The 100,815-nt window shown below is 59.7% G+C and carries 75 protein-coding genes, 5 pseudogenes and 1 riboswitch (1 of these 81 running past the window's edge); of the genes and pseudogenes, 49 read left to right on the plus strand and 31 right to left on the minus strand.

Going from position 1 to position 100,815, the window contains the following annotated elements; genetic code table 11:
* From mscK to GVL50_RS29380, 4 genes and pseudogenes are all read right to left on the minus strand, one after another.
* Window positions 1–2,722: the 5' portion of a mechanosensitive channel MscK gene (mscK, locus tag GVL50_RS02770; protein ID WP_159811661.1), read on the minus strand. The gene continues 632 nt to the left of window position 1, outside the view; 2,722 of the gene's 3,354 nt are visible here — the first part of the coding sequence; the start codon lies at window positions 2,720–2,722; its stop codon lies off the left edge, out of view.
* A 34-nt stretch (window positions 2,723–2,756) separates the two neighbouring features.
* Window positions 2,757–4,499: a potassium/proton antiporter gene (locus GVL50_RS02775; protein WP_053116696.1), complete on the minus strand. Its 1,743-nt coding sequence runs from the start codon at window positions 4,497–4,499 to the stop codon at window positions 2,757–2,759.
* Between the two features lie 275 nt (window positions 4,500–4,774).
* Complete coding sequence (locus GVL50_RS29375) at window positions 4,775–5,647, minus strand: methyl-accepting chemotaxis protein (RefSeq protein WP_371925898.1); 873 nt, start codon at window positions 5,645–5,647, stop codon at window positions 4,775–4,777.
* 30 nt (window positions 5,648–5,677) lie between these two features.
* A pseudogene (locus GVL50_RS29380) lies at window positions 5,678–6,424 on the minus strand (MCP four helix bundle domain-containing protein); the annotation flags it as partial.
* A gap of 251 nt (window positions 6,425–6,675) precedes the next feature.
* Between GVL50_RS29380 and GVL50_RS02785 the strand changes: the two are divergent.
* From GVL50_RS02785 to GVL50_RS02795, 3 genes are all read left to right on the plus strand, one after another.
* A complete protein-coding gene (locus tag GVL50_RS02785) occupies window positions 6,676–6,906 on the plus strand; it encodes a hypothetical protein (RefSeq protein WP_159811663.1) in 231 nt (76 codons plus the stop codon).
* The gene (locus GVL50_RS02790; protein ID WP_053116699.1) at window positions 6,903–7,205 is read left to right on the plus strand and encodes a cell division protein ZapA; all 303 of its coding nucleotides are present in this window, start codon (window positions 6,903–6,905) and stop codon (window positions 7,203–7,205) included. Before GVL50_RS02785 ends, GVL50_RS02790 begins: the two co-directional genes overlap by 4 nt.
* A 99-nt stretch (window positions 7,206–7,304) precedes the next feature.
* Window positions 7,305–9,242, plus strand: a complete 1,938-nt coding sequence (locus GVL50_RS02795) for a methyl-accepting chemotaxis protein (RefSeq protein WP_159811664.1) — start codon at window positions 7,305–7,307, stop codon at window positions 9,240–9,242.
* Window positions 9,243–9,385: 143 nt separating this feature from the next.
* Here the strand turns inward: GVL50_RS02795 and GVL50_RS02800 are convergent, their stop codons facing one another.
* Window positions 9,386–11,188, minus strand: coding sequence for an acyl-CoA dehydrogenase (locus GVL50_RS02800; RefSeq protein ID WP_159811665.1), 1,803 nt, complete (start codon window positions 11,186–11,188; stop codon window positions 9,386–9,388).
* Window positions 11,189–11,447: 259 nt separating this feature from the next.
* The gene (gene putA, locus GVL50_RS02805) at window positions 11,448–15,401 is read right to left on the minus strand and encodes a trifunctional transcriptional regulator/proline dehydrogenase/L-glutamate gamma-semialdehyde dehydrogenase (RefSeq protein ID WP_159811666.1); all 3,954 of its coding nucleotides are present in this window, start codon (window positions 15,399–15,401) and stop codon (window positions 11,448–11,450) included.
* 460 nt (window positions 15,402–15,861) lie between these two features.
* On the opposite strand from putA, the gene putP reads away from it, so the two are divergent.
* From putP to GVL50_RS02835, 6 genes and pseudogenes are all read left to right on the plus strand, one after another.
* On the plus strand, window positions 15,862–17,346 hold the full coding sequence (gene putP, locus GVL50_RS02810; RefSeq protein ID WP_159811667.1) for a sodium/proline symporter PutP: 1,485 nt from the start codon (window positions 15,862–15,864) through the stop codon (window positions 17,344–17,346).
* A 354-nt stretch (window positions 17,347–17,700) separates the two neighbouring features.
* Window positions 17,701–19,707 (plus strand): annotated as a pseudogene (locus GVL50_RS02815) (type VI secretion system tip protein VgrG); the annotation flags it as partial.
* A gap of 1,037 nt (window positions 19,708–20,744) precedes the next feature.
* Window positions 20,745–21,116 (plus strand): hypothetical protein, encoded by a 372-nt coding sequence (locus GVL50_RS02820; RefSeq protein ID WP_159811668.1) that lies wholly within the window; start codon window positions 20,745–20,747, stop codon window positions 21,114–21,116.
* Window positions 21,117–21,125: 9 nt separating this feature from the next.
* Window positions 21,126–21,509 (plus strand): hypothetical protein, encoded by a 384-nt coding sequence (locus GVL50_RS02825; protein WP_159811669.1) that lies wholly within the window; start codon window positions 21,126–21,128, stop codon window positions 21,507–21,509.
* A gap of 129 nt (window positions 21,510–21,638) precedes the next feature.
* The gene (locus GVL50_RS02830) at window positions 21,639–22,361 is read left to right on the plus strand and encodes a DUF4123 domain-containing protein (protein WP_159811670.1); all 723 of its coding nucleotides are present in this window, start codon (window positions 21,639–21,641) and stop codon (window positions 22,359–22,361) included.
* Between the two features lie 295 nt (window positions 22,362–22,656).
* Window positions 22,657–22,973: pseudogene (locus tag GVL50_RS02835) on the plus strand (hypothetical protein).
* Window positions 22,974–23,040: 67 nt separating this feature from the next.
* On the opposite strand, the gene GVL50_RS02840 reads toward GVL50_RS02835, so the two are convergent.
* The 3 genes from GVL50_RS02840 to GVL50_RS02850 are packed head-to-tail and all read right to left on the minus strand — an operon-like array spanning window position 23,041 to window position 24,610.
* Window positions 23,041–23,457: a hypothetical protein gene (locus GVL50_RS02840; protein WP_159811671.1), complete on the minus strand. Its 417-nt coding sequence runs from the start codon at window positions 23,455–23,457 to the stop codon at window positions 23,041–23,043.
* The gene (locus tag GVL50_RS02845) at window positions 23,454–24,026 is read right to left on the minus strand and encodes a type VI secretion system amidase effector protein Tae4 (RefSeq protein WP_159811672.1); all 573 of its coding nucleotides are present in this window, start codon (window positions 24,024–24,026) and stop codon (window positions 23,454–23,456) included. The genes GVL50_RS02840 and GVL50_RS02845 overlap by 4 nt, the downstream gene beginning before the upstream one ends.
* Entirely contained in the window at window positions 24,026–24,610 is a 585-nt protein-coding gene (locus GVL50_RS02850) for a PAAR domain-containing protein (protein ID WP_159811673.1), read from the minus strand. The genes GVL50_RS02845 and GVL50_RS02850 overlap by 1 nt, the downstream gene beginning before the upstream one ends.
* 105 nt (window positions 24,611–24,715) lie before the next feature.
* Here GVL50_RS02850 and GVL50_RS02855 point away from each other — a divergent pair.
* Together GVL50_RS02855 and GVL50_RS02860 are read left to right on the plus strand one after the other, a co-directional pair.
* Window positions 24,716–24,907 (plus strand): annotated as a pseudogene (locus GVL50_RS02855) (hypothetical protein); the annotation flags it as partial.
* A 281-nt stretch (window positions 24,908–25,188) separates the two neighbouring features.
* Window positions 25,189–26,028, plus strand: coding sequence for a 23S rRNA (adenine(2030)-N(6))-methyltransferase RlmJ (locus GVL50_RS02860; RefSeq protein WP_159811674.1), 840 nt, complete (start codon window positions 25,189–25,191; stop codon window positions 26,026–26,028).
* A gap of 109 nt (window positions 26,029–26,137) precedes the next feature.
* Here GVL50_RS02860 and msrA read toward each other — a convergent pair whose 3' ends face one another.
* The 5 genes from msrA to aceE form a co-directional block, all read right to left on the minus strand.
* The gene (gene msrA, locus GVL50_RS02865) at window positions 26,138–26,803 is read right to left on the minus strand and encodes a peptide-methionine (S)-S-oxide reductase MsrA (RefSeq protein WP_053116709.1); all 666 of its coding nucleotides are present in this window, start codon (window positions 26,801–26,803) and stop codon (window positions 26,138–26,140) included.
* Window positions 26,804–26,987: 184 nt separating this feature from the next.
* Window positions 26,988–29,684, minus strand: coding sequence for a bifunctional diguanylate cyclase/phosphodiesterase (locus GVL50_RS02870; RefSeq protein WP_053116710.1), 2,697 nt, complete (start codon window positions 29,682–29,684; stop codon window positions 26,988–26,990).
* Window positions 29,685–29,937: 253 nt separating this feature from the next.
* Complete coding sequence (locus GVL50_RS02875) at window positions 29,938–31,335, minus strand: alkaline phosphatase D family protein (RefSeq protein WP_159811675.1); 1,398 nt, start codon at window positions 31,333–31,335, stop codon at window positions 29,938–29,940.
* A gap of 266 nt (window positions 31,336–31,601) precedes the next feature.
* On the minus strand, window positions 31,602–33,566 hold the full coding sequence (gene aceF, locus GVL50_RS02880; RefSeq protein WP_159811676.1) for a dihydrolipoyllysine-residue acetyltransferase: 1,965 nt from the start codon (window positions 33,564–33,566) through the stop codon (window positions 31,602–31,604).
* 11 nt (window positions 33,567–33,577) lie between these two features.
* The gene (aceE, locus tag GVL50_RS02885) at window positions 33,578–36,223 is read right to left on the minus strand and encodes a pyruvate dehydrogenase (acetyl-transferring), homodimeric type (RefSeq protein WP_008081364.1); all 2,646 of its coding nucleotides are present in this window, start codon (window positions 36,221–36,223) and stop codon (window positions 33,578–33,580) included.
* 262 nt (window positions 36,224–36,485) lie between these two features.
* Between aceE and GVL50_RS28880 the strand changes: the two genes are divergently transcribed.
* From GVL50_RS28880 to GVL50_RS02960, 16 genes and pseudogenes are all read left to right on the plus strand, one after another.
* On the plus strand, window positions 36,486–36,611 hold the full coding sequence (locus GVL50_RS28880) for a hypothetical protein (RefSeq protein WP_256671812.1): 126 nt from the start codon (window positions 36,486–36,488) through the stop codon (window positions 36,609–36,611).
* The gene (gene glnE, locus GVL50_RS02890) at window positions 36,608–39,547 is read left to right on the plus strand and encodes a bifunctional [glutamate--ammonia ligase]-adenylyl-L-tyrosine phosphorylase/[glutamate--ammonia-ligase] adenylyltransferase (protein ID WP_159811677.1); all 2,940 of its coding nucleotides are present in this window, start codon (window positions 36,608–36,610) and stop codon (window positions 39,545–39,547) included. The genes GVL50_RS28880 and glnE overlap by 4 nt, the downstream gene beginning before the upstream one ends.
* 1,266 nt (window positions 39,548–40,813) lie before the next feature.
* A complete protein-coding gene (gene waaF, locus GVL50_RS02895) occupies window positions 40,814–41,848 on the plus strand; it encodes a lipopolysaccharide heptosyltransferase II (RefSeq protein WP_159811678.1) in 1,035 nt (344 codons plus the stop codon).
* Between the two features lies 1 nt (window position 41,849).
* Window positions 41,850–42,911 carry a lipopolysaccharide heptosyltransferase I gene (gene waaC / locus GVL50_RS02900; RefSeq protein WP_159811679.1) on the plus strand — a complete coding sequence of 354 codons (1,062 nt, stop codon included), beginning with the start codon at window positions 41,850–41,852 and terminating at the stop codon, window positions 42,909–42,911.
* On the plus strand, window positions 42,911–44,032 hold the full coding sequence (locus tag GVL50_RS02905) for a glycosyltransferase family 4 protein (protein WP_159811680.1): 1,122 nt from the start codon (window positions 42,911–42,913) through the stop codon (window positions 44,030–44,032). The genes waaC and GVL50_RS02905 overlap by 1 nt, the downstream gene beginning before the upstream one ends.
* Window positions 44,032–44,838, plus strand: a complete 807-nt coding sequence (gene rfaP / locus GVL50_RS02910) for a lipopolysaccharide core heptose(I) kinase RfaP (protein WP_159811681.1) — start codon at window positions 44,032–44,034, stop codon at window positions 44,836–44,838. Before GVL50_RS02905 ends, rfaP begins: the two co-directional genes overlap by 1 nt.
* Window positions 44,838–45,572, plus strand: a complete 735-nt coding sequence (locus GVL50_RS02915) for a lipopolysaccharide kinase InaA family protein (RefSeq protein ID WP_053116718.1) — start codon at window positions 44,838–44,840, stop codon at window positions 45,570–45,572. The genes rfaP and GVL50_RS02915 overlap by 1 nt, the downstream gene beginning before the upstream one ends.
* Window positions 45,569–46,321, plus strand: coding sequence for a lipopolysaccharide kinase InaA family protein (locus GVL50_RS02920; protein WP_159811682.1), 753 nt, complete (start codon window positions 45,569–45,571; stop codon window positions 46,319–46,321). The genes GVL50_RS02915 and GVL50_RS02920 overlap by 4 nt, the downstream gene beginning before the upstream one ends.
* A complete protein-coding gene (locus tag GVL50_RS02925; RefSeq protein WP_159811683.1) occupies window positions 46,321–47,769 on the plus strand; it encodes a lipopolysaccharide kinase InaA family protein in 1,449 nt (482 codons plus the stop codon). The genes GVL50_RS02920 and GVL50_RS02925 overlap by 1 nt, the downstream gene beginning before the upstream one ends.
* A gap of 318 nt (window positions 47,770–48,087) precedes the next feature.
* Window positions 48,088–48,228 (plus strand): annotated as a pseudogene (locus GVL50_RS28885) (DUF3800 domain-containing protein); the annotation flags it as partial.
* A 225-nt stretch (window positions 48,229–48,453) separates the two neighbouring features.
* A complete protein-coding gene (locus tag GVL50_RS02935; RefSeq protein WP_008079282.1) occupies window positions 48,454–50,211 on the plus strand; it encodes a carbamoyltransferase in 1,758 nt (585 codons plus the stop codon).
* Window positions 50,195–51,325: a glycosyltransferase gene (locus GVL50_RS02940; protein ID WP_159811684.1), complete on the plus strand. Its 1,131-nt coding sequence runs from the start codon at window positions 50,195–50,197 to the stop codon at window positions 51,323–51,325. The genes GVL50_RS02935 and GVL50_RS02940 overlap by 17 nt, the downstream gene beginning before the upstream one ends.
* The gene (locus GVL50_RS02945; protein ID WP_159811685.1) at window positions 51,325–52,221 is read left to right on the plus strand and encodes an antimicrobial resistance protein Mig-14; all 897 of its coding nucleotides are present in this window, start codon (window positions 51,325–51,327) and stop codon (window positions 52,219–52,221) included. Before GVL50_RS02940 ends, GVL50_RS02945 begins: the two co-directional genes overlap by 1 nt.
* An 8-nt stretch (window positions 52,222–52,229) precedes the next feature.
* Complete coding sequence (locus tag GVL50_RS02950) at window positions 52,230–53,666, plus strand: PIG-L family deacetylase (protein ID WP_159811686.1); 1,437 nt, start codon at window positions 52,230–52,232, stop codon at window positions 53,664–53,666.
* On the plus strand, window positions 53,663–54,817 hold the full coding sequence (locus tag GVL50_RS02955) for a glycosyltransferase family 4 protein (protein ID WP_159811687.1): 1,155 nt from the start codon (window positions 53,663–53,665) through the stop codon (window positions 54,815–54,817). The genes GVL50_RS02950 and GVL50_RS02955 overlap by 4 nt, the downstream gene beginning before the upstream one ends.
* Window positions 54,818–54,867: 50 nt before the next feature.
* Complete coding sequence (locus GVL50_RS02960) at window positions 54,868–55,752, plus strand: glycosyltransferase (RefSeq protein ID WP_159811711.1); 885 nt, start codon at window positions 54,868–54,870, stop codon at window positions 55,750–55,752.
* Window positions 55,753–55,770: 18 nt separating this feature from the next.
* Here the strand turns inward: GVL50_RS02960 and GVL50_RS02965 are convergent, their stop codons facing one another.
* On the minus strand, window positions 55,771–56,988 hold the full coding sequence (locus GVL50_RS02965) for an acyltransferase (RefSeq protein WP_159811688.1): 1,218 nt from the start codon (window positions 56,986–56,988) through the stop codon (window positions 55,771–55,773).
* Window positions 56,988–58,850: an O-antigen ligase family protein gene (locus GVL50_RS02970; protein ID WP_159811689.1), complete on the minus strand. Its 1,863-nt coding sequence runs from the start codon at window positions 58,848–58,850 to the stop codon at window positions 56,988–56,990. The genes GVL50_RS02965 and GVL50_RS02970 overlap by 1 nt, the downstream gene beginning before the upstream one ends.
* A 159-nt stretch (window positions 58,851–59,009) precedes the next feature.
* Between GVL50_RS02970 and msbA the strand changes: the two genes are divergently transcribed.
* From msbA to hldE, 4 genes are all read left to right on the plus strand, one after another.
* Entirely contained in the window at window positions 59,010–60,812 is a 1,803-nt protein-coding gene (msbA, locus tag GVL50_RS02975) for a lipid A export permease/ATP-binding protein MsbA (RefSeq protein ID WP_159811690.1), read from the plus strand.
* A gap of 255 nt (window positions 60,813–61,067) precedes the next feature.
* On the plus strand, window positions 61,068–61,772 hold the full coding sequence (locus tag GVL50_RS02980) for a sulfotransferase family 2 domain-containing protein (protein WP_159811691.1): 705 nt from the start codon (window positions 61,068–61,070) through the stop codon (window positions 61,770–61,772).
* On the plus strand, window positions 61,765–62,376 hold the full coding sequence (cysC, locus tag GVL50_RS02985) for an adenylyl-sulfate kinase (RefSeq protein ID WP_159811692.1): 612 nt from the start codon (window positions 61,765–61,767) through the stop codon (window positions 62,374–62,376). The genes GVL50_RS02980 and cysC overlap by 8 nt, the downstream gene beginning before the upstream one ends.
* A 102-nt stretch (window positions 62,377–62,478) precedes the next feature.
* The gene (gene hldE / locus GVL50_RS02990; protein WP_159811693.1) at window positions 62,479–63,900 is read left to right on the plus strand and encodes a bifunctional D-glycero-beta-D-manno-heptose-7-phosphate kinase/D-glycero-beta-D-manno-heptose 1-phosphate adenylyltransferase HldE; all 1,422 of its coding nucleotides are present in this window, start codon (window positions 62,479–62,481) and stop codon (window positions 63,898–63,900) included.
* Between the two features lie 84 nt (window positions 63,901–63,984).
* Here hldE and GVL50_RS02995 read toward each other — a convergent pair whose 3' ends face one another.
* The 4 genes from GVL50_RS02995 to GVL50_RS03010 all read right to left on the minus strand — a co-directional run bounded on the left by GVL50_RS02995 (window position 63,985) and on the right by GVL50_RS03010 (window position 67,509).
* Complete coding sequence (locus tag GVL50_RS02995; protein WP_159811694.1) at window positions 63,985–64,953, minus strand: metal ABC transporter ATPase; 969 nt, start codon at window positions 64,951–64,953, stop codon at window positions 63,985–63,987.
* Between the two features lie 31 nt (window positions 64,954–64,984).
* Window positions 64,985–65,797: an aldo/keto reductase gene (locus tag GVL50_RS03000; RefSeq protein ID WP_159811695.1), complete on the minus strand. Its 813-nt coding sequence runs from the start codon at window positions 65,795–65,797 to the stop codon at window positions 64,985–64,987.
* Window positions 65,794–66,969, minus strand: a complete 1,176-nt coding sequence (locus GVL50_RS03005) for an FAD-binding oxidoreductase (RefSeq protein WP_159811696.1) — start codon at window positions 66,967–66,969, stop codon at window positions 65,794–65,796. The genes GVL50_RS03000 and GVL50_RS03005 overlap by 4 nt, the downstream gene beginning before the upstream one ends.
* Window positions 66,970–67,176: 207 nt before the next feature.
* Window positions 67,177–67,509: a multidrug efflux SMR transporter gene (locus tag GVL50_RS03010; protein ID WP_159811697.1), complete on the minus strand. Its 333-nt coding sequence runs from the start codon at window positions 67,507–67,509 to the stop codon at window positions 67,177–67,179.
* 111 nt (window positions 67,510–67,620) lie between these two features.
* Here GVL50_RS03010 and GVL50_RS03015 point away from each other — a divergent pair, with 111 nt between their 5' ends.
* Together GVL50_RS03015 and waaA are read left to right on the plus strand one after the other, a co-directional pair.
* Window positions 67,621–68,517: a LysR family transcriptional regulator gene (locus tag GVL50_RS03015; protein ID WP_159811698.1), complete on the plus strand. Its 897-nt coding sequence runs from the start codon at window positions 67,621–67,623 to the stop codon at window positions 68,515–68,517.
* An 11-nt stretch (window positions 68,518–68,528) separates the two neighbouring features.
* Entirely contained in the window at window positions 68,529–69,803 is a 1,275-nt protein-coding gene (waaA, locus tag GVL50_RS03020; RefSeq protein ID WP_159811699.1) for a lipid IV(A) 3-deoxy-D-manno-octulosonic acid transferase, read from the plus strand.
* Here the strand turns inward: waaA and GVL50_RS03025 are convergent.
* Window positions 69,752–71,221: a TolC family outer membrane protein gene (locus tag GVL50_RS03025; RefSeq protein WP_256671813.1), complete on the minus strand. Its 1,470-nt coding sequence runs from the start codon at window positions 71,219–71,221 to the stop codon at window positions 69,752–69,754. The genes waaA and GVL50_RS03025 overlap by 52 nt on opposite strands.
* Window positions 71,222–71,427: 206 nt before the next feature.
* A riboswitch (TPP riboswitch) is annotated at window positions 71,428–71,533 on the plus strand.
* A 146-nt stretch (window positions 71,534–71,679) separates the two neighbouring features.
* Between GVL50_RS03025 and thiC the strand changes: the two genes are divergently transcribed.
* Complete coding sequence (gene thiC, locus GVL50_RS03030) at window positions 71,680–73,569, plus strand: phosphomethylpyrimidine synthase ThiC (protein ID WP_053116740.1); 1,890 nt, start codon at window positions 71,680–71,682, stop codon at window positions 73,567–73,569.
* 140 nt (window positions 73,570–73,709) lie between these two features.
* Window positions 73,710–75,002, plus strand: coding sequence for a putative hydroxymethylpyrimidine transporter CytX (gene cytX, locus GVL50_RS03035; RefSeq protein WP_064117169.1), 1,293 nt, complete (start codon window positions 73,710–73,712; stop codon window positions 75,000–75,002).
* On the opposite strand, the gene GVL50_RS03040 is transcribed toward cytX, so the two are convergent.
* Window positions 74,971–75,717 carry an RsiV family protein gene (locus GVL50_RS03040; protein ID WP_159811700.1) on the minus strand — a complete coding sequence of 249 codons (747 nt, stop codon included), beginning with the start codon at window positions 75,715–75,717 and terminating at the stop codon, window positions 74,971–74,973. The genes cytX and GVL50_RS03040 overlap by 32 nt on opposite strands.
* 227 nt (window positions 75,718–75,944) lie before the next feature.
* Between GVL50_RS03040 and GVL50_RS03045 the strand changes: the two genes are divergently transcribed.
* The 9 genes from GVL50_RS03045 to GVL50_RS03085 all read left to right on the plus strand — a co-directional run bounded on the left by GVL50_RS03045 (window position 75,945) and on the right by GVL50_RS03085 (window position 85,439).
* Window positions 75,945–76,562, plus strand: coding sequence for an NUDIX domain-containing protein (locus GVL50_RS03045; RefSeq protein WP_053116743.1), 618 nt, complete (start codon window positions 75,945–75,947; stop codon window positions 76,560–76,562).
* Window positions 76,553–77,005 carry a DUF1249 domain-containing protein gene (locus tag GVL50_RS03050; RefSeq protein WP_064117171.1) on the plus strand — a complete coding sequence of 151 codons (453 nt, stop codon included), beginning with the start codon at window positions 76,553–76,555 and terminating at the stop codon, window positions 77,003–77,005. Before GVL50_RS03045 ends, GVL50_RS03050 begins: the two co-directional genes overlap by 10 nt.
* 99 nt (window positions 77,006–77,104) lie before the next feature.
* The gene (gene cpdA, locus GVL50_RS03055; RefSeq protein WP_159811701.1) at window positions 77,105–77,920 is read left to right on the plus strand and encodes a 3',5'-cyclic-AMP phosphodiesterase; all 816 of its coding nucleotides are present in this window, start codon (window positions 77,105–77,107) and stop codon (window positions 77,918–77,920) included.
* Between the two features lie 289 nt (window positions 77,921–78,209).
* Window positions 78,210–78,818 (plus strand): YqiA/YcfP family alpha/beta fold hydrolase, encoded by a 609-nt coding sequence (locus GVL50_RS03060; RefSeq protein WP_053116746.1) that lies wholly within the window; start codon window positions 78,210–78,212, stop codon window positions 78,816–78,818.
* Between the two features lie 41 nt (window positions 78,819–78,859).
* Complete coding sequence (gene parE / locus GVL50_RS03065; protein ID WP_053116747.1) at window positions 78,860–80,767, plus strand: DNA topoisomerase IV subunit B; 1,908 nt, start codon at window positions 78,860–78,862, stop codon at window positions 80,765–80,767.
* Window positions 80,767–81,756, plus strand: a complete 990-nt coding sequence (locus tag GVL50_RS03070; protein WP_159811702.1) for an esterase-like activity of phytase family protein — start codon at window positions 80,767–80,769, stop codon at window positions 81,754–81,756. The genes parE and GVL50_RS03070 overlap by 1 nt, the downstream gene beginning before the upstream one ends.
* A complete protein-coding gene (locus GVL50_RS03075; RefSeq protein ID WP_053116749.1) occupies window positions 81,753–82,277 on the plus strand; it encodes a TIGR02281 family clan AA aspartic protease in 525 nt (174 codons plus the stop codon). Before GVL50_RS03070 ends, GVL50_RS03075 begins: the two co-directional genes overlap by 4 nt.
* Window positions 82,278–82,284: 7 nt before the next feature.
* A complete protein-coding gene (parC, locus tag GVL50_RS03080; protein WP_053116750.1) occupies window positions 82,285–84,549 on the plus strand; it encodes a DNA topoisomerase IV subunit A in 2,265 nt (754 codons plus the stop codon).
* A gap of 176 nt (window positions 84,550–84,725) precedes the next feature.
* Window positions 84,726–85,439, plus strand: coding sequence for a membrane integrity-associated transporter subunit PqiC (locus GVL50_RS03085; RefSeq protein ID WP_053116751.1), 714 nt, complete (start codon window positions 84,726–84,728; stop codon window positions 85,437–85,439).
* Window positions 85,440–85,765: 326 nt separating this feature from the next.
* Here GVL50_RS03085 and GVL50_RS03090 read toward each other — a convergent pair whose 3' ends face one another.
* Window positions 85,766–87,283, minus strand: coding sequence for an AhpA/YtjB family protein (locus tag GVL50_RS03090; protein ID WP_159811703.1), 1,518 nt, complete (start codon window positions 87,281–87,283; stop codon window positions 85,766–85,768).
* 134 nt (window positions 87,284–87,417) lie between these two features.
* Here GVL50_RS03090 and serB point away from each other — a divergent pair, with 134 nt between their 5' ends.
* Window positions 87,418–88,632: a phosphoserine phosphatase SerB gene (gene serB / locus GVL50_RS03095; protein WP_159811704.1), complete on the plus strand. Its 1,215-nt coding sequence runs from the start codon at window positions 87,418–87,420 to the stop codon at window positions 88,630–88,632.
* An 84-nt stretch (window positions 88,633–88,716) separates the two neighbouring features.
* On the opposite strand, the gene GVL50_RS03100 is transcribed toward serB, so the two are convergent.
* The 4 genes from GVL50_RS03100 to GVL50_RS03115 form a co-directional block, all read right to left on the minus strand.
* On the minus strand, window positions 88,717–90,468 hold the full coding sequence (locus tag GVL50_RS03100) for a molecular chaperone (RefSeq protein WP_159811705.1): 1,752 nt from the start codon (window positions 90,466–90,468) through the stop codon (window positions 88,717–88,719).
* 276 nt (window positions 90,469–90,744) lie between these two features.
* A complete protein-coding gene (gene asd, locus GVL50_RS03105) occupies window positions 90,745–91,605 on the minus strand; it encodes an archaetidylserine decarboxylase (RefSeq protein ID WP_053116755.1) in 861 nt (286 codons plus the stop codon).
* A gap of 18 nt (window positions 91,606–91,623) precedes the next feature.
* Window positions 91,624–92,439 (minus strand): thiosulfate sulfurtransferase, encoded by an 816-nt coding sequence (rhdA, locus tag GVL50_RS03110; RefSeq protein ID WP_159811706.1) that lies wholly within the window; start codon window positions 92,437–92,439, stop codon window positions 91,624–91,626.
* 42 nt (window positions 92,440–92,481) lie between these two features.
* Entirely contained in the window at window positions 92,482–94,020 is a 1,539-nt protein-coding gene (locus GVL50_RS03115; RefSeq protein WP_159811707.1) for an HDOD domain-containing protein, read from the minus strand.
* Between the two features lie 166 nt (window positions 94,021–94,186).
* Here GVL50_RS03115 and motA point away from each other — a divergent pair, with 166 nt between their 5' ends.
* Entirely contained in the window at window positions 94,187–95,038 is an 852-nt protein-coding gene (gene motA / locus GVL50_RS03120; protein WP_053116758.1) for a flagellar motor stator protein MotA, read from the plus strand.
* A 3-nt stretch (window positions 95,039–95,041) separates the two neighbouring features.
* Window positions 95,042–96,100 carry a flagellar motor protein MotB gene (motB, locus tag GVL50_RS03125; protein ID WP_159811708.1) on the plus strand — a complete coding sequence of 353 codons (1,059 nt, stop codon included), beginning with the start codon at window positions 95,042–95,044 and terminating at the stop codon, window positions 96,098–96,100.
* 108 nt (window positions 96,101–96,208) lie between these two features.
* Here the strand turns inward: motB and GVL50_RS03130 are convergent, their stop codons facing one another.
* The 4 genes from GVL50_RS03130 to rsgA all read right to left on the minus strand — a co-directional run bounded on the left by GVL50_RS03130 (window position 96,209) and on the right by rsgA (window position 99,306).
* Window positions 96,209–96,694 carry a toll/interleukin-1 receptor domain-containing protein gene (locus GVL50_RS03130; protein WP_053116761.1) on the minus strand — a complete coding sequence of 162 codons (486 nt, stop codon included), beginning with the start codon at window positions 96,692–96,694 and terminating at the stop codon, window positions 96,209–96,211.
* Window positions 96,694–97,653, minus strand: a complete 960-nt coding sequence (locus GVL50_RS03135; RefSeq protein WP_053116762.1) for a caspase family protein — start codon at window positions 97,651–97,653, stop codon at window positions 96,694–96,696. Before GVL50_RS03135 ends, GVL50_RS03130 begins: the two co-directional genes overlap by 1 nt.
* 2 nt (window positions 97,654–97,655) lie before the next feature.
* A complete protein-coding gene (locus GVL50_RS03140) occupies window positions 97,656–98,063 on the minus strand; it encodes a TIR domain-containing protein (RefSeq protein ID WP_053116763.1) in 408 nt (135 codons plus the stop codon).
* Window positions 98,064–98,274: 211 nt separating this feature from the next.
* On the minus strand, window positions 98,275–99,306 hold the full coding sequence (gene rsgA, locus GVL50_RS03145; protein ID WP_007915800.1) for a small ribosomal subunit biogenesis GTPase RsgA: 1,032 nt from the start codon (window positions 99,304–99,306) through the stop codon (window positions 98,275–98,277).
* 107 nt (window positions 99,307–99,413) lie between these two features.
* Here rsgA and orn point away from each other — a divergent pair, with 107 nt between their 5' ends.
* Complete coding sequence (gene orn, locus GVL50_RS03150; RefSeq protein WP_053116764.1) at window positions 99,414–99,956, plus strand: oligoribonuclease; 543 nt, start codon at window positions 99,414–99,416, stop codon at window positions 99,954–99,956.
* Between the two features lie 183 nt (window positions 99,957–100,139).
* The gene (locus tag GVL50_RS03155) at window positions 100,140–100,751 is read left to right on the plus strand and encodes a trimeric intracellular cation channel family protein (protein ID WP_053116765.1); all 612 of its coding nucleotides are present in this window, start codon (window positions 100,140–100,142) and stop codon (window positions 100,749–100,751) included.
* Window positions 100,752–100,815: the final 64 nt, after the last annotated feature.

Genomic DNA, 100,815 nt, shown 5'->3' on the forward strand with positions numbered 1-100,815 from the left:
AACCGAGACCGACCGACAGCGCCGCCACCAGCCATTGCAACTTGTCCCAACTGACGCCGAGGGTCGACAGCGTCGAGACGAAACCGACACCGGCGATCACGTACGACAGCAGCGTCGTGGTCGCGTACGCGCTGCCCTGCGCCAGATTGAGCTTGGACAGCACGAACACTTCGAGCAAGCCCGGCAAGTTGCGCGCGAGGGCGAAGGTAATGCCGATGATGATCAACGCGCCGAGCATGTCGCCGATGCTGATCGGCACCATGCTCATGTTGGCACCGGTGCCGCTGGTGTATTCGTAGAGGGTGATGTTGTCGAGGTACGAGAACACCGAAATCAGATCCGACCAGACCCAGTACAGCGCCGCAATAAAGCCGCCGAGCAGGGCCAGACGGATCAGGCGCAGCGACTGTTCGTTGACCTTTTCGATGTCCAGCGTCGGCTCTTCGATCACCGCTTCGCCGTCGCCAGCCTCTTTCGCCGCCTGCCGTTTGGCCAGTGCGCGCTGGTAGGCCAGACGCCGTGCAGCAACGCTCAGGCCGCGAACGAAAGTGGCTTCGATCACCAGCCAGAACATCAGCAAATACAGGGTGTTGATCAAGCGGTCGCTGAGTTTCAGCGCGGTGTAGTAGTAGCCGAAGCACACCGCGACGAACAGGGCGATCGGCAGCACCGTGAACATCACGCCGACGGCTTTGCGGAACAGCGAAGTGTTTTCGTGGGCCGGGCTGCTGATCAGCAGACGGCTGAGCAACCACGCCATCAAGGCGTAGCAGGTCAATACCACCGGCATGCCGAGCACGTCGTCGGCGAGTGCCGCCGGTTGCAGTTCGGCAACAGCGACAATCGTTACCAATGCCATGACCACCAGACCGAGCCGGCGGATCCAGCCGCGCAGGAATTCAACCTGCGGTTTCTCCCAGCGGAAGTGCAGCTCGGCCACGCCGGCCGGCGCGAGAATCCGGTACGCGGTGTAAAACACCAGCCACGCCTGCGCCATTTGCAGTAGCGCCGCGCCCATGTTGGCGTTCTGTCCGCGTGCGTCGATCTGCAAGGCCAGACCACACAGGGCCAGCGCCAGTGCCACCGGCATCGCCAACAGAATGTTGATCAGGATCGCTTGCGGCGTGTGCCACTGGCTGTCGCGCTTGAAGTGACCGATGTCCTGGTGAACCTTGTTCAGGCGCCCGTAGAGACTTTTGCGGCGCCACAACAAGGCGCCGATCAGCAGCGCCAACGGCAGGAACAGCAGTGGTCGCTGGGTCAGACCATCAGTCAATTCGCTGAGGCTTGAAGCCCACGGCAGCGTGTCGACCTGACGCTTGAGGCGCTCCGGCACGCTGCGCATCCACTCCAGATCCAGCGGCTTGTTGCTCGGAATCCAGAACATCTGCTCATCGAGGGTCGCGCGCAGGCTTTGCGCGGTGCTCAGCAGTTGTTTCTGATTGAGCTGCAGGGTGATCGATTCGTTGAGCACCGCGCTCAGTTCGCGGTTCAGCCGCTCCAGCAGGTCGGCGCGGGTGTTGGCCAGATCCAGCAGGCTTTTGCGCAGTTGCGGGGTGACTTGTTCCGGCGGCTGGGTGGCGAGCAGATTGTCGACGTAGGTGGTCGGACTGCTGAGCAGTTCGCGCTGCTGGCTGACTTCAAACTGATACAGACGAATGTCAGCGATCTGATCGGCCAGGTCGCGGTCGACCTTCAGGCGCGGCAGGGCTTGCTTCTGTTTATAGAGAATCTTCGACAGCAGCAGGCTGCCCTTGAGCACGTTGATCTGCTCGTCGAGGGCGGAATCGCTTTGGGTCAGGCTGTCGAGTTGTTGTTTGGTCTGCAGATTCTGCTGGGTGACTTCGTTGAGGCGGTCGGTGCTTTTCAGCAGGTAGTCGGAGAGCTTGAGGTTGGCCGTGCTTTCGCTGGCGAGCAGGCTGCTGCCGCCGGCCTTCTGCGCTTCGATCGATTGCTGGGTCACGGTTTCCTGCGACTGCGCCAGACGCTTCTGGTTGATCAGGGTTTGCAGCTCCTGAATCTCGCGGTCGAGGCGGTCGGATTTTTCCGAGAGCAAGTCATGTTGAGCGTTGCCGAGATCCTGCAACTGGCTGTTGCCGGCCAGCTCCTGACGGCGCAACGGGATCAGCGCGTTCAGCGCCGCCAGTTCAGCGTTGAGTTGATCACGCTGCTCGGCGCTGACGGATTTGCCCGCGTCCTTGCCGGACTTGAGGATGTTGTTGATCTGCTGAATGCGCGTCTGGCTGGCGGAGATTTCCGCCTGAGCGCGCTCCGGGCGCGTCTGCGCGGTGATGATCAGGCTGTTGGCGTCGGCCAGGGCTTTTTGCAGGTCACTTTGCTGAGTGGAGCGGTCGGTGAGGATCTGCTCCAGTTGCGTGATCGATTCGCGGGGGAAGCGCTGCGCCACCGGCACCACGGTCGTGGCTTTGAGGCGCGTCAGTTCGCGAGCGTTTTCGATGGTCTGCTTGGGTGCGGTCGCCAGTTGCTGCTTGAGGTCGATCAGTTTCTGCTCGTAATCACGCTGATTGTTCAGCTGATTGAGCGTGTTCTGCAGGACGGTTTGCAGGGTCTTTTTGTCGGCATCCGGCAGTTTGCTGTCGGCAAGTTTGTCCAGGCTGGCCTGGACGGCATCGCTGGACGGTGGTTCGGCGGCATACAGCGGGCCGACAGTAAGACTCAGGCCCAGCAGGGCCGCGGCGAAAAAGGAGCGCAGGGTAGGCATAGAGACCGGTCAAGCAAGTGATAGTGGACGCAGTTTAGAGGAAGAGTCCGGGGCCCGGGCGACTTCCTTCGGGGAATCTGACGCCCACTTTGCCGATCTTGTTCCCGTCCATGACCGCAACCGTCCAGTGGGTGTTGTTCCACTCGACCTGGTCGCCAACGATCGGTGCGCCGCCGACTTTCTGCGCGATGAAGGCGCCCAGGGTCATGTCCGGATCGATGCCCTCGGCCGGCAGGCCATACAGCGCTGCAACCGCTTTAAGCTGGGCGTCTCCTTCGAGCACGAAGTCACCGAAGAAACGCAGATCGAGGCCACGTTGTGGCGCCTGGCTGAACAGTTTTCCGAGGGCCGGCAAGTTGTGTTCATGGCCGATAACACACAGCAAATCATCGACTTCCAGCACCGTACTACCCGACGGATGGAGCAGTTGCTGGCCACGAAACAGGGCAGCGATGCGGGTGCCTTCGGGCATTTTCAGCTCACGCAGGGGTGAACCGATGCACCATTTCTCCGCGCCGAGCTTATAAACGAACAGCTCCCACTCGCTGGTGACATGGACTTCCAGCGCCGCCCGGGAAATTGGCGCAGGCTCTGGCGGTACCGTCACCTTCAGCAATTTGGCGACCCACGGCAGGCTTGTGCCCTGCACCAACAGCGACACCAGCACGATAAAGAAGGCGAGGTTGAAGTACAGCTGCGCATTCGGCAGCCCGGCCATCAGCGGGAACACCGCGAGAATGATCGGTACCGCGCCGCGCAGGCCGACCCAGGAAATAAAGGCTTTTTCGCGGCCATGGAAGGCTTTGAACGGCAGCAGACCGACCATCACCGACAGCGGTCGCGCGAACAGAATCATCCACAGCGCCAGACCCAGAGCGGGCAGTGCGATCGGCAGCAAATCGTGCGGCGTCACCAGCAGCCCCAGCACAAGGAACATGCCGATCTGCGCCAGCCACGCCATGCCGTCGAGCATGTGCAAAATTCCGTGACGGCTGCGCACCGGGCGGTTGCCGATCACCAGACCGCACAGATACACCGCAAGGAAACCGCTGCCGTGCAAGGCGTTGGTCAGGGCGAACACCACCAGACCACCGGCGATCACCAGAATCGGATAGAGACCGGCAGCCAGGTTGATGCGGTTGACCAGTTGCAGCATCAGCCAGCCACCACCAAGACCGATCACGCCACCGATGCCGAACTCGCGGATCAGGTGGGTCAGCAGGCTCCAGTGCAGGCCGGTCTGGCCGCTGGCGAGCATGTCGATCAGGGTCACGGTGAGAAACACCGCCATCGGGTCGTTGCTGCCGGATTCGATTTCCAGGCTGGCCGTAACCCGTTCGTTCAGGCCTTTGCCGCCGAGCAAGGAGAACACCGCTGCGGCGTCCGTCGAGCCGACGATGGCGCCGATGAGCAGGCCTTGGATCAGGTTCAGGTCGAACAGCCATGCGGCGGCCATGCCGGTCAGCCCGGTGGTGATCAACACCCCGACCGTCGCCAGCGATAACGCCGGCCACAACGCCACGCGGAAACTCGAGACCCGCGTGCGCAAGCCACCGTCGAGGAGGATCACCGCGAGTGCGAGGTTGCCGACCAGATAGGCCGTCGGGTAGTTGTCGAAAATGATCCCGCCGCCATCAACCCCGGCGGCCATGCCGACTGCGAGGATAATGACCAGAATCGGAATGCCGAGACGGGAGGAGAGTGAGCTGACGAGAATGCTTGCACCTACCAGCAACGCGCCGATCAAGAACAGGCTGTTGATGGTCGTCGCATTCAAAGGCAGTACTCCAGAAGCGTAAAGACGGGCACAAACTGACCATGCAGTCTGCGTGCCAGCGATTCTAACCTGTTGAAATGTGATGCTGTCAAAAAAACCCTCACCCTAGCCCTCTCCCAGAGGGAGAGGGGACTGACCGAGGTGTCTGTTCGAGGTACGCCGACTTGCAATATCGAGTCGAACTCAAAATCTGAAAGGCCCCCAATCTGCTCCCTTTCCCCCTCTCCCTCTGGGAGAGGGCTGGGGTGAGGGTGCTTTTGCTTTTGATCAGTGAGTCAGAGGCTAAACCGCCCAACCATGTTGTTCAGATCCAGCGCCAGCCGCGACAGCTCATTACTCGCCGCGCTCGTCTGATTCGCCCCGGTCGCTGATTGCACCGACAAATCCCGAATATTCACCAGGTTACGATCCACTTCCCGCGCCACCTGCGCCTGCTCTTCCGCCGCGCTGGCGATCACCAGATTGCGCTCGTTAATTTCAACAATGGCAGTGTTGATCGTATCCAGTGACATCCCAGCGCCGCGAGCAATGTTCAACGTCGACTCCGCGCGTTCGGTGCTGTTGCGCATCGAATCCACCGCGTGTTCGGTGCCGCTCTGAATGCTGCAGATCATCCGCTCGATTTCGCTCGTCGACTGCTGCGTGCGATGCGCCAAGGCGCGCACTTCATCCGCCACCACCGCAAAACCACGACCGGCTTCACCGGCGCGCGCCGCTTCAATCGCCGCGTTCAGCGCCAGCAGGTTGGTCTGATCCGCCAGACCACGAATCACATCCAGCACCTTGCCGATGTCTCGGGATTCATTGGCCAGATCACCGATCAACGATGCTGTGCTCTGCACATCGGCGCTCATGCGTTCGATGGCGCTGACGGTTTCCTGCACCAGATCACGACCATCGCCGGCCGAGGTCGTGGCGTTCTTCGAGGCTTCCGAGGTGCTCACCGCGTTGCGCGCAACTTCTTCCACGGCGCTGGTCATTTCGTTGACCGCGGTGGCCGCTTGTTCGATTTCGTTGTTCTGCTGCACCAGGCCGCGCGCGCTTTCGTCGGTGACGCTGTTGAGTTCTTCCGCTGCCGACGCCAGTTGCGTGGCCGACCCGGAAATCCGCTGCAAAGTGTCACGCAGCTTCGATTGCATCTTCGCCATCGCTGCCAGCAAACGCCCGGCTTCGTCGCTGCCATCGACCTGAATCGGCTGCGTCAGGTTGCCTTCAGCGATGGTTTCCGCCGCTTCCAGTGCCTTGGCGATTGGCTTGGTAATGCTGGCGGTCAGCAGCCAGGCGAACAACAACGTCAGCCCCGTCGCAATCACCAGCAGGGTGACAACCAGGTCGAACGCCGAAGAATATTGATCCGCCGCTTGCTGATTGGTATCGACGGTTTGCCGGGTATTGATCTCCAGCAAACGGTTGAGCACGGTGTTGACCGCTTCGGAGTTGGTCAGCAAGTCGGTGTTGAGCAGGTTGCGCAGTTCATCCACCTGATTGTTGCGCGACAGGGTTCTCATCCGGTCTTCGATCTGGCGGTACTGGCTCAGCAACTGCACGTATTGATCGTACGCCGCACGTTCGTCGGGGCTGCTGATAAACGGCTCGTAATCGCTCTGGGCCTTGCGGATCTGCTGGTTGCGCATGTCCAGCAAGTCCATGGTTTTCTGCTGCACGTCCGGTTCGCGGTTGACCAGCAAACGGTACGACAGCACCCGCAGGCGCAGGGTCAGTTGGGTGAATTCGTCGAGGCTCTTGATGCTCGGCACGCTGCTGTTGGTGATGTCTTCGGTGGCGCCGCGAATTTTGCTCATCTGATTGAGCGCGAATACGCCGAGGATCAACATCAATGCGCCAATCAGGGCGAAACCGGTGAACGCCCGTGGGGCGATGTTCATATTGCGAAGGGACATGGAGGGTACCGAGAAGGGCCGCATCCATGCGGGCTAAAACTGCTGAATGGATGACTTATCGGTCATGCGACTAAAGTCTTGAGGGGCTGCGCTTATTTGTCGCAGAGGGCGCTCGGCGACGAAGTGCAGGAACAAGATCGGCAAATCACAGTCTTTAAAGCTCGCGGGAACGCTCGCCCGCCAGGAAAATCAAGGCGTTGCGCCGGTTTAACCCTGGCATCCGTGGTGACTTTTCTTTATCGTACGCGCCCTTTGAAAATGCCTGGAAGATCAAAATGTTGGAAGCATCCCTCAGCCAATTGGAACAGCTCGTCAGCGACCTGGTGCAGCAGAACCAGACCCTCGCGCAAACCAATCAGAACCTGTCCACCGAACTGGCTCAGGCCAAGGATGAAAACGAAAGCCTGCAACTGAGCCTGATGGAACAGGAAGAAAAGCACGGCACCACCGCCGCCCGCATTCAGGCGCTGGTTGATCGCGTCAACGCCGGTCCCGTCAGCGCATGAACCACGGCACAGCAGGGGTAAAAGTCATCTCCATTCTCGGGGAGGACTATTCGATCAAGGCACCGGCCGGGGAAGAACAGACCCTGCTGGACGCAGCATTGATGCTTAAAGCCGCTTTGGCCGACACCAAACGCAAATACCCGACGCTGATCGGTGATCGCTTGCTGGTGCTGGCCGCGATGAATCTGTGCTCGCAGCAGATCGACATGAAGAAGCAGCATCAGGAAGAACTCGACCGTTACCAAGAGCAAGTCAGCGCCACGGTCGACACCATCGCCAAGACCATCAATCAGGGTTGACGGCGTTGCGCACAACCAAAGAATAGATTGTCGATCGGGTTGTATACAATCGGCACGGCTGTTGCATTGCTTCCGCCACTTATTCTTTGGGGGTGCTCCATGCAGTTGTGGCGACGCAGTATCCAATGGCAACTGATCCTCAGCATGGGCACCGCTCTGCTGGTCAGTATCCTGATCGTGGTTGGCATTTATACCCTGGTGGTCAACCGTCTCGCCCAGAGCTATCTGGTCGAACAAGCCTTGCCGTCGAGCATCGAAGCGACGCGCAACGACATCGAACGCATCCTCGTCCAGCCCCTCACCGCCGCCAAAGACATTGCCAGCAACACCATGGTGCGTGACTGGTTGGCGTCTGGCGAAGACAACAGCAAAACGGCGGGCTTCGCGCAGTATCTGGAAGGCATCCGCGCCGAACATAAGGCTTTTACGGCTTTGATCATTGGCACCGAATCCAATCATTACATCACCGAAAAAGGCCTGGATCGCACCCTCAGTCGAAGCAAGCCGGCCGATGCCTGGTTCTATTCCTTCCTCGACAGCAACCAGTCGCGCACCCTCAATATCGACAACGATGGCGCCACCGGAGAATTGGCGCTGTTCATCGATTTGAAGGTGGAACAGGCCGGCAAAGTGGTCGGTGTGGCCGGTCTCGGGCTGAGCATGAAAGAGCTGTCGGAGCTGATTCACAACTTCAGCTTCGGCGAGCGCGGCAAGGTCTATCTCGTGCGTTCCGACGGTTTGATTCAGGTGCATCCTGAAGCGCAGTTCAGTGGCAAACGCACGCTTACGGAGCAGATTGGTGCTGCGGCAGCGCAAGCGGTCATGGGTCAAAAAATTGCCACGAACAGTAGCTTCCAGCGCGATGGCGAAGACTATCTGGCCTTCAGCCTGCCGTTGCGTGATTTGGGCTGGACGCTGGTGGCCGAAGTGCCGCAATCGCAAATCTACGCCGAAGCGCGCAAAGCGATGTGGATGAGTGGCGGCATCGGTCTGGCTGTAGCGCTGGTGTGCCTGGCCTTGGTGGTGTGGCTGGCGCGCGGGCTGGTGCGACCGATTCGTCAGGTAACAGCGGCGCTGGTAGCAATCGGTAGCGGCGGGGGAGATTTGACCCATCGGTTAGATTCCAGCCGTGCTGATGAGCTGGGTGATCTGGCGCGCGGCTTCAACCGTTTCCTCGACAGTCAGCGCGGCATGATCGCGGAAGTGCTGACCACCAGCGAGCGTCTGCGCACGGCGGTGGGGCAGGTGGCGAAAGTGGTTGAGAACACTGCTGAGCGCTCCGGTCGTCAGCAGGAAATGACTGACATGGTTGCCACCGCGGTTCACGAAATGGGCCTGACGGTTCAGGAGATTGCGCAAAACGCCGGCAACGCGGCGCTCGCATCGCAGACTGCGCGGGATGAAGCGATGCAGGCGCGGGAAGATGTTGGCGGGTCGATCCGGCATATCGAAAGCATGTCGGACGAAATTGGCCTGGCGGCGGGCGCAGTGGGTGAACTGGCGCATCAAGTGGCATCGATTGACTCGGTGTTGGCGGTGATTCGCGGGGTGTCTGAGCAGACGAATTTGCTGGCGCTCAATGCGGCGATTGAAGCGGCGCGTGCCGGGGATATGGGGCGTGGGTTTGCCGTTGTTGCTGATGAAGTGCGCACGTTGGCGCGGCGGACTCAGGCCTCCACTGACGAGATTCAGCAAATGATCGGCAGCCTCAAGCAGGGCGCGGAGAACGCGGTGTCGTCAATGCGTACCGGGCAAGCGGCGACGGGGACCGGGGTTGAGTCGAGTCAGCGTACGGGCGCGTCTTTGACCGCGATTACCGGGCAGGTCGAGCGCATCAGCGACATGAACCATCAGGTGGCGACGGCGACCGAGGAGCAGTCGGCGGTGACGGAGGAGATCAACCGCAACGTGCAGGGGATTTCTGATCTGGCGCGGGCGACGGCGGGGGAGGTTCGCGCTTGTCGCGAGGATTGTCAGATGCTGCAGAAACTGGCGGATGATTTGGCGCGGCAGATGGGTGGGTTCAGGTTGAGTTGATTCATCGTCAGGTCGGGCCGCTTCGCGAGCAAGCCCGCTCCCACAGGTATTGCGGCAGGTTCACATGATGTGTGAACACCACCGAACCCTGTGGGAGCGGGCTTGCTCGCGAATGCGGTGTCAGTAACGATGCAAAAACCAGATTAGAACCACGCATCCTGCATCGCCAGGCACGTATTATCCCGCGCCTCCAGCAACGCCAATTCATGGTGGCAACCCGGCACTTCCCACGTCAGAAAATACCGCGCCGCCTGCAACTTGCCTTTATAGAAGTCAGCATCGGCCGCATTGCCCTTGGCCAAGCCTTCCTCCGCACGAATCGCCTGTTCCAGCCAGCGCCAGCCAATTACCGCGTGCCCAAATACCTTCAGGTACAGCGCCGAGTTCGCCAGGCTGCTGTTGACCTTGCCCTGCGCCAGATCCGTCAGCAAACCAATGGTCACGGTTTGCAGGCGTGCCACCAGTTTTTCCAGTGGCTCACGCAGTGCGGTCAGCGAATCGTGCGCAGTCGAGCGTTCGGCAGTATTGGCAATCAGGCGAATCAGCTGCTTCAGCCCCGCGCCGCCGTTCTGCGCCAATTTACGCCCGAGCAAGTCCAGCGACTGAATGCCGTGGGTGCCTTCATGGATCGGGTTCAGACGGTTGTCGCGGTAGTACTGCTCGACCGGATACTCACGGGTATAACCGTGACCGCCAAGAATCTGGATCGCCAGTTCGTTGGCTTTCAGGCAGAACTCCGATGGCCAGGATTTGACGATTGGCGTTAGCAAATCCAGCAATTCCTGCGCTTGTTTACGCTCGGTTTCGCTTTCAAGCGTCGTGGTGTCATCGAACAGGCGAGCGGCGTACAAGCCGAGGTCAAATGCCCCTTCGACGTAGGATTTTTGCGTCAGCAGCATGCGTCTTACGTCGGCGTGCTGAATGATCGCCACCGGCGCGGTAGTCGGATCCTTGCTGTCCGGCACTCGACCTTGCGGACGTTCGCGGGCGTACTCCAGCGAGTACAGATAACCGGCGTAGCCGAGCATCACCGCGCCCATGCCGACGCCGATCCGCGCCTCGTTCATCATCTGGAACATGTAGCTCAAACCGCGATGTGGTTCGCCGACCAGATAGCCGACACACTCGCCGTTATCACCGAAGTTCAGTGCGGTGGAGGTGGTGCCGCGCCAGCCCATCTTGTGGAACAACCCGGCCAGCAGCACGTCGTTGCGTGGGCCGAGGCTGCCGTCATCGTTGACCAGAAACTTTGGCACGATGAACAGCGAAATGCCTTTCACCCCCGGCGGCGCGTCCGGCAGTTTGGCCAGCACCATGTGCACGATGTTTTCCGAGAGCGGGTGATCGCCGCCGGAAATGAAAATCTTGTTGCCCTTGAGTCGATAGGTGCCGTCAGACGCCGGTTCGGCGCGTGTACGAATATCCGACAGCGAAGAGCCGGCATGCGGTTCGGTCAAAGCCATGGTGCCGAAGAAGCGGCCGTCGATCATCGGTTGCAGGAAGCGCTGCTTTTGCTCTTCAGTGCCGAAGCTTTCGATCAGGTTCGCCGCGCCCATGGTCAGGAACGGGTACGAGGTCGAAGCAGCGTTGGCCGACTGGAAATGCGCGAAGCAGGCTTGCGACAGCAATGTAGGAAGTTGCATGCCGCCGGCGTCGAAACTTCTCGCGGCGTTGAGGAATCCGGCTTCAAGGAAGGCATCCACCGCCGGTTTCACCTCGGGAATCAAAATCGCCTTGCCGTCCTCGTAGCGCGGCTCGTTTTCGTCGCCCTTGCGGTTGTGCGGCGCGAAGTACTTCTCGGCGATATTGCGCGCGGTGCCGATGGCGGCATCGAAGGTCTCGCGGTTGTGCTCGGCAAAGCGCTCACGCCGGGTCAGGCCCTCGGCATCGAGGACTTCATACAGCTCGAAAGCCAGATTGCGGGAACTGAGCAGCGTCTCGGACATGGCGGCCTACCTGAAATTGGGGTTGGGCCGAGTCTAAGGCGGGGGAATAGAGGCTGGATAGGAAGATTGATCGCGGTGATGTTAGAGCCGAGCACCGGCTTAACAAACACCCCAAAACACTGTGGGAGCGAGCTTGCTCGCGAAGAGGGCGGCACATTCAACAGATGAGTTGACTGGCAAACCGCTTTCGCGAGCAAGCTCGCTCCCACAGGGATTGTTGCTATGCCGGGCACCAATGCAGGTGCCCGGTTTTTCGGTGTTAGCCGATCGTCATCAAGCTGGCATTACCACCCGCCGCCGCAGTGTTGACGCTCAACGCGCGCTCAATCACCAGACGCTCCAGGGCAATGTTGGTCTCGCCCTGGGACAAGCCCTGAACCCCAACGATCGCGCCGGCACGCTTGGCAATCTGCTGGCAAACGCCGCGCAACTGGTCGGAATGGCCGTGATGCAGAACCGCATCAAACACCACTTCGTCTTTATTCCAGTCAGCTACCAGCTTGATCCGCGCCTGAATCTCCTTCGGCAGGCGTGCGAACAATGCCTTGCTGATGTCGGACTCCGGCCACACTGCCGAACCGCCTACCGCCAGCACCGCCGCCAGTTGCGTCAGCAGATCACCTTCAACCTCGGCCAGGCACAACACGTGCTCGCGCGGCAGAATGGCGTAGCTGTTTTTCTCACCGGTCGGGCCGGCCAGTACGCGGGTGATGCCGCTCTGCGATTGCGCCGCGTACTGCACGCACAGGGTGCTCAGGTCGGCGTACTTGTTGCTTTCAGCCCAGGCTTTCAGGGCGTTCAGCGGTTTGCTCATGGCGTCGCGCAAACGAACGTCCGGGGCGATAACCGCATCACCGCGAGCGAAGGATTGTTCGATAGCGTCCGTAGGACGTGTCGCCAGCAAACGGTACAGGTACAGCGGGCCGCCGGCTTTCGGGCCAGTACCCGACAGGCCTTCGCCGCCGAATGGCTGCACGCCGACCACGGCACCGACGATGTTGCGGTTAACGTAGACGTTACCGGCGTTGACGTTGTCGATCACCTTGGCGATGGTCTCGTCGATCCGCGTGTGCACGCCCAGCGTCAGGCCATAACCGGAAGCGTTGATCTGGCCGATCAGTTGATCGATCTCTTTACGCTTGTAGCGCACCACGTGCAGCACCGGGCCGAAGATCTCGCGTTGCAGCTCGTCGAAGCTTTCCAGTTCGATCAGGGTCGGCATGACGAAGGTGCCGCGTTTGACCTCTTCGGTGTCGGCGATCGCCACCTGGTAAACATTGCGACCTTTGTCGCGCATGCCCTGGATGTGCTTGTCGATGCCAGCCTTGGCTTCGGCGTCGATCACCGGGCCGATGTCCACGGACAGGCGCTCCGGGTTGCCGAGACGGCTTTCCGCCATGGCACCTTTGAGCATTTCGATGACACGATCCGCGGAATCTTCCTGCAAGCACAGTACCCGCAGCGCCGAGCAACGCTGGCCAGCGCTGTCGAACGCCGACGACACCACGTCGATCACGACTTGTTCGGTCAGTGCCGAGGAGTCGACGATCATCGCGTTCTGCCCGCCGGTTTCGGCGATCAGCGGAATCGGACGGCCCTGGCTATCGAGACGGCCAGCGATGTTGCGTTGCAGCAAACGTGCGACTTCGGTGGAACCGGTGAACATCACGCCTTTAACGCGCTCATCGCCAACCAGACCGGCGCCGACGGTTTCACCGCGCCCCGGCAGCAATTGCAGCACGCCTTCCGGAATCCCGGCTTCGAGCAGCAAGCGCACGGCTTGCGCGGCCACCAGCGGAGTTTGCTCGGCAGGCTTGGCCAATACCGGGTTACCGGCAGCCAATGCCGCAGCGACTTGGCCGTTGAAGATCGCCAGCGGGAAGTTCCACGGGCTGATGCACACGACTGGGCCCAATGGACGGTGGGCGTCGTTGCTGAAATCGTTGCGCGCTTGCACCGCGTAATAACGCAGGAAGTCGACGGCTTCGCGGACTTCGGCGATGGCGTTGGCGAAAGTCTTGCCGGCTTCGCGAGCCAACAGGCCCATCAGAGGCTGGATTTCACCTTCCATCAAATCAGCGGCACGTTCCAGAATCGCCGCACGTTCGGCGGGCGGGGTGGCCTGCCAGATCGGTGCGGCGTTCAGCGCGCATTGAATCGCGTTGTCGACGTCTTCGACGGTGGCTTCCTGAACGTGACCGACCACATCGCGGTGATCCGCCGGGTTCAGCACTGGCGCCGGGGTTTCAGTGCTGGAAGCGCAACCGAGCATCGGCGCAGCTTTCCAGTCGGTGTGGGCAGTGGCGAGCAGGGCGCAGGACAGCGAAGCCAGACGATGTTCGTTGGCCATGTCGATGCCGCTGGAGTTGGCGCGCTCGGCACCGTACAGATCGCGCGGCAGTGGAATGCGCGGGTGCGGCAGGCCGAAACCCCCTTCCACGGTCGCCATCTGCTCGATCTGCGCCACTGGATCGGCCACCAATTCCTGAATCGAAATCGACTGATCGGCGATGCGGTTGACGAACGAGGTGTTCGCGCCGTTTTCCAGCAAGCGACGTACGAGGTACGCCAGCAATGTTTCGTGAGTACCGACCGGTGCGTACACGCGGCACGGACGGTTCAGCTTGCCGTCGGAAACTTTACCTACAACCTGCTCGTAGAGCGGTTCGCCCATGCCGTGCAGGCACTGGAATTCGTACTGGCCGGGGTAATAGTTCTGACCGGCAATGTGGTAAATCGCCGACAGGGTATGGGCGTTGTGCGTGGCGAACTGCGGGTAGATGACTTCCGGCACCGACAGCAGTTTGCGTGCGCAAGCGATGTAGGAAACGTCGGTGTACACCTTGCGGGTGTAGACCGGATAGCCTTCCAGGCCTTCGACCTGGGCACGTTTGATTTCGCTGTCCCAGTACGCGCCTTTCACCAGGCGGATCATCAGGCGATGACGGCTGCGGCGGGCCAGATCGATCACGTAGTCGATTACATACGGGCAACGCTTCTGATAAGCCTGGATGACGAAACCAATGCCGTTCCAGCCAGTCAGTTGCGGCTCGAAGCACAGGCGCTCAAGCAGATCCAGCGACAGTTCGAGGCGGTCGGCTTCTTCGGCGTCGATGTTCAGGCCGATGTCGTATTGCTTGGCCAGCAGGGTCAGCGACAGCAGACGCGGGTACAGCTCGTCCATCACACGCTCGTATTGCGCGCGGCTGTAACGCGGGTGCAATGCCGACAGCTTGATGGAGATGCCCGGGCCTTCATAAATCCCACGACCGTGGGACGCTTTGCCGATCGAGTGAATGGCTTGTTCGTACGACGCCAGGTACTTCTGCGCATCGTGTTCGGTCAGCGCCGCTTCACCGAGCATGTCGTAGGAATAACGGAAGCCCTTGGCTTCGAACTTGCTCGCATTGGCCAGCGCTTCGGCGATGGTTTCACCGGTGACGAACTGCTCGCCCATCAGGCGCATGGCCATGTCGACGCCCTTGCGGATCATCGGTTCGCCGCTTTTGCCGATGATGCGGCTCAGCGACGAGGTCAGGCCGGCTTCGTTGTGCGTCGAGACCAGTTTGCCGGTCAGCAGCAGACCCCAGGTGGCGGCGTTGACGAACAGCGACGGGCTGTTGCCCAAATGCGGGTGCCAGTTGCCGGTGCTGATCTTGTCGCGGATCAGCGCATCACGAGTGCCTTTGTCCGGGATACGCAGCAGCGCTTCGGCCAGGCACATCAGTGCCACGCCTTCCTGGGACGACAAGGAAAATTCCTGCAGCAGACCCTGAACAATGCCCGCACGACCGCCGGCACTTTTCTGGTTACGCAGTTTTTCCGCGATGGAGGCGGCGAGTTTGTTGGTGGCTTCAGCCATGGCGACCGGCAGGCGAGCCTGCTCGATCAGCATCGGCACGACTTCCGGCTCAGGGCGACGGTAAGCGGCAGTGATCGAAGCGCGCAGAACGGACTGGGGCAGGATGCTTTCAGCGAATTCAAGGAAGCACTGGTGAGCGTGATCGTTGTGGACTTCGCCCGCCTCATCGGCGTCCTTGGCGGTCAGACCGTTCAGCTCGGTCAGGGTTGCACCACCCTCAAGTTTCTCCAGGTAATTGAAAATTGCCTGCTTGATCAGCCAGTGCGGTGTGCGATCAATCGAGGTCGCGGCAGCCTTCAGGCGCTCGCGGGTCGGGTCATCGAGTTTGACCCCAAGGGTGGTGGTAGCCATATTTTTATCCTCATGGTTGCCACAGTTGCGTGGCATCAGCTGGCCGCAAGATTAGCCGTGCGCCGAAAGAGGTGCAACCGGGTGCAACCCTTTTTTTGCCGGAATAATAAGCAGCTCGTCAGGAATTATTTTCTGGTACGAAAGTACTGCTCCTGCTTGGTGCTTTTGCTTCTAGCAAATGGCCATGACTGCCACAAAAGGGAGCAAAAACGCGGTGATTGTCGATAAAACCGACTAGGTGCAACTTATTCTCACGAAACTGGTTGCACCTCTTTTGCTTTGTTGCATAGGATTCGCGCCCAAGGTGCAACCGGGAAAATAGTCCGGTGTATCGGCTGATGGCTTTCCTGGGGAAACATCAGTCCTAAATGCGCGGGATCCCGAATCGTCTGCCAAACGTCGTCGTTTGCGCGCGGTTCATCACCGCCGCTACATAAAAACAAAGCCAGGGCGTAACTTAATGAGCGTTAGCAATCCAACCTTGATCACGTTCGTGATCTACATCGCAGCAATGGTGCTGATCGGCTTGATGGCCTATCGCTCCACCAACAACCTTTCTGACTATATTCTGGGCGGCCGCAGCCTGGGCAGCGTCGTCACCGCGCTATCCGCCGGTGCGTCCGACATGAGTGGCTGGTTGTTGATGGGCCTGCCAGGCGCCATCTACATGTCCGGTTTGTCCGAAAGCTGGATCGCCATCGGCCTGATCGTCGGTGCTTACCTGAACTGGCTGTTCGTTGCCGGCCGTCTGCGTGTGCAGACCGAGCACAACGGCGACGCCCTGACCCTGCCAGACTACTTCGCCAGCCGTTTCGAAGACAAAAGCGGTCTGCTGCGCATTATCTCGGCGATCGTGATTCTGGTGTTCTTCACCATCTATTGCGCTTCCGGCATCGTTGCCGGCGCCCGTCTGTTCGAAAGCACCTTCGGCATGTCCTACGAGACGGCGCTGTGGGCCGGTGCTGCGGCGACAATTGCCTACACCTTTATCGGCGGTTTCCTCGCGGTAAGCTGGACTGACACCGTTCAAGCGACCCTGATGATTTTCGCGCTGATCCTCACGCCGATCATCGTGCTGCTGGCTACCGGCGGCGTCGACATCACGTTCCTGGCCATCGAAGCGCAAGATCCAAGCAACTTCGACATGCTCAAAGGCACCACTTTCATCGGCATCATCTCGCTGATGGGCTGGGGTCTGGGTTACTTCGGTCAGCCGCACATCCTCGCGCGTTTCATGGCGGCGGACTCGGTGAAATCGATCGCCAAGGCGCGTCGCATTTCCATGACCTGGATGATCCTGTGCCTGGGCGGCACCGTGGCCGTCGGCTTCTTCGGTATCGCTTACTTCTCGGCGCACCCGGAACTGGCCGGTCCCGTCACCGAGAACCACGAGCGTGTGTTCATCGAACTGGCGAAAATCCTCTTCAACCCATGGATTGCCGGTGTACTGCTGTCGGCCATTCTGGCTGCGGTGATGAGCACCCTGAGCTGCCAGTTGCTGGTGTGCTCGAGCGCCCTGACCGAAGACTTCTACAAAACCTTCCTGCGTAAATCGGCCTCGCAACTGGAGCTGGTCTGGGTCGGTCGCGCCATGGTTTTGCTGGTTGCGTTGATCGCCATCGCACTGGCGGCCAACCCGGATAACCGCGTACTGGGCCTGGTGTCCTACGCTTGGGCCGGTTTCGGTGCTGCGTTCGGTCCGGTTGTGCTGATCTCGGTGATCTGGAAAGACATGACCCGCAACGGCGCACTGGCCGGCATCGTGGTTGGAGCCGTCACCGTGGTGGTCTGGAAGCATTTCGAACTGCTGGGTCTGTACGAAATCATCCCTGGCTTCATCTTCGCCAGCCTGGCGATCTACTTTGTCAGCAAGGCGGGCGAACCGACTCGCAGCATGGTTGAGCGCTTCGAGGCAGCGGAAAAAGATTTCAATCTGAACAAGTAATGCGCTGAGCTACGGCTCACATGAAAACGGCCCGTTTCTTACAGGAAACGGGCCGTTTTTTTGTGCCTGTGATTTCTCGGACATTGTGGAGATCCAATGTGGGAGCGGGCTTGCTCGCGAAGGCGGTTTCTCATTCAGCAATGATTCAAGCTGACATACCGCTTTCGCGAGCAAGCTCGCTCCCACATTTGGTTCGTCGATGGGGTTTAGGGATTTGTCTGTAGTCGTTTGCGCCAATTTTCTGTGGGTTTTTCGACAACAGAAGTAGGGCAAATCTGATTTTTCCGTCCCCCACTCAACACCCCTTGCCCCTCATGCAGAATCGCCCGCCCTCACTCTGCAGAGACACATCGGATGTTCGCGCCTGCCAATCAACCGCGTTTCACGTTGACCCTCGAAGGCGCCCAAATTGACCTCAAAGTCCTTGAGTTCACGGGCAAGGAAGCCATCAGTCAACCCTTTCGTTTTGAGCTGGAACTGGTCAGTGAACGACCCGATCTGGATCTCGAAAGCCTGCTGCACTGTCAGGCGTTTCTGAGCTTTGACGCTGACGGTTCCGGCGTTCACGGTCAGATTTATCAGGTCGGGCAGGGCGATTCCGGGAAACGTCTGACGCGCTATCACCTCAGCCTTGTCCCGCGACTGACCTACCTCGGGCACCGCATCAATCAGCGTATTTTTCAGCATCTCAGCGTTCCGCAAATCGTTGAGCAAATCCTCAAGGATCACTCGATCCTGCGCGATGCTTTCGAATTTCGCCTCGGCAGCGATTACCCGGTGCGTGAGTATTGCGTGCAGTACGGGGAGAGTGATCTGGCGTTCATCCAGCGTCTGTGTGCGGAAGTCGGCATCCATTATCACTTTCAGCACAGCCTCGAAGGGCACTTGCTGGTATTCGGCGACGACCAGACCGTGTTCCCCAAGCTCTCCGAGCCGACCTTGTATCTGCCCGGCAGCGGCATGCTCGGTGCGGCGCCGGCGATCAAGCGCTTCAACGTTCGTGTGGAAACCCGTACCAGCGTGGTCACCCGGCGCGACTACAACTTCGTAAAACCGCGTCTGCAACTGGAAAGTCGTATCGACAGTGAGCAGCGCCCGGTGCTGGAGGATTATCACTTTCCCGGCCAATTCAAAGATCGTGAAACCGGCAAGCACCTCGCCCAGCGCGCACTTGAACGGCATGTCGCCGATTACCGTCAGGCTGAGGGCCTTAGCGACGAATCCTCCTTGGTTTGCGGACATTTCCTGCAACTGGCCGACCATCCGCGCCAAGACTGGAATGACCTGTGGTTGCTGACTGCCGTCGAGCACCATGGCCGACAGCCGCAAGTGCTGGAAGAAACGGCGACCAGCGATGGGGAAGGTTTCCAGGGTTACCGTAATACCTTTCTCGCCACGCCGTGGGACGTGTTCTTTCGTCCGGCGCTGGGCCCGGAAAAACCGCGCATGCTCGGTTATCAACCGGCCGTCGTCACGGGCCCGAAAGACATGGAAATCCATTGCGACGAGTACGGTCGGGTCAAGGTGCAACTGGCCTGGGATCGTGATGGTGAGTTGAACGAGCATTCCAGTTGCTGGCTGCGTGTCGCCAGCGGCTGGGCCCACGACGCTTATGGCAGCGTGCTGATTCCGCGAGTCGGCATGGAAGTGCTGGTCGGGTTCATCGACGCCGATGCCGACAAACCGCTGGTCATGGGCTGCCTGCCAAATGCTGCGACGCCAGTGCCGCTGGATCTGCCCGCCGACAAAACCCGCAGCATCTTCCGCAGCCAGAGCAGTCCCGGCGGTGGCGGCTACAACGAACTGCGCATCGAGGATCGCAAAGGTGCCGAGGAAATCTATCTGCGGGCCCAGCGCAACTGGACGCAGCACGTGCTGCACGATCAACAAGTGCAAGTGGATAACCAGCGCAACATCGTCGTCACCGGCCTTGCTCGCCATGAGTTGAAAGCCGATGAGCAGCGCATCACCCACGGACAGCGCCAGATCGAGGTGAAGCAGGATGATCACCTGACCGTGACCGGTGATCAGCATGTTCGCGTGAGCAGTCAGGCGCTTAACGCCAGTGCGCAAATCCACATCAGCGCTGGCCAGCAAGTGGTCATTGATGGCGGCGCGAGTGCAACGATTCAGGCGGGCGGGCAGTGGATCAACATCGGCCCCGGCGGGATTTTTAGCAGCGTGCCGATTGTCGTGGGTGGCGCGCCGATGGCGGCGCTGAGTGCAGCACCGGTTGTGCCGGGACTGCCGGAGAAACTGGCCGCAGCGTCGGCGGCGATGCTCACGGCGGCGCAAATCATGAGCCTGAAAGGTGATGCGCCATTCTGCGAAGAGTGTGAGCGGTGCAAGGATGGCATCTGCCCGACACCAAGTGGGTTGACCCAATCCCCAAAGTCCTCAGCCCGGCCGGCGCTTTCCAGCGTTGAGCCGGGCTTTCATATTGTTGAACAGGGAATGTCTCGGTCTGCACTGGAATCCACACTGTTCCCGCAGCCGGATCCGGCCGTGCTGGAGAAATTCCGCAGTCTGAATCCGCAGCTCAGCCAATACGCCAAACCTGGGCAACTGATCGTTCTGAGCGATCCGCGTAATACGCAATGCACTCGGGAAGAGGCGTTATTGATGGAGGCGGCGCAGAAAGTTGATGCGGCGTTGGCGCCAATGAGTGACTCGGAGGCCGAGTTTATGGCTCGGCATCATGGGGAGATTGAGTCGTTTTTATCGCAGGGTTCGACTGGGGTGGGGATCGGTTCGGCGATGTTTGGTAGTCATCTTAAGAAACTCGCCGAGACTTTGGGTGAGTTGGAGGTTTTGCATAAACAGACGTTCGACAAGCACGGCAAGCTGCAGGGGGCGGATTTCTTTGCCACGCGCAAACAGTTGATGACGCAACTTGATAACAGTTTAAGTCCCTTGGTGCGTAAAACAGTCGGTTTGCCCAGTCATCCGAGTCTGAGGAGTGCGCTAGGTATTTCTAGTCGCAGCCTCGTCCATCACTGGAGCAAGGCTGGTACTTCAGCCGGGATTCCTGGATATGCGACGCATATTGATGGCGTCAGCAAGGCTAGCAAGGTTATGAAACTGGGTGGCTGGATTGGAATTGGTTTAGGTGCGGGTGCTGCCGGGTTCAAGATTAAAGATACTTGTCGCGCAGGAACGGAGGAGGCATGCAGGAGGGCCAAGTTCACTGAGGCCGGGAAATTGGGCGGTAATGTTGCCGGTGGATGGGGCGGCGCAATAATAGGTGGCTCCGCTTGCGCAGTCATCGGTATAGGTACTGTCGGGGTTGGTGGAATTGCTTGTGGTCTCGCTTTGACAGGCGTGGGTGCATTGGCCGGGGGCGAGGGTGGTGCTCTATTCGGTGAGTGGGTGGGTGAATTGTTATATGAGACTGCGCAATGAAAATAGCACTGAATGAAGTTTATGTATGTGTGGTTTTGGCATTGGCTGCATTGTTTGTCTTATGCTTGGCTCTGATGTTCTATCTTGCATATTGTCGAATTAAAGAGATATTGGGCTATTTAAATAATTCTCCTGCTGTAATCGGTAGATCAATGCGTTTGAGTCTTGATCCACTCTCGCGATTGGCACTCCTCGGGCATATCAGCATGATGCTAATCATTCCTCGTCGCTCAATAAAAAAGGAGATCCTGAACGCTCAATATTACGAACGGTTTCCACGCGGTTTGAAGGCATTAATCAGATTTTGTAACTATTCTATGTGGTTGCTGGCTGCGCTTATGGTGGTTATGTATGTTTTGTATCGCTGACTTTTACACATGACTGATGATGACGAAATTTGGTTTGTCTTGACGTTTGGTGCTTTATTTTTAGGGCTGGGGTTTATATCTTTTTTTGGTCACGTTTATTTGTATTTTTTTAAGATGCAGAGAATTCTGGATCTTCTTGGTAGATCCAGTGGAGTTTGGGTCAGTAAGTCTTTTTCATTTTTCGGTGCTTATTTTGTCTTGATTTGTATAGGTTCTTTCATGCTCTTTCCATCTTTGGCCATTAGGGGTGGCGCTTTGGATAAGGACGACTATCTGAATTTTCCCCGTGAATTAATGATGGCTGTTCGTATTTGTTATCTTTCTGCGCTCGGGGGAGGTGGGGCAATGATTGTGCTTTTGGCTGGTTGTAAGTATATGGGCTGGATTGACTGATTTTGTAAAACTGAAGAAAGAGACGGGTTCCTCTGTTTTGAATTTGATTGATTAAGTGCATAGATATGTGTTTGGGATCGAACTCTATTGGATGTGATGTATTGGTGAACTGGGGCTAGAGGCGACTTTATGCAGGGCAATAGCAGCAAAGAATGGCTACAAATCCACCCTCTTAACAGCACCGAGAAACTCTTTGCCATTTTCAGCAACGCGAGCGATTCCGAGCCGCTCAAGGCTTGGCAGGTATCAGCGAAAGCTCAAGCACCGAACCCGATCTGGGCGGACACGATTTACGCCGAGTGGGACGCGGTGATGCCTTATGTGGGAATTGTCGCTGCGGACAGTGAGTTTCTGGATTGGGTGGCGACTACTGAGTCTCTTGATTGGGGCTGGCTGGCGGTTTCTTCGGCGAGCCTTGAAGTGGTGGTCGAGCATTTTCGCAGCTTGACTCAGGTACTGAAGCCGGACGGGAAAACGGTGTTTTTTCGATTCTGGGATGGACGTTTTCTGTTGCCGATTCTGCAGTCTGATGCAGTAGATTCGGTGCAGTTGTTGCCGGTTATCTCGCGCGGTTTGATCAATGGTCAGGCAATTGATATCGGTGGCGTGGCGCAGGTTTCTGGACGAGTTTTTCCTTGGTGGAAGGTGCCGGATTCGGTGTTGGTTTCGACGGGTGACGAAGTCCGGGTCAGCAATACTCTGCAGTGGCTGAGAGAGGAACATCCGCCAATTTTCGAAGCGTTTCCCGAGCCGGTTTTGCGTTGCAAGGTCAGGCAGTTTTTTCAGGTTTCGGTGTCGGAAGATTCGTCGCAGTTAGCGTTGTTGGCCTATTTGCGGGACGAAGATAAGTAAGATTTCCGGGCGAAGGTGTCGGACTTTTCCTTCGAGTTGCGGCGGTTTCCATGAACTGGTGGGCGGTGGGTTGCAGGGATAGTCTTTTCGTTGTCACCGCCAGAGTGGTGGCAGGGTGTAGGAACCCTTCGAAACTAGAGCAACTTGTAGGCACTTGATTTGCGGTGGCTATGCGCGGGCACATTTCGGTGTGGTCGAGGGTTGCTCTAGGCTCGATTTCCTACCCCGCGTATAGCTGCCACCCAAGCCTGTAGGAAGGCTAGATGGTAGTTACTTCCCTTCCTGGAGCTTAAAAATGACAACACCGAAAAATGATCCACCCTACAAAAAATCACTCCCCATCCCGACAACCGCTTCATGGCCCTGACCAGCAACTGCAGCGACATGCCCACGCTGTTCATCGACACTCATGCGCCGCTCGACATCCTCATGGACGCCGCCAACTACCGCCTCCGCGCCGTGGCTCAAGTGCTGGAAAACATGTGCATGCGCGGCTCGATCGAGTGCGACTCCGTCATCCTCAGCGATTTCGCCCAGCTCTGCGTGATCCCCTTGCGCGACGGTTGTGATGTGCTTGATGTCATCGGCAGGCGCCTGCGCAGCATGCCTTAACGCCGGTGTTGTGACAGATCCTTCCTGCCTTGGTATATGGAAGGATCACTAACCACCTGTGAGAATTTTAATTCTGTAGGTACTGATCCTGTGACTTGATAAAAGCGTCGAACGCAGGAGAGTTGTAAATTTCGAGGCAAGAATAGAACACGATATTTTTGCCCGACTGTTTGCTGATTGAAGATGTCTTCGTGTACGCCTCTGTCACGAATTTTTCGGTTTCGAGGTAGGGGTCGTGGGTGACTTCCAGTGTGTCCTCATTCTGCAATATGGCGTGTTCCCCTTTGCCCATAACTGAGTAAGCGCCAATCGCAAGTCCGAGGTCTGACTTGATGTCTGATGCACTCTGGAATTGATTCGATATGCAGTTAGCTAGGCCGTAATTCTTCAGTGAGGTTCTTGCACTATTGAGATCTGCTTCACTTGAAATGGCGTTAGCGGACAGGCCAAGAATGCCTATTGCGATAAGCAGCTGGAATTTCATCCCTTTAACTCCCAGAAATTGATTTTTTCCAGCTTTACGTCTGGCCTATCGTAAGTGTGACTGTCTGAGCGGTGGTAGTCACTGTTGTCGCCGGTCGCGCTACCGTTCCACAAAGTCGCATGACCCGTCGCATCGCTCCAGCCATTGATCTCCATGATAATCACGCCTTTCTTACCATTGATGTAATTTGCCTCGCTCATTATCAACTCACGATCCGGAGCACCCCAATTATGTTTCAGGAAAGCCAGAAAATCTGCAACTTTCATGATATAGGGGAGTTGATCCGCACCAGCAAGACGATAGATGGATTTGCTTGGAATGATCGTTCCTTTCGGTATTTTGTATCCACCATAGTTAAACCCTCTACTTATCCTCAGAGCGCATGCGTTTGCGTAAGCATCAGGTTTTTCTGCTCTGGCAGCTTCGACATTGCCTCCTACGAGCGCGTACACATCAATCGAGCTTTTAAGACCAACTTCTGCGTAGGCTGTCCACAAGGTGCTGAATTTTGGCCTTTTTACGAGGATGTTGGAGGTGACTCCACCGGCACTGATATTGAGCTGAGCCATTAAATTTCTCCCTCCATATCAAAGGCTTCAGCCTCAAAAGCGTTTGGAATGATCGCTATACCTTTCGGGCCCACGGTGCCAGACAGCGCTTTTTCGGTTGCACCGCTGATCGTCACGGTAACGGTCTCGCCGGGTGAATAGCCGGAAGTTTTCACATGAATATTCAAGTCGGTATAAAAGCGCGACACCGAGTCCACCGGAGTTTGGTTGGCTCCATATGAAAACGTTATGCGTTGAATACTTTTCGGTTTGGGGACCAAAGGAATGATGGGAGAGAAGCCTGCAGCGCTATGTTCGCCTCCACCAAAGACGGAGGATTGAGCAAAGAGAACAGTGTTGGATTTCGGCGGACAGCCACACGCTACATAATCACCCTCAAGCGCAACCAGTCCTGCAGGCAGAGTGATAGTTCGCGGGCCTACCGCGACAATCGGGCCTTTACCCGGAGGGCATACGGGACAGCTGGCCATATGGCCGAGAGATGAAGTGCTCACCGCGTAATCAATGTTGATTCCGATGTTTCCTTCCAGAACCGCGCCCCCGGTTGATGTAGGGGCGCCGATACCGATCACCTTTCTTCCCATGTAAATTTCCCTCTTTACAGGTTTTAAGTGATACGGATATTCGCATTCCCTTCGCTTGTGCGACGACGGTTATGCTGCCGCAAAATGTTTCTTGATGTTGCTCGGGTTTTACGAGACATCGCCTTTAACCACCATCTGCGCGCCGTGATTCAGGTGCTGGAAAACATGTGCATGCGCGGCTCGATCGAGTGCGACTCCGTCATCCTCAGCGATTTCGCCATGCTGTGTGTGATTCCGCTACGTGATGGCTGTGATGTGCTGGATGTCATCGGTAAGCGGTTGAGTGCGGGGTCTTAAAATCAAAGCCCCTCACCCTAGCCCTCTCCCAGAGGGAGAGGGGACTGACCGAGTCGGCTGGGTGATCTACGCCGACTTGCGCCTTCAGCGGCGATTTGGCTTGGCCAAGCCTGAGATGACGCTGATTTTTCAGGTCGACATAAGCCGCAGGATCACCTCACTCAGTCCCCTCTACCTCTGGGAGAGGGCTAGGGTGAGGGCGCGCATTTGTCCGCTCAGCCGCCAACCCCTGACTTGCCGCGCGGTAAAAGGTAAACTTTGCGCCCTTCGCAGGAGCAGCCATGAATTATCGTCACGCCTTCCATGCCGGCAATCACGCCGATGTGTTCAAACACCTGACTTTGACCCGCCTCATCGCCCTGATGTCGCGCAAGGAGCAGCCGTTTGCCTATCTCGACAGCCACGCCGGCATCGGTCTGTATGACTTGCAGGGCGATCAGGCGAATCGCACCGGCGAGTACCTGGAAGGCATCGCGCGCTTGTGGGATCAGCCGGATCTGCCAGCGCTGACCGCCGACTACATGAAAGTGCTGCACGAGATGAACCCGGATGGCCAGTTGCGCTATTACCCGGGTTCGCCGGAGCTGGCGCGGCGTCTGACGCGGCCGCAGGATCGGGTGATGCTCAACGAGAAGCACCCGGAGGACGGCGTGCTGCTCAAGGACAACATGGCCGGTGATCGTCGGGTGAAAGTACACCTCGGCGAGGGTTGGCATGTGGCGCGGGCGATGTTGCCGGTGCAGGAAAAGCGCGCGGTGATGCTGATCGATCCGCCGTTCGAACAGCTTGATGAGATGCAACGTTGCGCGGCGTCGTTGAAAGAGGCCATTGGCCGCATGCGCCAAACGGTGGCGGCTATCTGGTATCCGGTGAAAGACCCGCGTGCGCTGCGTCGTTTCTATCAGGATCTGGCCGGGAGCGGTGCGCCGAAGTTGCTGCGCGTGGAGTTGCTGGTGCATCCGCTGGATACGCCGAACAGTCTGAACGGTTCGGGCATGGCGATCGCCAATCCGCCGTGGGGGCTGGAGGAAGAGTTGCGTGAGTTGCTGCCGTGGTTGTCGAAGAAACTGGGGCAGACTCAGGGTGGCTGGCAGATGGATTGGTTGATTGCTGAGAGCTGATCCGTTGGTTTGATGGTGTCTGAGCGGACGCCTTCGCGAGCAAGCCCGCTCCCACATTTGGAACGCATTTCAAATGTGGGAGCGGGCTTGCTCGCGAAGCTTCTAAGCTTTAATTACCCGCCAGACTCGGTGGCATGCACACGCCGGTGCCGCCAATCCCGCAATAACCTTCAGGATTCTTCGCCAGATACTGCTGGTGATACGTCTCGGCGAAGTACACGGTCGGCGCCTGTTCGATCTCGGTGCTGATTTCACCCAGGCCAGCCTTCGACAATTCAGCCTGATACACCGCTTTGCTCTTCAGCGCCGCGTCCAGATGCTCAGGCGAAGTCGCGTAGATTACCGAGCGGTACTGCGTGCCGATGTCATTGCCCTGACGCATGCCCTGCGTCGGGTTGTGCAGTTCCCAGAACATCGCCAGCAGCTCTTCGTAGCTGACTTTATCCTTGTCGAACACCACCAGCACCACTTCGGAGTGGCCGGTCAGGCCTGAGCAGACTTCTTCGTAGGTCGGGTTCGGGGTGAAGCCGCCAGCGTAACCGACGACCGTGCTGACCACGCCTTCGCGCTGCCAGAAACGGCGTTCTGCACCCCAGAAGCAACCGAGACCGAAGATCGCAAAATCGACGTCCTGGAAAAACGGGCCGAGCAGCGGGGTGTCTTCAAACACGAAGTGTTTTTCAGGCAGGGTCATCGCGGTTTCGCGGCCGGGCAGAGCTTGTTCTTTGGTTGGGAGCACGTTTTTGTTCACCAGAATTTCCGAGCGCAGAACCATGATCAGTCCTCTCAGTCAGGTTGGATGTAAAAAGTCAGACCGCCAGTGTGCCCAATGATGCCCGACTTCGCACTAGCCAATGTAGGAGCTGCCGAAGGCTGCGATCTTTTGATCTTGTCTTTAAAAAAACAGGATCAAAAGATCGCAGCCTTCGGCAGCTCCTACATGAGAGGGCGGCGGGGGGTTAGAGGGCGAGCGGGCCGCGTGGGTAGCGTTTCAGCGCCTGGATCAGTTCGCCGCCGGGGATCGGGCGGTCGAACAGGTAGCCCTGGCCGACGTCGCAGCGATGGCGACGGAGGAATGCCAGTTGTTCGGCGGTCTCGATGCCTTCCGCCACAACCTTGAGTTTCAGGTTGTGCGCCATGGCGATCACCGCTGAGGTGATTTCCATGTCGTCCTGGTTGTCGGGGATTTCGTGGATAAAGCTGCGATCGATCTTGATGATGTCGATCGGGAATTTCTTCAAATAGCTCAGCGACGAATAACCGGTACCGAAGTCATCCATGGCCAAGGTCAGGCCCAGACGCTTGAGCTGATCAAGCTGCAAGTGCGTGTCTTCAGTGGCTTCCAGCAGCAAACCTTCGGTCAGTTCCAGTTCGAGCAGATGGGCCGGCAGCGCTTCTTCCTTGAGGATGTTGGCGATGGAGGCGACCAGATCCGGGTCGGAAAACTGTTTCGGCGAGAGGTTGATCGCCACTTGCAGATTGCCCATGCCGGCAGCGGTCAGTGCTTTGCTCATGCGGCAGGCCTGGCGCGCAATCCACTTGCCGATCGGAATGATCAGCCCGGTTTCTTCGGCGACGCTGATGAACTGATCCGGGCGGATCATGCCGCGTTCCGGGTGATTCCAGCGCAACAGTGCCTCCATGCCCAGCAAGCGACCGCTGCGCAGGCACAGCTTGGGCTGATAGAACACGTCCAGCTCATTCTGGGTCAGGGCGCGGCGCAGGTTGTTCTCGACGAACAGTTTGTAACTGGCCTCGGCATTCAACGCTTCGGTGAAGACTTGCACCTGATGTTTGCCGTTGGCCTTGGCCTTATGCAGTGCCAGACCGGCGTTACGCATCAGGGTTTGCGGGTCGCGACCGTGCAACGGCGCGCAGGCCAGACCGACCGAGCCGGTGACGCTGATCAACTGGTTGTCGACGAACATCGGTTTATCCAACGTTGCCAACAATTGGTTGGCGATCTGCTGGCCGGTCGCCAGATCGGTGTCGTCGAGCAGTACGGCAAATTCGTTACTGGCGAATCGCGCGAGGCTGCCACTTGGGCTGAGGCTGTTGCGCAGACGTCGGGCCAGACTGATCAGCAGTTTGTCGCCGGTCTGGTGGCCGAGGCTGTCGTTGATGCGCTTGAAGTTGTCGATGTCGACCAGCAACAGGCTGATCGGGGTATCGCTATCCCGGGCGAAGCGTTCGTCCAGATTGCGGATAAACGCCGGGCGGTTACCGAGGTTGGTCAGGTTGTCGGTGTAGGCCAGACGCTCAATGCGTTGCTGCGCGAGTTTGGTCTGGGTGATGTCTTCGTAAATGCCGATGTAATGCGTCAGCTCACGGTTGTCGCCGTAGACCTTGGAGATCGACAACTGGCCCCAGTACGGTTCTAGGTTTTTCCGGCGGCTCTTGAATTCGCCCTGCCAACTGTTGCTCTTGGCTAGCGCCGAGGGCGCGTCGAACAGCAGCTCGCTAAGGTTTTCCAGCGCCGGCAACTCGGACAGTCGCTGGCCGTGGACTTCCTCGGTGGTGTACTGGGTGATCGCGGTGAAGCTCGGGTTGACGTACTCGACCACGCCGTCGCAATTGACCAGCAAAAACGCGTTGGCGCTTTGCTCGACCGCACGCTGGAACAGGTGCAGGGCGCTGGTGGCGGTGCGGCGGTTGTGGTTGTTGATAACTTGCGCGAACTGGTCGGCCAACTCGCCGGCGAAAGCGATTTCGTCGGACTGCCAGGCGCGAGTGACGCCGGTCTGTTCCAGGCACAACACGCCGACGACCTGACCATCGACACGAATGCTGGCATCGAGCATCGCATTGACGTCGCGCGGGCGCAGGGCTTCGGCCATTTCGCGGGTACGCGGGTCACGCATCGCGTTGTGCGCATCGATGGCGCGGCTGCTCTGCAACGCTTCCATGTAATCGGGAAAGGTGCTGACGTCGATCACGTCCGGCAGGATGTATTCCTGCGTCGTACGGTGGTACGCCGAGATCGGCACCAGTTGCTGGCCTTCGAGGTTCCACAGGCTGGCGCAGTCGATTTCATAGATATCGCAGGCGCAACGGGTGATCAGTTCGGCGGCTTCCTGCAAGGAATTGTGCGTGCTGTAGCGCTGACGGGCGAGCAGCAAAATCAAATCCTGCTGGGCGCGGACACGCTCCAGATGCAGCAGTTGTTCCTGCTGCGCGCGCTGATTCAGTTCGAGGGCGATTTGCAGGCGCGAATTCTGGGTTTCGAGATCGACCGAGGGTTGCAGCGGCGCATCGTCGAAGACGTCATCGACCGCCAGCAGATAGCCGCGCAGCAGGTGACGGTTGTGTTGTTTGTAGGCTTCGCCCAGTTCAAGAATATTCAGCGCGCCGGCCGGGGTGTGCAGAGTGTAACGCACCAGATAATGCGGGCTGGCGCCGAGTTGTTGCTGGATCGCGTCGTGCAGTTGATAGCGCGCTTCCGGCTCCATCAGGCTGGCGTAAGGCGAGCCGACCAGAGCGCACAGCTCGACAGCGGGCTGGCCGAATTGGCGTTCGCAATTTGGATCGAGAAAGAGCATCGCCCAACTGGCTTCATTCAAGCGCTCGAAACGCAGCATGCCGAGCCGCGAGGGCACAGGCAACTGCGTCACTACCTCGGCCACCATACGGCTGGCGGCATCGGGTTGGCTCTTCATGAAGGGAACTCGCTTGGAAATATGCTGAACGCGCCGGGCTCTCGCCCTCTTAAACGTTGCCTGCGGCAAGGTTGCATCATTGCAGCACTGACTGACAAGAGTGATGAAGGCCAAGTGCTATAAGAATATGTCGGCTGGAGTGAACATTTCTCCAGCGTCTATTTGAAAACAGCAAAAGATCGCAGCCAGCGCCCACGTTTGAAGAGAAATGCGATCCCTGTAGGAGCTGCCGAAGGCTGCGATCTTTTAAGGTTTAGCGCAGATCTATCGCAATCGACTGCAACGGCTTCCCATCGCGATCATGGTAATTCACCACAATCCGCTCAGCCTCGACCACCATGTGCGCAAAGTTGTCCTGACTGATCACCTCGCTGGTCAATTCATGCACATAATCGCCCGCCGCCGTGCGCACCAGCGGCTGATCGAGGATGAAAGTGGATGCCTTGGCATACGGCAGCAGTTTGCTGTTGCACAGCGGCGATGACACCACGGTGTGCACTTCGAAATCAGGATCTTCACTGTGCGTCAGGCGCGCAGTCATCGAGCCGTGCACGTCGCCGGAAATGAAGATCACATTGCTGATCCGCCGGGTACGAATGGTTTCCAGCAGACGTAAACGCTGCTCCGGAAAAGCTTTCCACGCATCTTCGCCAAGGCCTTTGCCGTCCGGGTAGAACATCACGCTGGTGACCACGAATTTGACCCGCGCCGTGCTGTTGATCAGCCAGTCCAGCAGCGCTTGCTCCTGTTCGTCGTCGAGGATGCGTCGATCATCGGCCGACAAGTTGCGGCGGGTGCGGCTATCGGTGACAAACCATTCGAGATCGCCGTCGCTGAATTGATACCAGTAATGCTGGATAGATGAATGATCAACTTGGCCGTTAGTTGCCAAAGAACAGGCCGGGCTATGGCTGGCTTGATACAGTTCATAGGCTTTGGTTGCGTTGTTATATAACGCGTCGTCACCTGCTTCGGCATTCGCCGGCCAGTTGTCCTCGATTTCATGGTCATCGAGAATCATAAACGTCGAAGTTTCCGACATTAAGCGCTTTATGTTGGGTTGCGAAAACGCTGCGCGGTATTTTGCGAGAATATCTTTGTATTCGTGATCAGGCGCAATCAAGTTGAGGTCGTCGACATAAATCTGGTCGCCGGTCATCAGCATTGCACTGATGGGTGGTTGTATCCCCTCAATCAATTGACGGATTGAAGCAAAGATTCGGTCACCCAACTGCGGCAGCACCGCAACCCCTGCCGTCATGCGCAGGTAACGACACGAACCAACGATGTAGGCGCGCGGCTGCAATGGTTCGCCGGAGCGGGTGCGAAAACGGTGAGTCTCGCGCGGCCATTGCAGCGGCAGTTCAGCGACACTGTCGACGGTGTGTACCGGACTCATCGGGCTGAACCAGCCGGTTTGATATTCGTACTCGGTGTCTTCATCCAAGTTATTAAGTGCGATCACATTGGACATGTCGCGAGATTCGTCGAGTTTGGCAAAAATGCCTCTAGTCCATTGTGGCGTGTCGCTGGCCCGATAACGAATGCCGGCGAACACCTGAAGATCTTTTTGAAACTCGCCGCGAATAAATATCCGCGCCTGGTTAGTTGTAACGTGGCCAATGATCGGGCCGATAGTCGGTTTTAACATGTTCGAATCCATTCGAATGAGTGTCAGATAAAACTAAAAGGTAGTTTGACTGTGCTGTGCCAAGACTAGTTGGCGTTTGGATAAAAAGATCGGCACGAAGTTGACTCGGGCTGTAGCCGATGTCAGCGCAATGTGTGGGAAAAGTATAAGAAGCGAATTTCAGGCAAAAAAAAGCCCCGTCAAACTGACGGGGTTGAGGTACGAGCGTGTGGCGCTCGAAAACGTGAAACACAAGCGGCCCTCCATTGCTGGAGGGCCACTTGGGATTACAGCAGGATGGTGCGGATGTCCGCCAGCAGGCTGCCCAGACGTTGGGTGAAGCGTGCGGCAGCGGCGCCGTTGATCACACGGTGATCGTAGGACAACGACAGCGGCAGCATCAGTTTCGGCTGGAAGGCTTTGCCGTCCCAGACTGGCTGAATGGTTGCCTTGGAAACACCGAGGATCGCCACTTCCGGCGCGTTGACGATCGGCGTGAAGCCGGTGCCGCCAATGTGGCCGAGGCTGGAAATGGTGAAGCAGGCGCCTTGCATGTCGTCAGCGGTGAGCTTCTTGTCGCGGGCTTTGGCGGCCAGCGCAGCGGCTTCGGCTGCCAGTTGCAGCAGGCTCTTCTGGTCGACGTTCTTGATGACCGGTACCAGCAGGCCATCCGGAGTGTCGACGGCGAAGCCGATGTTGATGTACTTCTTGCGGATGATCGCTTTGCCGCTTGGCGCCAGCGAACTGTTGAAGTCCGGCAGCTCCTTGAGCATGTGCGCGCACGACTTGAGCAGCAGCGGCAGGATGGTCAGCTTGACGCCGGCCTTCTCTGCAACGGCTTTCTGTGCCACGCGGAACGCTTCCAGCTCGGTGATATCAGCCGAATCGAACTGAGTCACGTGCGGGATGTTCAGCCAGCTGCGGTGCAGGCTCGACGCGCCGATTTGCATCAGGCGAGTCATCGGCACTTCTTCGATTTCGCCGAAACGGCTGAAGTCGACGACCGGAATCGGCGGGATGCCCGCGCCACCGGTTGCGCCAGCAGCAGCGGCCGGTGCTTCCTTGGCCTTCTGCATCATCGCTTTGACGTAAACCTGCACGTCTTCTTTCAGAATACGACCGTGCGGGCCGCTGGCGCCGACAGCGTTCAGCTCGACGCCGAACTCACGGGCCAGTTGACGCACGGCTGGGCCGGCGTGAACTTTCGCGCCCGGCTTGGCCGGTGCGGCGGCTGGAGCTGCAGCAGGTGCAGCGGCAGCCGGAGCAGCAGCGGCAGGTGCCGGAGCGCTCGGAGCAGCAGCGGCGGCAGCTGGCGCCGGGGCAGCAGCAGGGGCCGCGCCTTTGACTTTCAGCTTCAGAATCAGGTCGCCGGTACCGACTTCGTCATCCAGCTTGATGGAAACGCTTTCCACCACGCCGGCGGCAGGCGATGGAATTTCCATGCTCGCCTTGTCGGATTCCAGGGTGATCAGCGACTGGTCGGCTTCAACGGTGTCGCCAGCCTTGACCAACACTTCGATGATCTTGGCTTTGCCAGCCGAGCCGATGTCCGGAACGTGGATGTCCTGAACGCTGTCAGCAACCGGAGCGGCTGGCGCGGCTGCCGGAGCAGGCGCAGCGGCAGCGGCCGGAGCAGCAGCCTGAGCCGGAGCGGCCGCAGCAGGGGCCGCAGCACCCGCCACTTCCAGATCCAGAATCAGGTCGCCAGTGCCGACTTCGTCGTTGAGCTTGACGCTGATGGCCTTGACCACGCCAGCGGCAGGCGACGGGATTTCCATGCTCGCCTTGTCGGATTCCAGCGTGATCAGCGATTGATCAGCTTCGACGGTGTCGCCGACCTTGACCTGGATCTCGATGATCTGCGCCTTGCCCGACGAACCGATGTCCGGCACGTGCACTTGCTGAACCGAAGCGGCAGCAGGGGCCGCGGCAGGCGCGGCAGCAGCAGGAGCGGCGGCCGGTTTTTCTTCAGCCTTTTTAGCCGGTGCAGCAGCCGGAGCAGGGGCCGCTTCAGCGGCGCCCTCGACTTCCAGCTCAAGCAGTTCGTCGCCTTCTTTCAGACGGTCGCCCAGCTTCACTTTCAGGCTTTTGATGACGCCGGCTTTCGGGGCCGGCACTTCCATGCTGGCCTTGTCCGATTCCAGGGTCAGGATGCTCTGGTCGGCTTCGATACGGTCGCCGACCTTCACAAACAGTTCAATTACTTCACCTTCACCGCTGCCGATGTCAGGTACGCGAATGAGTTCGCTCACAAAATGTCTCCTCAGCAGTCCAGTGGGTTGCGTTTTTCCGGGTCGATGCCGAACTTGGTGATGGCTTCAGCCACAACCTTAGGTTCGATATCACCACGGTCAGCCAGTGCTTCCAGGGCTGCCAACACCACGAAATGACGGTCAACTTCGAAGAAATGACGCAGTTTCTTGCGGCTGTCGCTGCGGCCGAAACCGTCGGTGCCGAGGACTTTGAATTCCTTCGACGGTACCCACTGACGGATCTGCTCGGCGAACAGTTTCATGTAGTCGGTAGAGGCGATGACCGGACCTTTACGGCCGTTCAGGCACTCTTCGACGTAGCTCAGCTTAGGCTTCTGGCCCGGCTTCAGACGGTTGCTGCGCTCGACAGCGAGGCCGTCGCGACGCAGTTCGTTGAAGCTGGTAACGCTCCACACGTCAGCGCCAACGTTGAACTCTTCACGCAGAATCTTCGCCGCTTCACGGACTTCACGCAGGATGGTGCCGGAGCCCATCAGCTGTACGTGGTGCGCCGCATCGCGGGTGTCTTCTTCGAGCAGGTACATGCCTTTCTTGATGCCTTCTTCGGCACCGGCCGGCATGGCTGGCTGCTGGTACGACTCGTTCATCACGGTGATGTAATAGAAGATGTCCTGTTGCTCTTCGGTCATCTTCTTCATGCCGTCCTGAATGATCACCGCAAGCTCGTAGCCGTAGGTTGGATCGTAGGTGCGGCAGTTCGGGATGGTTGCAGCCAGCAGGTGGCTATGACCGTCTTCGTGTTGCAGACCTTCACCGTTCAGGGTGGTACGGCCGGCGGTGCCGCCGATCAGGAAGCCACGGGTACGGCTGTCGCCAGCGGCCCAGGCCAGGTCACCAATACGCTGGAAGCCGAACATCGAGTAGAAGATGTAGAACGGCAGCATCGGCTGGTTGTGGCTGGAGTACGAAGTACCGGCGGCGATGAACGAGCTCATGGCGCCTGCTTCGTTGATGCCCTCTTCAAGGATCTGACCTTTCTGGTCTTCCTTGTAGAACATCACCTGGTCTTTATCGACTGGCTCGTAGAGCTGGCCGACGGACGAGTAGATGCCGAGCTGACGGAACATGCCTTCCATACCGAAGGTACGGGCTTCGTCCGGGATGATCGGAACGATGCGCGGGCCGATTTCCTTGTCCTTGACCAGTTGCGCGAGGATTCGCACGAAGGCCATGGTGGTGGAAATTTCACGGTCGCCGGAACCGTCAAGGATGGCCTTGAGGGTGTCCAGGTCCGGCGTCGGTACGCTGAAGCTTTGTGCGCGGCGCTGTGGCACGAAACCGCCCAGTGCAGTGCGACGCTCGCTGAGGTAGCGAGCTTCGGCGCTGTTTGGCTCTGGCTTGAAGAACGGCAGGTTCTCCAGCTCTTCGTCCTTGACCGGGATGTCGAAACGATCGCGGAACAACTTCAGGCTGTCGACATCGACTTTCTTGGTGTTGTGCGCAGTGTTTTTCGCTTCGCCGGCACCGGTGCCATAACCTTTGATGGTCTTGGCGAGGATGACGGTTGGTTGTTCTTTGTGGTTGACCGCTTCGTGGTAAGCCGCATAGACCTTGTACGGGTCGTGGCCGCCACGGTTGAGTTTCCAGATCTCGTCGTCGGACAGATCAGCAACCATCGCCTTGAGTTCAGGCGTGTTGAAGAAGTGCTCACGGACGAACGCGCCGTCTTTGGCTTTGTAGTTCTGGTACTCGCCGTCGATGACTTCGTCCATGCGACGTTGCAGGATGCCGTCGACGTCTTTGGCCAGCAGTGGATCCCAGAAACGGCCCCAGATGACTTTGGTCACGTTCCACTGAGCACCGCGGAACACGCCTTCGAGTTCCTGGATGATCTTGCCGTTGCCGCGAACCGGGCCGTCGAGGCGCTGCAGGTTGCAGTTGATGACGAAGATCAGGTTGTCCAGCTTCTCGCGGCCGGCCAGGGAGATCGCGCCCAGGGATTCCGGCTCGTCGCACTCGCCGTCGCCCAGGAAGCACCAGACTTTCTGTTTGCCCGGCTGGATGAAACCGCGGTGTTCCAGGTACTTCATGAAGCGAGCCTGGTAGATCGCTTGAATCGGACCCAGACCCATCGATACGGTCGGGAACTGCCAGAAGTCAGGCATCAGCCAAGGGTGCGGGTAGGACGACAGGCCCTGACCGTCGACTTCCTGGCGGAAGTTGTTCATCTGGTCTTCGGTGATGCGGCCTTCCATGAACGCACGGGCGTAAACGCCTGGCGAGGTGTGGCCCTGGAAGTAGATCAGGTCGCCGCCGTGTTCGTCGGTCGGGGCCTGGAAGAAGTAGTTGAAGCCGATGTCATACAGGGTCGCACTGGAAGCGAAGCTGGAGATGTGACCACCGAGGTCGGAATCTTTCAGGTTCGTACGCATTACCATGGCCATCGCGTTCCAGCGTACCAACGAGCGAATGCGGCGTTCCATGAACAGGTCGCCAGGCATGCGTGCTTCGTGGGTTACCGGGATGGTGTTGCGGTAAGGCGTGGTGATGGCGTAAGGGAGCTGCGAACCGCTGCGGGTTGCCAGTTCACCCATACGGGTCATCAGATAGTGAGCACGGTCTTCGCCTTCTTTGTCGAGAACCGATTCCAGGGCGTCCAGCCATTCCTGGGTTTCGACGGGATCGAGGTCTTGCATGGCTTGCTCCAGGGCGGAAAGGCTTCCAGAATCGGTTGCCTGAGTTTGCGACTGGCCTTGTGGGCAGACGATTTAAAATTCTTGGATTGCCGACAGGTTGTTCCGGCGGCGTGTAGTTTTACTACAAATCTTTGAGCATTTCAGCCTTTCGGATGTATAGACGAGTAGTAAAACTACAGATGAAAGGCTTGTGGCCTCTGACTGCGTTGTGAGAATAATCGTTAAGGTTGGTCGATTACCATCCGTAAAAGGTGAAACTTTGATGCTGGATGCTAAAGAAGAAGAAATTTCAGCTATTTCTAACTTTTGTTCGACAGTCCTTCAGGTAGCGGGTTTTCACCATTCACTACAAGCGGCTGAATACACGCCGATCAAGGATAGACCATGACCCTGCCCGTGCTTGCCGAACTGCCTGCCATCCTCCTGCCGTTGGTCACTCGATCCGAACAGTCGTTCCGTACGGCCGTCGCCGAACTGGAAGACGATCACGGCTTCTCGACCTGGACGCCAGAACGCTGGGCGCAGTTCGCCCGCGTCACCGCTGCCAGCGAGTTCGTCATTGAACAGAGCGTTCGTGACCCTTTGATGTTGCTCGCGCTGGTGCAGTCTGGCGAACTCGACCGGCCGTTCGCACCGGGTGAATTGTGTGCGCAGATTTCCGCTGCGGTGAGCGCGGCACAGACCGAAGACGAACTCGGTCGCGCCCTGCGTCGCCAACGGGCGCGCCATCAAGTACGGATCATCTGGCGTGACCTTACCCGTCAGGCTGATCTGGTGCAGACCTGCCGCGATCTCTCGGACATGGCCGACGCCACCATCGACCAGGCTTATCAATGGTTGTACAGCCGCCATTGCGAACAATTCGGCACGCCGACCGGTCGCCGCAGCGGTGAGCCGCAGCCCATGGTCATCCTCGGCATGGGCAAGCTCGGCGCGGTCGAGCTGAACCTGTCCTCCGACATCGATTTGATTTTTGCCTACCCCGAGGGCGGCGAAACGGTGGGCGTGAAGCGCTCGCTGGATAATCAGGAATTTTTCATTCGTCTCGGCCAGCGCCTGATCAAGGCACTGGATCCGATGACCGTCGACGGCTTTGTGTTCCGCGTCGACATGCGCCTGCGCCCGTACGGTTCCTCCGGCGCGCTGGTGCTGAGCTTCAATGCGCTGGAACAGTATTACCAGGATCAGGGCCGCGACTGGGAACGCTACGCGATGATCAAGGCGCGGGTGGTGGCCGGCGATCAGGTCGCCGGTGCGCAGTTGCTTGACATGCTGCGGCCATTTGTTTATCGGCGTTACCTGGACTTCTCGGCGATCGAAGCGCTGCGCACCATGAAGCAGCTCATCCAGCAGGAAGTGCGGCGCAAGGGCATGGCCGACAACATAAAGCTGGGTTCCGGCGGGATTCGTGAGGTCGAGTTTATTGCTCAGGCCTTTCAGTTGATCCACGGCGGCCGCGACCTGAGTCTGCAACAGCGTCCTCTATTAAAGGTGTTGAGCACGCTGGAAGGGCAGGGCTACCTGCCGCCGGCGGTGATCAGCGAGTTGCGTGAAGGTTACGAATTTCTGCGTTACACCGAGCATGCGATTCAAGCGATTGCCGACCGTCAGACGCAGATGTTGCCGGATGGCGCGCAGGATCAGGCGCGCATCGCTTTCATGCTCGGCTTTGCCGATTGGGACGCTTTCCACGAGAAGCTGATGTTCTGGCGCGGCCGCGTCGCCTGGCACTTTGCGCAGGTGATTGCCGATCCCGACGAGGAAGAAGGCACCGAAAGCGAAGTAGTGGTTGGCGGTGAATGGTTGCCGTTGTGGGAAGAGGAACAGGACGAAGAGGCCGCGTGCCGTCAGTTGGAAGAGGGCGGTTTCGCTGATGCGAGCAAAGCCCTGAAGGCACTGGCCGGTTTGCGCGGCAGCCCGCAATTGCGCGCGATGCAACGGCTAGGGCGCGAGCGTCTTGATGCGTTTATTCCGCGCCTGTTGGCGCAAGCGGTTGAGCATGCCAATCCGGATCTGGTGCTTGAGCGGGTGTTGCCGCTGGTGGAAGCGGTCGCTCGGCGTTCGGCTTATTTAGTCTTGCTCACGGAAAACCCCGGTGCGCTGCGCCGCTTGCTGACGTTGTGCGCGGCGAGCCCGTGGATTGCTGAGCAGATAACTCGCTTCCCGCTGCTGATGGATGAATTGCTCAACGAAGGGCGTTTGTTCAAGCCGCCCTTGGCGCCGGAATTGGCCGCCGAATTGCGCGAGCGGCTGACGCGAATCCCCGAAGACGACCTCGAACAACAAATGGAAGCGCTGCGTCATTTCAAATTGGCGCACCGTTTGCGCGTCGCCGCCTCGGAAATCGCCGGCAGCCTGCCGTTGATGAAAGTCAGCGATTACCTGACTTGGCTCGCTGAGGCGATTCTTGAACAAGTGCTGGCCCTGGCCTGGCGCCAGACCGTGGCCAAACACGGCACACCGCTGCGCACCGATGGCACCTTGTGCGATCCCGGCTTCATCATTGTCGGTTACGGGAAAGTCGGCGGGCTGGAACTGGGGCATGGTTCGGATCTGGATCTGGTGTTTATCCACGACGGTGATCCGCAGGCGGAAACCGACGGGGCCAAGCCGATTGATGGCGCGCAGTTCTTTACCCGGCTGGGGCAGCGGATCATTCACTTGCTGACGGCGCAGACCAACTCGGGCCAGCTCTATGAAGTGGACATGCGTTTGCGGCCGTCCGGTGCTTCCGGGCTGTTGGTGAGTTCGCTCGGCGCGTTTGCTCGTTATCAAGAAAATGAAGCGTGGACGTGGGAGCATCAGGCTCTGGTGCGGGCGCGGGTGCTGGTCGGCAGTCAGGATGTTGGCAAAGCGTTCGAGAAGGTTCGTGCGCAGGTGTTGGGCAAATCCCGTGATCTGGCGAAGTTGCAACAGGAAGTCAGCGAGATGCGCGCGAAGATGCGCGACAACCTCGGCACCAAGAGCACCGCGGCCGGCACAGCGGCGAATGCCTTCGACGCCACGGCGCCGTTCGACCTCAAGCAGGACGCCGGAGGTATCGTCGATATTGAATTTATGGTGCAATACGCGGCCCTGGCGTGGTCGCACAACCACCCGCCATTGCTGCGCTGGACCGATAACATCCGCATCACGGAAGAGCTGGAACACGAAGGGCTGATGCCTGCCGAAGACGCCAGCCTGTTGCGCGAGGCCTACAAAGCCTACCGCTCCGCCGCCCACCGGCAGGCCTTGCAGAAGGACCCGGGGGTGATTGCAGGCGACCAGTTTGTCGAAGAACGGCGACAGGTGTTGCGGATCTGGAAAGAGATGGGGCTAAGCTGAACCCGCCAATGAAGGCAACGAAATTCAAAAGGTGGGAGCGAGCCGCTCGCGAAAGCGGAGTGTCAGGCAACATCGATGTTGAATGTGCCGGCCCCTTCGCGAGCAGGCTCGCTCCCACAGTGATCTGCGCGGAAATGCAGATGTTGGAACGGACGCAAAACCCTGTAGGAGTGAGCTTGCTCGCAAGGCGGAGTGTCAGGCAGCACCGATGTTGGATGTGCCGGCCCCTTCGCGAGCAAGCCCGCTCCCACAGTGATCTGCGCTGAAATGCAGATGTTGGAACGGACGCAAAACCCTGTGGGAGCGAGCCTGCTCGCGAAGACGGAGTGTCAGGCGACATCGATGTTGGATGTGCCGGCCTCTTCGCGAGCGAGCTCGCTCCCACAGTGATCTGCGCTGAAATGCAGATGTTGGAACGGACGCAAAACCCTGTGGGAGAGAGCCTGCTCGCGAAGGCGGTGTGTCAGGCGACATCGATGTTGGATGTGCCGGCCTCTTCGCGAGCAAGCCCGCTCCCACAGTGATCTGCGCTGAAATGCAGATGTTGGAACGGACGCAAAACCCTGTGGGAGAGAGCCTGCTCGCGAAGGCGGTGTGTCAGGCGACATCGATGTTGGATGTGCCGGCCTCTTCGCGAGCAAGCCCGCTCCCACAGTGATCTGCGCTGAAATGCAGATGTTGGAGCGGACGCAAAACACTGTGGGAGCGAGCTTGCTCGCGAAGGCGGAGTGTCAGGCAACATCGATGTTGAATGTGCTGGCCTCTTCGCGAGCAAGCCCGCTCCCACAGTGATCTGCGCTGAAATGCAGATGTTGGAACGGATGTAAAACCCTGTGGGAGCGAGCTTGCTCGCGAAGGCGGAGTGTCAGGCAACATTGATTTCGGATGTGCCGGCGCCTTCGCGAGCAAGCCCGCTCCCACAGTGATCTGCGCTGAAATGCAGATGTTGGAACGGACGCAAAACCCTGTGGGAGCGAGCTTGCTCGCGAAGGCGGAGTGTCAGGCAGCATTGATTTCGGATGTGCTGGCCTCTTCGCGAGCGGGCTCACTCCTACAATAGATCTGCGGTGAAATGCAGATGTTGGAGTGAGTGCAAAACCCTGTGGGAGCTGGCTTGCCAGCGATAGCGGAGTATCAGACGACAATAATGTTGAATGTGAAGACCCTTTCGCGAGCAGGCTCGCTCCCACAGTAGATCTACAGTATTTGTAGAATTCTCGAGGCGGGGAGGCGTAAATGCCTCCCCGGTTCGTTTTTGGAAACCACATGAATATTCTGATCGTTGGGCCCAGTTGGGTCGGTGACATGGTGATGGCGCAGACACTGTTTCAGTGTCTCAAACAGCGCCACCCGCAATGCGAAATCGACGTGCTGGCCCCCGAGTGGAGCCGGCCGATCCTTGAGCGCATGCCCGAAGTGCGCCAGGCCTTGAGCTTCCCGCTCGGCCATGGCGCGCTGGAATTGGCGATGCGTCGGCGCATCGGCAAATCCCTGCGCGGTCAGTACGATCAGGCGATCCTGCTGCCCAACTCGCTGAAATCAGCGCTGGTGCCGTTCTTCGCCGGCATCCCGAAACGCACCGGCTGGCGCGGCGAATTCCGCTACGGTCTGCTCAACGACGTGCGCACCCTCGACAAAGAACGCTATCCGCTGATGATCGAGCGTTTCATGGCTTTGGCCTATGAGCCGAACGCCGAGCTGCCGAAACCCTATCCACGCCCAAGCCTGCAAATCGACCCGGTCACCCGCGAAGCCGCGCTGGCCAAGTTCGGCCTGAGCCTCGATCGCCCGGTATTGGCCCTGTGCCCCGGCGCCGAGTTCGGCGAGTCCAAACGCTGGCCGTCCGAGCATTACGCCAAAGTCGCCGAAGCGCGTATCCGCGAAGGCTGGCAAGTGTGGCTGTTCGGCTCGAAAAACGATCACGCGGTCGGCGAAGACATTCGCGCCCGATTGATCCCGGGCCTGCGCGAAGAATCGGTCAACCTCAGTGGCGGCACCTCGCTGGCCGAAGCCATCGACCTAATGTCCTGCGCCGACTCGGTGGTCTCCAATGACTCCGGCCTGATGCACGTCGCCGCCGCCCTGAATCGTCCATTGGTCGCGGTCTACGGCTCAACCTCGCCGGGCTTCACCCCGCCGTTGGCCGAGCACGTCGAAGTGGTGCGTCTGGGGCTCGATTGCAGCCCATGCTTCGACCGTACCTGCCGCTTCGGCCATTACAACTGCCTGCGCCAGCTGATGCCGGACGCGGTCAACGATGCCTTGCAGAAATTGCAGGGCTCTGTGGTCGAGGTTCATTAAGTTGCGGGTACTGTTGATCAAGACTTCATCGCTGGGCGACGTGATTCATGCGTTGCCGGCGCTGACTGACGCCGCCAGGGCGATCCCCGGGATCAAATTCGACTGGGTCGTTGAAGAAGGCTTCGCCGAGATTCCGACCTGGCACCCGGCCGTTGGCAAAGTGATTCCGGTGGCGATCCGCCGCTGGCGCAAAAACCTCTGGAAAACCATCACCAGCGGCGAGTGGAAACGCTTCAAGCAAAGCGTGCGCGCGCAAAAGTACGATTTGGTCATCGACGCCCAAGGTCTGCTGAAAAGTGCCTGGCTGACCCGTTATGTCAAAGCGCCGGTGGCCGGGCTCGACAAAGGTTCGGCCCGCGAGCCGATGGCCGCGCGTTTTTACGATCGCAAACTGGCCGTGGCCCGTGGGCAACATGCCGTCGAACGCGTGCGCCAACTGTTCGCCATCGCCCTCGGTTACGACCTGCCAAAAGGCTTGGGCGACTACGGCCTCAACGTCGAGCGTCTGGTCGAACTGCCACGCAAAAACGCCTTCGTAGTGTTCCTGCACGGCACCACGTGGGACACCAAACACTGGCCGGAAGCCTACTGGCGCGAACTGACCGAACGCGTCGGTTACCTCGGCGTCGGCGTCAAGCTGCCGTGGGGCAATCCGCAGGAAAAGGCCCGCGCCGAACGCATTGCCGCCGGTTTCAAACACGCCGAAGTGCTGCCGAAACTCAATCTGGCCGGCGTCGGCAAAGTCCTCGCCGGGGCGCAAGCCTGCGTGGCGGTGGACACCGGCCTCGGCCATTTGGCAGCGGCGCTGGACGTGCCGACCATTTCGCTGTTCGGCCCGACCAACCCGGGCCTGACCGGCGCTTACGGCAAATTGCAGATTCACCTGGCCAGCGACTTCCCGTGCGCGCCGTGCCTGCAAAAGAAATGTACCTATCAACCGACCGCGCAGGATGCCCGTCAGTTTGACCTGAAGCGTGAACAGCCGCTGTGCTTCACGCGTCTGAACCCCGAGCGTGTCGCCAGCCGACTGAGCACGTTGTTAATGGCTGAGGAGCTGCGCTGATGCAATTGGCATTCGTCCTGTACAAATATTTTCCGTTCGGTGGCTTGCAGCGCGATTTCATGCGCATCGCCCTCGAATGCCAGAAACGCGGGCATCAGATCCGCGTCTACACGCTGATCTGGGAAGGCGACGTGCCGCCCGGTTTTGAAGTGCTGGTGGCGCCGGTCAAAGCCTTCTTCAATCATCGTCGCAACGAAAAACTCAGTGCGTGGATGGCAGCGGATCTGGCCAAGCGCCCGGTTGATCGCCTGATCGGCTTCAACAAGATGCCGGGGCTGGACGTTTATTACGCCGCCGACGGCTGCTTCGAAGACAAGGCGCAGAACCTGCGCAATTCGCTGTACCGCCGCTGGGGCCGCTATCGCCACTTCGCCGAATACGAGCGCGCGGTGTTCGCCAAAGATGCGAAGACCGAAGTGCTGATGATTTCCGAAGTGCAGCAGCCGTTGTTCATCAAGCATTACGACACGCCGCTTGAGCGCTTCCACTTGCTGCCACCGGGCATCGCCCAGGATCGCCGCCGTCCAGCGGACGCTGACGAAATTCGCGCCGGTTTCCGCGCCGAATTCAATCTGAAGGATGACGAGCTGCTGCTGGTGCAGATCGGTTCGGGCTTCAAGACCAAGGGCGTCGATCGCAGCCTGAAAGCACTGGCCGCATTGCCCGCCGAACTGAAGAAGCGCACGCGGCTGTTTGTAATCGGCCAGGATGACCCCAAATTATTCCAGATGCAGAGCGCGACGTTGGGTCTGGGCGATAACGTCACGTTCCTCAAAGGGCGCAGCGATATCCCGCGTTTCCTGCTCGGCGCCGACCTGTTGATTCACCCGGCGTACAACGAAAACACCGGTACTGTGTTGCTTGAAGCGCTGGTCGCCGGCTTGCCGGTGTTGGTCAGTGCGGTCTGCGGTTATGCCCATTACATCGCCGAGGCCGACGCCGGGCGAGTGCTGGACGAGCCGTTCGATCAGGCGCAGTTGACGCAATACCTGACTGACATGTTGAAAGACGACGCTGCACGCGCGGCCTGGAGCCGCAATGGTCTGGCCTTCGCGGAGACGGCCGACCTCTACAGCATGCCGCAGCACGCGGCCGATGTGATTCTGGCGGAGCACGCTTAATGAAGTTGATGCTGGCTGAACCGTTCAAAAGCCTTTGGGCCGGACGCGACCCGTTCGCCGAAGTCGAAGGCTTGCAGGGCGAGGTATACCGCGAGCTGGAAGCACGCCGGACACTGCGCACGGAAGTCGACGGCAACGGATTTTTTGTGAAGATCCACCGTGGCATCGGCTGGGGCGAAATCTTCAAAAATCTGCTGACTGCCAAGCTGCCGGTACTCGGCGCGGGTCAGGAGTGGAAGGCTATCCAGCGTTTGCAGGAAGTCGGCGTGCCGACCATGACCGCCGTTGCGTACGGCGAGAAGGGCAGCAACCCGGCGGATCAGCATTCGTTCATCGTCACCGAAGAACTGGCGCCGACCGTCAGTCTCGAAGACTTCAGCATCGACTGGATCAAGCAGCCGACCGAGCCGAAACTCAAGCGCGCGCTGATCGCCGAAGTCGCGCGCATGACCGGCATGATGCACCGCGCGGGCGTCAATCACCGCGACTGCTACATCTGCCACTTCCTGCTGCACACCGATAAACCGGTGACGGCAGAAGATTTCAAACTCTCGGTGATTGATCTGCACCGTGCCCAGACCCGCGCGAAAATCACCCAGCGCTGGCGCAACAAGGATCTGGCCGCGCTGTACTTTTCCGCGCTGGATATCGGCCTGACCCGACGCGACAAGCTGCGTTTCCTCAAGGGTTATTTCCAGCAACCGCTGCGGCAGATTCTCGCCGAAGAAGCGCCGTTGCTGAGCTGGCTCGAAGGCAAGGCCAACAAGCTCTATGCGCGTAAACAGCGCTACGGGGATGCGCTCTGATGGCGGGTTGGATTCTGGAGCCGCAATACAGTGAACTCGCCGAAGATTTTGGCAGCCTCGAAGCGGTGTTCGCGCTGCAAGGCGAACGGCTGACTCGCGATCCGCTGTCGGAAGTCGTCCGGGTCGAGCGCAACGGCGTCAACTATTACGTCAAACGCTACGTCGGCGCCGGTAAAGGCTTGCGCCGTTACCTCGGCAAGCCGCGGGTGAAGATGGAATGGCAGAACCTCAAGCGCTTCGCCAAGTGGGGCATTCCCACCGCCGAAGTGGTGGCCTGGGGTCTGGAGCGACGTGGCGCGGCGTACGACCGCGGCGCGATGATCACCCGCGAACTGCCGCGCACCGAGGATCTCTCGGCGCTGGCCGAGCGCAACGATCCGAAACTCAAGGATCGCGCCTGGGTCGATGGCGTCAGTCGGCAACTGGCCGCTTACACGCGGACGATGCACGATCACCGCTTCACCCATAACGATCTGAAGTGGCGCAACCTGCTGATCGACGATCAGGATCGACTGTTCCTGATCGACTGCCCGAACGGCGATTTCTGGCGCGGTTTCTGGCTCAAGTACCGCATCACCAAGGATCTGGCCTGCCTCGACAAGGTCGCCAAATATCACCTGTCGAACACCCAGCGCCTGCGCTTCTACCTGCAATACCGTGGGCGTGATCGCCTGAATGCCGCTGACAAAAAGCGCATTCGCCACGTGGTGAGATTTTTCGAGGGACGCGAATGACTGATTTTCTGGCCGCTGAAGACCGTGCGCTGCTCGAGCGCCATGGCCTCGGCACCTTCGACGCGCTCTGGGCCAAACAGCTTGAAGCGGTGGACGAGCCGAACACTGACGGTGGCGGCTGGAGCAGCGTGTTTCGCCTGGAGCTGGAAGGGCACGCCTACTACCTCAAGCGCCAGAGCAACTACCTGACGCGCACCTTGCACGCGCCATTCGGCGAGCCGAGTTTTGCCCGTGAGTTTCGCAATATCAGCCGTTACAACACGCTGGGGATTCCGGCGCTGCAAGCGGCTTTTTTCGGCCAGCGCAAGGTCGATGGCGAAGTCCGCGCGATCCTGCTGACCCGCGCCCTCGATGGCTGGGATGATCTTGATTCGTTGTTGCAGCGCTGGTCGGAACTGACCGTCGCGCAGCAATCAGCGATCCTCAAGGCCTGCGGGCAACTGGCGCGGCTGCTGCACGGTCTGCGTCAGGTGCACGGCTGTTTTTACCCGAAACATATTTTTTTGCAGGCCGACGGCGCTGAGTATCGCGCGCAGTTGATCGACCTGGAGAAAACCCGGCCACTGCTGTGGGGCATGCGCGATCGGGTCAAGGATCTGGAGCCGCTGGTGCGCCGTGCGCCGCAATGGAACGAGGCGCAACTGCGCGAGCTGCTTGCGGCCTATGTCGATCAGGCGACCGACAGTTCGTTGGTCGACGCCTGGGTTACGCGTCTGACTGCGCGGCGCAGTCGCAAGGAGACTCGCTGATGCAGTTGTCCGACCTGAAAAACGCCGGGCGCACGCCAAGTCTGCCGTTGACGACTTCCCTGGCCGATGCCGCCGGGCCTGCCGATTTGCAGTTGCTGAGTCTGCTGCGGGTGCTGCCGGGGCAGCGTTATGTCGGTGCCGGTGTGTGGCGCGGTCGGCCAGTGCTGGCGAAATTGCTGGTCGGCAGCAAAGCGGCGCGGCATTTTCAGCGTGAACTCAATGGCGTGAAGCTGCTGGCGGCGCAAGGCTTGACCACGCCGCTGCTGTTGGCCGATGGCTTGAAGGAAGGCGAGGGCGGCTGGCTGCTGTTCGAATTCCTTGAAGACGCTGAAAGCCTTGGCGATGCCTGGCAACAGGTCGAGTCGTTGCCGGTGCTGGCGGATGAACAATCGGCGGTGTTGGGCGACGCACTCGGCGCGATTGCGCAGTTGCACAGCAAAGGCCTGTGGCAGGAAGACCTGCACCTCGACAATCTGCTGCGCCATGGCGGCCAGTTGTATCTGATCGACGGTGCCGGCATCTGCGCGGAAACCGCTGGCCAGCCGTTGTCGCGGCAGAAAGTGCTGGAAAATCTCGGTGTGTTTTTCGCCCAGTTGCCCAAGGCGCTGGAGCCGTTCACTGAAGAATTGTTGGTGTATTACCTGCTGAGCAACGGCGAACACGCGTTGCCGCTGGAAGCGTTGCAGAAGCAGATCGACAAAGTGCGCGCCTGGCGTTTGCGCGATTACCTGATCAAGGTCGGTCGCGAGTGCACGCTGTTTGCCGTGCAGCGCGGAGCATTCGCGCTACGTGCTATTCGTCGCGAAGAAGAGGCGGCGATGGTGCCGGTGCTGGAACAGGCCGATGCGCTGCTCGATCAGGGCCATTTGTACAAAACCGGCGGCGCGGCGAGCGTCGGCAAGGTTGAAGTGGCCGGGCGCAAACTGGTGATCAAGCGCTACAACATCAAGAATTTTGCTCATTGGCTCAAACGCTTCTGGCGCCCGAGCCGCGCTTGGCATTCATGGCGTGAAGGCAATCGTCTGGCGTTCCTCGGCATCGCCACGCCGAAGCCGCTGGCCGTACTGGAAAAACGCTTTCTGTGGCTGCGCAGCCGCGCTTATCTGATCACCGAATACCTGCCGGGCCCGGACATCATCGAGCGCTTTGCGCCGTATGTTGAAAACGGCGAGGCGCCGGAATCCGAGTTGCAGGCGCTGGATCAACTGTTCGCCCGCCTGATCGCCGAGCGCATCAGTCATGGCGATTTCAAGGGCCATAACCTGTTCTGGCAGGACGATCGCTGGGCCCTGATCGACCTCGACTCGATGTGCCAACACCGCTCCCTCGGCAGCTTCGCCCCGGCCTACGCCCGCGACCGCGCACGGTTCATGCGCAACTGGCCCGAGAGCAGCGCGCTGTATCGAGTGATTGATCAGCGCTTGCCGAAAAGTATTGATCGAGTCTGAGGACTTAAAAGATCGCAGCCTTCGGCAGCTCCTACATTTGGAATGCGATTTCCTGTAGGAGCTGCCGAAGGCTGCGATCTTTTGAACCTGAACATCAATACGCCACAAACTCCGCTGACTTCTCCTACAACTTCTCCAGAACCCATAACCTGTGCCCGATTGAGCGCCGATGCTAATTTGCCCTGACGACATCGGAGGGCATCTCTTGACGATTAAAACGGCAGCGAAAGTTTGCGTTCATACATGGGCTTATCAAGTCGTGGGTAGCTGTTTTGCAGTTTTCTCTCTTTGAAAACGCAAGCGAATCGGGAGTAACGAAGGGCAGGTCAGGAGAATCGCGCGTTTGATGTGCTCAAGCGCAAATTCTATTGCAGTGGAGGGCGGAGCAACGTCGGAGAGGGATTCGAGAACTGGGGTTTGAAGATTTTCCCTGCCTCAGAAAGCGAAAAGCCCCGGTGATCTCACCGAGGCATTAGCGCCGACCGGGATCCCCCAGTCCATTTGCACGGAGTCTATGTTGACGTGCCCGGAAGTGTCAACGCGGGCGCTTGCCCGTTCCGCTAGAGGTTTGCTGGCGCTTTTACGCTATAATCCCGCCCTTTAGCTGTCTCTCGCCCGGTGCGAGGGCACTTCAATTTTCAAGGCGCCTTGCGCCTGCATGCAGACTAAAGAGGCTAGACCCCTGTGGCATTGACGATTCTTGGCCTGTCCGGCGCCCTTAGCCATGATCCTTCAGCAGCCTTGTACATCGACGGCAAGTTGGTGGCGGCGGCTGAGGAAGAGCGCTTCGTACGCGATAAGCATGCAAAGAACCGCATGCCCTACGAATCGGCGAAGTTCTGCCTTGAGCAGGCTGGCATCAAGCCGTCCGACGTTGACGTGGTAGCGATTCCGTTCGCACCGATCAGCCTGTTCGGCGAAGCGCGCTGGCACTACGCCAAGCGCTACTGGTACGCACCGGATCGCGCTCTTGACGCGATTCTGATGGGCAACCGCCGCTACAAGCGCTACCGCAACAAGATCGTCTGGTGCCTGGAGCAACTGGGTTTCGATCCGAAAAAGATCAAGATCGAGCCGGTCGAGCACCACCTGGCTCACGCCTCCAGCGCCTACCACTGCTCGGGTTTCCAAGAGAAAACCGCGATTCTCGGCATCGACGGCAAGGGTGAGTACGCCACGACCTTCTTCGGTTACGGCGAAAACGGCAAGATCCACAAGATCAAGGAATTCTTCGATCCGGACTCCCTCGGCGGCCTGTACGGCGCGATCACCGAGTTCCTCGGTTTCGAGATGCTCGACGGTGAGTTCAAGGTCATGGGCATGGCGCCGTACGGCGACGCCAGCAAATATGACTTCTCGCGTCTGGCCTCGTTCGAGAACGGCGAGCTGGTGATCAACACCGACTACGCCAACGTGATCGGCCTGCGCCGCTACAAAGAGAAGGGCAAAGGCTTCTACTTCTCGCCGAAGCTGATCGAATGGCTGGGCCCGAAACGCGAAGGCGACATCGCTGACGAGCCGTACATTCACTACGCCGCGAGCATGCAAGCGCTGTTCGAAAAGATCTCGCTGCAGATGATCGACCACTACCTGGGCGACATCCTCAAGGAAACCGGCAAACTCGCGTTCGCCGGTGGCTGTGCGTTGAACGTCAAGCTCAACCAGAAAATCATCGCCCGCGATGACGTTAAAGAGTTGTTCGTACAACCTGCGTCCGGCGATGCCGGCACCGCTGTTGGCGCCGCCGCTTACGTGTCGCACGCCCGTGGCGTACCGGTCGAGAAGATGGAACACGTCTACCTCGGCCCGTCGTACAGCAACGAAGACGTGATCGCCGCGTGCGCCCGTCACGAGAACAAGCCGACCTGGCGCAAGCTCGACAACATGCCTGAGCAGATCGCCAAGATCATGGTCGATGGCAACCCGGTGGCCTGGTTCCAGGGCCGCATGGAGTTCGGTCCGCGCGCACTCGGTGGTCGTTCGATCATCGGTTGCCCGAGCATTCCCGGCGTGGCAGACCGCATCAACCACCAGATCAAGTTCCGCGAGCGCTGGAGGCCTTTCTGCCCGTCGATGCTCGACACCGTCGCGCCACAGATGATCAAGATCGATCACCCGGCGCCGTTCATGACCTTCACTTTCGAAGTCGCGGATGAGTGGAAAACCCGTGTGCCGGAAGTCGTCCATGAAGACGGTACGTCCCGTGCCCAGGTGCTCAAACGCGAATACAACCCGCGCTACTACGACATGATGAAAGCGCTGGAAGTCCTCACCGGCAACGGCGTGTCGCTGAACACCTCGCTCAACCGTCGTGGCGAACCGATGATCTGCTCGCCGACCGACGCGCTGAACATGTTCTTCGGCTCCGATCTGCAGTACCTGATCATGGAAGACATTCTGGTGGTCAAAGAGGGCGCAAACGCTTATGACTCGCTCGGCTGAACGCCATGTGTTGCAGTTCTGTCACGGCTATGACGGGCCGTTCCTCGACTGCGCACGGCAGTACGCCAGCCTGTTCGCGGGCACCGGTTATCGGGTGACCACGGTCTTTCTGACCGGGGCCGCCGATAGCGAGGTGGCCGCAGCGTGTGCCTCCGATGAAGTGTTGTTCATGGAATACAGCTCCAAGGCCATTCGTGGCCTGAAGCTGGGCGCCATCGGCGATCTGCGCAAGATCGCCGCTTCACGCAATTTCAGTTTCTGCATCGCCCATCGTTTCAAGCCGATCTACATCGCCTTGCTCGGCACGTCGCTGCCGGTGATTGGCGTGCATCACGCGTTTGGTGATTACCAACGCCGTACGCGCAAACTGTTCGCGCACATTTTCCGTAAACGTCTGAGCCTGCTCGGTGTGTCCGATGCGGTGCGCGACGACATGCGTCGTTGCCTGCCGAAGTGGCCGCAAGCGCGGATTCAGACGCTGTACAACCGTATCGATCTGCCTGCGCTGCAATTTGCTCAGGTGTCCGCCCGCGAAGCCCGCGAGACCTTGGGTCTGGCGGCGGATGCGTGGATTGTCGGCAACGTTGGTCGACTGCACCCGGACAAGGATCAGGCGACATTGCTGCAAGGTTTCGCCGCCGCGCTACCGGGGTTGCCCGAGAACAGCCAACTGGTGATTCTCGGCAAGGGCCGTCTGGAACAGGATCTCAAAGAGCTGGCGCTAGAGCTGGGTATCGGCGATCGCGTGCTGTTCCTCGGTCAGGTGCCGGACGCACGCAATTTCTTCCGCGCCTTCAATGTTTTCGCGCTGAGCTCCGATCACGAACCGTTCGGCATGGTGCTGCTGGAGGCCATGGCCGCCGGCGTGCCGTTGCTGGCCACTGCGTGTGGCGGGGCGAAGGAAGTGGTCGAAGGCGTGGGCATTCTGTTCCCGCTGGGGGATGCCGAGCGCCTTGCCCAGGGCTTGCAACATTTGGCCGGCATGGATGATCAACAGCGCCATCAGTGCGCCGAGATGATGCTCGAACGTCTGCGTGAGCAATTCTCCGACCGTGCGGTGCGCGACACCTTCTGGCGTCTGCCGCAAGTTATCGATCTGGCACCGAGGGGCTGATGCTCAACCGATTCCAAGGCTGGCGCGAACGTGGCTGGTCGCCCGTTGACGCCTCGACCTATGCAACCACTTGGCAGCGTTTTGGCGGCAGTGTCGCCACGCATCCGCTGGTGGTTGAGCGTCTGGCCGATCTGGCCGGCATCTCGGTGCGCTATCTGGCCTGGGAACAGCAAGGCGAAATCAAAGCGGCGATCCCGACCTGGGGCCGCGATCTCGCTCTGTCCAAGGACGTGCTCAAGCGCAACGGCAAAAAAGGCCTGTTCGACCTCGGTAACGCCGAGCTGATCCTTCCGGCTGCCGTCGATGCCCAAGCCCCGCTGCGCCATCGCGCGCGCTACCTGTCGGCGCTCAACGAAAGTCGCTTCAGCGGCATGAAGTTGCAGACCGAGCAACTGGCCATGGCCCGCACCCCGGAAGAATTGTCGAAGAAGTTTCGCTACAACCAGCGCCGCGAATTGCGTCTGCTGGAAGAGGCGGGCGGCGTGGTACGTCCTGTCAGCGACTTCTCCAGCGTTGAGCTGGCGGCGATCTACTGCGATCTGTTTCAGCGCCGCTGGGGTTTCCCCGCTACCGGCGCGGCGCGCATGGCCGATGTGATCGAGCTGTTGCGCGAACTGCTGATCGGTTCGGTGATCTTCCTCAACGAGGCGCCGATTGCGATCCAACTGGTATACCGCGTCGAAGCGCCGGAGTGGATCAGCGTTGAATACATCAACGGCGGCGTCGACCCCGAAACCCGTGAATTCAGTCCCGGCAGCGTGTTGAGTTTCCTCAATACGCAAAGTGCCTGGGAACATGCGCGCGCGCTGAACAAGCCGTTGCGCTTTTCCTTCGGTCGCGCCGACCGTGAATACAAAGATCGCTGGTGCAATCCTGTGCCGGTGTTCACCGTATGAGCCCGCCCATGAGCCGCAAACAGCAACTGCTCAAGCGCCACCGGCGCAACAAACGTATCGGCCTGCTGATTGCGTTGATCGTGTTGATCACGATCGGTGTGCTGGTCGCCTGGTGGTTGCCGTTGCTGCTCGCGGTGATCGGCTGGATCGCCCATGAGGCGTGGTTCGCCGATCATTTGTTCTATTCGCCGAAAGACGATTATCAGTACAGCTTTCCACCGTTTACGCCACAGCCGAAAGTGCATCTGAACGGCGAGCAATTGCGTCTGGATGACGGCGTGATGGTGATGGATGACGCCACGCTGATTCTCGCGGTGCAGGTCAAAAGCACGTGGCTGGGCCGCTTCTTCGATCCGCGTATCGAATTGGTGGGCGGTACGAATCCTGATGCGCAAACCTTCGAGCGCGGCGTCAACGGTCTGCGCTATCTGAACCTCAGCGGTCAGGCGCAAGCCTTGTCGCAAGGTGTGCTGCGTTTGCGCGGGCGCTTCTGCCGCGTCTCCGGCGAACCGGTTTTGTGGGCGTTGGAGCAAACCGATTACCGCCGTTCGCGGGTGATGGTCATCGCACCGCACGCCGACGACGCCGAACTCGCGGCTTACGGTCTGTACAGCCAGGCTGACGAAGCCTGGATTGTCACCCTGACCGCCGGCGAAATCGAAGCCGAGCATTATCAGCAGATGGGCCTGAACAAGGTCGAAGCCGCCCGGCTCAAGGGTCGATTGCGCGCTTGGGACAGCCTCGCCGTGCCGCGCTGGGCCGGTGTGCCGGCGGAAAACTGCGTGCAACTTGGTTACTTCTGTCTGCAACTGGCAGCGATGCAGGCGGCGCCGAATCAAGCGATGGCTTCACGCGAAGCCGATCTGAGCGATACCCGTCTGTTCCGCCAGTTGAACCCGTTCAGCTTGCCGAGCGATGTCGATGGCGCGCCGACCTGGAACAATCTGCTGGCCGACCTGCGCGAAGTGCTGTTGCGCGCGCGTCCGGACGTGATCGTTTTGCCGCACCCGACACTCGACCCGCATCCTGATCATCTGTGCAGCCAGCAAGCCGTGCTGCAAGTGCTGAACACTCTGGACTGGCAGCCAACCCTGCTCGGCTACGCCAACCATTTGCACGACAATGATCGCTGGCCGATGGGCAATGCCGGTGAGGGCATCGCGCTGCCGCCGGCGTTCGATGGCGCCGCACCGATGCAGCCGCTGTGCCTGCCACTGACTATCGAACAGCAACGCGACAAAGCCATGGCGCTGGGCATGATGCATGACCTGCAGCCACCAGCACCGTTTAAGCGCCGTTTGCGCCGCGTGATCCAGCGTTTGCTGGCCGGTCGCGCGCCGTCGGTGTATGGCGAAAACGAATTTTTTCGAAAAGCGGTCAGACGCCAGGAATTGCTGTGGCTGCTGAAACCGGGTGAATCAGGCGTCAATCGGGGAGAGTTATGAGTCTACGGTCGAAGGTGCTGCAGCTGCAGCCAGACTACAACGTCAAAGCCCATGATTTCGCCGACCTTGCCGAGCAGATCGTCAAGGCGTTGCCGTCGGATCGCTATGAAATCACCGCAGCGTTCCTGCGTGGCAAACCTGCACCTGGCGAGCCAGTCAGCCGCGCCGATCGCTCGGTGTATTTCGAGTTTTCCGACAAATCCCTGAAAGGCATGCGCCTGCGCGCGATGTGGGAGCTGTACAAGTTTTGCCGCCGGGAAAAGTTCGACATCGTCATCTGCAACCGCTTCAAACCGGTGAACATGATGCTCACCCTGAACCGCTGGTTGAAGGTGCCGCTGTGCATTGGCATCTCCCACGGTTTTGGTGAGTACGACCGCTTCTATCGTCGTCGTCAAACGCAGCGGCTGATTGATCGGCACTGGCGTTTCGTCGGTGTTTCGCCAGCGGTCAAACAGTACCTGCTGGACTGCGATTGCGGCTTCACCGACCAGAATACTTACGCGATCACCAACGCCATCGACATCGAACAGGCCGAAGGTTTGCAGCACAGCCGCGAAAAGGCGCGTGAGCTGCTCGGCATCGACCCGAATGTGCGCCTGATCGGCGCGCTGGGGCGGCTGGTTTCGGTCAAGGGTCACACTTATCTGTTGCAGGCTTTTGCCGCGCTGAAAGACAAATACCCGAACACGCAGTTGGCGATCATTGGCGCCGGGCGCCTGCAAGCGCCGCTGGCTGCCGAGATCGAGCAACTGGGTTTGAAGGGTCGCGCGCACTTGCTGGGTTTCAAGGAAAACGCGCTGCAATACGTGCGCGCGTTTGATATCTGGACGATGCCGTCGCTGGCCGAAGGTTTGGGTCTGGCCTTGCTGGAAGGCATGAGCGGACATTTGCCGGTGATCGCCTCGAACGTGCCGGCGATGGTGCCGCTGATCGAAGGCGCTGGCGGTCTGGCGATTACGCCGAAGGATGTGCCGAGTATTGTTGCGGCGCTGGATCAGTACCTCGCGCTGTCCGACGACGAACTCAAGGCCAAGGGCGAGCAAGCCTACCGCTATCTGCAAGAACAACATGACATCGAGGTGTTCCGTCAGGAGTACCTCAATCTGATCGACTCTGGCCTGGAACAGGCACGCAAGGAGCAGCCATGAGCGAGCAGAAAGCCATGGGCGAGCAAACAGCCTTGAGCGAACAAGAAGCCATGAGCGAAGCGAACGCCCTCGTCACCGTGATCATCGCCTCGTACAACCACGGCCCGTACATCGAGGAGAGCATCCTCAGCGTCATCAATCAGACCTACCAGAACATCGAATTGCTGGTGGTCGATGACGGCTCGAAGGACGACAGCGTCGAGCGCATCACTGCCTTGCAGGCACAGTACGGTTTCGATTTCCGTGTGCAGCAGAATCAGGGCCTGACCAATACGCTCAACGGCGCCATCGCGCGGGCCAAGGGTAGCTTGATCGTGCCATTCGGCTCCGACGACATCATGTACCCGGAGCGCATCGCGATTCAGGTGGCGTACATGGACGGCAAGCCGGAAGTGGGGATTTGTGCCGGCAACATTGAGTTGATGGACGCCGACGGCAACCTCTACCCGGAAAAGCGTCAGCGCCGTGATGTGCCGTTCCGTCGTCTGGATTTCGACGACATGTTCCTTGAGCGCAAGCCTTATCCGCCAGCCCCGACCCTGATGATCCGCCGCGAAGCGCTGGACAAGGTCGGTGGCTTCGACCCGACGATTCGCCTCGAAGACCTCTACATCGAACTGAAGGTGACGCGCGCCGGTTACTTTATCGATGGCTTGAACGTGGTGATGGCGCGCTATCGCAAGCACGCGACCAACTCGTACAAGAATCACCGCTTCATGATCGAAAGCATTCTGCGTATCTACGCGCTGTTCAGCGATCATCCGCTGTACGACGAAGTGCGCTACAAGTCGCTGAATTCGATGTTCCTGAAAACCGCCAACCGCAACCGCAAGCTGGCGTGGGAGCTGCTGAAGCAGATCCCGTTCAAGGCGTGGAACAAGAAGACCTGGCGCGGTCTTGGGCGCTTGCTGTTTTCGCCGCAGGAAAAGGGCTGAAACAGCGGTCACCCGCGCTTAGCGGGCGACTTTCTCCGAGAGCTGCTTATCGCCTTTCTGCCGCGAGCGGATCCACTGCAGCACCTTCTTGCCGGCGGCCATGCCCGGCAACTCGATGTACAGAAAGCTCAGGCTGCTGATCAGAATCAGCAGGCAGGTGCAGATCGCGATCAGCGGCAGATAGACATCCGCCTCCCGCGCGTCGAGATTCAGCAGCAGCGGCAGACGCTGCACCATCAGCCACAACACAAAACCGTGCAGCAGATAGGTGCTGTAGCTGATCTCGCCGAGCCAGCGGATGCTGCGTGGCTTGAGCGCACCGAACAGGCTGTTGCCCGACGCCACGATCACGAAAAACAATGACAGCAGGAACAGCGGCCCGGTCTTGAACGCACGATTGAACGCGGTGAAGGCAATCACCAGCGCCAACACGGCAATCACGCCCGCCAGACGTGTGCGGCTCCAGGCCACCAGCGCAGGCTTGCGAATCCAGTACGCCGCGGCGATGCCACCGAGAAAACTGGCGAGGAAGTGTTTCTTCAGCGAGTGCTCCCAGCCGACCACTTGATACAGCGCGTAAATGCCGATCAGGCACAGCACCACTTGTATCCAGCTGCCGCGATAGATGAACACCATCCCGGCCAGTGGCAGCGCCAGATAGAAGAACACTTCATAGGCCAGCGTCCAGGTGACGTTGGAAATCAGCATGCCGGTTTGCGGGTATTGGTTGATGTCCGGACGGTCGAAGGTCAGCCACGCCAGAATCTGTTTGAACAGGGCGCTGCCAGGCTCTTTCAGTTCCCAGTTCTGCAAATGGAACACGGTGACGAAGACGATCAACATCAGCGGCAGGTACAGCGGATACAGGCGAAACACCCGCGAAATGCCGAAGGCCAGCCAATCGTGCTGACGCCCTTGGGTCAGCAGACGGTTCCAGAACAGGAAGCCGGTGATCATGAAAAACAGCGCAACGCTGCCCTGGCCGATCATCGAATAGAAGTTGCTCGGCGGAAAGCCGAATTCGCCGGTGCGCAGAAAGATCCAGGTAATGACAGCGTGGTGCACGAACACACCAAACGCCAGGTAGCCGCGCAGGCCATCGATGCTGGCATAGCGGCTTTCACCGGAATGCTGCAGATGGCGGGCGATTTTCGGTACGGCGCGCAACAAAAGCGCGGCGGATACGATGGCTAGCAGATAGGCTGCCAGCGCAATGAGGGGGTTGGTTTCGATCATCAATGAACTCGGGCCGCAGTGTTGCCGGCCAGCACTTGCCTGTGCAGATTATCCACCGCAGATTGCGACGCCATCACGGCGTAGCCCTGGAGTAATGCTTCGAAGTGGTCTTCGAACAACCAGCGTTTGTCGACGGTATAGCGCTGCATATGGCGCAAATTTCGCTGGCGCAGGGCCAGACTGAGCGGGCTAGGGTAAACGCGCAGGTCGGCCAGATCAATCAAACCGAACTCGCCATCCTCCAGCACCAGCACGTTGCCCAAGTGCAGCGAGCGGAAATACACGCCTTTTTCATGTAGTTGCGCCATGAACTTGCCGAAGCGCTCGACCAGCGCCTGACGGACGGCCGGTGCGGTAATGCTCTGCAATACCTGACGCAACGTGTGGCCAGGCAGCGGGGCGTAATGCACGGCGCTGCTGCCATCGTTGAGGCGATAAAGATTGAGCACTTGCGGGGTAGGAATGCCCATCAGGCGCAACTGCTCGCTGTTGACGGCAAAGCGCTCGGAATAGGGATTGAAGCTGCCCGAGGTGTACCAGCGGCGACGGCGGAACAGTTTGAGGAAACTGCCATCGCTCAAGCGCAGGACTTTCGGGCCGAGGCCGTCTTCTTCGATGACCTGAGCGTCAAGGCTCATCTGCTGCAGGTCAGTCGCAGAGAGTTTTTGCACCGGCAGGGTCAGCAGTCGCCGCGCACGTTGATTGATGCTCAGTGCCGCGATCAGTGCCAACGGGATCCACAACAGAAACCAGTGTTCCTTGGGCCGCGAAATGATCCCGCCGCCTTCGGTCAGCCCGGCGCCGATGCCAAAGATCAGCAGTGTCGAGGCGACAATCAACAGCGGTTGTACGCGCTGACGCCAACTGCTCAGCAGGCCCCTGAAAATAAAGAACAGCCACGGCACCAGACCGACAATGCCGACGTAATACAGCACGCCCAGGACAAAGCTGTGTGGCTCCTGGAAATTGATGCCGACGCCGGGGTCGACGGACAACGTGGCGCTGTAACCATGTCCGATCCAGGGATGGTCGGCAATCATGTGCAGTACTTGTTTCCAGATTTCCAGTCGATACGAATCGCCACGTTCGATGATCATTTGTGCAAACAGGACGGCGACCGTCACGCCGCTAAGGGCCAGGCCGATCAACAAGCCCACCGAGCGGCGATTCCAGCAGATGGAGCACAACCACAACGCGGCCATGGTCAGTGCCACCAGTGGCGTCCTTGATCCGGTACCGATCACCGCCATGAACATGATTGCCATCGCCGGCACGCTCAGCCACATCATCTGGCGGCGCTTGCAGGTCATGGTCACGCTGAGCCAATAGGCGGCGAAAAAGCCGAACAGGTGAGAACTGAGCAGCGGGTTGTCGAAGGCGCCACCGCCGATCAGGCGCATGCCCGGTTGATACATGTGGGCAAAACGAAACAGGAACCAGATCGTTGCGCCCAGGGCCACAAGCGCGGCGCCGAACATCAACGGTTGCAGGATCTCATTGCGATAACGCACCAGCAGATAGGTGCCGGCAAACAGCAGCAAGGTGTGCAATGACGGTTTGAACATCCCGGCGAGGCCTTCTTCGCGCGGCCCCCAACTGAGGCTGAGCAATGCCCAGGCGACAAACACCAGCAGTGCGACAAAAATCGGTTCGCGCAGCAACTCTTTGAGTTCGCGCGGGCGCAGGCACAAAGCGATCAATGTCGGAATGCTGAACAAGCCGTAAAACAGCTTGTGATGCAGACTTCGGCCCGGCAGGAAAAACAGTGCGCACAGGAGCAGGAAATAGCCGACGGGAAGTATCCACAGGCTAATGAAGTCGAAGACTCGATTGGACGTACTGCTGAAGCCGCGAAGTTGCATGCTGAGAGATTCAATCCTGAAGAAGTTGATCGACCATTCGGATGATGGCTATTTGATGCTTAAAAAGGTGTCTAACAATAACAGCCTTTCGCCGATTGCCAGAACCCCGAAGAAGCTGTGTTAAAGTCGGCGTCCTTATTTATCGACTCTTCGCGTGATATGACCGACTCCAGTCCTGCCGCAAGCCCCTCGAGCTTGAAAATCTACTTCCGCCTGCTCGGCTATGTTCGGCCGTACATCAGTCTGTTTCTGATCAGCATCGTCGGTTTTCTGATTTTCGCTTCGACCCAGCCGATGCTTGGTTACATTCTCAAGTATTTCGTCGACGGCCTGTCGAACCCGGAAGCCGTGCTGTTCCCGACCGTGCCTTACCTGCGTGACCTGCAACTGCTGCAGGCCGTACCGTTGCTGATCATCCTGATCGCTGCGTGGCAGGGTCTGGGATCTTATCTGGGCAACTATTTTCTGGCCAAGGTTTCCTTAGGCCTGGTGCATGACTTGCGCGTGCAGTTGTTCAACAACCTGCTGGTGCTGCCGAACCGCTACTTCGACAAGCATAACTCCGGTCATCTGATTTCCCGCATCACCTTTAACGTGACCATGGTCACGGGGGCGGCAACGGATGCGATCAAGGTCGTAATCCGTGAAGGCATGACGGTGATCTTCCTGTTCGCCTCCCTGCTGTTCATGAACTGGAAGCTGACGCTGGTGATGGTCGCGATCCTGCCGCTGATCGCCGTGATGGTGCGCACCGCGAGCAAGAAATTCCGCAAACAGAGCAAGAAAATCCAGCTGGCCATGGGCGACGTCACCCACGTGGCGTCGGAAACCATTCAGGGTTATCGCGTGGTGCGCAGCTTCGGCGGCGAAGTCTACGAAGAGAAGCGCTTCCTCAAGGCCAGCCAGAGCAACACCGACAAACAGCTGCGCATGACCCGCACCGGTGCGATCTACACGCCGATGCTGCAACTGGTGATCTACAGCGCCATGGCCGTGCTGATGTTCCTCGTGCTGTACCTGCGCGGTGACGCTTCGGCCGGTGACATGGTCGCCTACATCACCCTGGCCGGCCTGCTGCCGAAGCCGATTCGCCAATTGTCCGAAGTCAGCTCGACCATCCAGAAAGGTGTGGCCGGTGCGGAAAGCATTTTCGAACAGCTGGACGTAGCCCCGGAAGTCGACACCGGCACGGTCGAGCGCGATGCGGTCACCGGTCGTCTGGACGTGCGCAACCTGAGCTTCACCTACCCGGACACCGAGCGTCAGGTGCTCGACAACATCAGCTTCAGCGTTGAGCCGGGGCAGATGGTTGCACTGGTTGGTCGCTCCGGCAGCGGCAAGTCGACGCTGGCCAACCTGATTCCGCGCTTCTATCACCACGACAAGGGCGAAATCCTCATCGACGGTGTGGAAGTCGAAAACTACAAACTGCTCAACCTGCGTCGTCATATCGCCCAGGTGACACAGCATGTGACCCTGTTCAGCGACACCGTGGCCAACAACATCGCCTATGGCGATCTGGCCGGCGCGCCGCGTGAAGACATCGAGAAAGCCGCGCGTGATGCCTACGCAATGGACTTCATCGCGCAACTGCCTGAAGGCCTCGACACTCAGGTTGGCGAGAACGGCGTGCTGCTGTCCGGTGGTCAGCGTCAGCGTCTGGCGATTGCCCGTGCGTTGCTCAAGAACGCGCCGCTGTTGATTCTCGACGAGGCCACCTCGGCCCTCGACACTGAATCGGAACGGCACATTCAGGCCGCTCTCGACCAAGTGATGAAGGGCCGCACCACGCTGGTGATCGCGCACCGTCTGTCGACCATCGAGAAGGCTGACCTGATTCTGGTCATGGATCAGGGCCGCATTGTTGAACGCGGCACCCACGATGAATTGCTGGCGCAGAACGGTTACTACGCCCGTTTGAACGCCATGGGCCTGGATGCTCCGGCTGAAGACATCGCCTGATAATGCCCACGCGGCTCTGTAGGAGCTGCCGCAGGTTGTGATCATTTGATCTGTTTTCTAGAAGCAAGATCAAAAGATCGCAGCCTTCGGCAGCTCCTACAGGGAAAATGCGTTTCAGTTGTGGGCCGTTGTTTGTATCCAGACCTTTACCCTTCTTGACCAAACCGGCATAAAACCGGGCACCGCGCTTGTTAAGGTTCCTCAACGAACTCTTACATCTATCGAGGGGGACATCCCCGTCGCGCGGGTACTCTCATGTTGCAACGCTATCTGTGGAAACTGCTGCCCAAACCGCAGCGGGCCTTCCTGCTGGGGCGCTTGTCGGTGGTTGATCGGCAGGTCGTGAACAAGTCGATGTCGGCCAGCTTGGCGTTTCCAAAGGCTTTCCAGCAGCACGCGTGTCTGTTCATTCATGTGCCCAAGTGCGCCGGCAGCAGTGTTTGCGAAGCGATGTTCGATGGCTGGCGCCCGGGGCATCTGCCGTTGTACTGGTATCAGGAGCAGTTTCCGCAACAGTTCGCCACGGCGTGGAAGTTTGCCTTCGTGCGCGACCCGCTGGAGCGCGCGTACTCGGCCTTCGCGTTTCTGCGCGGTAATGAACTGAGTGGCCGCGATCAGGCCGCGCAGCAACTGGTCAGGCAGTACCGGGATTTCGACGATTTTGTCTTGCGCTGGCTGCATCCCGAGAACATTCCCCGGCAATTGCACTTTGCGGCGCAAACCGATTTTCTCACCGACTCGCTGGGGCATCTGGCGCTGGATTTCATCGGCTATCAGGAACATCTGCAGCGCGACTTTCAGTTGGTCTGCGAGCAGTTGGGTCTGGCCAGTCAGTTGCCCCACGTCAACAGCTCCCGGCAACGTCAGCCCATGCCCGCACGCGAGTTTTGCACCACGCGCACCCGGCGATTGGTGAGACGGGTTTATCAACGTGACTACGAGTTGCTCGGTTATGAATGAATCCCTGTCGCTGCCGTCGCCAGCGCCGGCCATTCGCCCTTATGGTCTGGCGCTGTCGCATCAGGCCCGCGCCATGATCAAGGGGCAGCGTCCGCGTTGCCTGTGGCTGACCGGGTTTTCCGGTGCCGGCAAGTCAACACTGGCCAACGCGCTGGAGTTATATCTGCATCAGTTTGGCCTGCACACGTTTTTACTCGATGGCGACAACGTGCGCAGTGGCCTGTGTCGCGATCTGGGCATGGGCGATGGCTGTCGCCGCGAGAACATTCGGCGCATGGCGGAGGTGGCGCGGCTGATGGTCGATGCCGGGCTGATCGTGATCGTCGCGGCCATCTCGCCGTTTCGCGCCGAGCGCGAGGCGGCACGCCGACTGTTTGCCCCGGAGGATTTTATCGAGGTGCATGTCAGTACCTCGTTGCAGGTCTGTGCGCAGCGCGATCCGAAAGGGTTGTATCAAGCGGTTCGCGAGGGCCGGATCAGCAACTTCACCGGCGTCGACAGTCCCTACGAGCCCCCGCTGAGTGCGGAATGCCGAATCGACACTGAAGCCCTTGAACTGCCCGAAGCCTGTCAGCAGTTGGCGGCGTTGCTGCTCAAAAAATGAGCAGAAAACCCACCTGTTTCATCCTGTTGCAGCCTGCGCGCAAGCCGGCGCCAACCCTGTGTTAATATCGCGCCCCTGTTCATTTTGTATGTGGGTTGCTCCATGAAGTTGTCCATGCCGCGATTCGATCAAGCCCCTGTCTTGGTGGTCGGCGATGTCATGCTCGACCGTTACTGGCATGGTGGTACCTCACGGATTTCCCCTGAGGCGCCGGTGCCGGTCGTTAAAGTCGAGCAAATCGAAGACCGTCCGGGCGGCGCTGCCAACGTTGCCTTGAACATTGCCGCGCTGGGTGCGCCGGCGTCGCTGGTCGGTGTGACCGGCGATGACGAAGCTGCCGACAGCCTGAGCAACAGTCTCAAAGGTGCGGGCGTTCGTGCCCTGTTCCAGCGCATCGCGCATCAGCCGACCATCGTCAAACTGCGGGTCATGAGCCGGCACCAGCAATTGCTGCGTATCGACTTTGAAGAACCGTTTGCCACTGATGCATTGGCCTTGGCCTCGCAGGTCGAAGACCTGCTCGAAGGCATCAAGGTGCTGGTGCTGTCGGACTACGGCAAAGGCGCGCTGAAAAACCATCAGGTGCTGATCCAGGCCGCGCGTGCCAAAGGCATACCGGTGCTGGCCGATCCGAAGGGCAAGGATTTCTCGATCTACCGTGGCGCCAGCCTGATCACGCCGAACCTCAGCGAATTCGAAACCATCGTCGGCGGTTGCGCCGATGAGCACGAGCTGGTGAGCAAGGGCGCGACCCTGATGCACGACCTCGAGCTCGGCGCGCTGCTGGTGACCCGCGGCGAGCACGGCATGACTCTGTTGCGCCCGGATCATCCGGCGCTGCACTTGCCGGCACGTGCCCGCGAAGTGTTCGACGTCACCGGTGCCGGCGATACCGTTATTTCCACGTTGGCGGCAGCGATCGCGGCGGGCGAAGAATTGCCTCACGCGGTGGCCCTGGCCAACCTGGCCGCCGGCATCGTCGTTGGCAAATTGGGTACGGCGGCGATCAGCGCCCCGGAACTGCGTCGCGCAATCCAGCGCGAAGAAGGTTCGGAGCGTGGCGTGCTGGGTCTGGAGCAACTGCTGCTGGCGGTTGACGATGCTCGCGCGCACAACGAACGCATCGTCTTCACCAATGGCTGCTTCGACATTCTGCATGCCGGCCACGTGACCTATCTGGAACAGGCCCGCGCCCAAGGTGATCGCCTGATCGTGGCGATCAACGATGACGCCTCTGTCAGCCGTCTGAAAGGCCCGGGCCGTCCGATCAATAGCGTCGACCGTCGTATGGCGGTTCTTGCCGGCCTCGGCGCGGTGGATTGGGTGATCAGCTTCCCTGAAGGCACGCCGGAAAACCTGCTGCGTGAGGTCAAGCCGGATGTGTTGGTCAAGGGTGGGGATTACGGCATTGATCAGGTGGTTGGCGCGGATATCGTGACTGCGTATGGCGGTACGGTGAAAGTGCTGGGGCTGGTGGAAAACAGCTCGACCACGGCGATTGTTGAAAAAATCCGCGGTCATTAAGGTCAAAAGATCGCAGCCTGCGGCAGCTCCTACATTGGAATGTATTCCCCTGTAGGAGCTGCCGCAGGCTGCGATCTTTTGCTTTCAGGAATTCACTTTCTTGCGCGGTACGATTTTCTTCAGCAATTGCTTGGCCTTGCCGCGTAATCGCGCGAGGCCAGTCGTCTTCTCCGGTGGCGTCAGACCCTGCTGACGCAACCAGTCCTTCCAGCGAATCCGCTCATCGCGCACCAGCCAGCCCTCCTGGCGGGCGAAGCTTTCCGCCAGATACAAACCACGGGTGCTCGCCGGATACAGTTGATCCTTTTTCAGGGTGTACAACTCCGGCAACGGCTGACCGTCCTGCAACGGCATCAGATAAAGATCCGGCCGCTTGCGATCCAGCCGCGCCACCAGTTGATCGCCTTCCAGCCGCTCATCGACATGAAACAGGCTCAAGGATTTGGCTTCCTTGGGCACGTCCAGGCGCAGGTCGTAAATCAATTGCAGCGACGCCGTCGGCAAATGCACATAAGCCCGTGGCCGTTCCTGCAATTGCAGATTGGCGCAGCGCACCGGTCGCGCTGAACCCGACAGCGGCGACAGGCGAAACGGCAGCGCTTCACGATAATGCAGGGCAGACGAGTAGGGAGCCGGCAGCCACGTATCGTTGAATCGGCCACCGAGCCAGCCTTCGGGCGTTTCCAGCAAACACTCTTCAGCAATTTCCTGAATCGCCGTGTGCAACGGAATGTTCAGTTCGTGCGCCGGCACATAACCGGAAATCAGTTTCAGCACCACGTCGCCGCGATCCTGCCGCCGTTGACGCACCAGTACCCAGTAATCGCGATTCTGCCAATGCAGGGTCAGGCGCACCGACACACCGAGGTTGGCCAGCTCCAGCGAAAACCGCTCGGCGTCCGCCACGCTCACCGGTTTGCGCCGTTGCAGGGTCTGGGAAAAATTCAGCGGCATGCCGACGCTCTGATAGGCCAGGCCTTCAGGCGTGGCTTCGACGAACAGTGGCAGGGTTTTGAAGTTGCTCGGGTTCTTTCTGATGAGCGTGCGCGGCATGTCGGCTCCTGCTTAATGCCGCGGGGCGGCGTCAGTGACCACGAAGGACTTGGGCTACGGTCGCAACGTTGTGGGCGAGGTGCAGCGGATTGATCGTTCCGACAATAGCACTGGCTACGCCTGGCTGGGCAAACAACAACTCGAAGCTGGCGCGCACCGGATCGACTCCCGGGCTCAGGCAAACGTGACCGCTGGCCAAGGCCTTTTTCACCAGAATGGCTTTGCCGTGGGCAGCAGCATAGTCAATGACTGCTTTCTCGCTCTGTTCGTTCAGATTGTAGGTGACCATCGCGCAGTCCCCTTGCTCCAACGCTTTCAAGCCGCCCTCGACCGTTTTGCCGGAGAAGCCGAAGCCGCGAATCTTGCCTTCGGCCTTGAGTGCGGCGAGGGTTGCGTAAACTTCTTCGTGCTCAAGAATCGCCATGTCGTTGCCGTCGGAATGCACCAGAACCAGATCGATAAAATCGGTTTCAAGACGTTGCAGACTGCGCTCAACCGACATGCGTGTATGCGCAGCGCTGAAGTCGTGGTGCGACAGGCCATCGGCAAATTCTTCACCGACCTTGCTGACGATTACCCAGTCCTGACGCTGATCACGCAGCAGCGGGCCGAGGCGTTCTTCGCTGCGACCATAAGCGGGGGCAGTGTCGATCAGGTTGATGCCCAGTTCGCGCGCCTGGCGCAGCAGCATCCGCGCTTCGTCATCGCCGGGAATCTGAAAACCGTTGGGGTATTTCACGCCTTGGTCGCGGCCGAGTTTGACCGTGCCCAGACCCAGCGGCGAAACCGTCAGGCCGGTGCTGCCCAGCGGGCGGTGGAAGTCGTGCACGCTCGGAAGGCTCATGGCAGCAGTTGCTCCCAGGCAGGAACGCCCATCGGTGGTTTCGGCAGGGCCGGTAACGGTTCGCTGGCGTGGGGCTGAATGCCGTCGCGCTCAAGTGCAGCGATCACGCGATCAGCGAAGTCCGGCGCCAGCGCCAGTTTGGTCGGCCAGCCGACCAGCAGACGACCTTGCTCGGCGAGGAAGGCGTTGTCCGGGCGGGTCAGCCCGGTTTGCAATGGTTCGGCACGGTCAACGCGCAAGGTCGCCCATTGCGTGGTGCTGAGGTCGATCCACGGTAGCAACTGTGCAATCTCTTTTTGTGCTGTGGCGATCTGCTCGGCGGGCTCGCGGTGTACGCCTTCGCTTTCGGCGATGTCGCCGCCCATGTACCAGACCCACTGACCGTCAGCGGCAGGATGGGTGGTCACGGTGATGCGCGGTTTGGTGCCGCCGCCCAGGCAGTGCGCGTACAGCGGCTTCAGGCCCGGGCCTTTGGCGATGATCATGTGCAGCGGTCGACGTTGCATGGCCGGTTGAATCATGCCGAGGTCTTCGAGCAATTGCGCGGTGCCGGCGCCAGCGCTGAGCACGATGCGCTGGGCACGGATTTCGCGGCCATCGACTTTCAGGCCGACCAGCACGCCCGCTTCCAGCAGCGGTTCGATGGTTTGCCCGGCGAGCAGACCGTCGCCGGCCAGATCGGCGAGACGTTCGACCAGACTCGGCACATCCACCACCAGTTCGGCGAGGCGGTAGACCTTGCCCTTGAAGCGTTTGTCTTGCAGGGCCGGCGGCAGTTGCTCGCCCTTGACCTGATCAACGCGGCCACGCACGGCTTTACTGGCGAAGAAACTGGTGAGGTTGCCGGCGAGGGTGCCGGGCGACCACAGATAGTGAGCTTCGGAGAGCAGGCGCACGCCGGACAGATCCAGCTCGCCGTCGCCGGCCAGCGCTTCACGCCAGCGGCGCGGCATGTCGGCGATGGCTTCCGAAGCACCGGTCAGCGCACCGTGCAGCGCGTATTTGGCGCCGCCATGGATGATGCCCTGGGATTTCACAGTCTGCCCGCCACCGAGGCTGGCGCTTTCCACCAGCACGGTCGAAAAACCCTGACGGCGCAGACGCGCGTTCAGCCAGAGGCCGGCGACACCAGCGCCGACAATCAGAACGTCGGTGGAAATAACGGATGGCATGCAACGACCTCAGGTGTTCAAGACGAGGGCGCAGTATACAGACTCGGCAAAGAGGCGGATTTGTCGATGATCAACCGGACAAACACAAAACCAAATGTGGGAGCGGGCTTGCTCGCGAAAGCGCTGTGTCAGACAACATATTGTTAACTGACACACCGCCTTCGCGAGCAAGCCCGCTCCCACAGGGGGGAATTGCGTTACTTCAAATTAATGGCCGGCGGTTTTCGAGAACAGCTGAATGACGACGACGCCCAGCACGATTAGCGCCATCCCGAGCATCGCCGGGATATCCAGTTTCTGCCCATAAATAAACAGCGCCGCGACGCTGACCATCACAATCCCCATCCCCGCCCACACCGCGTAGGCCACGCCGACTGGCACCGTGCGCACCACCAGCGTCAGCATCCAGAACGCGATGCCGTAACCGACGATGACCAACACCAGCGGCAGCGGCGTGCTGAAGCCTTTGACGGCTTTCATCGACACGGTGGCGATCACTTCGGCGCAAATGGCAATGGCCAGGTAGGCGTAGGCGTTCATGGTTCAAATCCTCAAGGTGAAACGTTGCTTTACTGAGCCGGCATTTTAGAGGTTCACCAGATGGGGTAAAGTCATTACCTATCTGTTCTGAAGATGGGTTGGCGAGTCAACATGCAGTGGAATCTGGATCAACTTCGGGTGTTTGTCAGCGTCGCCGAGCAGCGCTCGTTTTCCGCCGTGGCGCGGCAGCAGCGCAAGGCGCAGTCGGCGATCAGCAGCGCCATCGCCATGCTCGAAGACGATCTCGGTGTCAGCCTGTTCGAGCGTAGCAGCGGTCGCCAGCCGACCCTCACCGAAGCGGGGGAGGCGTTGCTCGAAGAGGCGCGGGAAGTGCTGCGCCAGTGCGAGCGCCTCAACGGCCGGGCGATGGCGATGATGCGCGGTCAGGAAGCGCAGTTGCGCGTGGCGCAGGATGAAGCGATGCCTTATCAGGCATTGGTGGAAAGTTTCGGCGCACTGGCCGAGCAATTCCCCAGCCTCGAAGTGCAACTGACCAGCGCCGCGCAAGGTGAGGTCGCGCGCAAACTGGAGGAGCGTCGCGCTGACCTCGGCCTGCTGTTCTATCACGACGAAATCCCCGAAGCGCTGGAGCGCCGCGTGCTTGGCAGCGTGGAAATGGTCACTGTCTGCGGGATCAATCATCCGTTGGCGACGCAGAGCTACGTCACATGTCAGCAGATGGCGCAGCATCGGCAACTGTTGATGTCGACGCAAACCAGTGTCTACCCCGGCAACGAACCGGCCAGCCCGCAAGTCTGGCGCGCCGACAGCTTCTACGTGATGGCCGAATGGCTGGTGCGCGATCTCGGCTGGGCGTGGCTGCCACGCCACGTCGTGCAGTACTCGGCGTATCAAGGTTTGATGGTCGAACTCGACAGCGAATGGACACCGCCGGCGCTGGTGGTGGAACTGGTCTGGCGCCGTGATGAGCCGCTCGGCCCGGCGGCGCGTTGGCTGGCGGAGCGTTTTGCCGTGCACTTGCGGGCGATCGGCGACAAAAGTCGATAAACTCCGCCGCCATGAATAGAACTCTCTACACCGCGCTGTTTTACCTGGGGCTGCCATTGGTGGCGATTCGGCTGTGGCTGCGAGCGCGCAAGGCGCCGGCGTATGCCAAGCGGATTGGCGAACGTTTTTCCTACGGGATGCCAACGCTGCAAACCGGTGGCATCTGGGTGCACGCGGTGTCGGTGGGCGAAAGCATTGCCGCTGCGCCGATGATCCGCGCGCTGCTGCAACGTTATCCACAGCTGCCGATCACCGTGACCTGCATGACCCCGACCGGTTCGGAACGGATTCAGGCGCTGTTCGCCAACGAGCCGCGCATCCAGCATTGCTACCTGCCGTATGACTTGCCGTGTGCGGCGGCGCGGTTTCTTGATCGCGTGCAACCGAAGCTCGCGGTGATCATGGAAACCGAGTTGTGGCCCAACCACATTCATCAGTGCGCCAAACGCGGGATTCCGGTGGCGTTGGCCAACGGACGCTTGTCCGAGCGTTCGGCGCGCGGTTATGGGCGGTTCCGCAAACTGACGGCGCCGATGCTCGCCGAGATGAGTTTTTTTGCCATTCAGACTGAGGCAGAAGCGCAGCGCTTCCGTGATCTGGGCGCGCGTCCGGAAACGGTCGAGGTGACGGGCTCGATCAAATTCGACCTGACCATTGACCCCGCACTGCTGCAACGCGCCGCCGAATTGCGTGGGCAATGGCAGGTGCTGGAGCGTCCGGTGTGGATCGCCGCCAGCACTCACGAAGGCGAGGACGAAGTGGTGCTTGATGCCCATCGTCGTTTGCTGGCCAATCACCCGGACGCGTTGCTGATTCTGGTGCCGCGCCATCCTGAGCGTTTCAACTCGGTGTTCGAACTGTGTCAGCGTGAAGGCTTTACCACGGTGCGACGTTCGACCGGGGCCAATGTCGATGCGCAGACTTCTGTACTGCTCGGCGACACCATGGGCGAGTTGCTGTTTCTGTATGCCTTGGCCGACAGCGCGTTTGTTGGCGGCAGTCTGGTGGCGAACGGCGGGCATAATCTGCTGGAACCGGCCGCGCTGGCGAAACCGGTGCTGAGCGGCCCGCACCTGTTCAACTTCCTCGACATCGCCGCGCAGTTGCGTGAGGCCGGGGCGTTGGCAGAAGTGGAGGATGCCGAAGGGCTGGCGGTGGAAGTGCAGCGCTTGTTCGAGTTGCCGCGTGATGCGCAACGCATGGCCGACGCCGGGCTGGCGGTGATGCGCCGCAATCAAGGCGCGTTGCAGCGTTTGCTGGATGGCTTGGGCCGACTGATCAAATAAAGCAAAAAGATCGCAGCCTTGGCCAGATCCGGCGGCAGGAAATCCTTGTCCGGGTTGTAGTCGGCTTTCAGATAGCGTCGCAGATCTTCCAGATCACCCGGATTCAACGTCCCCGCCGCCTGCTTCAAGCGCAGGTTGTCGAGGATGTAGTCATACCGCGTGTTGTTGTAGTTTCGCACCGAGGTGTACAGCTGACGCTGCGCATCGAGCACGTCAACGATGTTGCGCGTACCGACCTGATAACCGATTTCCGTGGCTTCCACCGCGCTCTGGTTGGAAATGATCGATTGCTTGCGCGCCTGTACCTGCTCGACGTCGGTGTTCACCGCGCGGTGCAGATTGCGGGTGTTTTCGACGATCTGTCGACGCAGCGATTCGCGCTGTTGTTCGCTCTGATCCAGCTGCGCATACGACTGACGCACTTGCGAACTGGTCAGCCCGCCGCTGTAAATCGGCACGCTCAGTTGCAGGCCGACGGTGGTCTGTTCAACGTTGCCACCGTAAGGCGCACCGAACGAGTTCGGGTTGGCGAAACCGAGGGCGTCATTGTCACCCTTTTCGTATTTGGCCACAGCATCGAGGGTCGGCAAGTGACCGGCCTTGCGCTGCTTCAAGGTCTCTTCGGCCGAGCTGACGGCGTAGTTACTGGCCAGCAAATTCAGGTTCTGGCGTGCCGCCGTATCGACCCACGATTTAGCATCGTTCGGCGCCGGCGGCAGAATCGGCAGCGAGTGAACGATGCCCTGAATCGAGTTGTACTGACGGTTGGTCAGGGTGATCAGCGCTTCAAACGCATCATCGACCTGACGCTGCGCAACGATGCGGTTGGCCCGTGCGGTGTCGTAACTGGCTTGCGATTGCAGGACGTCAGTCTTGTCCGACAGGCCGACATCGAAACGCTCGTTGGACTGGTCGAGCTGGCGCTTGAACGCGGCTTCTTCAGCCTTGGTCGAGGCCAGATTGTCCTGGCTGCGCAGCACGTTGAAATAGCTTTCCGCCGATTGCAGGATCAGGTTCTGCTCGGTTGCCGACAGTTGCAGTGCGGCTTGCTCGTTGACGTCCTTCGCGGCCTGATACTGGAACCAGCGATCGGCGCGGAACAACGGTTGGGCGAGGGTCGCCTGATACGAGTGCGCGCTGCGGTTGGCGATGGCTGAAGGCTGATCAATCGAGGTGCGCACGTTGGCGGTTTCGGCGCCGCCGGACAGGTTCGGCAGCAAACCTGCGCGGGCCTGTGGCACCACTTCTTTCTGTGCGCCGTACTGGGCGCGGGCGGCGGCCAGATCGGCGTTGTTGTCGACCGCTTCCTGGTAAACGCTGACCAGATCGGTTTTGGTCGACAAGGGCGCTTCTGCTGCCCAGGCCATTGCGTTGGACGCACAAGACACGGCAATAGCCAGTGAGAGTTTGCGCAGCATGAGGCGATCCCTAGCATTAATATTATGGAAATAATGTGCGCGCCAAGGCTACGGCGCGGCCCCTGTAGCGTCAAGGCGCGGCAGGGCAAAGCGAGTGTAGTTGCGCAATCGGTTCACAACAATCGGCCAAGCCCCTGTATTTGCGCCATTCATCATGGTGTTTGCCGCGGTGTTGGCGTTCTTTGCCAGTTGTGTCTAGACTGGCCGGGTTCTTGTCGGGGTGCCTTGCTATGAGGCTGAGATCGAATAATTTCGGATCCCGTTGAACCTGATCAGGTTAGCGCCTGCGTAGGGAACAAGATTTCTCGTCACCCGGCGAGTCCTCTTGTGCTTCGTCCGGGAAATTGTTCGACAATCGAACGCTCGACGACGATGCACAGCACCAGTCCTGGTGCGTCCGTGCCTTTCAGGTTCTGCTCCGACAATCCACTGCCTGGATGCTGTCTGGAGAGCCCGTGATGACTACAAAATCAAAAAACGCGATCAACCTGAGTGACTCGGCCAAAGTCGACGAGCAATCGGTCAAGCCGTTCACCCGTTCGCAAAAAGTCTACGTTCAGGGCTCCCGCCCGGACATCCGCGTGCCGATGCGCGAAATCAGCCTCGACGTGACGCCGACCGATTTCGGCGGCGAAATCAACGCGCCGGTCACCGTTTACGACACCTCAGGCCCGTACACCGATCCGAACGTGGTGATCGATGTGCGCAAAGGTCTGGGCGATGTGCGTTCGGCGTGGATCGACGACCGTGGCGACACCGAGCGCCTGCCAGGCCTGAGTTCGAACTTCGGCCAACAACGTCTCGCCGATGCCGAGCTGACCAAACTGCGTTTCGCCCACGTCAACAACCCGCGCCGCGCCAAGGCTGGGGCCAACGTCAGCCAGATGCATTACGCCCGTAAAGGCATCATCACCGCCGAGATGGAATACGTCGCCATCCGCGAAAACATGAAGCTGCAAGAGGCCCGCGCTGCCGGCCTGTTGACGCAACAACACGCCGGCCACAGCTTCGGCGCGAGCATCCCGAAAGAAATCACTGCCGAATTCGTCCGCGAAGAAATCGCCCGTGGCCGCGCGATCATTCCGGCCAACATCAACCACGTCGAACTGGAACCGATGATCATCGGCCGGAACTTCCTGGTGAAGATCAACGGCAACATCGGCAACAGCGCGCTGGGTTCTTCGATCGAAGAAGAAGTGGCGAAACTGACCTGGGGCATTCGCTGGGGTTCGGACACCGTGATGGACTTGTCCACCGGTAAACACATTCACGAAACCCGCGAATGGATCATCCGCAACTCGCCAGTGCCGATTGGCACCGTGCCGATTTATCAGGCGCTGGAAAAAGTCAATGGCGTCGCCGAAGACCTGACCTGGGAGCTGTTTCGCGACACGCTGATCGAGCAGGCCGAGCAGGGCGTCGACTATTTCACCATCCACGCCGGCGTGCTGCTGCGTTACGTGCCGCTGACCGCCAAGCGCGTGACCGGCATCGTCTCCCGTGGCGGTTCGATCATGGCCAAGTGGTGCCTGGCGCACCATAAAGAGAACTTCCTCTACACCCACTTCGACGAAATCTGCGAAATCATGAAGGCCTACGACGTCAGCTTCTCGCTGGGCGACGGCCTGCGTCCGGGCTCGATTGCCGACGCCAACGACGAAGCGCAATTCGGCGAACTGGAGACCTTGGGCGAGCTGACCAAGATCGCCTGGAAGCATGACGTGCAATGCATGATCGAAGGCCCGGGCCACGTGCCAATGCAGTTGATCAAAGAGAACATGGACAAGCAGTTGGAGTGCTGCGACGAGGCGCCGTTCTACACCCTCGGCCCACTGACCACTGACATTGCGCCGGGCTATGACCACATCACCTCCGGCATCGGTGCGGCGATGATCGGCTGGTTCGGTTGCGCGATGCTTTGCTACGTGACGCCGAAGGAACACTTGGGCCTGCCGAACAAGGATGACGTGAAGACCGGGATCATCACTTACAAGATCGCGGCGCATGCGGCGGACTTGGCCAAAGGGCATCCGGGCGCACAGATTCGCGACAACGCCTTGAGCAAGGCGCGTTTCGAATTCCGTTGGGAAGACCAGTTCAACCTCGGCCTCGATCCGGACACCGCGCGTTCGTATCACGATGAAACCCTGCCGAAGGACTCGGCCAAGGTCGCGCATTTCTGTTCGATGTGCGGGCCGAAATTCTGCTCGATGAAGATCACCCAGGAAGTCCGCGAATACGCGGCCAACCAGCGGATCGAAGCGGTCGACGTGGACGTCGCCCAAGGCCTGGCGGAACAGGCCGAGCGGTTCAAGAAGGAAGGCAGTCAGCTGTACAAAAAAGTTTGACCCCGTACTGATCGTTCCCACGCTCCGCGTGGGAATGCAGCCCGTGACGCTCCGCGTCACTGGACGCGGAGCGTCCCTAGAGGCATTCCCACGCAGAGCGTGGGAACGATCACAACAAATGTCCCTCTGAGATAACACCCTTGAGCATTCAACCCAGCACTTACTCCCCCGACCTCGCCGTACCCGCTGACAAGCGTGTCTTCGGCGGTCGTGATCTGTTTTCCCTGTGGTTCTCCCTCGGCATCGGCCTGATGGTTTTGCAGACCGGCGCATTACTCGCGCCGGGCTTGGGCCTGTCCGGTTCGTTGCTGGCAATTTTCCTCGGTACGCTGGTCGGCGTGCTGTTGCTGGCCGCCGTTGGCGTGATCGGCAGTGACACCGGCCTGTCGTCGATGGCCGCGCTGAAGCTCAGCCTCGGCAGCAAAGGCGCGAGCCTGCCGGCGCTGCTCAACCTGCTGCAACTGATCGGTTGGGGCTCCTTCGAAATCATCGTCATGCGCGACGCCGCCAGCCTGCTCGGTACCCGCGCGTTCAGCGAAGGTTCGCTGTGGTCGAACCCGGTGTTGTGGACGCTGTTTTTCGGCGCATTGGCAACCTTGCTAGCGGTCAGTGGCCCGTTGACCTTCGTGCGGCAGATCCTGCGCAAGTGGGGCATTTGGCTGTTGCTCGCCGCGTGCATCTGGCTGACCTGGAACCTGTTCGCCAAAGCCGATCTGGCGGATCTCTGGTCGCGCGCCGGTGACGGTTCGATGCCGTTCGCCGTGGGCTTCGACATTGCCATCGCGATGCCGCTGTCGTGGCTGCCGCTGATCGCCGACTACTCACGTTTCGGCAAGCGTGCGAAAAATGTCTTCGGTGGCACTGCGGTCGGTTTCTTCATCGGCAATTTCTGGCTGATGAGCCTTGGCGTCGCCTACACCCTGGCCTTCGCGCCAAGCGGTGAAGTCAACGCGCTGCTGTTGGCATTGGCCGGCGCCGGTCTGGGCATTCCGTTGTTGCTGATTCTGTTGGACGAGTCGGAAAACGCCTTCGCCGATATTCACTCGGCAGCGGTTTCGAGCGGGATTCTGTTGCGCCTGAAAGTCGAGCATCTGGCCTTGGCCATCGGCGTGATTTGCACGCTGATCGCCTTGCTGGCGCCGTTGGCGCAGTACCAGAATTTCCTGCTGCTGATCGGCTCGGTGTTTGCGCCGCTGTTCGGCGTGGTGCTGGTGGATCACTTCATTCTGCGCAAGCGCAGCGCTCAGGTCGCATCAGCCGCATTGCGCTGGCCGGCGTTGTTGGCGTGGCTGGGTGGCGTGAGCACCTACCACTTGCTGGCGAATCTGTATCCGGATGTCGGCGCAACCCTGCCGGCGCTGGTGCTGGCAGGGCTGTTGCAGCTAGTGCTGGGTCGGGCCTTCAGTTACGGCCGGGAAACAGCTCAGGCTTGAGAATGCCGTTCAGACGCGGATAAGGAATCTTCAGTTCGACGTGGCCCAGCGCGTAAGGCGCAATGGTCGTCACGTCGTACTTGAGGATCACGCCGCCATAGGTCAGCGCCACGTTCTGGGTTTTCACGAACGGCCAGTTCTTCACGAACTCCGCTTCCTGATCGAGCTTGGTGCTGATCAACCAGCTGTTGTGCGCAACCTGCGCCGCTTTCCAGAACGCTTCTTCCTGACCCGGCAGCAACATGTCGGACAGGTTCAGCACCTTGTGCTGCTGGCGCGAATAGTTGATGAAACCGCGGCCCGGATTGCCATGCGCGCCGCCGGTGTCGAGGTAGCTCGACAACTCGATGATCACCAAGCCGTCATGCTGCTCACGTACTTTCGCTTGCAGGTAGCTGCTGTTGCGCGGTCCGGCGTTGGCCAGAAACTGATCGCGATAAGCCGCCAGGGTCGGCGCTACCGGGGCGTTTTTCTCGGTGCGGGTCATTTGCAGCAGACGTTTTTCGATGATGCCGTCCAGTGCAGGTTCGGCCGGGAAGCGCAGGGTGTCGATGTTCACCAGCGGACAATCCGGGTTGGAACAGCCAGGTTTCAACTGTTCAGATGCGTCGCGAGTGGTCTCCAGCGGCGTGCGGTAGTTGGGCTGGAACAGGCTCGCGCAGGCGCCCAGAGTCAGGGCGATGGCGGCCACGGAGGCAATTTTGAAAAGCGACATAGGCGTCCTTTCGAAAACAAGGGAAGGCAAAAAGTTACCGCTTCGACTCTCAACGAGGCAGTCAGTTCGCCACTAAGCTAATTAGAGTGGGTTTCGCCTCCACCGTCCATCCCGCTGACGGTAAAGGGGCTGCATCAAACCGTTCGGGCGCGTTAGGATGGCGCGAAGTCGAGGTTGCCAATCAAGCAACGCAGCCTCGTAATGGAATTGCAGTAAAGAGGATGCTCATGACTGATTTTGCCAACGCCATTCCGACCGCCGTCGATATCGTGCGGCGCGAAAAATGCTACGAGGGCTTTTACAAGCTCGACCGCGTGCACCTGCGCCATGAATTGTTCGCCGGGGGCATGAGCCGCGAAATCAACCGTGAAATCTTCGTCCGCCACGATGCCGTGTGCATGCTGCCGTACGATCCGCAGCGCGACGAAGTGGTGCTGATCGAGCAGTTTCGCATCGGCGCCATGGGCAAGACCGACAACCCGTGGCTGGTCGAGCTGGTCGCTGGTCTGATCGACAAGGATGAACAACCGGAAGAAGTTGCTCACCGCGAGGCGCAGGAGGAAGCTGGGCTGGACATCAAGGCCCTGTGGCCGATGACCAAATATTTCCCGTCGCCGGGCGGCAGCAACGAGTTCGTGCATTTGTACTTGGGGCGTTGCAGCACCGAAGGCGCAGGCGGCCTGCATGGCCTGGAAGAAGAGGCAGAAGATATCCGCGTCACGGTCTGGGCCTTTGAAGATGCCTTGCAGGCCGTCCGTGACGGACGCATTGCCAATGCGGCGAGCATTATCGCCTTGCAGTGGCTGGCGCTGAACCGCGCCGAAGTGAGGGGGCTATGGTTGTAAACAAGTTGCGCGATCGTTATCGAGTCGACCTCGCGGGGCTGCAAGCCGCCTGCGAGGCCAACTACGCGCGCCTGATGCGACTGGTGCCGGACATGCGCAACGAGCCCGAGGCGCGGCGTATCGCCGTGACCCAGGGCGAGCAGATGCTCGGCGTGCTGGCCCTCGAAGTGCTGCAAACCTGCCCGTACACCACCACGTTGCAAGTGCGTCAAGAGCACAGCCTGCCATGGCTGCCGGTGCCGCAACTGGAAGTGCAGGTCTATCACGACGCGCGCATGGCCGAGGTGGTCAGCGCTGAACATGCACGACGCTTTCGCGGCATCTATCCTTACCCGAACGCTGCGATGCATCAGCCGGATGAAAAGGCTCAGCTCAATCTGTTCCTGGGGGAATGGCTGAGTCATTGCCTGGCGCTGGGGCATGAGTACGAAGTCGTACGCTAGTTGTGAACTGCGTCCGGTTCACCGCTTTCCTCTTTTACTGATCCCCCAGCATAATTGCGGCACTTGATCGATTCCGTGCTTTTGCCTTGGGAGAACGCCTTGCCGAGCGTATCCACGTTGACCCCCGCCGATCCGGCGTTGCTGGTGCAGTTGTCCGACAGCCATCTGTTCGCCGAGGCGGACGCTTCGCTGCTGGGCATGAACACCCGCGAGAGCCTGCAAAAGGTCATCGACCTGGTGCTGGGGCAACAGCCGCAGATCGACCTGATTCTGGCCACCGGGGATATTTCCCAGGACGGCACGCTGGAGTCGTATCAACAGTTTCGCCAGATGAGCGCGCAGATTGCCGCGCCGGCGCGCTGGATTCCCGGTAATCATGACGAGCCGATGATCATGGCGGTTGCCGCCGTGCAAAGCGCATTGCTCGAGCCGATTGTGGATATCGGCAACTGGCGGGTGACGATGCTGGATTCGGCTGTACCCGGCTCAGTGCCGGGGTATTTGCAGGACGATCAATTGCAGCTGCTGGCCCGTTCGCTGAGCGAAGCGCCGGAGCGGCATCATCTGGTGTGCTTTCACCATCATCCGGTTCCGATTGGCTGCGCGTGGATGGAGCCAATTGGTTTGCGCAATCCTGAAGCGTTTTTCGAGGTGCTGGATCGTTTTCCACAGGCCCGCGCGGTGTTGTGGGGGCATGTGCATCAGGAGATTGATCGCGAGCGTAATGGCGTGCGGCTGATGGCTTCGCCGTCGACGTGCATTCAGTTTGAGCCGGGCAGTGAGGACTTCAAGGTGGGGGAGCAGGCGCCGGGGTATCGCTGGTTGCGGTTGTTGCCGGATGGGCGGTTGGAAACCGGGGTGGAACGCGTCACCGGTTTCGCCTACACAGTCGATTACGGCTCCAACGGTTATTGAGCGACAAATCAAAACCCTCACCCCAGCCCTCTCCCAGAGGGAGAGGGGGCCGACCGAGGTGTCTTTCGCTATCCATCGACCTGAAGCAGCGTTGTCGATTGCGGATTCACAGCAAAGCGTTCAGGTCGATGTAGTTCGCAAATATCCCCCATTCGGTCCCCTCTCCCTCCGGGAGAGGGCTAGGGTGAGGGCCGCTCGTGCTGTCACACCAATTTATCGAGCCCACCCCCAATCCCGGCCCTTCTCCCTGTAAACTCCGCTATCTTTCGCCGACACTCAGGGAGCTCAAATGTCCGGTTCGATCCTCTATATCCACGGTTTCAACAGCGCCCCGGCCTCGAAAAAGGCCTGTCAGCTGGTAACGGTGATGGAGCAACTGGGTTTGAGCGACAAACTGCGTGTCCCGGCCCTGCATCACCATCCGCGCGAAGCCATCGGTCAGTTGGAGCAGGCAATCGCCGAGCTGGGCAGCCCGCTGCTGGTGGGAAGCTCCCTCGGCGGCTACTATGCGACTCACCTGGCCGAGCGCCATGGCCTGAAAGCCCTGCTGGTCAACCCGGCGGTCAGCCCGCACCGGATGTTCGACGGCTATCTGGGCACGCAGAAAAACCTGTATACCGATGAAACCTGGGAATTGACCCACGACCATGTAACGGCCCTGGCCGAGCTGGAAGTGCCAGCACCTGTGGACGCCCAGCGCTATCAGGTATGGTTGCAGACCGGCGATGAAACACTGGATTATCGCCTCGCCCAGCAGTATTACCGCGCCTGTGCCTTGCGCATTCAGGCCGGCGGCGACCACAGTTTCCAAGGCTTTGCCGGGCAATTGCCGGCATTGCTGAGTTTTGCCGGCATTGGTGCCGATGTGTATCAGGCAATCGATTTCACCGCACTGTGAAGTCTTGCCCCTATTTCATGAATGACTGACGACGAGACCCTATGGCCACTCCCAGCGCTAGCTCTTATAACGCCGACGCCATCGAAGTCCTCTCGGGCCTCGACCCGGTGCGCAAACGCCCCGGCATGTACACCGACACCAGTCGGCCGAACCACCTCGCCCAGGAAGTCATCGACAACAGTGTCGACGAAGCCCTGGCTGGTCACGCCAAATCGGTGCAGGTCATCCTGCACGCCGATCACTCGCTGGAAGTCAGCGATGACGGCCGTGGCATGCCGGTCGACATCCACCCGGAAGAGGGTGTGTCGGGCGTCGAACTGATCCTCACCAAACTCCACGCGGGCGGCAAGTTTTCCAACAAGAATTACCAGTTCTCCGGCGGTCTGCACGGTGTGGGTATTTCCGTGGTCAACGCCTTGTCGACCGAAGTACGCGTGCGCGTAAAGCGTGACGGCAACGAATACCAGATGACGTTCGCCGATGGCTACAAAGCCACCGAGCTGGAAATCGTCGGCACCGTCGGCAAGCGCAACACCGGCACCAGCGTGTACTTCGCGCCGGATCCGAAATACTTCGATTCACCAAAATTCTCCATCAGTCGCCTCAAGCACGTGCTCAAGGCCAAGGCTGTGCTGTGCCCGGGTCTGCTGGTCAGCTTCGAAGACAAAGGCACCGGCGAGAAAGTCGAGTGGCATTACGAAGACGGCCTGCGCTCGTATCTGGTCGACGCCGTCAACGAATTCGAACGCCTGCCGAACGAGCCGTTCTGCGGCGCGTTCGCCGGTAATAAAGAAGCCGTCGACTGGGCGCTGCTGTGGCTGCCGGAAGGTGGCGATGCGGTACAGGAAAGTTACGTCAACCTGATCCCGACGGCGCAGGGCGGCACCCACGTCAACGGTTTGCGTCAGGGCCTGCTCGATGCGATGCGAGAATTCTGCGAATTCCGCAGTCTGCTGCCACGCGGCGTGAAGCTGGCGCCGGAAGACGTCTGGGAGCGCATTGCGTTCGTCCTGTCGATGAAAATGCAGGAGCCGCAATTCTCCGGCCAGACCAAAGAACGACTGTCGTCCCGTGAAGCGGCGGCATTCGTCTCCGGTGTGGTTAAAGACGCCTTCAGCCTGTGGCTCAACGCCAACCCGGAAACCGGTCTGGCCCTGGCCGAACTGGCGATCAACAACGCCGGCCGTCGTCTCAAGGCTAGCAAGAAGGTCGAGCGCAAACGCGTCACCGCAGGCCCGGCATTGCCGGGCAAACTGGCGGATTGCGCCGGCCAGGATCCAATGCGCTCCGAACTGTTCCTCGTCGAAGGTGATTCCGCCGGCGGTTCCGCCAAGCAAGCGCGGGACAAGGAATTCCAGGCGATCCTGCCGTTGCGCGGCAAGATCCTCAACACCTGGGAAGTCGACGGCAGCGAAGTGCTCGCCAGTCAGGAAGTGCACAACATCGCCGTCGCTATTGGTGTCGATCCTGGCGCGGCGGACATGAGCCAGTTGCGCTACGGCAAGATTTGCATCCTCGCCGACGCCGACTCCGACGGTCTGCACATTGCCACGCTGCTGTGCGCGCTGTTCGTCCAGCATTTCCGCCCGCTGGTGGATGCCGGTCACGTCTACGTCGCCATGCCGCCGCTGTACCGCATCGACCTGGGCAAAGAGATTTACTACGCCCTCGACGAAGCCGAGCGCGACGGCATTCTCGACCGTCTGGTTGCCGAGAAGAAACGCGGCAAACCGCAGGTCACCCGATTCAAAGGTCTGGGTGAAATGAACCCGCCGCAGCTGCGCGAAACCACCATGGACCCGAACACTCGGCGTCTGGTGCAGCTGACGCTGGGCGAAGACTACGCCGAAACCTCGGAAATGATGGACATGCTGCTGGCGAAGAAACGCGCCGGTGACCGCAAAACCTGGCTGGAATCCAAAGGCAACCTCGCCGAGGTGCTGACCTGATGCACTTTGGCTGGGCCTTGGCGGGTGCGTTGCTGCTGAGTTCAATGAGCGTGTCGGCCGAGCCGATACAAGAGCTGCGCCTGCTCGCCGAGCATCCGGTCGACGGCATGCGCGGCGGCAACCTTTCGGGGCTGGCGCTGTGCGGTAACGAGTTGTGGACGGTGTCCGATCGCGATGACGATCAGATCTACCGTCTCAATACCGGCGACAAGGTCTGGCAGGCCGAAACCGTGCACATCGACGTCCCGCCGGTACCCGACAGCGGTTTGCCGTGGGGCATCAGCTCGCGCACGTGGGCTGCATCGTTTGTGCGTGGCGGCGATCTGGATTTCGAAGGCATCACCTGCGACAACGCTGGCAATCGCTTCATCGTCAGCGAGGCCCACGCGGCCGTGTTGCAAGTGCCGCCACAAGGCCCGGCGTCATGGCTGAAAATCTCGCCAATGCTGGTCAAAGAAGCCCGCGCCAGTGGCATGTTGCTGCACTTCAATGCGCTGTTCGAAGGCTTGGCGATCAACCCGGCGGGCGATCAGATCTGGTTGGTCGCCGAGCGTGAGCGCCGTGGTCTGCTGACCATCAAGCGTCAGCAAACAGTCTGGGATTGCGACGGCGCTTGTGTTCTGCTCAGCGAAGCTGGCGTTGAAATGCAGCCGCCGCAGTTCCCCAAGGCCCGTGCCGTCACCCGTGATTTCGCCGATCTGTCGCTGTTCAACGGCAAGCTGTTCACGCTGGAACGCAATGCCTTCGAGATCTGCCGCCGCGACGCGGTCACGGCTAAAGTCGAGCAATGTTGGTCGTTCGCTGAAGATGCCTTGCAGCCGCAGCGCCAATACCCACAGGCCTACGGTCTGGCAGAAGCCTTGGTGGTGGATGCGCAGGGCGCGTGGATCGGTATCGACAACAATGAAGGCGTCCGCGCCGACGGCGAAAAACGCCCGATCATCTGGCGCTTTGCCGCGCCTGACGGTGGCTGGAGCGCCAAGCCTTGAGCCAGCAACCCCCGGGCAAACGCGCCGGTCGCGTGCTGATGATTCTGGCCTGGTGCGCGGCGCTGTTTCTCGCTACGCGGTTTTTCGGCCAGTGGGAGCAACGCCAGCAGAATCCGAACGTGGTAGTCAGTTCGGAGCAGGGCGAAGGATTTATTGAGGTGAAACTGGCCGGCAATGCCCAAGGGCATTTTGTCGCCAGCGGTCAGATCAACGGTGAGCCGGTGGAGTTTATGCTCGACACCGGTGCGACCGATGTGGCGATCCCGGCGGATCTGGCCAAACGTTTGAAGCTGGAAGAAGGTTTCGGTGTGACCCTGAGCACGGCCAACGGCCTGAGCCAGGGCTATCGGACAAAAATTGCCCGCCTGCAATTGGGCGACATCGTGCTGCGGGACGTCCGCGCACTGGTGGCGCCGGGGTTGCATGGCGATCAGGTGCTGCTCGGCATGAGCGCCTTGAACAAACTTGAATTTACTCAGCGCGGTGGCACCATGTTGCTGCGCCAGACAACGAACCGATGAGGCCTGCATGAGCAATCCCCTTGATCTCAGCCTGGACGGTGTAGAACGCCGGTCGCTGGCTGACTTCACCGAAAGTGCCTACCTCAACTACTCCATGTACGTGATCATGGACCGTGCGCTGCCGCATATCGGCGACGGTCTGAAACCGGTACAGCGTCGCATCATTTATGCGATGAGCGAGTTGGGCCTGGACGCCGATTCCAAGCACAAGAAATCGGCGCGTACCGTCGGTGACGTGCTCGGTAAGTTTCACCCGCACGGTGACTCGGCGTGCTACGAAGCGATGGTGCTGATGGCCCAGCCGTTCAGCTATCGCTACACGCTGGTCGACGGCCAGGGTAACTGGGGTGCGCCGGACGATCCGAAGTCCTTCGCCGCCATGCGATACACCGAAGCGCGCCTGTCGCGTTATTCCGAAGTGCTGCTCAGCGAACTGGGCCAAGGCACTGCAGACTGGGGCCCGAACTTCGACGGCACCCTGCAGGAACCGCTGGTGCTGCCGGCGCGCCTGCCGAACATTCTGCTCAACGGCACCACCGGCATCGCCGTGGGCATGGCCACCGATGTGCCGCCGCACAACCTGCGCGAAGTCGCCACTGCTTGCGTGCGTCTGCTCGATGAGCCGAAAGCCACCGTCGAACAGCTCTGCGAGCATATTCAGGGCCCGGACTATCCGACCGAAGCGGAAATCATCACGCCGCGCGCCGACCTGCTGAAAATGTACGAAACCGGCAAGGGTTCGGTGCGCATGCGCGCCGTGTACCACGTCGAGGATGGCGACATCATCGTCACCGCGCTGCCGCACCAGGTTTCCGGTGCGAAAGTGCTGGAGCAGATCGCCGCGCTGATGCAGGCGAAACCGTCGAAAGCGCCGCAGATCGCTGACCTGCGTGACGAATCCGACCACGAAAACCCGTGCCGCATCGTCATCATTCCGGTCAACAGCCGCGTTGATCACGACGCGCTGATGCAGCACCTGTTCGCCAGCACCGAGCTGGAGTCGACCTACCGGGTCAACGTCAACATCATCGGTCTGGACGGCAAACCGCAGCTGAAAAACCTCCGCGCCTTGCTGGTCGAATGGCTGGAATTCCGCGTGCAGACCGTGCGTCGCCGCCTGCAATTCCGCCTCGATAAAGTCGAGCGTCGTCTGCACCTGTTGGACGGTTTGTTGATCGCCTACCTCAACCTGGATGAAGTGATCCACATCATCCGTACCGAGGAACACCCGAAAGCCAAGCTGATCGAGCGTTTCGCCCTCAGCGAGATTCAGGCCGACTACATTCTCGACACCCGTCTGCGTCAGTTGGCGCGACTGGAAGAGATGAAGCTGCGCGATGAGCAAGACGAACTGCTCAAGGAACAAGCCAAGCTGCAAGCGTTGCTTGGCAGCGAAGCCAAGTTGAAAAAACTGGTGCGCACCGAGCTGATCAAGGACGCCGAAACCTATGGCGACGACCGTCGTTCGCCAATCGTCGAGCGCAGCGAAGCCAAAGCGTTGACCGAGCATGATCTGCTGCCGAACGAGAAAGTCACCGTTGTGCTGTCGGAAAAAGGCTGGATCCGTTCGGCCAAAGGTCACGACATCGACGCGACCGGCCTGTCGTACAAGGCCGGCGACGGCTTCAAGACCTCGGCGGCGGGGCGTTCCAACCAATCTGCTGTGGTGATCGACTCCACCGGCCGCAGCTATTCGGTCGCCGCGCACACGTTGCCGTCGGCGCGTGGCCAGGGCGAACCGTTGACCGGTCGTCTGACGCCGCCACCGGGCGCCTCGTTTGAATGCGTGCTGATGCCGGAAGACGACGCGTTGTACGTGATCGCCTCCGACGCCGGTTACGGTTTCGTCGTGAAAGGCGAAGACCTGCAAGCCAAGAACAAGGCCGGTAAAGCCCTGTTGAGCCTGCCGAACAACGCCAAAGTTATCGCGCCGCGTCCAGTGGCTGATCGTGAGCACAACTGGCTGGCCTCGGTCACGACCGAAGGTCGCCTGCTGATCTTCAAAATCAGCGATCTGCCACAATTAGGGAAGGGCAAAGGCAACAAGATCATCGGTATTTCCGGTGAACGTGTGGCCAGTCGCGAAGAATATGTCACGGACATCGCCGTCATTCCGGAAGGCGCCACGTTGGTGTTGCAGGCCGGAAAACGGACTCTGTCGCTGAAGGCCGACGACCTCGAACACTACAAAGGTGAGCGTGGACGTCGTGGCAATAAGCTACCTAGGGGCTTCCAGAGAGTGGATGCGCTGCTCGTCGAAAACCTCAATTAGGCGTCCTAGAGGCGTCGATCCACGATTTAACGCGTAGATCGACGCTTTGGCGCTGGAGTCGGAACGCATATTCACGGATGATATGGCCTTTCAAGCGCCGGCGTGGCCGAGCGTTCTTCATATTTATTGAGTATTTTCACTGTGGTCAGCCTTGTGGCGGCCACCTGGACGGGATGATGACTGCGCTACGCCTTCCACTTATTTTGTTGCTCGCCGGCGTTCTTGGCCTGGCGGGCTGCAGCGTTCACCAGCCGGTGTCGCTGTATCAACTGGACAGCGGAAGTCCGGTTCAGCCTGCGCAAAGCGCGGGCATGGCGGTTTTGTTGGGCCCGGTAGTCGTCGCTGATTACCTGCAACGGGAAACACTGCTGCAACGTCAACCGGACGGCAGCCTGCAAGCGGCGACCGATGGTCGTTGGGCCGGCAGCCTTTCGTCGGATATCGATCAGTTGTTGATGCGTCAGGTCGCGGGTCACCTCGACAGCCAACGTGTGGTGCTGGCACCGGCCACCAGCGGGTTTACCCCGGATGTGCAGGTGTTGCTGACCATCACGCGTCTGGACTCCGGCGTTAAACAACCGGCGATCCTGGATGCGCAGTGGCGTTTGATTGACCGCCGTGGTCAGGTGCGGGATAACCGCATCATTCATCTGCAAGAGCTGCATGCGGGCAGTACGGCTTCGCAGGTTCAGGCGCAGGGGATTTTGTTGCAGCGTCTGGCTGAGCAATTGTCGGTGGCGTTGAAGCCGTTGGCTAATCAGCCTCCGGTGGCTGAAGCGCCGCGTAAATCGGCACCGAAACCGGCAGCGCCGGCGGCGGACGCGGATAAGCAGCCGAAGATTCCAATGGCTTCGCCGATTCGGACGGATATGGAAGTGTTCCGCTTCTAACGCTGGATCGAGTTAAAACAGAGCCCGCCTTGTGCGGGCTTTGTTGTGTCTGGGGTTCTGCGTGAAAGATCAAAAGCCCCTCACCCTAACCCTCTCCCAGAGGGAGAGGGGACTGACCGAGGTGTCTGGCGTCATACGTCGACCTGCAAGCGCTTGGCGATTATGGATTCACAGCTGGGCGTTCAAGTCGGTGCAGCTCTGCAATATCCCCCAATCAGTCCCCTCTCCCTTTGGGAGAGGGCTAGGGTGAGGGGCTTTTCAGTCACCCACAAAAAAGCCCGCAGACAATCACTCGTCTGCGGGCTTCTGTGTTTCAGGCCGAACGCTTAAGCCCGACGCTCATGCATCCGCGCCAGTTGCCGTTCCAGCATCGACGGATAAGGCTCCATCAACCGCTCCACACAGCAAGCCCCCTCAGGGCTGGCGATCGGGCGGATTCGCGCGCGTTGGCGGATCAGCGCGTCGTCACCAATCTTGCGTTCCACCAGCAGCAGATTGCGGCTGTGCTGCGACAGGGCCAAAGCATCCTGCGCCGAATCCGTCAGCAGCAGATCGATCTGGCTCAACCCAAACAGCTCATCGCCCAAGGTCAGGCCCAACTGCAATTGCAGGGTGATGCCGCTGTCCGCGACTTCAATCTGCAACTGATGGCCCAGCGCGCGCAGCAGCTCGCCGCAGCAGATCGCGTTGGTCAGGTAATCGTCGCCGCTGTCTTCGGTGTGGAACAGCATCAGCGTGCTGCCGTCGTTCAAGGTTTCGATTTCACCCTGATACAACGAAGCCGCCTGATCGAGGCAGTCGCGATAACGTTCCAGTAATTCTTCCAGACGCGCACGCGGCAGGCGACGCAGTTGTTCCTGCGAACCCAGTTGCACGGCGAGCACCGCACTGTGTTGCGGCACGCTCGGCGTGGCTTTGCGCACGACCGGTTGCGGTGCTGCATCGAGCGATTCGTTGCGCAGATCGGCAAACGCATCGTCGTCTTCATCGTCTTCAACGGTGCTGACGACGTGGCGTGGCGCCGGTTTCTGGGCGGCCATCGGACGGCTTTCGTCGAAGCTCGGATCGCGCAGGTTGCGCACTTCGAACTCGGGCTCGTCGTCCTCTTCTTCGAATTCCGGCTCGGGTTCCGGTTCAGGCACGGGCGCTGGCTCGGGGGCGTAGTTGGCGTGCAGTTGACGCGCCAGATCGCCGATCTCGTCCTGACGATCCGTGCCTGGCGTGTACTCGTCGATGTTGCGCAGCCACACGCGCAATTGCAGCAGTGGCGTCGACAGATTACGGCCAATGCGCAGGCTCAGGGCCAGCGACAGCGCCAACAGAATCCCGCTGAGAATGCCCATGCTTTGCAGGCTGATGGTCATCGGCTGCTGGAACTGATCCATGTCGAGGCTGATGCGCAGTTGCCCGGCGGTCACGTCCTGGAACGTGATCTTGCTCTCGTACATGCCTTCGGCTTCGCCCAACAGGCTGTGCTTGGGCCGCTGACCGGACTCGGCGAGGATGCGATTATCCACGCTGTAGATCGCCGCGTGGGCCACCAGTTTGTTCTTGGTCAGGTTGTTGAGCAGCACGTTGAGGCTGAGGATGTCGTTGGACACCAACAGCTCCGTGGCAGAGGTCGCGGTCTGCGTGGTCAGGCTTTCGCCCAGCGCATCGGCCTGCTGGTGCATGGCCTGCTTGAATTGCAAACCCATCACGCCGGCATAGATCACCAGGGCCAGAGCGACCAGGATCACGTTATGGCTGGCAATGCGCAATGCAATCGGTACACGGCGGTGGCGCAGTGCACGGAAGATCAGCAGGAAGAAGTTATCGGTTTTAACTGGCGTGGGCCGGTTCACTGAGCTCGGCTCTTTTGTCCGTGAAGTTGACGCGCAGTATAGCGACAGGCCCTAGACCGGCAAAGCGCTGACGGTGCCCGATGGTCACTGAAAGTGGGTAGAATGCGGTTTTTTTCCAGTTGCGGGGGTGCGCGTTGCGCGAAATCGTCCTGATTAACATCACGGGAGTCGACCGTCCGGGTCTGACGGCAGCCATTACCGGTGTTCTGGCACAAGGTGGTGTGAACATTCTCGATATCGGTCAGGCGGTGATCCACGACACCCTGTCGTTCGGCATCCTGGTTGAAATTCCCGACTCCGAGCAAGGCAAATCCGTGCTCAAGGACATCCTGTTCAAGGGCTACGAGCTCGACCAGCAGGTGCGCTTCACCCCGGTGTCCGAAGAGGATTACCAGCAATGGGTGGGCAACCAGGGCAAAAAACGCCACATCGTGACCTTGCTGACCCGCAAAGTGACCGCCGGCCAATTGCAGGCCGTCAGTGCGATCACGGCCAAGTACGGTTTGAACATCGACCACATCGACCGTCTGTCGGGTCGCATGCCGCTGGACACGCCGGCGGACAAGGGCAAGGGCTGCATCGAGTTTTCCGTGCGTGGCGAAGCGGCCGATCCGCAGGCCTTGCGCGCCGAATTCCTCAGCGTCGCCCAAGAGCTGAACGTCGACATCGCCTTCCAGGAAGACTCGCTGTTCCGTCGCAACCGGCGTCTGGCCGTGTTCGACATGGACTCGACGCTGATCGAAGCGGAAGTGATCGATGAGCTGGCCAAGGCTGCCGGTGTCGGCGAGCAAGTGTCGGCCATTACCGAACGGGCGATGTCCGGCGAGCTGGATTTCCGCGCCAGTTTCAAAGAACGTCTGGCGCTGCTCAAAGGCCTTGACGTCAGCGTGCTTGATTCGATCGGCGCTTCGCTGCGTCTGACCGAAGGCGCGGAAACGTTGTTCGCCGAGCTCAAACGTCTGGGTTACAAGACCGCGATCCTGTCTGGCGGCTTCACCTATTTCGCCAAGCAATTGCAGGCCAAACTCGGCATCGACTACGTGTTCGCCAACGAACTGGAAGTGGTCGACGGCAAGTGCACCGGCGTAGCGATCGAGCCGATTGTTGATGCGCAGCGTAAGGCTGATTTGCTGAAAGAGTTGGCACACAAGGAAGGTTTGCGTCTGGAGCAGACCATTGCCGTGGGCGATGGCGCTAACGATCTGCCGATGCTGGCAATTGCCGGGCTGGGTGTGGCGTTCCGGGCCAAGCCGTTGGTGAAGCAATCGGCGAAGCAGGCGATTTCGACGTTGGGTCTGGATGGTGTGCTGTATTTGCTGGGTTTCCGTGATCGTGATGGGCAGTTGTAATTAAAGATCAAAAGATCGCAGCCTTCGGCAGCTCCTACATGGTTTTTCTCCTGTAGGAGCTGCCGAAGGCTGCGATCTTTTGCTTTATAGCGACTTCCACAACGAATCAAAATCCTCCTCGCTCCCGCCATTCTGCGCGGCTTCCAGCGAGCGGTAAGCGAACTGATTAAAACTGTGCGTACTCGCCACCCGCCGATCCAGCCCGGCGCGGTGTTCTTCGCCGTGGGTGTTGATCAGCACTTTGCTGCCCTCCTGAAACGGCAGGCGCGGTGCTAGCAGCGTCGCGGGCACGTCAATGGCGCTGATCTCAGGCAACAATAATCCACGCAAATACTGGCTGTGATCGTCCCGCGAACGCACCAGTTGCAAGCCGCAGGGCTGCGCGTGTGGCGCCACCAGTTCAATGCCCATTTGCGTGCCGCCGCCGCGCACCTGACGAATCCAGCGAATCACCGCGATGCTCCAGCCCAGACTGACGCTGTCCTGAATGCCGAGCATTTCCCCGGCCTGCAACTCGGCGGGCACTTCTTTCGGCCAGCCTAAACAGTAGCCGCCGGGGCTGTGATTGATCACGGGCAATGAGTAGGTCGGATAGTGCGGTGCGGCGTCGGCGCTGCTTTCATCTTCGCCGAGGTGGTCGTACTGGATTTCTTCGTAGGGCAAAAACTCCTCGTTGTTCTGTGGCGCGGCATCGAAGGCCTGGCTCCAGCTGTCCTTTTCACCCTCGGCCACGGCGTGGCTGAAATTCGCTGCGCGGGCGCCCGGATGTTTGAGCATGTCGCTGAAACTGCGCTCGCCGCCAAGGTAGAAGTGCAGGGCGCTCATGCCGACGCACACGGTCAGATTGCCTTGGCCGACGGTGCGCTGAAAACTGCGTTCAGCCGCTTCGCCCCACGTCGCGTGTAAATGTTGCAGCGTGTCGAAACTCAGCCCGGTCGGGACGGGCAAAGGCTTGGACGTGTCCTGATGCAGCAAATGCGCTTCGAGGGTATTCACCAGCGGTTGCGGATCGAAGCCGAGCAAACCGGCGCGTTGCTCTCTGCGGAACATGCTGCGGTAACGCGGGCCGACATCGAGTTCGGCGCTGATCGCAAACAGGCCGTCGTCGGGCGTACCGGGGTGCAGCTTGAGCAGGGCGCTCCATGGTTCAAGCTCTTCGGCAAGGCGGGCGATCTGGTTCTGGCGCAGTTGATTGCAGCGCGCGCTGCCGAGGAGCAGGGCGGCGATGTAAGTTTGTTCGAGGCTCAACTCGGTGGTCAGGCTGGCCAGATCGTCATGCACGCGCCGCTGTTGCAGCTGCAATTCACACGAGGTGCGATAGAGCTGATGCAGCTCAAACCACAAATGCTCTGGCGGCGGACTGTACAGCTGGGTTGCGCGAACCAGTTGGCCCTTCAACGCATGCACCGCGCGCTGCAACGCCAAACCGAGCAGCGCCGCACGATCCTTGCTGTACTTCGGCGCAATCCTCAGGACGATCTGTTTGTAACCGATCGCCAGATGACTTTGCAGGGCCTGACACAGATTGCTGATCTTGCGCGAACGCTCATCGAGCATGATCGCCTGATGCAGGAAATGTCGCTCCAGATGCTGACAGACGAAATACACCTCGGGCCGCAGCAATTCGAGCAGGTGCTGACGATTGTCGCTGGGGGTGAGTAATTGGTTGAGTTCGCCGAGGCCTTGATACAACTGACGGGCGGTTTCGCCGATGTTGGCCTTGGGCAGGCCGGCGATCCAGCGCTTGAGGTCGCGCGGAGTGGCTTCGCAAAATGACAGGCGCGGCTGACTCGGGGTCGGGGCGCGCAGCTGTGGGGGAGGGATGGTCTGGCTCATGCCAAAAACCATAGCAGCAAATAAGCGAGCGGGTGTTCTGCCTCAACGCATCGTCATTGAAGATGCATACAAAACAACGTGTAGGAGCTGCCGCAGGCTGCGATCTTTTGATCTTCGGACGCGGAGCGTCCACGGCTGCATTCCCACGCAGAGCGTGGGAACGATCAACAAAACAACGTGTAGGAGCTGCCGCAGGCTGCGATCTTTTGATCTTAAAACCAGGATCAAAAGATCGCAGCCTGCGGCAGCTCCTACAAGGATTGTGTGTTTCTGGAATCAGGCGTTTGGCAGTGCCAGGCCTTGGCCCATCTGCACCGGCGAACCGGCAACCAGTTCTTCAGCCCATTTCACTTGATCCGGGCCGAACAGCACGATTGCGGTCGAGCCCAGTTTGAAGCGGCCCAGTTCAGCACCTTTCTCCAGATGGATCGGCGCACGCGCGGCTTCGTCGTAGCGGAAGGTTTTCAGCTCACGCTTCGGCGGGGTGACCAGACCGGCCCACACGGTTTCAATCGAAGCGACGATCATCGCGCCGACCAGCACCACCGCCATCGGGCCGCGCTCGGTGTCGAAAATGCACGCCACACGCTCGTTGCGAGCGAACAGTTCCGGCACGTTTTCAGCGGTGGTCTGATTCACCGAGAAAATCCGGCCCGGGATATAGACCATCTCGCGCAGGGTGCCGGCCAGCGGCATGTGCACGCGGTGGTAGTCCTTCGGCGACAGGTAAATAGTGGCGAAGTCGCCGCCCATGAACGGTGCCGCATTGGCCGCATCACCGCCGAGCAGTTCGAGCACGCTGAAGCTGTGGCCCTTGGCCTGGAACACGCGACCGTGTTCGATCGGACCGAGCTGGCTGACCGCACCGTCGGCCGGGCTGAGGATCGCGCCCGGGGTTTCGTCCAGCGGACGCGCGCCGTCTTTCAGGGCGCGGGTGAAGAAGGCGTTGAAGTGCTCGTAAGCGGTCAGGTCTTCCACCAGCGCTTGCGACATGTCGACTTGATAACGCTTGGCGAACCACTGGGTGAACGCATTCTTGAACCAGCGCACGCGGCACTCGGCAACGCAGCCGGCCAGGCGCGACAGCAGGTGATGAGGCAGCAGGTACTGACTGAGGATAAACAGACGCTCTTTCATTAGTTGTCCTTAAAAACCTTAAATCTCGACTGGCGTGTCAGGGTGGTTGCCCCATTCGCCCCAGGAACCGGCGTAGCCTTTGACCCGCGGATAACCGAGGGATTTGGCCACCAGATAAGTGAAGCCCGACCGGTGATGGGTCTGGCAGTGGGTAATGATTTCTTTGTCCTTGGTGATCCCGAGGTCTTCGAGGATCTGCGGCATGTCAGTACGAATTCGCAGCTGACGCGCCTTGTCCATGCCCGCCGTCCATTCGAAATTGACCGCGCCGGGAATGTGCCCGGCCTTGGCGGCCAGCACTTTCTCGCCGGAGTATTCCAGCGGCCCGCGCGCATCCCAGATCGCCAGATCGGCAGCCCCGAGACGGCTTTGCAGGTATTCGCGGGTCGCGGTCGGCTCGTCGTGCAGGGTCAGCGGCAGCGGGCCACCGACGGCTGCCGGCACCTGAATCGACATCGGCATGCCATCCGCCAGCCACGCCGGCAAACCACCGTCTATATAGTGGTACTTGTGGTGACCGATTACGTCGAGCAACCAGATGAAGCGCCCGGCCCAGCCGCCGCCCTCGTCGTCGTAAACCACGTAGACCGCGTCCTTGCGATGACCCAGCTCGCCGAACAATGCTTCCAGATCGGCTTTGGCCGGCAGCAAACCCGGCGCCGGCGGCTGGCCGAGCTGGGTACGCTTGGGGTCGACAAAGCGCGCGCCGGGGAGATGTCCCTCGGTGTAGCGGGCGGCACTGGTCAGATCCACCAGAATCAGCTCTTCAGACTCAAGCCGAGGCAGCAGGTCGCTCGGTTCGATGACGAGCGGCAAGCCAGAGAAGTCAGACATGCGAGGTCTCCAGAGCACAAAGGGGAGGATTGTAGCGCAGCCTCATCGGCCACGGCTGCTAAAGCTGTGCAGGGCTTTTTCGATGCACTGCGCGGTTTTGCCAAAGGCCTGCACGGTGATGTCGGCAAACGGCCCGCCGCCCTGATCGGCGACGACGATCATGATCACCCGGCCATTGTTGACCAATGAACGCAGGAACAAATGCTCACCGCGAAACAGCGTGCGCAGGCCCGATGGCAGCAACGCGGAAAATTGTGCGTTGTTGTCCGGGTTGATCCGCACCTGCGCCTGTTGCGCGAGTAAACGTTGCAGGGCGCTGCTCTGGCTGACGACAAAATTCAGCGCTGCCGCTTCTTTCGGCAGGCCGAAGGTTTGATTCACGCGCAGATTGGATTGCGTGCGGTCAGCCATCAGGACCATCACCCGGCGCATGCCGCTGGCCACCAGCGCATCGCGGGCGGCGACGGTCAGGCTCATGGCATTGGTGAAACGGCTCGGCTCGGCCAGCAGTTCGGCGCATTGCTTACGCCACTGGCCCAGGTCTTCAGAGGTCGGCGCGGCGGCGGGCAACATCCCGGCGGGTAAACGACGAGTGCCCCACGGCCACAACAGCGAAACCGCCGGGTGCCACAAATCAGGCATCGCATGTTGCCGGGCACTGTTCGCGGCTTGTTGGTGCAACTGTTGCTGCACCTCGTCCATGGAAATCTGCAGATATAGGCTGGTCAGGTACTGCCAGCGTTCACTGTGCGGACTGTCCCAGGCCTGTTGCGCTGACAGCGCCAGACCGTTGGCCAGCAGCACGGTGTTGGCCGGTTGGTTGAGCCAGCGGCGCAAAGTCGGGTCATCGTCGAGGCGATTTTGCTGGCGCAGCGGGTGTTCGCTGTCGCGGGCGATGCGCAGCACTTTGACCAGTTCACGCTGTTCGCTGAGCAACAATTTATAGCCTTGCTGCACCCAGATCGGCAGGTGCCAGACCGCAACCAGCGCTTCCGCGATCCGCAGCAGGCGCACGCCGAACAATTGCTTTTCGACGGTGCGCGCCGACTCGCCCTTGTGGATAACCCGCAGCTCCCACTCTTCGAGCAACTGTGGATAAGTCAGCGCCAGTGGCCACAGCGGCGACAGAAACAACAGGCTGCCCCAATGAATGTCCTGCCACAGCCGCGCCAGGCGACTGGCGAAAAAGCCATTGGCCTGTTGCGTCGCGTGCTGGCTGATCATCTGCAATTGGCGCAGGGCCTTGGGGATTTGCATCTGCGGTTCGGCTGGCAGGCGCGCGAGCAATTCTTCGGTGCGGGCGAGGCCGAGACGGTTGATCGCCACTTCCAGATTTTCCGCCGGCGTGCCCATGTTGCCGTGGGTGTGACGATTGGCCTCACGGATGATGCTCAAGGCCAGCGCCGGGCTGTCCTGCATTAAATCGGCGATGTCGCGCAGCGAGCTGCGGTTATCACGGATCGCGCGACAGACCTTGTCGTGTGCCTCTTGCGGCACGGGCAGGCGAACGCTGTCGAGCAGCTTGACCCAGCCTTCGAGGGTGGTCGGTTTTGCGTGTGGGACGTTCGTTTCATTAGCCATGTCTGGACGGGATCTTCATCTGCTTTAGACGCGCCCGGCATGGGCTAAATTGGCTTTTCGCCTGAACTGGCTATAGTCTGGCGCAGTTTTGCCGATAAGTAGAAGAAGAGATTTTTTAACTTCCGAATATGACCTTGAACCCGACTTAAATAAGTACTTTCTACCTATGGCTAAAATTATCGGCATCATCGTCGTATTCGCGAGCGTGCTCGGCGGATACGTGCTTTCCCACGGCAAAATTGCCGCCCTGATCCAGCCTTTCGAGGTGTTGATTATCGGTGGCGCGGCACTCGGTGCGTTCCTGCAGGCCAACCCCGGCTACATGACGATGCACGTGCTCAAGAAGTCCCTGAGCATGTTCAGTTCGCGCTTCACCCACACGTTCTATCTGGAAGTGCTGGGTCTGATCTACGAGATCCTCAACAAGAGCCGCCGCGAAGGCATGATGGCCATCGAGGGCGACATCGAAGATGCCGCCGCGAGCCCGATCTTCGCCAAGTACCCGGCCGTGCTCAAAGATGAACGCATGACCGCGTTCATCTGCGATTACCTGCGCATCATGTCGTCCGGCAACATGGCCCCGCACGAGCTGGAAGGCTTGTTCGACATGGAGCTGTACAGCCTTAAAGAAGACCTCGAACACCCATCCCACGCGGTGAACGGCATCGCCGACGCCATGCCGGGTTTCGGTATCGTTGCGGCGGTACTCGGTATCGTGGTGACCATGGCCTCGCTGGGTGAAGGCGATCAGAAATCCATCGGTCTGCACGTCGGTGCGGCACTGGTCGGTACCTTCTTCGGTATTCTCGCCGCGTACGGTTTCTTCGGCCCGCTGGCGCATTCGCTGGCCCACGACGCCAAGGAAGAGCTGAACGTTTACGAAGCCATCAAGGCCTCGCTGGTGGCTTCGGCTTCCGGCATGCCGCCGTCGCTGGCAGTGGAGTTCGGGCGCAAAGTGCTGTACCCGGCGCACCGTCCAAGCTTCGCCGAGCTGGAACAAGCGGTTCGCGGTCGCTAAGTCATGGAAAATAATCAGCCGATTATCATCAAGCGCGTCAAGCGCATAGCCGGTGGGCATCACGGCGGGGCGTGGAAAATCGCCTTCGCCGACTTTGCGACGGCGATGATGGCGTTCTTCCTCGTGCTGTGGCTGTTGTCCACCGCCACACCCGAGCAGAAGATCGCCATCGCCGGTTATTTCAAAGACCCGGTCGGCTTCTCCGAAAGCGGCACGCCGTACATCATCGACTTGGGCGGCACGCCGACCCTGGCGCCGGAAAACACCCTCAACCCTGAGGTGAAATCCCAGCCGCAACCAGACAAGGTCACCGTCGACACCGAACAGGTCGAAGGCATGGCCGAGCAGGTCGAGAAAGAACGTCTGGAACTGCTCCTGCAAGAACTGCAGAACAAGGTTGACGAGAACCCGCAGCTGCAGAAATTCAAGGATCAGATCCTCTTCGAGATCACTCCGAATGGTTTGCGCATCCAGATCATGGACGCTGAAAACCGGCCGATGTTCGACTCAGGTTCTGCACGCCTGAAGCCGTATTTCGAAGACATCCTGCTGGCGATGGCCGATACGATCAAAGCGGTGCCGAACAAAATCAGCATCAGCGGCCACACCGACGCCAAGCCGTACACTGGCACCGGCGATTTCGGAAACTGGGAGCTGTCGGCCAACCGCGCCAACGCTGCACGTCGTGCACTGGTAGCGGGTAGCTATCCGGATGCGCAAGTGGCGCGGGTCGTCGGTTATGCCTCGTCGGCGCTGTTCGACCGGGAAAACCCGTTCAATCCGGTCAACCGTCGTATCGACATCGTCGTCCTGACCAAAAAGGCCCAGGAAGCGATCGAGGGCGCGCAAGGTGCAGACGCAGCGAAACCAGTCGATGAAAGCCACAACGGCGCCACCCCGGCAACGCCGGTTGATCCGAATGCTCTGCCGGCGGATCAGCAACCGGTGCCGCCGCATGAGTTGCGTGAACGGCTGAACTTGTTTGATGACGCCGCGCCGAAACCGGCGGAACCGGGGAGTGCGGCGCCAGCGCCAGCGCCGGCTCCTGCGCCGAAGCAGTAAGAAACGAAAAAGCCGACAGTGATGTCGGCTTTTTTGTGGCTGTCGGTTTCATTTTGCAGATCATTTTCGTAACGCCACGAAAATGATTGGAAGGCGGTCAGTGAGGTCTCAAAACCCCCGCCGAATCCTGCCCTTCAACTGATCATGAAACTGCTCGGCATTCCTCTTGTAAGTCCCCTTCATCGACTCACTCATCGAATCCAGCATCACCGAGCGCTTGTTCGTCACTTCCTCACGATAAGCATCAATAAAGAAATCCAGATCTTTATCCGTACTCAATTTCGGCCATTTATCCAGATACAGCGGCAGCTCCGCCGGCCCGGTCTTGAACGAGCAGATCCGCCGGTTGCTGATGGTCGCCTCGCCAATCTCGAACGGCACCCACCACGACGAAGCCGTCCGCTCCGACACCACCGCCAGCAAGTGCGTGCACTCGGTGATGTTGCGGGTGATGACGCCGGTGATGTCGTCGGTGGTCTGTGATTCCGGATCGAGCACATCCAGATAAGTCTTGATGTTCGCCTGTTTCAGACGACTGTTGATCGCCATGGCCTGCATACGATCCATGTGGCGGTAGCTGATAAACACAGGCATCAGAAGTGTCCTTTGATTGCGAGTTCGCGGTAGTAGGCGCCGAGCGCGGTGAGGCGGCAGCCGGTGGAGTGGAGGGCGGCGTAGTACATGTGCTCGGCGTCGACCGGTTCGATCAGGCTGTGGCGATTGCACTTCTGCAGTTGCGCGAAGACCTCGCCGTGTTCCGGATTGAAGCTGGCCTCGGTCGGTTCGTAGCTGGGATCGAGCGGGTAGGTCGATTCGGCTTCGGCAAACCATTCGGGCAGTTTGCGCAGGATCTCTTTGGGGATCAGCGGCGAGACTTCGCGCAGGGAAATGAACTGCGACACATTGGTCTTGAACACAGGGCGTTGTTCCCACGCGTCGAGCGCGTTGTCGACGAAGGAGTAGAGGCTGCCGGGCGTGATCTTGCCGAGAATGTTCGCCGCGCCGCCGTGCAAAGCCTGCAGCAGCAATCCGGTAAACACGCCGTGTTGCGCGCCTTCCATGGCCGGTTCTTCCTTTTTGCACGCGGTCAGAATGGTCATGCCTTCGCCGACCACACTGCTTTCGCTGCGCAAGGCGCGCACTTCACCGGCGGCGCCGCTTTGGCAGCAATCGAGGATGATCACTTTGTTCTTGATGCGTGTGGCTTTGCTCGCCCAGTTGAGGATGTCGCTGATGCGGATGCCGTCCTTGGCGTTGCGATAATCCTGGGGCAGCAACATGCCTTCGTCATTGTCGGTATCGAAACCGCCATGCCCGGCGAAATACAGCAGGGCGACATTGCAGTCGCCGGAAAACAGCTCGCGGATCTGGTCTTCGAGCATCTCCCGACCCAGGTAATCCTCAGCCGACGTCAGCACGACGTTCTTGAAGTTGGGGTCGCCGTCGGCGTCGGTTTTCAGCACCGAGGCCATGGCCATGGCGTCATTGCTGCAACCGCTCAGGCGCGAAATATGCGTGTAGTCGTTGATGCCGATAAACAGTCCCTTGCGCATGATCAGGCCGCCGTGTGCAGGCGGATCGCGCCGACGATGCTGTTGGTGTTCCACGCGCATTCGGCGTGTGCGGCGTTACGCACCACCGTGGAAATGCGCTCGGCGCCGAACGGTTTCACCGCGATGATCACCTTGCCCATGCGCTTGGCGATCTCGATTTCCTTGTTGATCCACTTGCTGTAGGTCGAATACATGCCGGCCATGATCAGCACCGCCGAGCACGGACGAATCTTGTTTTCGATGGCTTCTTCGAGCTGTTTGTCAGTCTGCGCGCCCATGATCGGGTTGTGCGGCGGCACCGAAAAATTCTTGTAGGTGAAGTCGGGGTGGGCACTGAGCAGGCGCACCAGATTGTCGTGGGCGTGGGAGTAGTTCCACGAGTGGCTGATGAACAAATGGTAGGTTTGCATGGGGGGTCCTCTGGGGCGCGAACGTGCGACGAGGAACTCAATGTAGGCTCATGAAGCGTGCCCACAAGGCTTGGGCGAAGAAAGAGAAATGTCCTGCAAGCAGGCGTGCAAAAGTCCTACAGAAAAGACCGATGTTTAAAAAAGGGAGGAGGGTGTCAGGGAAAAACCGACCTCCGGCAGCCCTTGGGGAAAGGGCTGCCGGTGCGACTGTTTAATAGCCGTTTTCGGGCAGGCTGGCGATGATCGAGCGGTAGCTGTTCATGCGCTGTTGCTGAACGCGGCCGTCTTCCAGAGCTTTGAGCAACGCACAACCGGGTTCGCGGTCGTGCTTGCAGTCGCGGAAACGGCAAGTGCCGAGCAGGTCGTCGAACTCGATGAAACCGGCTTCAACATCGGCGCGGCTGACGTGGCCGAGGCCGAATTCACGGATACCCGGGGAGTCGATCAGCTCACCGCCGCCGGGGAAGTGGAACAGGCGCGCGGTGGTCGTCGTGTGCGTGCCCTGACCGGACAACTCGGACAGCGGCCCGACGCGGGTTTCGACTTCAGGCAGCAAGCTGTTGACCAGCGACGACTTGCCGACACCGGACTGACCGACGAACACGCTGATGCGTCCGTCGAGCTGCTTTTGCAGCTGTTCCATGCCGTCACCGTGGTGCGCCGACACTTCCAGCACCGGATAACCGAGCGTGCGGTACACCGCCAGCAGCGCATTGAGCGCCGGTGCGTTGTGCTCGTCGATCAGGTCGAATTTGTTCAGCAGCAGCAACGGGCGGATGCCGGCGTGTTCGGCGGCGACGAGATAGCGGTCGATCAGGTTGGCATGCGGCTCGGGCAGCGGGGCGAAGACAATGACGATCATGTCGACGTTGGCCGCGACCGGCTTCAACTGGCCTCGGCTGTCCGGACGGCAGAGTTCGGTGGTACGCGGCAATTGCGCGACGATCACACCGATGCCCTGATTGCCGGCACGCCAGACAACCGTGTCGCCGGTCACCAGTGCAGGCAGGTTGGCGCGCAAGTGGCAGCGGAAAACCTGGCCGGCCTGTTCGCCGTCAATGGCCTCGACTTCGACTTGCACGCCGAAGTGAGCGATCACCAGACCGGTCTGTTCCGGGCCCAGGTCGCCGCCCTCCAGGGCTTCGACAGCCGAGGACTCGCGTTTGGCGGCGCGTGCGGCGCGTTCGCCCTGAATCTTTTCGATGCGCCAGTTTTGACGACGATTGAGTTGGCGTTTGGCCATGGGTGTTCCGTCTGAAGAATGCAGCGATTAGGTAAAACGGCCGCGAGTTTAGCACGCCCGGCAGCCGGCCTAGGCTAAACTGCGCAGCATTGCTCAGGAGCCGAAACATGCAAAACCCGCAGAATCTGATCTGGATCGACCTCGAAATGACCGGCCTTGACCCGGACAACGACGTCATCATCGAAATGGCCACCATCGTCACCGACAGTGACCTCAACACCTTGGCCGAAGGCCCGGTGATCGCCATCCACCACAGCGACGAAGTGCTCGCGCGCATGGACGAATGGAACACCCGCACCCACGGCAACTCCGGCCTGACCCAGCGCGTGCGCGACAGCCGCATCAGCATGGCCGAAGCCGAAGCGGAAACCATCGCCTTCCTCGAGAAATGGGTGCCGAAGGGCAAGTCGCCGATCTGCGGCAACAGCATCTGCCAGGATCGGCGCTTCCTTTATACCCACATGAAAGCGCTGGAAAGCTATTTCCACTACCGCAACCTCGACGTCTCGACGCTCAAGGAACTGGCGGCACGCTGGGCACCGGACGTACGCGACAGCTTCAAAAAGGGCAGCACCCATTTGGCGCTGGACGATATTCGCGAATCGATCGCCGAGCTGCAGCACTACCGCAAGCACTTCATCAAGTTCTGATGCGATCCCTGTAGGAGCTGCCGCAGGCTGCGATCTTTTGATCTTGTTTTTGAGGTTTAAAACAAAGATCAAAAGATCGCAGCCTGCGGCAGCTCCTACGGGGTTTTGTGTTTGCTGCGGCGCCCTCTTTTGGTGCCGCACCGAAATGGCTAGACTGCGCGCCTTCCTGACTGGATCGCCACCATGTTGCTGATGCTCTATCTGATTGCCATCACCGCTGAAGCCATGACCGGCGCGCTGTCTGCCGGTCGTCGCGGCATGGACTGGTTTGGCGTGGTGCTGATCGCCTGCGTCACGGCATTGGGCGGCGGTTCGGTGCGCGACGTACTGCTCGGACACTACCCGCTGACGTGGGTCAAACACCCGGAATACCTGGTGCTGACCTCGGTCGCGGCGATGTTCACCGTGTTCACCGCCCGCTGGATGCGCCACCTGCGCTCACTGTTTCTGGTGCTCGACGCCGTCGGTCTGGTGGCCTTCACCCTGATCGGCTGCATGACCGCACTGGAAATGGGCCACGGCATGCTGGTTGCCTCGGTCAGCGGCGTGATCACCGGCGTCTTCGGCGGCATCCTCCGCGACATCTTCTGCAACGACATCCCGCTGATCTTCCGCCGAGAACTCTACGCCAGCGTCTCGTTCGCCGCGGCGTGGTGTTACATGCTTTGCCTGTATCTGAATGTGCCAAGCGAACAGGCGATCCTGATTACGTTGTTCGGCGGCTTCCTGCTGCGCCTGCTGGCGATCCGCTTCCACTGGGAAATGCCTAAGTTCGTCTATAACGATCAGCCGTAACGCGATATTCCATGTAGGAGCTGCCGCAGGCTGCGATCTTTTGACGTTGTTTCAAGATCAAAAG

Source organism: Pseudomonas sp. 18058 (assembly GCF_902706155.1).
Taxonomy (GTDB): Bacteria; Pseudomonadota; Gammaproteobacteria; order Pseudomonadales; family Pseudomonadaceae; genus Aquipseudomonas; species Aquipseudomonas rustica.

Coding starts and splice junctions, on each gene's coding strand:
- GVL50_RS03010 (WP_159811697.1), bottom strand. CDS start 67,509: ATGAACGCCTACGCCTACCTGGCCATTGCCATTTGCGCCGAAGTGATC.
- motA (WP_053116758.1), top strand. CDS start 94,187: ATGGCTAAAATTATCGGCATCATCGTCGTATTCGCGAGCGTGCTCGGC.
- GVL50_RS02795 (WP_159811664.1), top strand. CDS start 7,305: ATGCAGTTGTGGCGACGCAGTATCCAATGGCAACTGATCCTCAGCATG.
- GVL50_RS02905 (WP_159811680.1), top strand. CDS start 42,911: ATGCAATTGGCATTCGTCCTGTACAAATATTTTCCGTTCGGTGGCTTG.
- GVL50_RS03025 (WP_256671813.1), bottom strand. CDS start 71,221: ATGCTGCGCAAACTCTCACTGGCTATTGCCGTGTCTTGTGCGTCCAAC.
- GVL50_RS02945 (WP_159811685.1), top strand. CDS start 51,325: ATGCTCAACCGATTCCAAGGCTGGCGCGAACGTGGCTGGTCGCCCGTT.
- GVL50_RS02980 (WP_159811691.1), top strand. CDS start 61,068: ATGTTGCAACGCTATCTGTGGAAACTGCTGCCCAAACCGCAGCGGGCC.
- GVL50_RS03070 (WP_159811702.1), top strand. CDS start 80,767: ATGCACTTTGGCTGGGCCTTGGCGGGTGCGTTGCTGCTGAGTTCAATG.
- thiC (WP_053116740.1), top strand. CDS start 71,680: ATGACTACAAAATCAAAAAACGCGATCAACCTGAGTGACTCGGCCAAA.
- GVL50_RS29375 (WP_371925898.1), bottom strand. CDS start 5,647: ATGGCGAAGATGCAATCGAAGCTGCGTGACACTTTGCAGCGGATTTCC.
- GVL50_RS02970 (WP_159811689.1), bottom strand. CDS start 58,850: ATGCAACTTCGCGGCTTCAGCAGTACGTCCAATCGAGTCTTCGACTTC.
- orn (WP_053116764.1), top strand. CDS start 99,414: ATGCAAAACCCGCAGAATCTGATCTGGATCGACCTCGAAATGACCGGC.
- GVL50_RS03140 (WP_053116763.1), bottom strand. CDS start 98,063: ATGCAAACCTACCATTTGTTCATCAGCCACTCGTGGAACTACTCCCAC.
- waaA (WP_159811699.1), top strand. CDS start 68,529: ATGAATAGAACTCTCTACACCGCGCTGTTTTACCTGGGGCTGCCATTG.
- waaF (WP_159811678.1), top strand. CDS start 40,814: ATGAATATTCTGATCGTTGGGCCCAGTTGGGTCGGTGACATGGTGATG.
- GVL50_RS03100 (WP_159811705.1), bottom strand. CDS start 90,468: ATGAGCCAGACCATCCCTCCCCCACAGCTGCGCGCCCCGACCCCGAGT.
- GVL50_RS02925 (WP_159811683.1), top strand. CDS start 46,321: ATGCAGTTGTCCGACCTGAAAAACGCCGGGCGCACGCCAAGTCTGCCG.
- GVL50_RS02800 (WP_159811665.1), bottom strand. CDS start 11,188: ATGTCCGAGACGCTGCTCAGTTCCCGCAATCTGGCTTTCGAGCTGTAT.
- GVL50_RS02870 (WP_053116710.1), bottom strand. CDS start 29,684: ATGAAGAGCCAACCCGATGCCGCCAGCCGTATGGTGGCCGAGGTAGTG.
- glnE (WP_159811677.1), top strand. CDS start 36,608: ATGACCCTGCCCGTGCTTGCCGAACTGCCTGCCATCCTCCTGCCGTTG.
- GVL50_RS02820 (WP_159811668.1), top strand. CDS start 20,745: ATGAAAATAGCACTGAATGAAGTTTATGTATGTGTGGTTTTGGCATTG.
- parC (WP_053116750.1), top strand. CDS start 82,285: ATGAGCAATCCCCTTGATCTCAGCCTGGACGGTGTAGAACGCCGGTCG.
- rsgA (WP_007915800.1), bottom strand. CDS start 99,306: ATGGCCAAACGCCAACTCAATCGTCGTCAAAACTGGCGCATCGAAAAG.
- GVL50_RS02875 (WP_159811675.1), bottom strand. CDS start 31,335: ATGTTAAAACCGACTATCGGCCCGATCATTGGCCACGTTACAACTAAC.
- rfaP (WP_159811681.1), top strand. CDS start 44,032: ATGAAGTTGATGCTGGCTGAACCGTTCAAAAGCCTTTGGGCCGGACGC.
- GVL50_RS02850 (WP_159811673.1), bottom strand. CDS start 24,610: ATGGGAAGAAAGGTGATCGGTATCGGCGCCCCTACATCAACCGGGGGC.
- GVL50_RS02785 (WP_159811663.1), top strand. CDS start 6,676: ATGTTGGAAGCATCCCTCAGCCAATTGGAACAGCTCGTCAGCGACCTG.
- putP (WP_159811667.1), top strand. CDS start 15,862: ATGAGCGTTAGCAATCCAACCTTGATCACGTTCGTGATCTACATCGCA.
- GVL50_RS02915 (WP_053116718.1), top strand. CDS start 44,838: ATGGCGGGTTGGATTCTGGAGCCGCAATACAGTGAACTCGCCGAAGAT.
- GVL50_RS03155 (WP_053116765.1), top strand. CDS start 100,140: ATGTTGCTGATGCTCTATCTGATTGCCATCACCGCTGAAGCCATGACC.
- GVL50_RS02790 (WP_053116699.1), top strand. CDS start 6,903: ATGAACCACGGCACAGCAGGGGTAAAAGTCATCTCCATTCTCGGGGAG.
- aceE (WP_008081364.1), bottom strand. CDS start 36,223: ATGCAAGACCTCGATCCCGTCGAAACCCAGGAATGGCTGGACGCCCTG.
- GVL50_RS03135 (WP_053116762.1), bottom strand. CDS start 97,653: ATGCGCAAGGGACTGTTTATCGGCATCAACGACTACACGCATATTTCG.
- GVL50_RS02995 (WP_159811694.1), bottom strand. CDS start 64,953: ATGCCGCGCACGCTCATCAGAAAGAACCCGAGCAACTTCAAAACCCTG.
- cysC (WP_159811692.1), top strand. CDS start 61,765: ATGAATGAATCCCTGTCGCTGCCGTCGCCAGCGCCGGCCATTCGCCCT.
- GVL50_RS03115 (WP_159811707.1), bottom strand. CDS start 94,020: ATGGCTAATGAAACGAACGTCCCACACGCAAAACCGACCACCCTCGAA.
- GVL50_RS28880 (WP_256671812.1), top strand. CDS start 36,486: ATGCTGGATGCTAAAGAAGAAGAAATTTCAGCTATTTCTAACTTTTGT.
- asd (WP_053116755.1), bottom strand. CDS start 91,605: ATGAAAGAGCGTCTGTTTATCCTCAGTCAGTACCTGCTGCCTCATCAC.
- GVL50_RS03005 (WP_159811696.1), bottom strand. CDS start 66,969: ATGCCATCCGTTATTTCCACCGACGTTCTGATTGTCGGCGCTGGTGTC.
- GVL50_RS02960 (WP_159811711.1), top strand. CDS start 54,868: ATGAGCGAAGCGAACGCCCTCGTCACCGTGATCATCGCCTCGTACAAC.
- GVL50_RS03130 (WP_053116761.1), bottom strand. CDS start 96,694: ATGCCTGTGTTTATCAGCTACCGCCACATGGATCGTATGCAGGCCATG.
- parE (WP_053116747.1), top strand. CDS start 78,860: ATGGCCACTCCCAGCGCTAGCTCTTATAACGCCGACGCCATCGAAGTC.
- putA (WP_159811666.1), bottom strand. CDS start 15,401: ATGGCTACCACCACCCTTGGGGTCAAACTCGATGACCCGACCCGCGAG.
- msrA (WP_053116709.1), bottom strand. CDS start 26,803: ATGGTTCTGCGCTCGGAAATTCTGGTGAACAAAAACGTGCTCCCAACC.
- GVL50_RS03045 (WP_053116743.1), top strand. CDS start 75,945: ATGACTGATTTTGCCAACGCCATTCCGACCGCCGTCGATATCGTGCGG.
- GVL50_RS02840 (WP_159811671.1), bottom strand. CDS start 23,457: ATGAAATTCCAGCTGCTTATCGCAATAGGCATTCTTGGCCTGTCCGCT.
- GVL50_RS02920 (WP_159811682.1), top strand. CDS start 45,569: ATGACTGATTTTCTGGCCGCTGAAGACCGTGCGCTGCTCGAGCGCCAT.
- GVL50_RS02955 (WP_159811687.1), top strand. CDS start 53,663: ATGAGTCTACGGTCGAAGGTGCTGCAGCTGCAGCCAGACTACAACGTC.
- rhdA (WP_159811706.1), bottom strand. CDS start 92,439: ATGTCTGACTTCTCTGGCTTGCCGCTCGTCATCGAACCGAGCGACCTG.
- GVL50_RS03060 (WP_053116746.1), top strand. CDS start 78,210: ATGTCCGGTTCGATCCTCTATATCCACGGTTTCAACAGCGCCCCGGCC.
- GVL50_RS02965 (WP_159811688.1), bottom strand. CDS start 56,988: ATGATCGAAACCAACCCCCTCATTGCGCTGGCAGCCTATCTGCTAGCC.
- GVL50_RS02825 (WP_159811669.1), top strand. CDS start 21,126: ATGACTGATGATGACGAAATTTGGTTTGTCTTGACGTTTGGTGCTTTA.
- GVL50_RS03000 (WP_159811695.1), bottom strand. CDS start 65,797: ATGAGCCTTCCGAGCGTGCACGACTTCCACCGCCCGCTGGGCAGCACC.
- GVL50_RS03085 (WP_053116751.1), top strand. CDS start 84,726: ATGACTGCGCTACGCCTTCCACTTATTTTGTTGCTCGCCGGCGTTCTT.
- motB (WP_159811708.1), top strand. CDS start 95,042: ATGGAAAATAATCAGCCGATTATCATCAAGCGCGTCAAGCGCATAGCC.
- GVL50_RS03040 (WP_159811700.1), bottom strand. CDS start 75,717: ATGTCGCTTTTCAAAATTGCCTCCGTGGCCGCCATCGCCCTGACTCTG.
- GVL50_RS02950 (WP_159811686.1), top strand. CDS start 52,230: ATGAGCCGCAAACAGCAACTGCTCAAGCGCCACCGGCGCAACAAACGT.
- GVL50_RS02860 (WP_159811674.1), top strand. CDS start 25,189: ATGAATTATCGTCACGCCTTCCATGCCGGCAATCACGCCGATGTGTTC.
- GVL50_RS02830 (WP_159811670.1), top strand. CDS start 21,639: ATGCAGGGCAATAGCAGCAAAGAATGGCTACAAATCCACCCTCTTAAC.
- msbA (WP_159811690.1), top strand. CDS start 59,010: ATGACCGACTCCAGTCCTGCCGCAAGCCCCTCGAGCTTGAAAATCTAC.
- GVL50_RS02940 (WP_159811684.1), top strand. CDS start 50,195: ATGACTCGCTCGGCTGAACGCCATGTGTTGCAGTTCTGTCACGGCTAT.
- GVL50_RS03050 (WP_064117171.1), top strand. CDS start 76,553: ATGGTTGTAAACAAGTTGCGCGATCGTTATCGAGTCGACCTCGCGGGG.
- GVL50_RS03015 (WP_159811698.1), top strand. CDS start 67,621: ATGCAGTGGAATCTGGATCAACTTCGGGTGTTTGTCAGCGTCGCCGAG.
- GVL50_RS02845 (WP_159811672.1), bottom strand. CDS start 24,026: ATGGCTCAGCTCAATATCAGTGCCGGTGGAGTCACCTCCAACATCCTC.
- hldE (WP_159811693.1), top strand. CDS start 62,479: ATGAAGTTGTCCATGCCGCGATTCGATCAAGCCCCTGTCTTGGTGGTC.